Source organism: Modestobacter sp. L9-4 (genome assembly GCF_019112525.1).
Classification (GTDB): Bacteria; Actinomycetota; Actinomycetes; order Mycobacteriales; family Geodermatophilaceae; genus Modestobacter.
This window is the reverse complement of record NZ_CP077800.1, coordinates 1,196,764-1,309,991: the sequence shown is the minus strand read 5'-3', so window position 1 is coordinate 1,309,991 and position 113,228 is coordinate 1,196,764. Positions and strand designations below refer to the sequence as shown.

The window sequence follows — 113,228 nt, the reverse complement described above, 5'->3', positions numbered from 1 at the left end:
GGGCTGGCCCGTCGGACGGCGTCGGCGGCCGCCAGCGCCCGGGGCCGCCCCTCGTCGCCCGCGGTCGCCCCGCCGACGACGGCGTCCCCGGCCCGGGTGGCCCCGCGGTCGCGCACGTGCACCCGGCCCACCCCGCTGGCGGCGAGCACCGCGGCCAGCGGCGTCCCCACCCGGGTCGCGCCGTCGACCACGACGGCGCTCTGCCGGCGGCCGTGCCAGCGACCGGCGGTGCCCGCCCGGGGGACGGCGGCCGGCTGCTCGAGACCGGCGCGGGCGGCAGCTGCCGGGCCCGGGTCGGTCGCCAGCAGGTCGGCGGCGGCCAGGTCGTGCAGCAGCCCGGCGCCCCGCAGCCCGGCGAGCAGGTCGTCGACCACCTCTGCCGGCAGGCCGGCGGCGACCGACTCGCTGCGCACGGTGCGCTCGCTCCGTCGGCCGTCCAGCCCCCGCAGCAGCGTGACCACGTCGGCGCCGGCGGGGTGCAGGCGCAGGCCCGCCCGGCCGTCCACGCCGCCGACCTGCAGCAGGTCGTCGTCCAGCCGGAGCACCGGGGTCGCGGCGGGGAGCAGGGGGTGCGGGCTCTCGGTCATCGCCGGCAGCGTGCCAGTGGGGGAGGTAGGCGCGCAGCCGTCGTCCACAGGTGTCCCGGCGCGTCGCCGCACGGTCGGGCCCCGGCCGCCGTACGGTCCCGCGGGGCGCGGTGGACGCACACTGCCCACAGCCTGTGGACACAGCTGTGGACACGGTGGGGACCCGATGGGGTGACGTTGTGCACCGGCAGGGGACCCACCCGGCCGCGGGCGCCGGACGGCCCTCCGACCAGCACGGACGCGGCGCGGCCCTGTGGACGGCGAGGGGTGCGTTCCGCCGTTCGGGGGACGTCGGGGGAGGCGCTGTCCACTGTCCGTGTGCACTCGTCCACGTCCGGGTGTCCTCGACGGGAGGCGGGGAGCGGGGACGGTTACGGTGCGTTCGTGGAACCCCGACCTGACCGCCGCCCGCCGGCTGCGTCGACGGCCGCCGTCCCCGCCGTGCGAACGGCCCCGCGCCTGGAGACGGAGGTCGAGGTGCGCCGCAGCGCACGCCGCCGGCGCACCGTCACCGCCTACCGCGAGAACGGGCGCACCGTCGTGCTCATCCCGGCCGCCTTCAGCGCTGCCGAGGAGCGGCGCTGGGTGGACCAGATGGTCGCCAAGCTGCAGACCCGCGAGGACCGCAAGCGGCGCAACCTCGCCTCCGACGAGGACCTCATGACGCGGGCGCTGGAGCTGTCCGACGCCTTCCTGGGTGGCCGCGCGGTGCCGGCGAGCATCCGCTGGGTCGACAACCAGAACCGCCGCTGGGGGTCCTGCACCCCCGCCGACCGGTCCATCCGGCTGTCCAGCCGGCTCCGCGGCATGCCCGAGTTCGTCGTCGACTACGTGCTCGTGCACGAGCTCGCCCACCTGCTCGAGGCCAGCCACGACGCGCACTTCTGGTCCCTGGTCCGGGCCTACCCGCAGGTGGACCGGGCGCTGGGCTTCCTCGAGGGCGTCGAGCACGGCACCGCCGGACCCCGGCCCGACGACGACGAGCTGGAGCCCGGCTCCGTCGCGTGACGGACGGCCCCGCCGGTGGGCGGGGCCGTCGGGTGTCCCTCGGCGAGAGGCCGCTGCGGGATCAGGTCCCGGGCGTCGGGTCCTGGGGCGCGTCGCCGTCGGTGCGGTCGTCGCGGGGGTCGGTGCCCTCGGTCAGCTCGGCGAACGGGTCGGCCGCGCCCTGGCGGGCGACGAAGTCCAGCGGCTCGTCCAGGTCGTCGGAGGTGGGCAGCAGGTCCGGGTGCGACCAGAGCCGGTCCCGCTCGGCCGGCCCGTACTGCGCGGCCATCGCGCCCCACACCGTGCTGGCGTCCCGCAGCCGGCGCGGCCGCAGGTGCAGCCCCACCAGCGTGGCGAAGGTCTGCTCGGCCGGGCCACCCGAGGCCCGGCGCCGGCGCATCGTCTCGGCCAGCGCCGAGTGCCCGGGGAGGCGCTCGCCGGCCGCGGCCGCCACGACGCTGTCGACCCAGCCCTCGACCAGGGCCAGCAGGGTCTCCAGCCGGCGCAGCGCCATCGCCTGCTCGGGGGTCTCCTCCGGCTCGAGCACCCCGCTGCCCAGCAGCCGCTGGATGCTCTCCGGGTCCTGCGGGTCCAGCCCGCCCTCCATGCCGCTCATCGCCTCGTCGAGCCCGCGCTGGATCGCCTCGGGGTCGACGTGGATGCCGCGAGCGTAGGCGTGCACGGCGTCGGTGAGCTGCTGGCGCAGCCACGGCACGTGGGCGAAGAGGCGCTGGTGGGCGGCCTCGCGCAGGGCGAGGAACAGCCGCACCTCGTCCTCGGGGCGGTCCAGGCCGGCGCCGAAGGCAGCCACGTTCTGCGGGACCAGCACGCCGGCGCCCTTGGGGCCCAGCGGCAGCCCGACCTCGGTGCTGGTGGTGACCTCGTCGGCGAGCTTGGCGAGCGCCTGGCCGACCTGGGCACCGAACATGACGCCGCCCATCTGGCCCATGATCCCGGCGAGGGGACCGGCGATCTGGGCGGCCTCGGCCGGCAGCGCGCTGGTCATCGCGGCGACGACCCGCTCGGCCAGCGGGTCGATGAGGGCGCTCCACGCGGGCAGGGTCTGCTCGACCCACTCCACCCGCGACCAGGCCAGCCCGCGGTCGATGCCCGAGGGCAGCTCGGTGGCCTGGTCCAGCCACAGGTCGGCCAGCCGGAGCGACTCCGACACCGCGGCGCGCTCGGCGGCCGAGGTGGGCTGGTGGCCCGGGGCCAGCTGGCTGATCGCGCCCTGGCGGGCGAGGTCCCAGTTCACCGGGCCGCCGGAGTAGTTCATGAGCTTCTGCAGCTCGGCGAACAGCGGCATCTTGCCCAGCAGCTCCGCCGGGTCGCCGCCACCGGGGACGCCGAAGCCGGCGCCGCCCATGCCGCCGAACAGGGCACCCAGGCCGAACGGGTCGTTCGCACCGGGTCCCGTGCCGCCGGACCCGGTGCCGCCGGGCCCGTCGGAGGAGTCCCGGCGCTCGGGGTCGCGGTCGGGGAGTCCGAAGCCGAAGGGCACGTCGCTCATGGCACCACCGTAACCGCGCCGGTACCGGCCGGACCGGCCCCGACCGGCTCCTGGGCCCGGCACCGTTCTGCCCTCGGCGAACCCGCCGGGCCCGGACCGACAGCTCGGTCACCTACGCTCGCGCCTCGACGGGTGCGCCCGCCGCGGCCCCGGACCGCGGCGCCGGGCGACCAGCCGACGTCGGCCGCTGGCCGCGAGGAGGAACCGTGAGTCGTCGCAGCACCGTGCTGGTCACCGGCACCGTCCTGCTGCTGCTGTTCGGGGTGCTCGGTGCCGTGCTGCCCGTCCCCTACGTGGCGCAGGTGCCCGGGCCCACCTACAACACCCTCGGCGACATCAACGGCACCCCGATCATCACCGTGACCGGCCGCGAGCCCAACGACACCTCGGGCAACCTGAACCTGACCACCGTCGGCATCCCGCAGGGCTCGCTGAACCTGGTGCGGGCGGTGCAGGGCTGGTTCGACAGCGAGGTGACCGTCGTCCCGCGCGAGCAGGTCTACCCCACCGGCAAGTCGGTGCAGGACACGCAGGCGGAGAACCGGCAGGCCTTCCTCACCTCCGAGCAGTCCGCCCGCGCCGCCGCGCTGAGCGAGCTCGGTTACCCCGTCGAGGTCGTCGTCCAGGGCGTGCCGGACGGCTCGCCGTCGACCGGGCAGCTGCAGGACGGCGACGCGGTCGTCGCGGTGGACGGCACGCCGACACCCACCCAGGACGCGCTGCTCGGCGTCCTCCAGGGCATCCCGCCGGCCAGCGCGGTGCGGGTCGACTACACCCGCCTCGGCGCACCGGGCACCGCCACGGTGACCACCGGCGCGGCGCAGGAGGGCGACGGCTCGGCACTGGGCATCCAGGTGCTGGAGACCCCCTACGCGCCGTTCGACGTCTCGATCCAGGTGGACGACGTGGGCGGGCCCTCGGCCGGGCTGATGCTCACCCTCGGCATCATCGACATGGTGGGCGACACCGACCTCACGCAGGGCGCGGTCATCGCCGGCACCGGCACGATCGACGCCGCCGGTGCGGTCGGGCCGATCGGCGGCATCCCGCTGAAGCTCGTCGCCGCCCGGGACATCGGCGCGGTGCTGTTCATGGTGCCGGCGGCCAACTGCGCCGAGGCGCTGGCCAACGCGCAGCCGGGCCTGCCGATGGCCAAGGTCGCCACGCTGGACGACGCCCTGACCGCGCTGGGTGACCTCCGCGCGGGTCGGACGCCCGCAGGCTGCTGACCACCCGGTCAGGGAACCGTGGTGTGCTTGTGCCACGGCCGGGAACCCGCCGCCGCCGACAGCAGTTGAGGGAGCGGACCCCCGGGCTCGCACCCTCCTCGCCGACGGCGGGCTGCGGGCGCCTGTGTCCGAGTTCCGCGGCCGGGCCCCGTGCCCGCGCCCACCCCTGAGACAGGAGTCCGACCGTGGCCATGCGGCCCCCCGTGCCGGTGCCGGCGTTGTCCCGGCGCGCCAAGCTGGCCATCGGCGTCGTCGCCGTCCTGCTGGTGCTCTTCACCGTGATCGGCACGCTCACCAACGTCTACGTCGACTACCTCTGGTTCGACGAGACCCGCTTCACCGAGGTCTTCTGGACCGAGCTGCAGACCCGGGCGCTGCTGTTCGCGCTCGCGGGCGTGGCCACCGGCGGGCTGGTGGCCCTCTCGGTCCACCTCGCCTACCGGTTCCGCCCCACCTTCCGGCCGATGTCGCTGGAGCAGCAGAACCTCGAGCGCTACCGCCAGTCCCTCGAGCCCCGCCGCAAGGTCGTGCTGACCGCCCTCGGCGTCGTGCTGGGCCTGCTCGCCGGTGCGGCCGCGCAGGGCAGCTGGCAGACCTGGCTGGCCTGGCGCAACGGCACCCCCTTCGGCACCCCCGACCCGCAGTTCGGCAAGGACGTCGGCTTCTTCGTCTTCGACCTGCCCTTCTACCGGCTCGCGCTCGGCTTCGGGTTCACGATCGTGCTGCTCGCGCTGATCGGCGCGGTGCTCACCCAGTACGTCTTCGGTGGCCTGCGCCTGCAGACCCCGGGCCAGAAGCTCACCGGCGCCGCACGCGTGCAGCTGTCGGTGCTGCTGGGCCTGTTCGTGGCGCTCAAGGCGATCGCCTACTGGCTGGACCGCTACAGCCTCGTCTACTCCAACCGCGGCGGTACCTACACCGGCGCCTCGTACACCGACGTCAACGCGCTGCTGCCGGCCAAGAACATCCTGGTCGTGGTGGCCGCGATCTGCGCCATCGCCTTCTTCGTCAACATCGTGGTGCGCAACACCGTGCTGCCCGCCGCCGCGCTCGGCCTGCTGCTGGTGGCCAGCCTGCTGATCGGGGTGGCCTACCCGGCGATCGTGCAGCAGTTCGTCGTCCGGCCCTCGGCCGACCAGCGGGAGGCGGAGTTCACCTCGCGGGCGATCCAGTCGACGCTGGACGCCTACAAGCTCAACGACGTCGACTACGTCAACTACGCCCAGGACCAGACCTCGACCGCCGACGCCGACGCGGCGGTGGCCGCGCTGCGCGACGACACCGAGACGATCCCCAACGCCCGGCTGCTGGACCCCAACGTCCTGGCCGCGACGTTCACCGCTCGTCAGCAGATCCGCAACGTCTACGGCTTCCCGGACAAGCTGGACATCGACCGCTACACCATCGACGGCGTCACCCAGGACTACGTGGTGGCCGTCCGCGAGCTCAACAGCTCCGACCTCAGCGGCAACCAGGGCAGCTGGATCAACCGGCACACCGTCTACACCCACGGCAACGGCTTCGTCGCCGCACCCGCCAACCAGGTCGCCGCCGGCCAGCAGGCGGGCGAGCCCAACTTCACCACCGGCGACCTGCCCACCCGCGGCAACATCGAGGTCGACCGATCGCAGGTCTACTACGGCGAGCTGCTGAACAACGACGGCGTCGACGTCTACTCCGTCGTCGGTGGCCCCACGCCGCGGGAGTTCGACCAGCCCGAGGGCGGGTCCGGCGAGGGCCAGATCAACTCCACCTACGACGGCGCCGGTGGCGTGGCGATCGGCAGCTTCTTCCGCCGGCTGACCTACGCCATCTACTACCGGGAGCGGAACTTCCTGCTCTCCGGCGCGGTCAACGACCAGTCGAAGGTGCTCTACGTGCGCGACCCCCGCGACCGCGTGGAGAAGGCCGCCCCGTTCCTCACCGTGGACGGCGACCCCTACCCGGCGGTCGTGGACGGCAAGATCGTCTGGCTGCTCGACGGCTACACGACGTCGGACGCCTACCCCTACGCCGAGCAGATGTCGCTGGGTGAGGGGGCTGCGGACGCGCTGACCGGCACCGGCACGACCGCGCTGCCCGACCAGCAGTTCAACTACATCCGCAACTCGGTCAAGGCCACGGTCGACGCCTACGACGGCTCGGTGAACCTGTACGCCTGGGACGACGAGGACCCGGTGCTGCAGACCTACATGAAGGCCTTCCCGGGCACGGTGAAGCCGCGCAGCGAGATGAGCGAGGACCTGGTCAGCCACGTCCGCTACCCCGAGGACCTGTTCAAGCTGCAGCGGGACGTGCTGACCCGCTACCACGTGTCGGACCCGATCGCGTTCTACAACCAGAACGACCGGTGGCAGGTCTCGCCGGACCCGACGCAGCAGCAGCAGCAGGGCACGACGACCGACGACCAGCCGCCGTACTACATCCTGGCCCAGCGGCCCGGTGACCAGCGGGCGAGCTTCCAGCTCACCAGCGCGCTGAACGCGTTCGAGCGGGACAACCTCTCGGCCTTCGTCTCCGCCTCCTCCGACCCGGGCACGTACGGGCAGATCCAGGTGCTGCGGCTGCCGGGTAACACCCCCTACCGGGGGCCGCGCCAGGTGCAGAACTCGTTCCTGTCCAACAACCTCGTCCGGCCGGACATCACGCTGTTCAACAGCGAGAGCTCCCGGGCGGTCTACGGCAACCTGCTGACCCTGCCCATCGGGGACGCCGGCCTGCTGTACGTCGAACCGCTGTACGTGCAGGGCACGGGGGAGAACTCCTTCCCGCTGCTGCAGAAGGTGCTGGTCAACTACGCCGACCGGATCGGGTACGCCGACACCCTGGCCGAGGCGCTGGACCAGGTCTTCGGTCAGGGGGTGGGTGAGGTGGCCGCCGACGGCGGGACGCCCACGACCCCCAGCCCGTCGCCGACCACCCCGACCGACGGCGCCACCCCGGCGCCGAGTGCCGGGCCGGTCGACGAGGCAGCCCGCGACCAGGCGGTGAACCGGCTCAACGACGCGATCACCGAGCTCGGCGACGCGACCCGGGCCGGGGACTTCGCCCGGATCGGTCAGGCGCAGGCGGACCTGCAGGAGGCGGTCCAGGCGTACCAGGCGGCCAACGGGCAGACGGCGGCCTCGTCGTCGGCAGCCCCGTCGTCCGCGGCCCCGTCGTCGGCACCGGCGTCGGGGTCGTCGGCAGCGCCGTCCGCCTCGCCCACGCCGACCGGCTGAGCCGAGGGCGGTCCCCGGGGTGAGACGACCCCGGGGACCGGCCCCCGTGCGGCGACCTCCCCGGGGTGGGGTATGGTCGTACCAGCGACGCGGGGTGGAGCAGCTCGGTAGCTCGCTGGGCTCATAACCCAGAGGTCGCAGGTTCAAATCCTGCCCCCGCTACCAACGCCGGAGGCCCGGTCACCGTCCTGGTGACCGGGCCTCCGTCATGTGCGGGACGTCGTCCCTGCCGGGCCGCGCGCTGGCTACGCTGCGGGCCGTGCGCAGCCCCGCCCTGGTCCGGGCCGCCGACGTCGCGGACGCCGCCGGGATCGCCGCGGTCTACCGGCCGTACGTCACCGACTCGGTCGCCTCCTTCGAGTCCGTGCCCCCGGACGCGGCCGAGATGGCCGTCCGGATGCTCGCCGCACCCCGGCTGCCGTGGGTGGCCGCCGAGCGGGACGGCGCCGTGGTCGGGTACGCCTACGCGGCTGCGCACCACGCCCGGGCGGCCTACCGCTGGTCGGTGAGCTGCTCGGTGTACCTGGCCGCCGGCGAGCGGGGTGCGGGCACCGGCCGCGCGCTGTACGAGCGGCTGTTCGCCGAGCTGCGGCCGCTGGGCCACGTGACCGCCTTCGCCGGGATCGCCCTGCCCAACGCGGCGAGCGTCGGACTGCACACCGCGCTGGGCTTCACCCCGGTGGGCGTCTACCGCGCCGCGGGGTTCAAGGCCGGGCGCTGGCACGACGTCGGCTGGTGGCAGCTCCCGCTGCGCGAGCCCCCGGCCGACCCGGTCGAGCCCGGCGCGTGGACGCCTCCCGCACGGGACTAGGCGGTCACCCGGCGTCGCGCCCGGCGCACCAACAGGGCACCGATGCCGCCGGCGGCCAGCAGGGCCACCGCGGCGCCCGTGCCGTTGCCGCTCGCGGGCAGCGGGGTGCCGGTCGGGCAGCCGGCGGTGGCGGCCTTCGCGTCGCCGACGTCCAGCGTGGTGCTGCCCAACGTCCAGGTCGCGGTGGGGACGTCGGCCGAGGCCATGACCACCCGGAAGACGCCGTGGAAGGTGCCGACCTCGAAGGTGTCGGGCTGCGGCCCGTCGTACCGCGCCGGCGTCCAGTGGTTGCTGCTGCCGCCCACGTCGTAGGTGGCGGCCTTGCTCTTGGTGTTCGAGTACCCGAGGACCAGCGTGGTGGTCGTGCCGCTGACCGACCAGCAGTCCAGCAGCGGCGCGATGGTGCCCGCCGCGAGGGCCGTGCCGGGAGCGGCCACGACGGCCGTCGCGGTGACCAGGCCGGCGACCCCGGTGCGGACGAGGGTGCGCCGGACGCCGCGACCGCCACCCGCACCGGCCCTGCGCGTGCGCTCCTCGGTCACGACCAGCCTCTCCTCGACCCGACGGCGACCGGGGTCCCGGCCACCGTCGACGATCATCGGTCGCTCCAGGGCGGTCGCGGAACGCGGCGACCCCCTTCGGGGTGGGGGAGCGCCCGGTCGGGTGACGGCCGGGAGGACCCACGGGCGCACCGTCGGGGGCGTGGGGTACTGTCGTCTCTGCGACGCGGGGTGGAGCAGCTCGGTAGCTCGCTGGGCTCATAACCCAGAGGTCACAGGTTCAAATCCTGTCCCCGCTACCAACCGGAGGGCCCGGTCACCGAACACGGTGACCGGGCCCTCCGTCTGTCTGCCGTGCGCACCCGTGCAGACTCAGCCCGTTCGGGGGAACACGGCTCGACAGGAGGACGACACGCATGGACGCCGGACCCACGGTGGGAGACCCCGCCGACGGAGCGGACCAGTGGCCGGGGCAGGTGACCGAGCGTGTGCTGGCCGACGGCCGTCCGGTCCTCTACTTCGACGACCTGACCAGCACCGGCCCCGTGCACGAGGTGGCCGACGTGCGCCCGCTGCCGGAGCCGCCGCACGCCGGTGAGATCCGCTTCGACGTCCTGACCGGTGAGTGGGTGACCATCGCCGGGCACCGGATGAACCGCACCTTCCTGCCCAGCGCGGCCGACTGCCCCCTGGACCCGACGACGGACCCGGCGCGACCCACCGAGGTCCCCGACAGCAGCTACGACGTCGCCGTCTTCGCCAACCGGTTCCCCAGCTTCGCCCCGCTGACCGTCGGCCCGGCCGCGGACGCCCCGCCGCCGCCCTTCGGCCCGGCCGACCGCCCGGCGAACGGGCACTGCGACGTCGTGGTGTTCTCCAGCGACCACGAGGCCGCCGTCGTCGACCTGCCGCCGGCCCGGATGCGCACGATCGTCGAGGCGTGGGCGCAGCGCACCGCCGCCCACTCGGCGGACCCGCAGGTGGCCGAGGTGTTCGTGTTCGAGAACAGCGGCCAGGAGATCGGGGTGACGCTGACCCACCCGCACGGGCAGGTCTACGCCTACCCGACCGTGCCGCCGCGCTCGGCGCAGCTGATCGAGCAGGCCCGCCGGCACCGCGACACCACCGGCGGCAGCCTGCTGGCCGACGTGCTGGCCGCCGAGCAGGCCGAGGGCACCCGGGTCGTGCTCACCGGCGAGCACTTCACCGCCTACGTGCCCCGCGCGGCCCGCTGGCCCGTCGAGGTCCACCTGGCCCCGCACCGCGACGTCCCCGACCTGGCCGCGCTGCACGACGCGGAGAAGGCCGAGCTCGCGGTGGTCTACCAGGAGCTGCTGCGCCGGGTGTCCCGCTTCCACCCCGGCGTGGACCGGGTGCCCTACATCTCCGGCTGGCACCAGGCGCCGACCGGCGAGGACCGCGCGCTGGGCCGGCTGCACCTGCAGCTGTTCTCGCTGCTGCGGGCCCCGGGCAAGCTGAAGTACCTGGCCGGCTCGGAGTCCGGCATGGGCGCATGGATCAACGACACGACGCCGGAGCGGATCGCCGACCGGCTGCGGGAGGTGGCGTCATGACCGCCCAGGAGCAGGCCGACCTGGCCTCTGCCGAGCTGCGCGCGACCTGGGGGGTCGAGCCGGACGGCGTCTGGACCGCCCCCGGCCGTGTCAACCTGATCGGTGAGCACGTCGACTACAGCGGCGGGCGCTGCCTGCCGTTCGCGCTGACCCGGATCACCGCCGCCGCCGTGCGCCGCCGGGACGACGACGTGGTGCGGCTGTCCAGCACCGATCCCGACGCCGCGCCGTTCGAGGGCCGGCTGGGCGACCTGGGCCCGGGCTCGGCGACGGGCTGGGCCGGTTACGCCGCGGGCACGCTGTGGGCGCTGCAGCAGGCGGGCATCGACGTCCCCGGCATGGACCTGTCGGTGAGCAGCGACGTCCCCCTGGGCGCCGGGCTGTCCAGCTCGGCGTCGCTGGAGGCCGCGGTGGCCGTCGCCGCCGCGGAGCTGGCCGGTCGCGGTGACTCCGTCGAGCTGCGGCACGTGCTGGTGCAGGCGGCGATCCGTGCCGAGAACGAGGTCGTGGGCGCCGGCACCGGCGGCATGGACCAGACGGTCGCGCTGCTGGCCGAGGAGGGCTCTGCCCTGCTCATCCACACCCGCGACTTCCGCACCGAGCCGGTGCAGCTGGGCCTGGCCGAGGCCGGGCTGGAGCTGATGGTCATCGACACCCGGGTCAAGCACACCCTCGCCGACGGCCAGTACGCCAAGCGCCGCGCCGACTGCGACGAGGCCGCCCGCCAGCTGGGCCTGGAGTGGCTCTCCGACGCCACCGCCGACGACGTCGAGAAGCTGACCGACCCGCGGCTGCAGGCCCGGGCCCGGCACGTGGTCAGCGAGAACCAGCGCGTCGACCGCGTCGTGGAGCTGGTGCGCGCCGGCCGGGTGGACGAGATCGGCCCGCTGCTGGACGCCTCGCACGCCTCGCTGCGCGACGACTACGAGGTGTCCGCCGTCGAGCTGGACGTCGTGGTCGAGGCGGCCCGGTCGGCCGGTGCGCTGGGCGCCCGGATGGTCGGCGGCGGGTTCGGCGGCTCGGCGATCGCGCTGATCCGCCCGGCCGACGAGGCCGCGGTCGGCGAGGCCGTCGCCGCCGCCTGCCGGGAGCGCGGCCTGACCGAGCCCGGCACGCTCACCGTCACCTCCGGCCCGGCCGCCCGCCGGCTGTCCTGAGGCCTCCCGGGCGGGAACACCCCGCCCGGGAGGGCCGTTCGGCAGGGGCATGACACCGACGGTCTCCGACGCCCCGCAGGACAGCCGCTACGAGATCCGGGACGGCGACCGCCTGCTCGGCATCGCCGCCTACCTCCGCAACGGCCCGCAGGTGGTCTTCACCCACACCGAGGTCGAGAGCGAGGGTTCCGGGCTGGGCAGCACCCTGGTGCGGGCAGCGCTGGACGACGTCCGCAGCCAGGGCGGCTCCGTCGTCCCGCAGTGCTCCTTCGTGCGCGGCTGGATCGAGCGGCACCCCGAGTACCGCGACCTGGTGGCCGACCCTTCCTGACCGGCCCGGTGGTGCGCCTGCGAAGCTGAGGCCATGCGCGTCCTGGTCACCGGTTGGTTCAGCTTCGACGAGGTGATCGCCACCGTCGGCGACGACCTGGGCGCCGAGGTGGTGTCGGGCTGGCTGCGTGAGCTGGACGTCGACCACACGGTCGCGTGGGCGCCGTTCCTGATGCGCGGCCCGAACTGGCGCGAGCTCGACCCGGCCGACTTCACCCACCTGGTGTTCGTCAGCGGCCCGATCTCGGACACCCCGCTGCTGCGCGAGCTGACCGATGCCTTCGCCGGTGCCACCCGCTGGGCGGTGAACGTCTCGGTCGTCTCCGACGCCGGCCGAGCGCTGTTCCACCAGGTGTGGGAGCGCGACGCCCCGGGCGTGGCCCGCCCGGACCTGGCGATGGCCACCACGACGCCCGACGTGCCGGTGCTGGCGGTCGCGTTCGCCCCGCCGCAGGAGGAGTACGGCGACCGCAGCCGCGCCGTCGAGGTGCGCGCGGCGATCGAGGGCTGGCTCGGTGCCCGGGCGATCCCGTGGTTCGAGCTGACCATGGACTCCTTCGAGAAGCCCCACGAGCGCTTCCCGCTGCAGGTCGAGGCGCTCATCCGCCGGGCCGACGCGGTGGTGAGCATGCGGCTGCACGCGCTGGTGCTCGGTCTGGCGCACGGCAAGCCGGTCATCGCCTGCGACGCGATCGTCGGCGGGGCCAAGGTCACCGCGCAGGCCGGTGCACTGGGCTGGCCGCTGGTGGTGCCGGGTGACCAGGTCGACGCCCACACCCTGGACGCCGCCCTCGAGCACGCGCTGTCGGGCACGCTCACCGACGCGATCGCCGGCGCCCAGCAGCGCGGTGCGGCCGCCAACGCCCAGGCCCGGGAGTGGCTCAGCCGCCAGCTGCAGGGCTGAGCTCGCGCAGCACGTCCGCGGCCGGCCGCTGGGCGGTGGCGAACCGGTGCTCCACCTCGGCGGGCACCGGCCGTCGCTGACGCAGCGCGGCCGGGAGGTTGCGCAGCACCCCGGCCAGCGCCGTCCGGGCGGCCGGCTCGGTGCGCGCCCGGCGGGCCAGCCGCGCGGTGGCGGCCAGCGCCACCGGGAGCGGACGACGCAGCCAATCGACGAGGACGTCGTTGCGGGTCTGCAGCGACCACCGGGCCGCGCTCGGGCGGTCCGGGCCCGCCGGGTCGTGCCAGGCGACGACGTCCTCGCTGAACACCAGCTGCCACCCGGCGGCGGCCAGGTCGAGGGCGAGCAGGTGCTCCTCGCCGCCGAAGAACAGCAGCCGGGAGAAGCCGCCGGCGCCGAGGTGGGCGTCACGGCGGACCACGGCGGCGAACGCCGGGAAGCTGAGCACGTCGGGCCCGGCGGGGGAGCGGCCCAGCAGCGCCAGCCGGTGCTTGCGCGTCACGGCGTCCTCGCTGCCGTCCGAGGCCATCCGCACCCGGCCGACCACGACGGCGACCCGGGGGTGGGCGTCCAGCAGCGCGGCGGCGGCCTCCAGCGAGCCCGGCTCCCACCAGGAGTCGTCGTCGGCGAACGCCACGTACCGGGTGGTCGCGCGCCGGACGCCGTCGTTGCGGGCGACCGCCCCGGCGTTGGCGGGCAGCTCCAGGAGGTCGACCCGCGGGTGCCGCTCCCGGACGGCGGCCGCGCTGCCGTCGGCGGAGGCGTTGTCGACCACGACCACCGGGTGCACGCCGTCGTCCAGCCGGGCGAGGGAACGCAGCAGCGACTCCCGCCGGTCGCGGGTCGCGATGACGACGGTGACGGCGGGCTCGCTGGGCACCAGGGAGTTCTACCCGGCGGGCGCTCAGGCGGAGAGGGCGGTGCCCGTCCCGGTGTCATCGAGGGCGACGGCGAGCCGGTCGAGCGGCAGGTCGACCGCCCGGGCGAGGGCGGCGACGGTGAAGAACGCCGGCGTCGGGACCCGGCCGGACTCGATCTTGCGCAGCGCCTCCAGGCTCACCCCGGAGGCGAGGGCCACCTCGCCCGGGGTGCGGGCGCCGCGCGCCTCGCGCAGCAGGGCGCCCAGCCGACGGCCGCGCTCGCGCTCTTCCGGGCTCAACGGCGGTCGCACCATGGCCGTGATAGTAATACCGGGATACCAATACCGGAACCAGGAGGACGACGACGTGATCGAACTGCGCACCCCCGGCGAGATCGAGGCCATGCGGGCCGCCGGCGCCGTGGTCGCCCAGATGCACACAGCGGTGCGGGCCCTCGCCGCCCCCGGCGTCCGGCTGACCCAGCTGGACCAGGCCGCGCGGCAGGTGCTGGCCGACGCCGGGGCCACCTCGCCGTTCCTGGGCTACGCCCCGCTGCGCAGCACCCCGCCGTTCCCGGGGGTGGTCTGCCTGTCGGTCAACGACGTGGCGCTGCACGGCGTCCCGACCTCCCAGGAGCTCGAGGACGGCGACCTGCTCAGCGTCGACGCGGGCGCGACCCTCGACGGCTGGGTCGGCGACGGCGCCGTCACCTTCTCGGTGGGGACGCCGCGGGAGGAGGACGTGCGGCTGGTCGACACCACGACCCGGGCACTGGAGGCCGGGATCGCGGCGGCCGTCGTCGGTGGCCGGCTCGGCGACGTGTCGGCGGCCATCGGCGAGGTGGGCCGGGCCGGTGGCTGCGGGATCAACACCGACCAGGGCGGCCACGGGATCGGCCGCAGCATGCACGAGGCGCCGAGCGTGCCCAACGAGGGTCGCGCCGGGCGGGGCCTGAAGCTGCGCGCCGGGCTGGTCATCGCCATCGAGCCGTGGTTCCTGGCCGGCGGGTCCGACGACTACCGCGTGGACGCCGACGGCTGGACGCTGCGCAGTGCCGACGGCAGCCGCGCCGCCCACGTCGAGCACACCGTCGCCGTCACCGACGACGGCCCCCGCATCCTCACGCTCCTGCCCTGACGTGCCCGCCGTCGTGCACTGACGGCTGCCTCCGAGGCCGGGAGGCAGCAGTCAGCGCACAACGACGGGCGCAGCCGGCCCCCGTGCAGGGTGAGGGGCGCAGGGGTCCTTCCTCAGCCCAGGGCCTGGTCGAGGTCGGCGAGCAGGTCGTCGACGTCCTCGATGCCGACCGACAGGCGCACCAGGTCGGCGGGCACCTCCAGCGGGGAGCCGGCGGCGCTGGCGTGGGTCATCCGGTGCGGGTGCTCGATGAGCGACTCGACGCCGCCGAGGGACTCGGCCAGGGTGAACACCCGCGTGCGCTCGCAGACCCGCAGCGCGGCCTCCTCGCCGGCCTTGAGCCGGAACGACAGCATCCCGCCGAACTGGGACATCTGCCTGGCCGCGACCTCGTGGTTGCGGTGCTCCGGCAGCCCCGGGTACAGGACGGCGGAGACCGCGGAGTGCTCCAGCAGCCACTCGGCGATGCGGCCGGCGTTGGCGCTGTGCCGGTCCATGCGCACACCGAGGGTCTTGAGGCTGCGCAGCACCAGCCAGGCGTCGAACGGGCCGTTGACCGCGCCCGCAGCGTTCTGCAGGTACGCCAGCCGCTCGCCGAGCTCGGCGTCGGAGACGACCAGCGCACCACCGACGACGTCGGAGTGCCCGCCCAGGTACTTCGTCGTGGAGTGCACGACCACGTCGGCGCCCAGCGTCAGCGGCTGCTGCAGGTAGGGGCTGGCGAAGGTGTTGTCGACGACCAGCAGCGTGCCCGCGGCGTGCGCGATCTCCGCGAGCGTGGCGATGTCGGCGATGTTGAGCAGCGGGTTGCTGGGCGTCTCGCACCACAGCACCCGGGTCGTCTCCGGCGCGACCGCCTCCCGGACGGCGTCCAGGTCGTTGAGGTCGACGGGGACGTGCCCGACGCCCCAGGGCTCCTGCACCTTGGAGATCAGCCGGTAGGTGCCGCCGTAGGCGTCCCCGCCCAGCACGATCCGGTCGCCGGGCCGGCAGACGGTGCGCAGCAGGACGTCCTCGGCGGCCAGGCCGGAGGCGAACGTCATCGCGCGGGTGCCCTGCTCCAGGCTGGCCAACGCCGTCTGCAGGGTGTCGCGGGTGGGGTTGGCGCTGCGGCTGTACTCGTAGCCGCCGCGCAGCCCGCCCACGCCGTCCTGCTTGTAGGTGGTGGTCAGGTGCATCGGCGGGATGACCGCGCCGGTGGCCGGGTCGGGCTCCTGGCCGGCGTGGATCGCGCGTGTGTTGAAGCCGCTCATGACACGACCGTAGGCGCCGGCAGACCGACCAGGTGACCGAGCACGTCCTGCCGGGTGACCACGCCGGCGGGCTTGCCGTCGACGTGCACCAGCAGCGCGTCGGCGTCGCCCAGCGCGCTCACCGCGGCGGTCACCGGCTCGCCGGAGCCGATGATCGGCAGCGGCGGCGACATGTGCCGCTCGACCGGGTCCGACAGCGTGGCGGCACCGGTGAACAGGGCGTCCAGCAGCGCCTTCTCCGCCACCGAGCCGACCACCTCACCGGCGGTGACCGGCGGCTCGGCCTTGACCACGGGCAGCTGGCTGACGCCGTACTCGCGCAGGATGTCGATCGCGTCGCGGACCGTCTCGGTCGGGTGGGTGTGCACCAGCGTCGGGGTGGCGCCGGACTTGGCGTCCAGCAGCTCGCCGACGGTCTCCCCGCCCGACGCCGTCAGGAAGCCGTAGTCGGCCATCCACTCGTCGTTGAAGATCTTGTTCAGGTAGCCGCGGCCGCCGTCGGGCAGCAGCACGACCAGGACGTCGTCCTTGGTGAGCCGCTCGGCGACGCGCAGGGCCGCGACCACCGCCATGCCGCAGGAGCCGCCGACCAGCAGCCCCTCCTCGCGGGCCAGCCGCCGGGTCATGGCGAAGGAGTCGCCGTCGGAGACCGCGATGATCTCGTCGGCGATCGACTTGTCGTAGGCCTCGGGCCAGAAGTCCTCGCCGACGCCCTCGACCAGGTAGGGCCGCCCGGTGCCGCCGGAGTAGACCGAGCCCTCGGGGTCGGCGCCGGTGACGTGCACGCGGCCGCCGCTGGCCTCCTTGAGGTAGCGGCCGACGCCGGAGATGGTGCCGCCGGTGCCCGCACCGGTGACGAAGTGCGTGACCCGGCCCTCGGTCTGCGCCCAGATCTCCGGCCCGGTGGTCTCGTAGTGCGACTGCGGGTTGGCCGGGTTGGCGTACTGGTCGGCCTTCCAGCCGCCGGGGGTCTCCCGGGCCAGCCGGTCGGAGACGGAGTAGTAGGAGCGCGGGTCGGCCGGGTCGACGGCGGTGGGGCAGACGTGCACCTCGGCGCCGTAGGCCCGCAACACGTTGATCTTCTCCGCGCCCACCTTGTCCGGGCACACGAAGACGCACTTGTAGCCGCGGGTCTGTGCGACCAGCGCCAGGCCGATGCCGGTGTTGCCGCTGGTCGGCTCGATGATCGTGCCGCCCGGCTGGAGCGCACCGGAGGCCTCGGCGGCCTCGACCATGCGCACGGCGATGCGGTCCTTCACCGAGCCGCCGGGGTTGAGGTACTCCACCTTGGCCAGCACCAGGGGCGCATCCGGCCCCAGGTGGGCGGTGACCGACCGCAGCCGCACCAGGGGGGTGTCACCGATGAGCTCGATGACGGACTCGGCGTACTGCACGCGGGCCTCCTCGACACCGGGCGCGGCCGGTTGCCGCTGCCCGTGTCCGACCATCCCACCAGACGGGAGCAGGAGGGGTCCTGCCGCTCGGGCCGACCCCGTCACGAGACCGGTTGTGGCCGATCGTGTCCCGCGGCACGGTGATCCCGGCGTGGGCGCCGGTTACCCTCGGGACGCCCGACACGTGCACGGGCAGGTGGGACGTCGAAGACACGGCGTGCCCTCCCAGGTCGGAAGAGAGACGCACTGCCATGACCGCCGCCCTCGGTGCGCTCCACGAGCGCCTCGCCGGTGTCGTACTCGTCGGCCGCGAGCTGCCGGAGGTGCTCACCGAGATCGTGCAGATCTCGCGCAGTGTGATGCCCGGCGCCGACGCCACCTCCATCACGCTGATCCGTGACGAGCGTGCCTTCACCGCCGCCTTCGACGGGCAGATCTCACTGGACGCCGACGAGCTGCAGTACGAGCGCGGCCACGGTCCCTGCCTGGACGCCGGCCGCGCCGGTGAGCTCTTCGTGGTCGCCGACATGGCGGCCGAGGAGCGCTGGCCCGACTACGCGGTGCACGCCACCGAACGGGGCGTGGGCAGCTCGCTGTCGGTGCCGCTGCCCTTCCAGGGCGCCACGATCGGCGCGCTGAACAACTACTCCGTCCGGCCGCACGCCTTCGGTGCGGCCGACATCGCCCTGGGCGAGGAGGTCGCGGCCTTCGTGGCGATCGCGGTCGGCAACGCCGAGGCCGCCGCGCGGGCCAGCGACGACGTGCTGAACATGCGCCGGGCGATGGCCTCCCGTGGGGTCATCGAGCAGGCGAAGGGCATCCTGATGGAGCGGTACAAGATCACCGCCGAGCAGGCGTTCACGCTGCTCACCCACGCCTCGCAGCGCGCCAACGTCAAGCTGCGCGACGTCGCCGAGGAGCTGACGACCACCGGCGTGCTCCACGGCAGCTGACCGTCCGCCCGCCTGGCGGGCGGCGCGCCGCCGGGGCCAGGATCAGCGCATGACCACCACGCTCCCGCCCGTTCCCCGGCGCACCCTCGGCGGCCTGGAGGTCTCCGCGCTCGGCCTGGGCTGCATGGGGATGAGCCAGATGTACGGCACGGCCGACCGGGTCGAGTCGCTGGCCACGGTCCGCCGTGCGCTCGACCTCGGCGTCACGTTCCTGGACACCTCCGACGTCTACGGCAGCGGCCACAACGAGGAGCTCGTCGGCGAGGCGATCGCCGGTCGGCGGGACGACGTGCAGCTGGCCACCAAGTTCTCGCTGTCCCGCAACGACCGCGGCGGCCTGGACATCGACGCGCGGCCGGAGAACGTGCACGCCAGCGTCGAGGCGAGCCTGCGCCGGCTGGGCGTCGACGTGATCGACCTGTACTACCAGCACCGGGTCGACCCGGTGGTGCCGATCGAGGACACCGTCGGCGCGATGGCCGAGCTCGTCGAGCAGGGCAAGGTGCGGTACCTGGGCCTGTCGGAGGCGAGTGCGGCGTCGGTGCGCCGGGCCGCCGCCGTGCACCCGATCGCGGCGCTGCAGAGCGAGTGGTCGCTGTGGACCCGCGACCTCGAGTCCGAGGTCCTCGGCGTCGCCCGCGAGCACGGCATCGGCATCGTGCCGTTCAGCCCGCTGGGCCGCGGGTTCCTCACCGGCGCGATCACCAGCCCCGCCGACTTCGGCGACGACGACTGGCGGCGCGGCCACCCCCGCTTCACCGGCGAGGCGTTCACCGCCAACCTCCGGCTGGTCGAGGCGGTGCGGGCCCTGGCGGAGGAGAAGGGCGTGGCCCCCGGTCAGCTCGCGCTGGCGTGGGTGCTCGCGCAGGGGCAGGACGTCGTCCCGATCCCGGGCACCAAGCGGCGCAGCTACCTGGAGGAGAACGTCGGCGCCGCCGGCGTCGAGCTCACGCCCGAGGACCTGACCCGGCTCGGGGAGATCGCCCCGCCCGGGGTGGCCGAGGGCGGCCGGTACGTCGACGCCGGGTACACCTACGGGGACAGCCCCGAGAAGGGCTGACGCCGTCGTGCCCGACGCCGTGGTGGTGGGTGCCGACCTGGGCACCAGCGGACTCAAGCTCGCCGCCCTGGACGACGCCGGGGTGGTCGTCGCCGAGGCCGAGGCCGCCTACGACGTGGACCGGCCGCGCGCGGGCTGGGCGCAGACCGACGTCGCGGTCTGGCTGCGGGCCCTCGACGACGCCGCGGCCGGGCTGCGCCACCAGCTGGCCGGCCGCCCGGTCGCGGCCCTGGGGCTGTCGGGGCAGATGCACGGCGCGGTGCTGGTCGACGCCTCCGGGACGGCGCTGGCGCCCGCGCTGCTGTGGCCCGACCAGCGGGCCACCGGGGAGCTCGAGCGCTGGCGCGCGCTGCCCACCGCCGACCGGGCCGCGCTGGCCAACCCGCTGGCCGCCGGCATGACCGGCCCGCTGCTGGCCTGGCTGGTCGCGCACGAGCCCGGGCTGGTGGCCGCCGCGGCCACGGTGCTGCTGCCCAAGGACGCCGTCCGCGCCGCCCTGGTGCCCGGCGCCGACCCGGCCGTGACCGACCGCAGCGACGCCTCGGCCACGCTGCTGTGGGACGTCCCCGCCGACCGCTGGTCCGCTGCGGCCACCACGGCCGCCGGGGTCGACGAGGGTCTGCTGCCCGCCGTCCGCCCGGGACACGAGGTCGTCGGCACGACCGGCCTGTTCGGCGGGGAGGTGCCGGTCGTGGTGGGCGGCGCCGACACCCCGCTGGCACTGCTGGCCGCCGGCACCGGCAGCGGCGTCCAGGTCAACCTCGGGTCCGGTGCCCAGCTGCTGCGGCCGGGGGTGGCGCCCGCCCCGGCCGACGACCCCGTCGTCCACTGCTACGCCGACGCCGAGGACGGCTGGTACGCCATGGCCGCGCTGCAGAACGCCGGCACCGCCTGGGACTGGGTGCGCACCGTGCTGGGCCTGGACTGGGCAGGGTTCGCCGGCAGCCTGTCGAGCTCACCGCTGGGCGCCGGCGGGGTGTCCTTCGCGCCCTTCCTCACCGGCGAGCGCGGTGGCGTCGCCGGGCCGGGCACGCGGGGGAGCTGGACCGGGCTGTCGGCCGACACCACCCGCGCCGACCTCGCCCGGGCGGCGCTGGAGGGCGTGGCCTGCGCGGTGGCGGCGGGGCTGGACCTGCTCGGTCCGGCGGACGACGAGCTGGTCGTGCTCACCGGCGGCGGTGCCCGCGATCCGGTGGTGCAGCAGCTGCTGGCCGACGTCCTGGGCCGGCCGGTGCAGCACGTGCAGGTGCGCAGTGCCTCCGCCGCCGGGGCCGCGGTGCTCGCCGCCCGCGGGGTGGGCGGGGCGCTCGTGCCGCAGCGGGTCGGGGACCCGGTGGTCGCGCCGCGGCGGGCGGCCGAGGCGGCCGCCGTCCGCGAGCGGTGGGCCGCGGCGGGCTGAGCTCGCCGCGCGGAACGACTGCGCGGCTGGCACCGTTGACACAGACGAGCGGGGCCCGTACGGGGCTCCCCGGAGCACGAGGGGGTGGACGCGTCGTGGCGTCGCTGTTGAACAAGGTCATCCAGTTCGCGAACAGCCCGAAGGGCAAGCAGGTCATCCGTCAGGCGACGGACAAGGCCCAGACGTTCGCCAAGGACCCGAAGAACCGGGCCAAGATCGAGGACGTCCGCCGGCGCATCCAGGGCGGCCGCGGGAACGGGTCCGGCCCGGTCCGCTGACCCCGCTGCACCGGCCCGACGGCGCTCACCCCTCCCGGGGGGCGAGCGCCGTCAGCACGTCGGGGTGCAGGACGCCGTTGCTGGCCACCGCGCTGCCGCCGGCCGGGCCCGCCGCGCCGGACAGGTCGGTGAACGCCCCGCCCGCCTCGCGCACGATGACGTCGAGCGCGGCGAGGTCCCACAGCGAGACCTCGGGCTCGCAGGCCACGTCGACCGCGCCCTCGGCCACCATCATGTAGCTCCAGAAGTCGCCGTAGGCGCGGGTGCGCCAGACCTGCCGGGTCAGGTCGAGGAACGGCTGCAGCAGGTCGCGCTCCTCCCAGCCGGACAGCGACGAGTAGGACAGGCTCGCGTCGGCCAGCCGGCCCACCTCGGACACGGTGCAGCGGGTGGCGTTCTCCAGCCGGCGGCCGGTCCAGGCGCCGGTGCCCGCCGCGGCCCACCAGCGGCGGTTGAGCGCCGGCGCGGACACCAGCCCGACGACGGGCACGTCACCGTCGAGCAGGGCGATCAGCGTGGCCCACACCGGCACGCCGCGGACGAAGTTCTTCGTGCCGTCGATCGGGTCGATGACCCAGCGCCGGTCGCCGCGGCCGGTGCTGCCGAACTCCTCGCCGAGGACGGCGTCCCGGGTCCGGGCGCGGGCCAGGGTGATGCGCAGCTGTTCCTCGACCCGGTGGTCGGCGTCGGTGACCGGCGTCAGGTCCGGCTTGGTGTCGACCTTGAGGTCCTGCGCGCGGAACCTGTCCAGGCTGATCGCGTCGGCCTGGTCGGCCAGCACGTGCGCCAGGCGCATGTCCTCGTTGTACCCGCGCGCGCCAGCCGTCATGGCCAGAACCTAGCGGGCGGGACCGCGACGGCCCCGCCCGCCGAGCTGTGGCCCCGTCCCCTAGCCCGCTCCGAGCGTGGTGACGTGCTGGAGCGGCCCCCTCTCAGGTCCCGCCCCGAGCTCGCGAGAGGTGGGGGGAGACGGGGTCCTTCCTCAGTCCTTGAAGACGGCCTTGCTGACCGCCGCCGGGGTGTCGTACTCCTGGTCGTCGATGCCCTTGAGCGCCTCGAGCACGTCGTCGCCGCCGCCGTGGGACTCCGCGTGCTTCACGACGTCGTCCTTCTTCGCCGGGTAGTCGATGCCGGACAGGGCCTTCTGGATGTCGATCGGGCTCACCATGACGGGTGCCTACCCCGGCGCGGGCGTGCCGACTCGCCGCGGTGCGGCGGATACCGTCGTGGCCATGGAGGCCGGGACGATCGTCGGGCTGCTGGCCGATCCGGTGCGGCTGCGGGTGGTGGCCGCCCTGGCGTTGGGCGCGACCACGATCGAGGACGTCGCCCGGACCGCGGACCTGTCGCTGAAGGACGTCGCGCTCGCCGCCCGCCGGCTGGCGCGCGCGGGGCTGGTGCACCGGGACGGGCACACGCTGCTGCTGCACACCGAGCGCTTCGGCGAGGCCGCCCGGGCCGCGGCGGCCAGCGCGCCCGCGCCCGAGCCGCTGTCGGAGGACCCCGGCCAGGACGCCGTGCTGCGCGCCTTCCTCCGCGACGGCCGGCTGGTGTCGATCCCGGCGCAGCGGGCCAAGCGGCTGGTCGTGCTCGAGCACCTGGTGCACGTGTTCGAGCCCGGCGTGCGCTACCCCGAGCGTGAGGTCAACGCCCTGCTCGCGGCCTGGCACCCCGACGTGGCCGCACTCCGCCGGTACCTGGTCGACGAGGCACTGCTGACCCGGGACGCCGGCGTCTACTGGCGCAGCGGCGGGTACGTGGAGGTGTGATGCGGCGTCAGGTGTTCGCGTTCTCCGGCGTGCTCGAGCCCCGGCCGGGGGAGCGGGGCAACCGCCCGCTCATCGACCACCTGCTGGCCCTCGGCGCGGCCCGCCGGCAGGAGCCCGGCCCGGTGCGGCTGTGCTACCTGCCCACCGCGGTCGGCGACGACCCGGCAGCGGTCTCGGCCTACGAGCGGGTCCTGGGCGGCCGGGACGACGTCGTCCTCAGCGTGCTGCGGCTGTTCCCGCGGCCGAGCGTGCCCGACCTGCGCGCCCACCTGCTGACCCAGGACGTCGTCCTCGTCGAGGGCGGCAGCGTGGTGAACCTGATCGCCGTGTGGCGGGCGCACGGGCTCACCGACCTGCTGCGCGAGTGCTGGGAGGCCGGCGTCGTGCTCGCCGGGCCGAGCGCGGGGAGCCTGTGCTGGCACGTGGGCGGCCCGACCGACGCCTGGTCGGACCGGCTCGAGCCCTTCACCGACGGGCTGGGGCTGCTCCCGCACAGCAACGCGGTGCACGACGACCTCACCGACCTGCCGCGCCGTGCGGCCTACCGGCAGATGGTCGCCGACGGTGAGCTGCCGGGCGGGTACGCGACCGAGGACGGCGTCGGCCTGCACTACCTCGGCACCGCGCTGGCCGAGGTGGTCACGGCCCGACGCGGCGCCCGCGCCTGGCGCGTCGAGCCCGACACCACCGGCGGCTTCCTCGAGCGCCCCCTCATGGCCCGCCAGCTCTAGGCGCCCTCTCTCCACGACTCGCGAACTCGCCGCGGTCCCTCGGCCCCCTCTCAGGGCCCCGCCGTGAGCCTGCGAAGTGGCGGGAGAGGGGGTTCTTGTTCAGTGGCCGGGGGTGAGCTGGCCGACGGCGGCGAGCAGGCGGCGGAAGCTGGCCAGGCGTTCGGCACGGGCCGGTGGGCCGGCGGCGGCCCAGGGGTCGAGGGCGCAGCCGGGGTCCTCGGTGGTGTGCCCGCACATCGGCGGGCAGTCGACCGAGGCCTCGGCCAGGTCGTCGAAGGCGGCGAGGACGTCGCCGGCGGTGACGTGCGCCAGGCCGAAGGAGCGGATCCCGGGGGTGTCGATGAGCGTGCCGCCACCGGGCAGGTCCAGCAGCACCGCCGAGGACGACGTGTGCCGCCCCTTGCCGATCTTGCTGACGTCGCCGGTGGCCCGGAAGGCGCCGGGCACCAGCCGGTTGAACAGCGTGGACTTGCCCACGCCGGACTGCCCGACCAGCACGCTCGTCTTGTCGCGCAGCCGGGTCACCAGGTCCTCCAGCGGTGCCTCGGGCGACATCGGCACCGCGTCGACGTCCAGGCCGGCGTAGCGGTCCAGCAGCGGCTGGGCGCTGGCCAGGTCGTTCTTCGTGAGCACCAGCAGCGGGGTGAGCCCGCCGGCGTAGGCGGCGACCAGGCAGCGGTCGAGGAAGCCCAGCGCCGGCTCGGGGTCGGCGATCGAGGTGACCACCACCAGCTGGTCGGCGTTGGCCACCACGATCCGTTCGGTGGGGTCGGTGTCGTCGGCGGTGCGGCGCAGCGAGGTGACCCGCTCGGCGATGGTGACGATGCGGGCCAGGCTGTCGGTGCGCCCGGAGGTGTCGCCCACCACCCGGACCCGGTCACCCACGACCACGCCGTGCTTGCCCAGCTCCCGGGCGCGCATCGCGGTCACCTCGACGGGCGTGCCCTCCGGCCCCTGCACGCGCACCGTCATCCGGCCGCGGTCGACTGCGACCACCAGCCCGGGCACGGCCTCCTCGTGGGCCGGCCGGGTGCGGGTGCGCGGCCGTGAGCCGTGCCGGGACGCCCGGACGCGGACGTCGTCCTCGTCGGACCGGCTGTCCATCCGCCGCCCGCTCACGCCACGACCTCCGGCAGCCCGGCTCCCACGAGGGCGGCCCAGCGGTCGGTGAAGTCGGGCAGCGTCTTGGCCACCGCGCCCGGGTCGGTGACCTCGACTCCGTCGACCGCCAGCCCGAGCAGCGCCGCGGCGTGCACCATGCGGTGGTCGGCGTAGGAGTCCAGCCGCGCCGGGCGCAACGTCCCCGGCGTGACCACCAGCCCGTCGGGCAGCTGCTCGACCGAGGCGCCGACGGCGGTGAGCACCTCGTCGAGGGCCTGCAGCCGGTCGGTCTCGTGGCCGCGCAGGTGGGCGATGCCGGTCAGCCGCGACGGCCCGTCGGCCAGGGCGCACAGCGCGGCCAGCACCGGGGTCAGCTCGCCGACCTCGCCGAGGTCGGCGTCCAGGGGGGCGACTCGGTCGCCCCCGGTGACCTGCAGGCCCACCTCGGTGCGGACGACGTCGGCGCCCATCGCGGTGAGCAGCCGGTCGAGCTGCGCGCCGGGCTGGGTGGTGTCGGCGGGCCAGTCGCGCACGGTGACCCGGCCGCCGGTGACCAGCGCCGCGGCCAGGAACGGGGCGGCGTTGGACAGGTCGGGCTCGACCACCCGGTCCAGCGGCGCGACGGGGCCGGGCGCCACCGACCAGCCGCCGTCGACGGCGGTGACCCGCACGCCGTGCTCGGTCAGCGTGCGCACCGTCATCTCCACGTGGGGGAGCGAGGGCAGGCTGCCGGCCACCGTGAGCGTGATGCCCTCGTCGTAGCGCGCCGCGGCCAGGAGCAGGCCCGACACCACCTGGCTGGACTCGCTGGCGTCGACGGTGACCGCTCCGCCCCGGACGGCGCCGGTGCCGTGCACGGTGAACGGCGCCCGCCCGCGGCCGTCGTCGTCGATGCGGACCCCGAGGTCGCGCAGGCCGGTGATCAGCCCCGCGTTCGGCCGGTCGCGCAGCCGCGGGTCGCCGTCCAGCCGGACCGGGCCGGTGGCCAGCGCCGCCACCGGGGGCAGGAAGCGCAGGACCGTGCCGGCCAGCCCGGCGTCGACCTCGGCCGGGCCGCGCAGCTCGCCGGGGGTGACCAGCCAGTCGGCGCCGTCCTCGGCGACCGCGACGCCGAGCGCCCGGAGCCCGGCGGCCATCAGGTCGGTGTCGCGGGCCCGCAGCGGGCGCACCAGGCGGCTCGGGCCGGCGGCGAGCGCGGCCAGCACCAGGGCACGGGCGGTGAGCGACTTGGAGCCGGGCAGGGTGACCACCGCGTCCACCGGGGTGTGCCGCGACGGGGGTGCCCAGACCTCGACCATGGTGGCCATCCTGCCCTGCCGGCCGCGGTCTGCGGACGCGACGACCACGTCGGCCGTGCCGGAGGACACCGGGACGGGGCAGGACGGCAGGGCGCGGACCCTCCGGTCGTCGGTGGTCGCCCCTACGCTCGCAGGCGGGCCGCCTGCACAGGGGAGGCCCGGGGAGGAGCCGTCATGTGTGGTCGGTACGCCGCCAGCCGCCGTCCGGAGGACCTGGTGGTCGAGTTCGAGGCCGTCGTCGCCGAGGGCCAGGCGCCGCTGCCGGCCGACCACAACGTGGCGCCCACCAAGGACGTGTACGTGGTGCGGCACGCCAGGGAGCGGGACGCCGAGGGCGCGCTCACCGGTGGTGGGCACCGCGAGCTGCGGGTCGTGCGCTGGGGCCTGGTGCCCTCCTGGGCCAAGGACGTCTCGATCGGCAACCGGATGCTCAACGCCCGGGTCGAGTCGCTGACCGAGAAGCCCGCCTTCCGCACCGCCGCCGCCGGCCGCCGCTGCCTGGTGCCCGCCGACGGCTGGTACGAGTGGGCGCCGCGGCACGACGCCCCGGGCAAGCAGCCGTACTACGTGACCCCCGAGGACGGCTCGGGGCTGGCGTTCGCCGGCCTCTGGGAGGTGTGGGGCCGCGGCGAGGACCGGCTCTACACGTGCACCGTGGTCACCGCCCCCGCCGTCGGCGCGCTGGCCGAGGTGCACCCGCGGATGCCGCTGGTGCTGCCGCGCGAGCGCTGGGCCGACTGGCTGGACCCCGCCCAGCAGGACGTCACGGCGGTCGCCGCGCCGACCCCGCCGGAGTACGTCGAGCGGCTGGAGATCCGGCCGGTCGGTGCGGCCGTGGGCAACGTGGCGAACAACGGGCCGCAGCTCACCGCCCGCCAGGAGCAGGTCAGCGAGCCGGCCGACCAGCCGGCCCTCTTCTGACGTGGCGGGCACGACCGCTGCCGGACCGCCGCCGGCCGGGTCCCGGGCGCTGCCGGACTGGATCGCCGCCGGGGTCACCTTCCTGGCCTCGGGCTCGGTGCTGGTGCTCGAGGTCGTGGGCCTGCGGCTCATCGCGCCCTACGTGGGCATCACCCTGCAGACCAACACGGCGGTCATCGGCTTCGCGCTGGCGGCGATCGCGATCGGCGCCTGGGCCGGTGGCGCCGCCGCCGACCGCACCGACCCGCGGCGGCTGATCGCCCCGCTGCTGGTCGCCGGCGGGGCGCTCGTGGTCGCCGTGCTGCCGCTGGTGCGCTTCGCCGGCGAGCTGCTCACCGGCGCGGCGGCCGGGAACGTGCTGGTGCTGGCCGCGGTGGCGGTCATCGTGCCGGCCGCGCTGCTGTCGGCGGTGCCGCCGATGGTGGTCGCGCTGCAGCTGGGCAGCCTGGCCGAGACCGGGTCGGTGGTCGGTCGGCTGTCGGGCATCGGCACGCTCGGGGGGATCGTGGCCACGTTCGCCACCGGCTTCGTGCTGGTGGCGCTGCTGCCCAGCAGCGTCATCCTCGTGGGCACCGGGCTGCTGGTGGTGGTGGTCGGGCTGGTCCTGGCGCTGCTGCTGCGCCGGAGCAGCCCCGGGGTCACCGCGCGGCTGCCCGCCGGCCTGCTGGTGCTGGCCGTGGCCGCGCCGGTGCTCGCCGCGGTCGCCCCCACCCCGTGCGAGACCGAGACGTCCTACCACTGCGCCCGGGTGGAGGCCGACCCCGAGCGCAGCACCGGGCGGGTGCTGGTGCTGGACACGCTGCGGCACTCCTACGTCGACCTCGCCGACCCCACGCACCTGGAGTTCGAGTACGTCCAGGCCATCGCCTCGGTCACCGACGCGATGGCCCCGGCGGGCGCCCCGCTGTCCGCGCTGCACGTCGGGGGCGGCGGCGCGACGCTGCCGCGCTACCTCGCGGAGGTGCGGCCGGGCACGGTCAGCCGGGTGCTGGAGGTCGACCCCGGGGTGGTCGACGTCGACGAGCAGCAGCTCGGGCTGCGCACCTCGCCCGAGCTCGAGGTTCAGGTCGGCGACGCCCGGGTGGCGCTGCAGTCCGAGCCCGACGGCGCACGCGACCTCGTGGTGGGCGACGCCTTCGGTGGCCTCTCGGTGCCCTGGCAGCTGACCACGGCCGAGGCGCTGCACATGGTCGACGCCGCGCTCGCCGAGGACGGCGTCTACGCGGTCAACCTGATCGACCACCCGCCGCTGGACTTCGTCCGGGCCGAGCTGGCCACCCTGCGGTCGGTCTTCCCCGAGGTGGTGCTGCTGGCCCGGGCGCCGGTGCTGGCCGGCGAGGACGGCGGCAACGTCGTGGCCGTGGCGTCCCGGCGCCCGCTGCCCGCCGAGGCGATCGCCGCCGCGATGGCCGACCGCGGACTGGCCTGGCAGGTCGCCGCGGGGGAGCAGCTCACCTCCTTCATCGGGGACGCCGACGTCCTCACCGACGACTTCGCCCCCGTCGACCAGCTGCTCACCCCCTACGGCTGACGCAGGGGCCGCCCCGGGCCCGCGGCCCGGGGGTCACCCCCGGGCGATCGGGGCGGTGCGGGCGCGGGTGAGCCGCACCAGGTCGGCCGGGGCCAGCTCGACCTGCAGGCCGCGGCGCCCGGCGCTGACCAGGACCGTCTCCAGGGCCAGGGCGCTCTCGTCGACCACGGTGGGCAGCGCCTTGCGCTGGCCCAGCGGGCTGATCCCGCCGCGCACGTAGCCGGTGGCCCGCTCGGCGTCGGCGGGCTCGGCCATCGCGGCCTTCCGCCCGCCGGCCGCCGCGGCCAGCGCCTTGAGGTCGAGTGACCCGCTGACCGGGACGACGGCCACGGTGAGCGCGCCGTCCACCCGGGTGACCAGGGTCTTGAACAACCGCGACGGGTCGACGCCCAGGGCCGCCGCGGCAACCTCCCCGTAGCCGTGCCCCTCCGCCCCGTCGGCCGGGTCGTACTCGTGCAGCGAGCACACCACCCCGGCCCGCTCCAGTGCCCGCACCGCCGGTGTCGCCGCCACGGCGCAGCAGCCTAGGACCCGCGCCCGTGCCTGTGGAACGGCCCCGGCGAGGAAGGCGCGCGATCGGGGAATCGACCCCGGGCACGTGCCGTTGCACCGACCGTGAGCAGCACAGTCCCGGGCGCACCGGCGCGCACAGCGCGCGGGTCGGCACCCGTCCGCCGTCCCCCCGGCCGACCCGGCCGCTCCCGGCTAGGATCGACCGACGTGGTCGTCCGTTCCCGGGCGCCGCAGAGAGGACGGTCGGTGCCTGACGAGCCCGCAGTCGACAGCCCCGCCACGACGGCGGCGCTGGCCGAGCAGACCCCCGAGCCGACGCCGGAGGCGCGCGCGGACGGCAGCCGCAGCGAGCTCGCCGAGACCCGCGCCCAGCGCGACGCCCGGTTCGAGCGCGACGCCCTGCCCTACCTGGACCAGCTCTACCCGGCGGCGCTGCGGATGACCCGCAACCCCTCCGACGCCGAGGACCTGGTGCAGGAGACGTTCGTCAAGGCGTACTCCGCCTTCCACCAGTTCGCCGAGGGCACCAACCTCAAGGCGTGGCTGTACCGGATCCTGACGAACACCTACATCAACAGCTACCGCAAGAAGCAGCGCCAGCCGCAGCAGTACCCCACCGAGCAGGTGCAGGACTGGCAGCTGTACGCCGCTGAGGAGCACACCTCCAGCGGGCTGCGCTCCGCGGAGATCGAGGCGCTGGACCACCTGCCCGACTCCGACATCAAGGAGGCGCTGCAGCAGCTGCCGGAGGACTTCCGGATGGCGGTCTACCTCGCCGACGTCGAGGGGTTCGCCTACAAGGAGATCGCCGAGATCATGGGCACGCCCATCGGCACGGTGATGTCCCGCCTGCACCGCGGCCGTCGCGGTCTGCAGAAGCTGTTGGCCGACTACGCCCGGGAGCGCGGCTTCGTCCGTGCCGGGGCAGCGGAAGAGGCGACGCACTGATGAGCAACGACGCTCACGAGCTGCACGGCGACGACGAGATCACCTCGTGCGACGACGTCCTGTCGCACGTCTTCGAGTTCCTGGACAACGAGACCGGGCCCGAGCGGCGCGCGGTCATCGCCGAGCACCTCGAGGACTGCTCGCCGTGCCTGCGGCAGTTCGGCATCGAGCAGGAGTTCAAGGCGCTCATCCGCCGTCGGTGCGGCGGTGACCCGACGCCGGTGGGCCTGCGCGACCGGATCAAGGTCCAGCTGACCACGGTCTCCTTCGACGACGACGGCACCCAGGTGCGGGTCGAGCAGGCCAGCGTCGAGACGTTCAGCGTCCCCGCGGAGCGACCGACCGCGTAGGCGGCCGCCCCCTGGACGCACCACAGGCCCCCCTGCACCGTCCCGCGATGAGCGGCGGTCCAGGGGGGCTCGTGCGTTCAGGCGTTGGGGCGCTTGCCGTGGTTGGCGCCGCTCTTCTTGCGGGCGCGCCGCTTGCGTCCACGCTTGGACATCGCTGCCCTCCTCTCCTCAGTCGCCACCGGGCCCTCCGGCCCAGGAGCTGATCGACGGCCGGGAGGGGTGCTCGCGCACCCCGGCCCCGGCCCTGGTGACCTGCCCAGGGTCTCACGTCCGGGGTCGACCGCCCGGCGGCGGTGGCCGGGCCGGCACCCCGGCCGGGTCGTGCCGCCGTGCCCACCCGTGCGGGCCTGAGGGAGGATGGGCGGGTCAGTGGGGAACGGGGGGACGACGTGGTCCAGGCAGTCGAGAGCGTGCTGGTGGCCGGCCGGGGGCCGATGGCCTGTGCGGTGGTCCGTGCCTGTGGCCGCCTGGGCGTGAAGGCCGTGGCCGTCTACTCCGAGCCGGAGCGCGACGCCCGGCACGTGCGGCTGGCCGACGAGTCGGTCCTGCTGGGTCCCGCGCCCGCCGACCAGTCCTACCTCGACGTGCGCCGGCTGGTCGAGGCCGCCCGCCGTACCCGGGTCGACGCCGTGCTGCCCGTCCCGCCCGCGCTGGCCGGCAGCGCCCGGCTGGCCGCCGCGGTGGCCGACGCCGGCCTGATCTGGGTGGGCCCGCCCGCCGACGTCCTCGAGCGGCTGGGGGGCGACGGCGTCGAGCCGGCCAGCGAGCGCGGGTTCCTGGCCTGGGTGACCGCGGAGGGGCTGCACCACGTCACCCCGGTGCTGCGCGACCGGGCCGGTGGCACCCCGCGGGTGTCCTGGACGCCCAGCGAGGGGCTGGGGCCGCTGCCGGCGGCTGCGCGCCGCCTGCCCGAGGTCGGCTGGCGCGGGCTGGTCAGCGTGGGCATCGACCCCGACGGCGAGCTCGCCGAGGTCGCCGCCGGCTTCTCCCTGGACATGGCCGTGCTGGAGCGGGCGCACGGTGTCGACGCGGTCGAGCTGGCGCTGCGCAGCGCCGCCGGGCTGCCCGCCGACGCCGCACCCGTGCCGGGCACGCCGCGGGCCGCGGTCGCCGTGCAGCTGCGGTCCACGCTCCCGCCCGGGACGGCGGGCCGGGTCACCGGGCGGCTGCCGGACATCGCGCCCCGCTCCGGGCGCCGTCCGCTGCTGGGCCCCGAGGTCGTCGCCGACAGCGGCTACGAGCCCGGCGACCGGCTCGACGGCTGGTACGACGCGCTGCTGACGACCGTCAGTGCCGGTGGGCCCAGCCCGGCCCGGGCGGCGAGTGCGGCGACCGACGTCCTGACCGGCCTGCCGGAGACCGGGGTCCCGCACGACGGGGCCGCGGTCTGCGGCGTGCTGCAGCGCATCGCCGGGGTCCTCGTCCCCGACTGCTGAGGGCGCCTGCCCAGCAGAGGGGCGGACCGGCCCGGGTGCGGCCGTGCTTTCATGTGCTGTCCGCCGGCTCCGGCGGGCGGGGCGAGGAGGAGGCACCGGTGGCGGTCGAGGAGATCCACGCCGAGATGGTCTCCAGCGTGGTGACGGTGCTCGTGGCTCCCGGCACCGAGGTCGCCGCGGGCGACACGCTGGTGGTCCTCGAGTCGATGAAGATGGAGATCCCGGTGCTCACCGAGCGGGCCGGCACCGTCGCGGAGCTGCACGTGACCGAGGGCGAGGTCCTCCAGGAGGGCGACCTCATCGCCACCGTCCAGTCTTGACGGAGGACCCCGGTCCTCTCGCGATCCCGGGGTGGGCCCGTGGGCGGGGCCTGACTGCCGGGTGGGTCGTCAGCCGAGGTCGAGGACGTAGACCCGCAGGTCGATGCCGGGCCGCGGTGCCCAGTCCCGCTCCGGCAGCCGCTGGAAGCCCAGCCGCTCGTACAGCCGGTGCGCGGCCGTCATCAGCTCCCCGGTCGACAGCACCATGCGTGCCCGCCCGGCGGCGCGTGCCCGGTCCAGGCAGGTGCGCACCAGCGCCTCGCCGACCCCCTGCCCGCGGGCGCCGGCGTCCACGGCCAGCATCCGGAACGCCGCCTCGTCCGGTGACCGGGTGACCTCGCCGAAGTCGCCGGCCAGCACGAGCGCCACGCTGCCGACGATCCGCCCGTCGCCGTCCCGGGCGACCAGCAGGTCCGCCCGGTCGGCGCGGCCGGCCACGTCGGCGAGGGTCGGCACGTACTCGGGGGAGACGAGCCCCTCGCCCTCGTAGACGCCGACGGTGAGCTCGGCGATGCGCGGGAAGTCCGCCGGGACGGCGCGGTCGATCGTCAGCACCAGCGCAGGGTAGTGAACCCTCCCCGTCCCGCACCCGAGCACGCTCGGGTGGGCGTCCGGGCGCGGGTCGTAGGCTCGGCGGCACCATGAGCAGCCTGTCGGAACGTCTCACCCGCGGGTCGGCGAGCCCGTCCCAGGTCGACCACGCCCGCCGGCTGGTGGCCGACTGGCAGCTGCTGGCCGACCTGGCGTTCGCCGACCTCACGCTGTGGGTGCCGCTGGCCAGCGGGGCCTGGTGGTGCGTGGCCCAGGTGCGCCCGCTCACCGCCCCCACCAGCCAGCCCGAGGACCTCATCGGCAGCGAGGTGACCGGGCCGGCCGCCGAGCCGCTGGTGCTGGCCCAGCGCGAGGGCCGGCCGATCACCGAGGGGGACCCGGACTGGTCGGGGGCGTTCCCGCGGCGGCGCGAGGTCATCCCGGTGCGGCACGACGGCGCGGTGGTCGCGGTGCTGGCCAAGGACACCAACCTGGCCGCGACCCGGTCCCCGTCGGCGCTCGAGCTCACCTACCTCGACATCGCCGCCGAGCTGTCGCTGATGGTCGCCGCCGGCACGTTCCCGCCGCGGATGCTCGACGACGCCGAGATGAGCCCCCGGGTGGGCGACGGGCTGGTGCGGCTCGACGGCACCGGCGCGGTCGTCTACGCCAGCCCCAACGCCCTGTCGGCCTACCGCCGGATGGGCGTGACCGGCGACGTCGTGGGCTCCGACCTCGGCGAGGTGACCCGGACGGTGTCGGCCGACCAGGTCGCGGGGGAGGCGGTGGCGGCGAGCATCGGCGCCGCGGTCGCCGGGCGCTTCCCCGACCCGATGGACGTCGACAACGAGGCCGCCACGATGCTGGTCCGCGCGCTGCCGCTGCAGGCACCCGGCGGTGAGGCCGGTGCGCTGGTGCTGGTGCGCGACGTGACCGACGTCCGCCGGCGCGACCGGGCGCTGATGACCAAGGACGCCACCATCCGGGAGATCCACCACCGGGTGAAGAACAACCTGCAGACGGTCGCGGCGCTGCTGCGGCTGCAGGCCCGCCGGATGACCGAGCCCGCGGCCCGCGCCGCGCTGGAGGAGTCGGTGCGCCGGGTGGCCTCGATCGCGGTCGTGCACGAGACCCTGGCCGGCAGCCGCGAGGACGTGGTGGACGTCGACGACGTGCTGGACCAGGTGCTGCCCATGCTGGGCGACGTCACCGCGGTCGGGCGCCCGGCCCGGTTCACCCGCAGCGGCGCGTTCGGCGAGCTGTCCGCGGCGGTGGCGACCCCGCTGGTGATGGCGGTGACCGAGCTGCTGCAGAACGCCGCCCTGCACGCCTTCCCCGACGGTGAGCCGGGCACCATCCTGCTCGGCGCGGAGCGGGACGGCGACGACCTGGTCGTGCGGGTGCGCGACGACGGGCGTGGGCTGCCCGAGGGCTTCGACCCGGCGGCCAGCACCGGCCTGGGGCTGCAGATCGTGCGCACGCTGGTGACCAGCGAGCTGCACGGCGGGCTCGAGATGGGTCCGCCGGCCAGCGGCCCGGGCACCGAGGCCGTCCTCACCCTCCCCGGCGCCGGCCGCCCCCGCCACTGACGACAGCAGGGCCGCACCCGAGGGGTGCGGCCCTGCTGTTCGGCCCCTTCCCGGGACCCGCCGCGCGCGGAGCGCGTGGTGGGGAGGGAGGGGGTCCTTGATCAGGCGGTGCGGACCCGGGTGCGGGCGGTGCGGCGCTTGAGGGCGCGGCGCTCGTCCTCGGAGAGGCCGCCCCAGACGCCGGAGTCCTGTCCGGAGGTCAGTGCCCACTCGAGGCACGACTCCACGACCGGGCAGCGACGGCACACCGCCTTGGCCTGCTCGATCTGAACGACCGCAGGGCCCGTCGTCCCGATCGGGAAGAAGAGCTCCGGGTCTTCGTCCCGGCAGAGCGCGCGGTGGCGCCAGTCCATGGCGGTGTACTCCTCGGTATCGTCGGGTGTCGGTCGCCGGTCCCCAGACCGCCCCCGCAGGTCAGCGCACCGGTGTCCCGGTACGTTGAACGGCGACCGCCCGCCTCGTTACGGGCAGGTTGCTTGCTTGTGATGCTTTCACGAGACGACGCACTGTCAAGCAGTTCGCCACGATCGGTCGAGCTCGTGAGGAAGCTCACCACGCCGCTGCGTCGCTCGCCACTCGTCGGCTGTGACGCCGCCTACGGCCCCGCTCCAGGGCCTGCCGCGGCGGTGCGGACCCCGTCGCTCGCAGGCTCGGGACAGGGCAGGGGTGAGCGGGGTCCTCCCGCTACACGACGACGCGCAGTGCCTCCGGGACCGACCGCACGCGCAGGCCCGTGGTGGTGCCCAGGTGGTCGCCGTCGAGCTGCCAGCCCTGCGGCCGGGACGCCGTCAGCGTCAGCTCGGCGAGGTCGTGCCAGCGGTGCACGCCGCGCCCGCGGGCATCGGGCCGGGCGGCCATGGTCTGCCGCAGGTGGTGCAGCATCCGCACCACGCCGACCCGGCCCATGGCGAAGACGTCCAGGCCGCTGTCGAAGGAGGCCTCGGGGCTGGGCACGATCGGCCGTTCGCCCAGGTAGGTCCACGGGCTGACGTTGGACACCAGTGCCAGGAAGAGCCCGTCGACCGGGGCGCGGCCGGGCAGCTCGAGCGTCACCGGCGGACGGCGGCGGTCGCGGCCGAGGAGGAAGGCGTCGACCCCCGACCGGACGTAGAGCGCCCCGGTGGAGCGCCGTCCGCGGGCGCGCTGGGACTCGACCCGGGAGATCACGTCGGCGTCGAAGCCCAGGCCGGCGGCGAAGACGAACCACCGCGGCTCCGTCCAGCCGGCGTCGTCGGTGCGCGCGGAGGCGGTGCGCGCGGAGGCGGTGCCCAGGGACACCAGCCGGGTGCGGCCTGCGCGGAGCGAGTCGAGGATCTCCCCGGTCGCCTCCACCGGGTCCCGTGAGCGGCCCAGCGCCCGGGAGAAGACGTTGGTCGACCCGCCGGGGACGACGGCCAGCATCGGGACCCGCGGCCCCGGACCCGCCGCGAGCAGGCCGTTGGCCGCCTCGTTGACGGTGCCGTCACCGCCCAGGGTCACCACGACGTCGACGCCGTCGGTGGCTGCCTGTGCGGCCAGGTCACGGGCGTGGCCCCGGTGCCCGGTCTCCGCGACGTCGACCTGCAGCTCGCTGGACAGCGCCCGCACCAGCACGTCGCGCACCTTGCGGGTGGTGGTCGTCGCCGCCGGGTTCGCCACCAGCAGCGCACGCATGCCGCCAACCTATCCAGCGCCCGGGTCGGTGCCGGCAGCGCCTCCCGGACGGGCCGGGCACCGGGGCTCCCCGGCGTAACCTCGGCAGCGTGCCAGGTCAGACGCCCGACGTCCCCGAACGCCGGCGGTCCCGCGCCGAGGGTCTCCTCGGGGGCGCGGCCGCACCCTCCGCCCCGCGTGCGCCGCGACCGGCGACGGGGGTGCCGGGCTCGGTGCGCCGCGCCGCGCTCGTGGTGGGACTCGAGGCCGTTGCGCTGGGCGGTCTCGCCGTCGTGCTGCTCGTGTTGTCGGTGACGGGCTCGCCGGAGAGCCTGGGCCGGGCGCTGGCCGAGGTGGTCTTCGTCGGTCTCTCCGCTGCGGTGCTCGCCGCCGCCGCCCGGGGGCTGTGGCGGCTGTCGTCGTGGGCCCGCGGCCCGGTCGTCGCGCTGCAGATCTTCCTGGGCATCCTCGGCTACACCGCGGCTTTCCAGGCCGACCGCCCGCTGATCGGCGTCCCGGTCCTGGCGCTGGTCGGCCTGGTGCTCTACCTGCTCGCCACCCCCGAGGCCCGGCTCGCCTACAGCGACCTCTAGGCCCCCGTGCCGGAGCCCGTCGCGAGCGTGCGAGTGGTGGGGGGCAAGGGGGTCCTCACACCAGGTCGATGACCTCGGCGATCGAGGGCAGGATCCGGCTGGGGCGGAACGGGAAGCGGCTGACGTCCTCGGCCTTGGTGGAGCCGGTGAGCACCAGGACGGTCTCCAGCCCGGCCTCGATGCCGGCCACCACGTCGGTGTCCATCCGGTCGCCGACCATGGTGGTCGACTCCGAGTGCGCCTCGATCCGGTTCATGGCGCTGCGGAACATCATCGGGTTGGGCTTGCCGACGAAGTAAGGCTCCGCGCCCGTGGCCTTGGTGATCATCGCCGCGACCGACCCGGTGGCCGGCAGCGGGCCCTCCGGTGAGGGACCGGTGACGTCGGGGTTGGTGGCGATGAAGCGGGCGCCGGCACCGACCAGCCGGATGGCCTGGGTGATGGCCTCGAAGGAGTACGTGCGGGTCTCCCCGAGCACCACGTAGTCCGGCGCGGTGTCGGTGAGGGTGTACCCGGCCTCGTGCAGCGCCGTGGTCAGCCCGGCCTCGCCGATGACGTAGGCCGAGCCGCCGGGCAGCTGGGAGGCCAGGAAGTCCGCCGTCGCCAGCGCGGAGGTCCAGATCGACTCCTCCGGCACGTCCAGGCCGCTGCGGGCCAGTCGGGCGGAGAGGTCGCGCGGGGTGAAGATCGAGTTGTTGGTCAGCACCAGGAAGCGGCGGTTGCGCTCGACCAGCCGGGCGAGGAACTCCGCGGCGCCGGGGAGCGCGTTGCCCTCGTGCACGAGGACGCCGTCCATGTCGCTGAGCCAGCACTGGGACTCGCCGCGCTCGGTGCTCACGCCGTTCTCCTCATCGTGGGGTGGGTCACCGTCGGTCGGCGGCGAACCGGGTCAGTGCGTCATCGGTCAGCCGGAAGACCGACCACCCGTCCATCGGCAGCGCGCCTGCTGCTCTGTAGAACTCGATCGACGGGGTGTTCCAGTCCAGCACCGACCACTCCAGCCGGGCGTACCCGCGGTCGACGCACTCCTGGGCCAGCGTGCGCAGCAGCTCCCGGCCGAGGCCCGTGCCCCGGTGGCCGGGGGAGACGAACAGGTCCTCGAGGTGGATGCCGTGGGTGCCACGCCAGGTGGAGAAGGTGAGGAACCACAGCGCGAAGCCGGCGACCTCGCCGTCCGGGGTCTCCGCGACGTGCCCGAACAGGGCCGGCGCGTCGCCGAACAGCGCGGTGTGCAGCTGCTCGTCGGTCATCAGCGCCTCGTGCTCGGCCCGCTCGTAGGCGGCCAGCTCGCGCACCAGCCGGCACACCGCCGGGACGTCGTCGGGCCGGACCGGGCGGACGCTCACGACAGCAGCTCCTTCACGCGGGCCGGGACCAGCCGGGTCAGCGGGCTCAGCAGGGGGATGAACAGCGGGGAGAGCAGATAGCTGTAGGCGACCACGCAGCAGGCGACGGTGGGGACGACGACCAGGCCGACGACGACGACCAGCACGGTGAGGGCCAGGCCGTAGGGGCGCCCGCTCTTCGGGCTGACCAGCGACCGGAACGACCGGTAGCGGACGTTGCTGATCATCAGCAGCGCCGGCAGCAGGACGACCAGCAGGACCCACAGCCGGTCGCGGCCCTCCATCAGGTCGGCGAAGGCGAACACGCTGGCCAGCACGACGCCGGCGGCGCCGGGGGAGGGCAGGCCGGTGAAGTACCGCTTGTCGGCGGTCGGGTCGATGGTGGTGTTGAACCGGGCCAGCCGGATCGCCGCGCAGGCCACCCAGATGAAGCAGGCGATCCAGCCCAGCGCGTCGAGGGAGTCGCGGCCGTCGGAGAACAGTGCGAACACCAGCAGCGCCGGCGCCAGCCCGAAGGAGACCAGGTCGGCCAGGGAGTCGAACTGCAGCCCGAACGGGGAGACCGCCCCCACCAGCCGGGCCACCGCGCCGTCGGCGATGTCGAACACGACCGACAGCGCGATGAGCGCGCAGGCCAGCCGGTACTCGCCGCGGAAGGCGACCAGGATCGCGCCGAACCCGCACATCATGTTGGCGAGGGTGAACATGCTGGGCAGCCACGAGCGTGCCCGCCGTCGCCCGCCGCGCACCGACCCACGGACGAACTCGACCGTGTTGGTGCGCCTGCCCGGCATCTCCTCCGCCCCTCAGCTGGGCGGGGACCAGCGGGCGATGACGGTCTCGCCGCCTCGCACCCGCTGCCCCTTCGTGACCAGGACGGTGCACTCCGGCGGCACGAAGACGTCCATCCGGGAGCCGAACTTCATCAGCCCGATCCGCTCGCCGGTGGCCACCTGCTGGCCCGGGACGACGCGGGTGACGATCCGGCGGGCGAGCACGCCGACGATCTGGCGGAAGACCACCGTGCGCTCGCCGTCGACCACCCACAGCTCGCTGCGCTCGTTGCGGTGCGCGCTCTCGGCCCGGTAGGCGGCCAGGAAGCTGCCGGGGGCGTAGGTGGAGCGGGTGACCTGGCCGCCGTAGGGCGCCCGGTTCACGTGCACGTCGACGACGGAGAGGAAGACGCTGACCTGCTGCCAGTCGCCCTCGGGGGCCACGCCGGGCTGCGGCTCGCCGGCGACCATGACCACGCCGTCGGCGGGGGAGACCACGTCGTCCCGGGCCGGTGCGACGGAGTCCGCCTGCCGCTGCGGGTCGCGGAAGAAGAGGGCCATGTAGGCCGACAGCGCCAGGGACGGCCAGGCGAGCAGCCGGACCCAGCGGACGCCGGCACCCTGGCCGAGGGCGGCGGTGGCCGCCGCGGAGCCCAGGGGGACGGCGAGGAAGGGCCAGCCGGCCCGGTCGATGCGCATGGCAGACCGAGGCTACGGGGCGGGCTGACGGTGCCCTGCCGGCGGCCGCGTGGGCACCGCGACGACGACCTCGGTGCAGGTCCGGACACGCCACTGCCGGACCGCTCGCAGGAGCGGTCCGGCAGTGGGGGTCGTGCAGGTCCCACCGCGAGGCGGTGGGACCGGCCCCGCTGCAGGGTCCCGCCGCGAGCTCGCTCGTGGTGGGGGCAGCGGGGTGCCGTCTCAGGCAGCTGCCTTGGTCTCCCAGAAGATCGTGTCGATCCGGGCGATGTAGTCCAGCAGCTTCTGGCCCTCGGCCGGGTCCATGCTGCCCTTGGCGCCCGCGGCGCCGGCCTGCTTGGTGGCCTTGTTGAACAGCTCGTGCAGCTCCGGGTACTTCTCGAAGTGCGGGGGCTTGAAGTAGTCGGTCCACAGCACCCACAGGTGGTGCTTGACCAGGTCGGCCCGCTGCTCCTTGATCAGGATGGCGCGGGTGCGGAAGACCGGGTCCTCGTTGGCCTGGTACTTCTCCTGGAGGGCCTTGACCGACTCGGCCTCGATGCGGGCCTGGGCGGGGTCGTAGACGCCGCAGGGGAGGTCGCAGTGCGCGGTGGCCTCGACTGCGGAGAACATGCTGAACAGACGCATGGGGGTGCCTCCGGTCTCTGGGGGGACGTTCGTCTGGGACCCTACTCGCGGTGATCACGCCGGACGGAGCGAGCGGTCCCGGTGGCACCGTGCCCGGGCTGGCCACCCGGTGGGTGCTCGCCCGCGTCACCGGGCCGTCGATGTCGCCCACCGTGCGCCACGGCGACCGCCTGCTGGTGCACCGCCTGCGCCCGGGTGCCGCCGTCCGGCCCGGCACGGTGGTGCTGGCCCGGTTCCCGGCCCGCCCGGACCTGCTCGTGGTCAAGCGCGTGCGCCGCGCCGTCCCCGGCGGGCACTGGGTCGAGGGCGACAACCCGCTGGTCACCGACGACTCCCGCGCCTTCGGCACCGCGGTCGTCGTCGGCCGGGTGGTCGCCCGGCTGCGCCCCCGCCCCGGCCGGTTGCCGCGCCCGCCCGCCGCGTCCTGAGCCGGACGGCGGCGGGTGTGCGCAGCGGGGTCGGGAGGGCTCACGGACCCCGTTCGGCGCCTGGTCGACGACGGGGTGACGTCGGCGGCGGTCAGCCGCCCAGGCGGGCGAGGAGCGGGTCGACGAGGTCCGAGGCCCCGGTGTTGAGGTAGAGGAACGCCACGGTCGCGACGACGAACAGCGGCACGAGCACCGCCTTCTCCACCGTCGCACCGGTGCGCAGGTGCACCGGTGCCAGCCGGCTGCGGTGCACCAGCCAGACCACCGGCACCGGCACGCCCTCGCGGGTCAGCCAGTCACCGGCGATGTGGGTGAGCACGCCCACCGCGACGGCCCACGGCAGCCACGCCGGGGCCGGGCTGTGTGCCAGCAGCAGCCAGGCGCCGCCGAACGAGAGCACCAGGTTGCCGATCACCGTGTTCTCGGCCCGGCCGGGGATGACCACGTGCAGCGCGCGCAGCGCCAGCCCGATGGCCAGGGCGAGCACCACCAGGCTCGACCACCGGTTCCAGGCGGCGGCGTGGGCGAGCAGGCCGAACACCAGCGGCGCCAGGACGGCGTCGTGGGTGCCCCACCGGTGGCCGCGGGCGACCGTGTTCACCAGCCCGGAGGGGACGTCGGTGAGCGGGCCCCACATCCGGGAGATGGTCGAGCCCTGCTGGTCGAGGTCGGGGAGCATCGCCAGGCCGCCGACCGCGGAGACCCAGGCGACCTGGGCGACCGTGCCGTCCACCGGCGCCCAGGGCAGGGTGGCGGCACCGACGGCGAGGCCGGAGAGGGCGTGGGAGTGACCGAGCACGGACCCAGGGTCACCCGGCGGTGCGCCCCTCCCCGGGAGGCGCACCGCGCTCAGTGCGGCAGCCGGTCGGCCAGCAGCTCGGCGAGGTGCCGCCCACCGGTGTCGGCGAGGTGGTCGAGCTGCGTGCGGCAGGAGAAGCCGTCGGCCAGGACGACGGCCCCGGGCCCGGCCGCCCGGACGGCGGGCAGCAGGTCGTGCTCGGCGATCTGCACCGACACGTCGTGGTGCCCGCGCTCGACGCCCCAGTTGCCGGCCAGGCCGCAGCAGCCACCGACCCGGGTGAGCTCGGCCCCGGCGCCGCGCAGCAGCCGCTCGTCGGTCGTCCAGCCCATCGTCGCGTGGTGGTGGCAGTGCGGCTGGGCGACCAGCTCGACGCCGTCCAGGTCCGGGGGCGTCCAGCCGGGGGTGGCGGTGAGCAGCTCGGCCAGCGTCCGGGTCGCGGCCTGCACCCGCGCCGCGGCCGGGTCGTCGACCAGCTCGACGACCTCGCCGCGCAGCACCGCGGTGCAGGAGGGCTCCAGGCCCACGATCGGCACCCCGGCGTCGGCCCAGGGGGCCAGTCGGGCCACCGTGCGGGTCAGGATGCGGCGGGCGGCGTCCAGCTGGCCGGTGGTGATCCAGGTCAGCGCACAGCAGGTGTCGGCCGGGGGCACCTCCACCCGGTAGCCGGCGGCGTCCAGCACCCGGACGGCGGCGTCGGCGACGTGCGGGGAGAAGTGGTCGGTGAACGAGTCGACCCACAGCGCGACCACGGGCCGCCCGTCGTCGGGCAGCGGCGTCCAGCCGGCGCGGAAGGTGCGCGGCGCGAAGGCCGGCAGGTCCCGGCGCTGGTCGACCCCGGCTCCCCACCGGGCCAGCGCGCCGCCCAGCCGGCTGCCCAGGAACCGGTTGACCGGCCCGGGCGCGCGGGCGGCCAGGTCGGCCCAGCGGGGCAGCTGCCCGAGCGCGTAGTGCGCCCGCGGCCGCAGCCGGCGGCGGCGGCGGTACGACTGGTGCAGCGCCTCGGCCTTGTAGGTCGACATGTCGACACCGGTCGGGCAGTCGCGGGCGCACCCCTTGCAGGACAGGCAGAGGTCGAGGGCCTCGTGCACCTCGGGTGAGCGCCAGTCGTGCACCGGGCCGCCGGGGGCGAGCATCTCCTGCAGCACCCGGGCCCGGCCGCGGGTGCTGTCCTTCTCCTCCCGGGTCGCCTGGAACGACGGGCACATCACAGCACCGGCGTCGGTGAGGTCGGCCCGGCACTTGCCCACCCCCGTGCACCGGTGGACCGCCGTGGACAGGTCGCCGCCGTCGTGCCGGTACGCCAGCGCCAGCCGGGTGCGGTGGGCCGGTGCGGCGGCCATCCGCAGGTCGGCGTCGAACGGCGCCGGCCGCACCAGCACGCCGGGGTTGAGCACGTCGTCGGGGTCGAGCAGGCCCTTCACCCGGCCGAACAGGTCGAGCACGGCGGGGGAGTACATGACCGGCAGCAGCTCGCTGCGCGCGCGGCCGTCACCGTGCTCCCCGGACACCGACCCGCCGTATTCGGCGACCAGCGCGGCGGCGTCGCCGATGAAGGCCCGGTACCGGCCGCGGCCCCGGTCGGGCTCGGGGGAGCCGGGGCCGAACGGGAAGTCGATGCGCACGTGCACGCAGCCGTCGCCGAAGTGGCCGTAGGGCAGCCCCTGCAGCCCGTGGTCGAGCAGCAGCGCCTCGAACCGGCGGAGGTAGGAGCCCAGCTGGGCCACCGGGACGGCGGCGTCCTCCCAGCCGGCGTGCGCAGGCCGGCCGTCGGAGGTGCGGGCGGCGAGCCCGGCGCCGTCCTCGCGGATCCGCCAGATGGCCGCGGCGTGGGCCGCGTCGGTGACCACCATCGTGTCGACGGCGCCGGCGTCGGCGGCGATCCGCGCGCCCCGCGCGGCGACCTCGGCCGGGTCGTCACCGGTGATCTCCACGATCAGCCAGCCCTCCCCGCGGGGCAGGTCGGGGACGACGGCGGCGGGGACGTCGTGCAGCCGCTGCACGATCCGGGAGTCCAGCCCCTCGATCGCGGTGGGGGAGTGCGGCAGCAGCGCGGGCGTAGCGTCGGCCGCCTCGGGCATCGACGGGTAGCCCAGCACCACCAGCACCCGGGCGGTGGGCTCGGGCACCAGCCGCACGGTGGCGCCCAGCGTGAGGGCGAGCGTGCCCTCGCTGCCCACGAGCGCGCGGGCCAGGTCACGGCCGTGCTCGGGCAGCAGGTGCTCGAGCCCGTAGCCGGAGACCTGCCGGCCGAAGCGGCCCAGCTCGGTGCGCAGCAGCTCCAGGTGCGCGTCGGTGAGGTCGCGCAGCCGGTCGCCGAGCCCACCCGTGGGCAGACCGCCGGCCAGCGTGAGCCGCTCGCCGCCGCCGGTGACGACGTCCAGGCCCACGACGTTGTCCGACGTCCGGCCGTAGCCCAGCGCCCGGGAGCCGCAGGCGTTGTTGCCGATCATCCCGCCGATCGTGCAGCGGTCGTGCGTGCTCGGGTCCGGCCCGAACCGCAGCCCGTGCGCTCGGGCCGCGGCCTGCAGCGACGACTGGACGACGCCGGGGTCGACCACCGCCGTCCGGGCCCCGGGGTCGACGCGGTGCACGCGGGTGAGGTGCCGGCTGGTGTCGAACACGACGCCGGGGCCGACGGCGTTGCCGGCGATCGAGGTCCCCGCGCCGCGGGCGGTCAGCGGGACGCCGAGCTCACGGCACACCGCCAGCGTCGCCACGATCTCGTCAGGGTGGCGCGGGCGGACGACGACCCGGGGCAGCACCCGGTAGAGCGAGGCGTCGGTGGAGTACAGGGCGCGGGCGAGGCCCGAACCGTCGACGTCGGCCACCCCGGCCCGGCGCAGAGCCTCGATCAGTGGAAGGACCTCGCTGCCCCCCACCGCTCGCGAGCTCGCGGCGGGACCCTGCAGCGAGGCCATCAGTCCTCGATGTCGTCGTCCGTGCCGCCGCGGGCCAGCCAGGTGGCGAAGCGCTCGACCGGCACCTCGAAGTCGGGGTGCTGGTCGACGAAGGCCTGCAGCTGGTCGGCCAGCCAGGCGAGGGAGACCTCCTCCTCGCCCCGCCGGCCGGCCAGCTCCTCGATGCCGCGATCAGTGAAGTACACGGGGACCTCAGTCGGCGAAGGCCTGGGCGACCAGCGCGCGCTGCTCGACCTCGTGGACCTTCGCCGAGCCGACCGCGGGGCTGGCCGAGGCCTTGCGGCTGACCTTGCGCAGGGTGCGGCCTGCCGGCAGCTGCTCGGGCAGGTTGCAGGCCATGAACTGCCAGGCGCCCATGTTCGCCGGCTCCTCCTGCACCCACACCACGTCGGTGGCGTTCGGGTACTGGGCGAGCGCCTCGGCGATCTCCTCGGCCGGCAGCGGGTACAGCTGCTCGACCCGCAGGACGGCGGTCGTCGTGTTCGACTCGGCCTCGCGCTGGGACAGCAGCTCGTAGCTGACCTTGCCGCTGCATAGCAGCACCCGGGTCACCGCGGCGGAGTCCAGCGCCGTCCCGGCCAGCCCCGGGTCGGGCAGGACCGGGCGGAAGCGCTGCTCGGTGAAGTCCTCGACCGAGCTCACCGCGGCCTTGGCGCGCAGCAGCGACTTGGGCGTGAACACCACCAGCGGGCGGTGCACCTCGCTGAGCGCCTGGCGGCGCAGCAGGTGGAAGTAGTTCGCCGGCGTCGAGCAGTTGGCGACGGTCATGTTGTTCTCCGCCGACAGCTGCAGGAAGCGCTCGATGCGGCCGCTGGAGTGGTCGGGCCCCTGGCCCTCCAGCCCGTGCGGCAGCAGCAGGACGACGCCGGAGCGCTGCCCCCACTTGGCCTCACCGCTGCTGATGAACTCGTCGATCACCATCTGGGCGCCGTCGACGAAGTCGCCGAACTGCGCCTCCCAGAGCACCAGGGCCCGCGGGTCGGCGACCGAGTAGCCGTACTCGAACCCGAGGGCGGCGTACTCGCTGAGCAGGGAGTCGTAGACGAAGAACTTCGCCTGGTCCGGCGTCAGGTTGGCCAGCGGGGTGTGCTCCGCGGCGTTCTCCCGGTCGATGAGCACCGAGTGCCGCTGCACGAACGTGCCGCGCCGGGAGTCCTGGCCGGCCAGCCGCACCGGGACGCCCTGCATGAGCAGCGACCCGAAGGCCAGCAGCTCGCCCATCGCCCAGTCGACGCCGCCCTCGCTGGTCATCGCCGAGCGGCGCTCCAGCATCTTCTGCAGCTTGGGGTGCACGGTGAAGTCCACGGGCAGCGCCACCTGCGCGTCGCCGATCGTCTTCAGCACCTCGCGGCTGACCGCGGTGTCGACCGTGGCCTGCTGCGGGGACCGGGGGTCCATGACCGGGCCGGGGCCGGAGGTGTCGCTGACGTCGTGGGTCTCGGCGAAGGCCCGCTCCAGCTGGGCGCGGTAGTCCTGCAGCGCCTCCTCGGCCTCGGCCAGGGTGATGTCGCCCCGGCCGACCAGCGCCTCGGTGTACAGCTTCCGCACCGAGCGCTTGCGGTCGATGATGTCGTACATCAGCGGCTGGGTCATCGAGGGGTCGTCGCCCTCGTTGTGCCCGCGGCGGCGGTAGCAGACGAGGTCGATGACGACGTCCTTCTTGAACGCCTGCCGGTAGTCGACGGCCAGCTTCGCCACCCGCACGCAGGCCTCGGGGTCGTCGCCGTTCACGTGGAAGACCGGCGCCCCGATCATCCGGGCGACGTCGGTGGAGTACAGGCTGGACCGCGAGTGCGCCGGGCTGGTGGTGAACCCGACCTGGTTGTTGATGACCACGTGCACGGTGCCGCCGGTGCGGTAGCCGCGCAGCTGGGACAGGTTGAGCGTCTCCTGCACCACGCCCTGGCCGGCGAAGGCCGCGTCGCCGTGCAGCAGCACCGGGAGCACCGTGAAGCCCTCGGGGCCCTTGTCGAGCATGTCCTGCTTGGCCCGCACGATGCCCTCGAGCACCGGGTTGACCGTCTCCAGGTGGCTGGGGTTGCTGGCCAGCGAGACGGCGATCGAGCGACCGTCGTGGGAGAAGGTGCCCTCGGCGCCCAGGTGGTACTTCACGTCGCCGGAGCCCTGCACGGTGCCCGGGTCGATGTTGCCCTCGAACTCACCGAAGATCTTGGCGTAGCTCTTGCCCAGCACGTTGGCGAGCACGTTGAGCCGGCCGCGGTGGGCCATGCCGATCGCGACCTCGTCCAGGCCGTACTCCGTGGAGGCCAGCAGCACCTCGTCCAGCAGCGGGATGACCGACTCGCCGCCCTCGAGGCTGAAGCGCTTCTGCCCCACGTACTTGGTCTGCAGGAAGGTCTCGAAGGCCTCGGCGGCGTTGAGCCGGCCGAGCACCCGCTTCTGCTGCTCGCGGGCCGGCTGGTCGTGCTTGACCTCGATGCGCTGCTGCAGCCAGCCGCGCTCCTCGGGGTCGGTGATGTGCATGTACTCGATGCCGACGGTGCGGCAGTAGGAGTTGCGCAGCACGCCGAGGATGTCGCGCAGCAGCATGGTGCGCTCGCCGGCGAACCCGCCGACGGGGAACTGGCGGTCGAGGTCCCAGAGCGTGAGCCCGTGCTGGACGATGTCCAGGTCGGGGTGGGTGCGGGTCTTGAACTCCAGCGGGTCGGTGTCGGCCATCAGGTGGCCGCTGCGCCGGTAGGCCTCGATGACCTCGACGACCCGGGCCTCCTTGGCGATCTGGCCCTCGTGCGCGACCCGCTTGTCGGCGACCCAGCGGACCGGCTCGTAGGGCACCCGCAGGGAGCGGAAGACCTCGTCGTAGAAGCCGTCCTGGCCCAGCAGCAGCCCGTGCATCCGGCGCAGGAAGTCGCCGGACTCCGCGCCCTGGATGACCCGGTGGTCGTAGGTGGAGGTCAGCGTGATGATCTTCGAGACGGCCATCTCGGCCAGTGCCTCGGGGCTCATCCCCTGGAACTCGGCCGGGTAGTCCATCGCGCCGACGCCGACGATCGTGCCCTGGCCGGTGGTCAGCCGCGGCACCGAGTGGTTGGTGCCGATCGTGCCGGGGTTGGTCAGGCTGATCGTGGTGCCGGAGAAGTCCTCCATGGTCAGCTTGTTGGCCCGGGCCCGGCGGATGACCTCCTCGTAGGCCCCCCAGAACTCGGCGAAGTCCATCTCCTCGGCGCCCTTGATCGAGGCGACGACGAGGGAGCGTGACCCGTCGGCCTTGGGCAGGTCGATGGCCAGGCCGAAGTTCACGTGCTCGGGCTGCACCAGCGTGGGCTTGCCGTCGACCTCGGCGAACGCGCTGTTCATGTTCGGGAAGTCGTCCAGCGCCCGGACCAGCGCGTAGCCGATCAGGTGCGTGAAGGACACCTTGCCGCCGCGGGCGCGGGCCAGGTGGTTGTTGATCACGATGCGGTTGTCGACCAGGAGCTTGGCCGGCACCGCTCGCACGCTGGTGGCCGTGGGCACGGTCAGCGAGGCGTTCATGTTCTTGACCACGGCCGCGGCGGCGCCGCGCAGCGGGGTGCGCTTCGGGCCGCCGTCCTCACCGCCGGACGGGCGCGGCGTGGCGGGCTTGGCGGCGGCCTTGGCCGGGGCGGCCGGCTGCTGCTGCGAGGCGCGCTCGGCGGCACGGGCCACGACGGTGCCCTCCGAGCGGGCGTCGATCGCGGTGGGCCGGGGCGCCGCGGCCGGTGCCGCAGGGGCGGCGGCCGGCGCGGGCGCGGCTGCCGGGGGCTCCGGGGCCGCGGCGGCAGGCGCCGCCGGCGCAGGCGCTGCGGCAGCCGGTGCTGCGGCGGGCCGGGGTGCGGCCGGCGGTGCGGCGACGGGCTGGGCGGCGGCGGGTGCCGCAGCACCCTCGGTGCTGCCCGGGCGGAAGTCGGCGAAGAAGTCGTGCCAGGCCTGATCCACGCTGCGTGGGTCGGCGAGGTACTGCTGGTACATCTCCTCGACCAGCCACTCGTTGGTACCGAAGCCCGCCACCGGGTTGGCGGAGTGGGCGGGGGAGGGCTGGGATGAGCTCACGCTTGACACAGGGTCGAGTGCCTTCTTCGTCGAGGGACGTCGTTGGACCGGGTGCCGACTTTACGCCTCGCCCCTCGACCCGGGGTGATCATGCGTGACGTGGCGCACGTGGCGCAGGACACCGCCCCCGGCGCGCCGCCGGTCCCTGCCGTGTGCAGGGGCCGGCGGTGCGCTCCCGGCGTCCTCAGACGACGTCCCGGCGCACGGCGAGCAGGGTCCCGACCACGGAGAACACCAGGGCGTAGGCCAGCAGCAGCACGCCGCCCTCCCACTGGTCGAGCAGGTCGGGCCCCTCGGTGGTGGCGGTGAGCGCCGCCGACGCGCCACCGGGCAGCCACTTGTAGACGCCGGAGATCGCCGAGATGCTGGCGATGATGTTCTCGATCACGAAGAGGTAGACCAGCGAGCCGACGATCGCGCCCACCTGGTTGCGGAACAGCGCCCCGACCCCGATGCCGATGACCGTGTAGAGCGCCAGGGAGAGGGCGGCGCCGCCCAGGACCTGCAGGTTGTCCCCGGCCAGCTCGGGTGCCCCGCCCCGGGCCCCGCCGTAGACCGAGGCGACGAGGACGTCGACCGCGCAGATCACCACCGCGAAGGCGATGCCGGCCACCAGGTAGGCGAGCAGCTTGGCCACGATCACCCGACCCCGGCGGGGGCTGGCGAGGAAGGTCGGCGTCGCGGTGCGGTGCCGGTACTCCTGGGTCGTCCCGATGATGCCCAGCACCAGGGTGAGGATGCTGCCGTTGGCCGCCAGCGACAGCACCAGCTGGTCGTAGCCGGGCGTGCCGACGGGCGAGGGCCCGCCCTCGGTGCCGGCCAGGCCGGTGATCAGGGCGACGAACCCGCCGACCAGCACGCAGGCGCCCAGCAGCAGCCCGATCCACACCCTCGTCGTCAGCAGCTTGGTCCACTCGGCCTGCACCAGACGGCCCATCAGGCTGCTGCCTCCCCGGTCGGGCCGGCGGTGCCGGCGGAGTACTGCTCGGAACCGGCGGTGAGCCGGAAGTAGACCTCTTCCAGACCGCTGGTGTGGGCGTGCAGCTCGTGCAGCTCGATGCCGCCGGTGAACGCACGCGCACCGATCTCGTCGGTGGTCGGCCCGCTGACGGTCAGCCCGTCGGGGACGCCGTCGGTCGGGACGACCGTCGCACCCGCGGCGCGCAGCAGGTCGGCCAGCTGCGCGGCCTGCGGACTGCGGACCCGCACGTCACCGCTGCCGGCCCCGGCGCGCAGCTCGGCCATCGAGCCCTGCCGCACCAGCCTGCCGGCGCCGACGATGACCACCCGGTCGACGGTCTGCTCGACCTCGCTCAGCAGGTGGCTGGACACCAGCACGGTGCGCCCCTGCTCGTGCGAGAGGTGCCGCAGGAAGCCGCGCAGCCACTGGATGCCCTCGGGGTCCAGGCCGTTGGCGGGCTCGTCGAGCACCAGCACCGACGGGTCGCCCAGCAGCGCGGTGGCCAGGCCCAGCCGCTGGCGCATGCCCAGGGAGTAGCCGCCGGCCTTGCGCCGGCCGGCCGGGCCGAGCCCCACCTGGGCGAGCACCTCGTCGGCCCGGCCGGCGGGCAGCCCCGCGGCGCGGGCGTAGACGCGCAGGTGGTCCCGGCCGCTGCGGGCCGGGTGGAACGCGGTCTCCAGCACCGCGCCGACCGCCCGCATCGGCTCGGGGAGGGCGGCGTAGGGGACGCCGTTGAAGGTCGTGCTCCCGCGGTCGGGGTTGATCAGGCCGAGCGCCATGCGCAGGGTCGTGGTCTTGCCCGCGCCGTTCGGGCCCAGGAAGCCGGTCACCTGCCCGGGCTCGACGGTGAAGCTCAGGTCGTCGACGGCGCGCACCTGGCCGAAGGTCTTGGTGAGGCCGTGCACGTCGACCCGGACGGGGTCGACCACGGCCTGTCGGGCGCTGCTGATCTCGTCCTCCTCGCCTCGCACCGGCCTGCCCGGCGACGCGGCCATCCTGGCGGAGCCGGGTCCCCTGGTGGGCGTCCTGGACCACCGCGTCGCAGATCCGTCCGATGTCGTCCGGCGACGCGGGTCTCCTGCGTTGGGTAGGTTCGACCGCCGTGGACGCCGAACCGCGGACCGACCGCTGACCGAGCCCGGGTCCGGGCCGTCGCACGGGGGCACCGACCCGCGGGAGGCCCTGGAGCAGCTGCTGCTCGGTGGGCCCCGCAGGTACACCCGCGGTGAGGTCTCCGCGCTGACCGGGACGCCGCCGGAGCGGACGCAGCGGCTGTGGCGGGCGCTGGGCTTCGCCGACGTCCCCGACGACGACCCGGCGTTCACCGACGCCGACGTGAGCGCGCTGGCCCGGCTGTCGGCGTTGATCGACTCCGGCTTCGTCGGGCCGGCCGCGGAGGCCTCGATCGCCCGCGCCATGGGCCAGGCCCTGGCCCGGCTGGCCGACTGGCAGACCGACATGCTGGCCGCGCAGCTGGCCGCCGCCGACGGGGCCGACGTGGGCGCCGACGTCGTCGCGGCGACCGAGGACCTCCTGCCGCTGATGGCCGAGCTGCAGGACTACGTGTGGCGCCGGCACCTGGCCGCCAACGCCGGCCGGCTGTTCGCCACCGGTCCCGGTGCGGTCGACCGGCCCGAGCTGGCGGTCGGGTTCGCCGACCTGGTGGGCTACACCTCCCGCTCCCGCGGCATGGGCGGACGCGAGCTGGGCGCCATGGTCGAGGACTTCGAGGGCCTGGCCGCCGACGTCGTCGCCCGCAACCGCGGCCGGGTGGTCAAGACCGTCGGCGACGCGGTGCTGTTCACCTGCACCGACCCGGTGGACGCCGTGGAGATCGCGCTGCGGCTGCCCGACGAGTGGGCCGCCCCCGACCGGCCGCCGCTGCGGGTCGGGCTGGCGTTCGGTCCGGTGCTCACCCGGCTCGGCGACGTCTACTCACCGGTGGTCAACCTGGCCAGCCGACTGACCTCGATCGCCCGGCCGGCCACCGTGCTGGTCGACGAGGAGCTGGCCCGCCGGCTGCGCGGCGTCCCCGGGTACCGGGTGCGCCCGCTGCGCCGGGTCTCGGTGCGCGGCTACGACCAGCTGCAGCCCTGGCTGGTCCGCCGTCGCACCGCGGAGGACCACGACCCCGGCGTGGCCGCGTTCGAGTCCTGGCTCGACGAGATCGCCGACGACGTGCTCGACGGCGGCGGCGGCCCGGACTGAGCCGGCAACCCGTTCGCACCGCGGGGGCGGCGGTCGGCACCATGTAGCCGTGTCCGCCACGCTGCTCGCCCGCTCCCTCGCCGCCGGTCACGGCGCCCGGGTCCTGTTCGCCGACCTCGACCTCGTGGTCGCCCCCGGCGACGTCGTCGGCCTGGTGGGGGTCAACGGCGCCGGCAAGTCGACGCTGCTGCGGACCCTGGCCGGGGTGCTGCCCGCCGAGGCCGGGGAGGTCGTGCTCAGCCCGCCGTCGGCGACGGTCGGCTACCTGCCGCAGGAGCACGAGCGGCTGCCGGGGGAGACCGTGCTCGACGCCCTCGCCCGGCGCACCGGGGTCGCCGACGCCCAGCGCGTGATGGACGGCGCGCTCGAGGCGCTCACCGCTGGGGAGCACGGCGCCGACGACGCCTACGCCGACGCCCTGGAGCGCTGGCTGGCCCTGGGCGGTGCCGACCTGGCCGAGCGGTCGGGCGAGGTGGTCGCCGAGGTCGCGCCGGGGGTGGCCCTGGACGCACCGATGACCGGGCTGTCCGGCGGGCAGGCCGCGCGGGTGGGGCTGGCCTCGCTGCTGCTGTCGCGCTACGACGTCCTGCTGCTCGACGAGCCCACCAACGACCTGGACCTGGCCGGGCTGGACCAGCTCGAGCGGTTCGTCACCCGGCTGCGCACCGGGGTCGTGCTGGTCAGCCACGACCGCGAGTTCCTGGCCCGCACGGTCACCCGGGTGGTCGAGCTGGACCTGGCCCAGCAGCTGGTGCGGGTGCACGACGGCGGCTACGAGGCCTACCTGGTCGAGCGGGAGGTCGCCCGCCGGCACGCCCGCGAGGACTTCGAGGAGTTCGCCGACACCAAGGCCTCGCTGGAGGCCCGCGGGCAGATGCAGCGCAACTGGATGGCCAAGGGCGTGCGCGACTCGATCAAGAAGTCCAAGGACGGCGACAAGCACATCAAGGCCGCCGCCCGGGCGAGCTCGGAGAAGCAGGCGGCGAAGGCCAAGCAGACCGAGCGGCGGATCGAGCGGCTGGAGGTGGTCGAGGAGCCGCGCAAGGAGTGGGAGCTGCGGATGGAGATCGCGCCCGCTCCCCGCTCGGGGACCGTCGTGGCCACCCTGAACGGTGCCGTCGTCCGGCGCGGGGCGTTCACCCTCGGCCCGCTGGACCTGCAGGTCGCCTGGGGTGACCGGGTGGCCATCACCGGCGCCAACGGCTCGGGCAAGTCGACCCTCCTCGGTGCGCTGCTCGGCCGGGTCCCGCTGGCCGAGGGGACGGCGTCGCTGGGCTCGGGCGTGCGGCTGGGCGAGGTGGACCAGGTGCGCGGGCTGTTCCTCGGCGACGAGCCGCTGGCGACGGCGTTCGGCGCGGAGGTGCCCGACCTGCCCGACGCCGAGGTGCGCACGCTGCTGGCCAAGTTCGGGCTGCGCGCCGACCACGTGATGCGCCCGGCCGGCACCCTGTCGCCGGGGGAGCGGACCCGGGCGGCGCTGGCGCTGCTGCAGGCCCGCGGGGTGAACGTGCTGGTGCTCGACGAGCCGACCAACCACCTGGACCTGGCCGCGATCGAGCAGCTGGAGCAGGCGCTGGCCGACTACCCGGGCACGCTGCTGCTGGTCACCCACGACCGGCGGATGCTGGAGGCGGTGCACACCACCCGGCGGTTCGCCGTCGCCGACGGGCGGGTGACGGAGTCCTGAGGCGACCCGGCTGAGGTGTCCTGCCGGGCACGAACCGGCGGGCACGACCCGCCGGAGACAGCTCCGCCCGCTCGGCCTGGTGGCCGGGCGGGCGGGGAGTCGCGGTACGAGCGCGGGGCTGGTGGTGCCCCCGGCAGGATTCGAACCTGCGCCCCTGCCTCCGGAGGGCAGTGCTCTATCCCCTGAGCTACGGGGGCTCGTACGTGCGGTGCTGCGGTGGTGCTGCGCTCCGCTCCCGCTCGGCGCCGGTGGGACGTTACCAGCCCCCGGCCGGGGCCCGGTCGGGGGCTCCGGTCGGGGGCTGGTCGGTCAGGGAGCGGGCAGCGGGCTGCCGCCGCGCGAGCGCAGCATCTGCTCCATCGTCGTGGTCTCCGCGGTCTGGCTCTGCGCGATCGACCGGGCCAGGCTGCGGACCGCGGGCAGCGAGGCGTGCTCCTCGCCGTACTGCGCCATCTCCAGCCCGCCCTGGTGATGCCGGGTCATCAGCTGCAGGAAGAGCACGTCGAACGCCGTCCCGGTCGCACCGCGCAGCTGGGCGAGCTCGGTCTCGGTGGCCATGCCCGGCATCACCGCCCCGTCGGCGGCCGCGGCCGGGTCGACGCCGTGCGCCCCGCCCATGCCGCTCATGCCGCCCATGTCGTGACCGGACATCGCGCCGTCGTCCATCCAGCCCATGACCTCACCGCTGGTCGCCGGCAGGCCCCACAGCGCCAGCCAGCCCTGCATCCGGCCGGCCTGGTTGGTCTGGGTGGCGGAGATGTCGAAGGCCAGCCGCTTGACCTCGTCGTCGGAGCTGTTGGTCTGCGCCAGGTTGGCCATCTCGACGGCCTGCAGGTGGTGGCGGGACATGTCCCGGGAGAAGCCGGCGTCCACCGAGTCCGCCGTCGGGGTGGCGGTCGAGCCGATGCCGAGGGCCACGGCCAGCCCGCCGCCGGCCACCAGCAGGCCGACGGCGATGACCGCCACCAGCACCGCGGTCAGGGCCCGCGGTCGTGACGCCGGGGGCTGCGGGGTGGGCTCGGTCATCGGGGTGCCTCTCCGGTGGACGGCGGCGCGCCGGGCGCCGCCGGGTGCGCGGTGGTCAGGGCGCGGGGGTCCCGCTGACCGGCGCGTCGCTGGGCACCGCGCCGGTGCCGCCGCCGACCCGGGTCTGGTCGCCGACCACCAGCGGGTTCGAGATGAAGTTCGGGTTCTCGCAGGTCGCGCCCGGCTCGGGGGTGAACTCGTTGTTCAGCACCATGAAGTCGACGTACTGCTCGACCCGCTTGTCGGTGGCGGAGTCGACGAACAGCTGGTGGTTCCAGGACTGCAGGCTGATCGGGGACTTGAGGCCCACGTAGGGGGACATCAGCATCCCGCCGCGGCCCTCGACCAGGCCCTTGAGCACGTCGAGGTCGCCGTCGGCGATGGTGTCCGGGTTGTAGGTGATCCACACGGCGCCGTGCTCGAGGCTGTGGACGGCGTTCTCGTGCCGGATGTCGACGTCGTAGACGGTGCCGGTGCAGTCGGCCCACTCGTTGTCGTGCGGGCCGCCGACCGGGGGCGACTCGGTGTAGGTGACCGGCGTCGTGACGTGCTGGGCGCCGGCGTAGTCGAAGGTGGCGATGCCGGGGATCTGGTCGGCCGAGGTCACCTTGTCGGCGTTGGCCCGGTTGACGCTGATCACCGCGTAGCCCAGGACGGCGACGGCGAAGACGGCCACGGCCACGGCGGCGGCGATCAGGCCCCAGGGACGCTGGGGGGAGACGACGTTCACCGGCGGCCGGGTACGGCCCTTGCCGCCGGTCGCGCCGGCACGGGTGGCGCCACCGTTCCGGGCCTTCGGGTCCTTGGCCACTGCCGCTCCTGACTGCTGTGCGTCTCACGCGCTGCTCACCGGTGAGGCCTCGGGCCCCGTCCGTCCCGGGGCGGGAGTCCCGTCCGGCGGCAGCGAGTGTAGGTCGCCGGCCTGTGGGGGACCGCCCACTGCTGGTCGTCGGCGTGCTCACCCTGTGGGACGCGGAGCGGGCTGGTCAGAAGTGGGATGCCCTGCTCCGTACGATCGAGCGGTGACACCCGAGCAGCTCAGCGACGTCGTCCGGTCCGCAGTCGCGGCGGCCGTGGAGCGCGGCACGCTCGCGGTCGACGTCCCCGACGCGGTCGTGATCGACCGGCCGAAGAACCCCGAGCACGGCGACTACGCCACCAACGTGGCCATGCGGCTGGCCAAGCCCGCCGGCCGGCCGCCCCGCGAGGTCGCCGAGGCCGTCGCCGCCGAGCTCCGCGCGGCGACCGGCATCGCCGCCGTCGACGTGGCCGGGCCGGGCTTCCTCAACATCACCCTCGCCAAGGACGCCCTCGGCCAGGTGGCGGTGAACGCGGTGACCGCGGGGGAGGCCTACGGGCGCACCGACACCCTCGCCGGGCAGCGGCTCAACCTGGAGTTCGTCTCGGCCAACCCGACCGGTCCCGTGCACATCGGCGGCACCCGGTGGGCAGCCGTCGGCGACGCGCTGGGCCGGCTGCTCACCGCCAGCGGTGCCGAGGTGTCCCGCGAGTACTACTTCAACGACGCCGGCTCCCAGATCGACCGGTTCTCCGCCAGCCTGATGGCGGCGGCGAACGGCCGGCCGGTGCCCGAGGACGGCTACGCCGGCGACTACATCGGCGAGATCGCCGGCCAGGTCGTCGCGGCCGAGCCCGGCGTGCTCGAGCTGCCCGAGGACGCCCAGCAGGAGCGCTTCCGGGTGCACGGCGTCGAGCTGATGTTCGCCGAGATCAAGCGCAGCCTGGCCGGCTTCGGCGTCGTCTTCGACACCTACTTCTCCGAGAAGACGCTGCACGACAGCGGCGCGCTGGACAAGGCCGTGGCGCGGCTGCGGGAGCAGGGGCACGTCTACGAGTCCGACGGCGCGGTCTGGCTGCGGACGACGGACTTCGCCGACGACAAGGACCGGGTGCTGGTCAAGAGCGACGGCGAGCCCACCTACTTCGCCGCCGACTGCGCCTACTACCTGGACAAGCGCGAGCGGGGCTTCGACCGGGTCGTGATCATGCTGGGCGCCGACCACACGGGTTACGTGGGCCGGTACAAGGCGCTGGTCGCGGCGATGGGCGACGACCCGGCCACGAACCTGGAGATCCTGATCGGCCAGCTGGTCAACCTGGTCCGCAACGGCGAGCCGGTGCGGATGAGCAAGCGGGCCGGCACGGTCGTCAACCTCGAGGACCTCGTCGACGCGATCGGCGCCGACGCCGCCCGGTACGCGCTGGCCCGGGCCTCGGTGGACCAGACGATCGACCTCGACCTCGACGCCTGGACCAGGAAGACCAACGACAACCCGGTCTTCTACGTCCAGTACGCCCACGCCCGGATCGCCTCCCTGCTGCGGGGGGCGACCGATCTCGGCCTGCCGCTGGGCGAGGCCGGCGACGTCGACACCGCGCTGCTGGAGACCCAGCGGGAGAGCGACCTGCTGCGGGCGATCGCGGAGTTCCCCCAGGTGGTGTCCTCGGCCGCCGAGCTGCGCGCCCCGCACCGGGTCGCCCGGTACCTGGAGGAGCTGGCCGGCACCTACCACCGGTTCTACGACTCCTGCCGGGTGCTGCCGCGCGGTGACGAGGAGGCCACGCCGCTGACCACCGCCCGGCTGTGGCTGTGCGCCGCGACCGCCACCGTGCTGCGCAACGGCCTGACCGTGCTCGGCGTCTCCGCCCCGGAGCGCATGTGAGCACCCACCAGCGGCGGCAGTGGCCACTCCCGCCCTCCTGCAGTCGAGAGGACCGACCGTGAGGGCGCACCCGGCCGGCCCGCTGCACGGCAACATCTCGCCGCCGCCGGCCGCGGGGCCGGCGCCCGAGGACCTCGGCGCGCTCGACCCCGCGGTCTGGCCGCGGTCAGCCACCCGCGTCGACGGCGAGCTGCACCTGGCCGGCCGCGCGGTGACCGACCTGGCCCGCGAGCACGGCACCCCGCTGTTCGTGCTCGACGAGGCCGACTTCCGCAGCCGGGCCGCTGACTTCGCCGGCGCGTTCGCCGGCGCCGACGTGCACTACGCGTCCAAGGCGTTCCTCTGCGGGCAGGTCGCCCGCTGGGTCGCCGAGGACGGGCTGCACCTGGACGCCTGCAGCGGCAACGAGCTGGCCCTCGCGCTGGCCGCCGGGTTCCCGGCGGAGCGGATCGCGCTGCACGGCAACAACAAGTCGCTGCTGGAGCTGCAGCTGGCCGCCGACGCCGGCATCGGCCACGTGGTGCTGGACTCCTTCGACGAGATCGAGCGCCTGGTGCCGATCGCCGCGGCCCGGGTGGCTGCTGGCGGCACGCCGGTGCCGGTGCTGATCCGCTCCACGGTCGGCATCGAGGCGCACACCCACGAGTTCATCGCCACCGCGCACGAGGACCAGAAGTTCGGCTTCTCCCTCGCCACCGGTGACGCGCTCACCGCCGCGGTCCGGGTGATCCGGGAGCCGGCGCTGCACCTGTCGGGGCTGCACAGCCACATCGGCTCGCAGATCTTCGACACCGCCGGCTTCGAGGCCGCCGCGCACCGCGTCGTCGGCCTGATGGGCCAGGTGCACCAGGCCACCGGGGAGGTCCTCGGCGAGCTCAACCTCGGCGGTGGGTTCGGCATCGCCTACCTGTCCGACGACGACCCGGTGAGCCCTGCCGACGTCGCCGTGAAGCTCCGCTCGGTGGTCGCGTCCGAGTGCGCCGCGCTCGGGCTGCCGGTGCCGCGGCTGGCCGTGGAGCCGGGCCGGGCCATCGCCGGGCCGGGCACGGTCACCCTCTACGAGATCGGCACCATCAAGCCGGTGCGCCTCGGCGGGGGAGGCGGTGCCCCGGGTGCCCCGCTGGTGCGCAACTACGTGTCCGTCGACGGCGGGATGAGCGACAACATCCGCACCGCCCTCTACGACGCCAGCTACACCTGCGTGCTGGCCAACCGCAGCTCCACCGCACCGCCGGCGCTGTGCCGGGTGGTGGGCAAGCACTGCGAGAGCGGTGACGTGCTGGTCCGCGACCTGTGGCTGCCCAGCGACGTCCAGCCCGGCGACCTGCTGGCGGTCGCCGCGACCGGCGCCTACTGCTGGTCGATGGCCAGCAACTACAACTACCTGCTCAAGCCCCCGGTGGTCGCCGTGCGGGACGGCGCGGCCACCGAGATCGTCCGGCGGCAGACACTGGCCGACGTGTTCGCCCTCGACGCCGTCCTCGCCGGCGTCCCCGCCCCCAGTCCGGCGATCGACCAGCCGGCACCCGAGCACCCGGTCGGAGCCACCTCGTGAGCGAGCCCCTGAAGGTCGCGCTGCTGGGCTGCGGCACCGTCGGCGGTGCCGTGCTGCGGCTGCTGTCGGAGCAGTCCGACGACCTCGCCGCCCGTGTGGGCCGCCGGATCGAGGTGGCCGGGGTCGCCGTCCGCCGTCCCGACCGGCACCCCGACGTCCCGGCCGAGCTGCTCACCACCGACGCGATGGCGCTGGTCACCCGCCCGGACGTCGACCTGGTGGTCGAGGTGATCGGCGGCATCGAGCCGGCCCGCTCGCTGCTGCTGGCCGCGATGGCCGCGGGCAAGTCCGTGGTCAGCGCCAACAAGACGCTGCTGGCCGACGACGGGGTGGCGCTGCACGCCGCGGCCGCCGACGGCGGGGTCGACCTGTACTACGAGGCCGCCGTCGCCGGTGCGATCCCGCTGCTGCGCCCGCTGCGGGAGTCCCTGGCCGGTGACCAGCTGCGCCGCGTGGTCGGCATCGTCAACGGCACGACGAACTACATCCTGTCCCGGATGGCCGAGACCGGCGCCGGGTTCGGGGAGGCGTTGGCCGAGGCCACCGAGCTGGGCTACGCGGAGGCCGACCCGACCGCCGACGTCGACGGCTTCGACGCCGCCGCGAAGGCCGCGATCCTCGCCTCGCTGGCCTTCCACTCCCCGGTCACCGCCGCCGACGTGTACCGCGAGGGCATCTCCGCGGTCTCGGCCACCGACGTCGCCCGGGCCGCCGAGATCGGCTGCACGGTCAAGCTGCTGGCGATCTGCGAGCGGGTGACCGGGGCCGAGGGCGCCGACGACGCGGTGGCCGTGCGCGTGCACCCGGCGATGATCCCGACCACGCACCCGCTGGCCGCGGTCGGCGGGGCGTTCAACGCCGTCTTCGTCGAGGCCGAGGCCGCCGGTGAGCTGATGTTCTACGGCCGCGGTGCCGGCGGTGAACCGACCGCCAGCGCCGTCCTCGGCGACCTGGTCGCCGTGGCCCGCAACCGCGTCAACGGCGTGGCCGGCCCGGGGACGACGGGCTACGCCGGGCTGACCGTCCGCCCGATGGCCGACACCCCCACCCGCTACCACGTGAGCCTGGACGTCGCGGACGTGCCCGGCGTGCTGGCCCAGGTCGCGCAGGAGTTCGCCGCGCACGGCGTCAGCATCGCCACCGTCCGCCAGGACGGGCACGGCGACGCCGCCACGCTGGTCATCGTCACCCACCGGGCGCCCGACGCGGCGCTGGCCACCACGGTGGACAACCTGCGGGAGATGCCCGCTGTCCGGGGCGTCACCAGCGTCCTACGAGTCGAGGGGCTCTCATGACCAGCACGACGTTGCGCGGAGCTGTCTCACCGTTCTGGCCCGGGCTGATCGAGGCCTACCGGCACCGGCTGCCGGTGAGCCCCTCGACTCCGGTGGTGACCCTGCAGGAGGGCGCCACCCCGCTGGTGCCCGCACCCGAGCTGTCCCGGCGCACCGGCTGCGAGGTGTTCCTCAAGGTCGAGGGCGCCAACCCGACCGGGTCGTTCAAGGACCGCGGCATGACGATGGCGATCACCAAGGCCCTCGAGGAGGGCGCCAAGGCCGTCATCTGCGCCTCCACCGGCAACACCAGTGCGAGTGCGGCGGCCTACGCCGCCCGCGCCGGGCTGACCTGCGCCGTCCTGGTCCCGCAGGGCAAGATCGCCACCGGCAAGCTGGCCCAGGCGCTGGTGCACGGTGCCAAGCTGCTGCAGGTCCAGGGCAACTTCGATGACTGCCTGGCACTCGCGAGCAAGCTCGCCATCGACTACCCGGTGAGCCTGGTCAACAGCGTCAACCAGTACCGCATCGAGGGCCAGAAGACCGCCTCGTTCGAGATCGTCGACGTCCTGGGCGACGCCCCCGACATCCACTGCCTCCCCGTGGGCAACGCCGGCAACATCACCGCCTACTGGCAGGGCTACCGCGAGTACGCCGCCGACGGACCGGCCACGCACACCCCGCGGATGTGGGGCTTCCAGGCCGCCGGTGCCGCCCCGATCGTGACCGGCAAGGTGGTCGAGCACCCCGAGACGATCGCCACCGCCATCCGGATCGGCAACCCCGCGTCCTGGACCAAGGCCCTGGCCGCCCGCGACGACTCCGGTGGCCGGATCGACGCCGTCACCGACCGGGCGATCCTGGCCGCCTACCGGCTGCTCGCCCGCAGCGAGGCCGTCTTCGTCGAGCCCGCGTCGGCCGCCTCGGTGGCCGGGCTGCTGCAGGTCGCCGAGGCCGGCGGACTGGAGCCGGGCCAGCGGGTCGTCTGCACGGTCACCGGCAACGGGCTCAAGGACCCCGAGTGGGCGATCTCCGGCGCGCCGGTGCCGGTCACCATCCCGGTCGACGCCGCCGCGGCGGCCGCCCAGCTCGGTCTCTGAGTGGCCGGCGTCCGCATCCGGGTCCCGGCCACCAGCGCCAACCTCGGGCCGGCCTACGACTGCGCGGGACTGGCGCTCAGCTGCTGGGACTCCCTCGACGTCGAGGTCACCGACGGCGGCCTGTCCGTCGAGGTGACCGGCGAGGGCGCGGGGGAGCTGCCCACCGACGAGTCGCACCTGGTCGTGCAGGCCTTCCGCGCGGCGTGCGCCGAGCTGGGCTGGACGCCGCCGGGGCTGCGGATCACCGCGCACAACGGCATCCCGCAGGGCCGGGGGATGGGGTCGTCCGCCGCCGCCGTCACCGCCGGGGTGCTGGCTGCGTGGGCGCTGTGCCCCGACGTGACCGTCGACGACGCGGCCGTCCTGCGGCTGTGCTCCGAGATCGAGGGCCACCCCGACAACGTGGCCCCCTGCCTGCTGGGCGGGGCCACCCTGTCGTGGACGACGCCGACGGGTGCGCGGGCCGCGCGCCTGGCCGTCGACCCGCACGTCAGCCCGGTGCTCTTCGTCCCGGCGACGACGCTGTCGACCCACCTGGCCCGCGGGCTGCTCCCGGCCACCGTGCCGCACGCCGACGCCGCGCACGCCGCGGGCCGGTCGGCATTGCTCGTGCACGCCCTTACCGCCGACCCGTCTTTGCTCCTGGACGCCACCGAGGACCGGCTGCACCAGGCGCAGCGGGCGCCGGCGATGCCCGACAGCGCCGCGCTGGTGGCCCGGCTGCGCGCCGACGGTCGTGCGGCCGTCGTCTCCGGCGCCGGTCCGTGCGTGCTGGCGCTGGCCGTGCTCGGCCCCGGCGAGCACGCGGGTGACCCGGCCTCGGCCGCGGCCGTGCGGGAGCTCGCCGCCGCGGTCCCCGACGGCTGGACCGCCCTGCCGCTGCGCGTCGACCACGACGGCGCGGTCGTGACCGCGCTGGGCGTTGATCACGGTGCGGTATCGTCTGAGCTGCCTGGAGCACACCGGTGACGGACTGTGTTGTGGGCGAGGAAGGCCTGTGTCTAGGCTGACCACGTAGCCGCCTCCGGGCGCGCCTCGAGCGGGGCGTGGGCCGCGATCCGTCGCCGCCGACCTCCTCGCACCTCCACAGACCCGTGCACTCCCCGCCGACGCGGACGTCCACACCAGGGCTCTCGCCTCAGGGAGCGGGTCACCTCCTGCGCTGGTAGGCGCAGGTCACCGCAGGGAAGGACCTGTACGTGAGCGAGACCACCGACCTCCTCGACGGCGCACCGTCCGACGAGGCAGCCGCCGGCAACGGAGCGGCCGCCCGCTCCCGCCGCCGCGGCACCGGCCTGGCCGGGATGCTGCTGCCCGAGCTGCAGCGCCTGGCCGGCGAGCTGGGCATCCCCGGCACCGGCAAGATGCGCAAGAGCGACCTCGTCGCCGCCATCTCCGAGCGGCAGGTGGGCGAGTCCGGCAGCAACGGCTCCGCCGCCCCCGCCGCTGAGCACACCCCCGCGCCGCGCGCCGACAGCACCCCGGCCGACGCCGGCTCGGACAGCGCCCCCAGCAGCGCACCCACCACCGACAGCGCCGCCGTCGACACCGCCGCCGTCGACAACGCGCCCACGGGTGGCGTCGCGACCTCGGCCGCGCCGCTCGAGGCGCCGGTCAGCGGTGGCGCCAACGGGGGCCCGGTCACCGGCGCCCCCGAGCAGACCACGAACGACAGCAGCTCCGACGGCGCCCCCACCGGCCGTCGCCGCCGGGGTGCCAGCCGCCCGGCCGGCGCCCCCACCACCGACACCGTCGAGACGCCGGCCGAGCCGGCCGCCGCCGACGAGGCCCCGGTCCAGGCCGGCGCTCGCGACGCCCAGGCCGAGACCCGTACCGACGGTGAGCGCCCGCCGCGGACCCGCCGCGAGCGCGCCGCCCGTGACGGTGGCGACCGTCCGGCCCGTGACGGTGGCGAGCGTCCGGCTCGTGATGGTGGCGAGCGTCCCGCCCGCGATGGTGGCGAGCGTCCGGCTCGTGACGGTGCCGAGCGTCCCGCCCGCGATGGTGGCGAGCGTCCGGCCCGTGACGGTGGCGAGCGTCCGGCCCGCGATGGTGGCGAGCGTCCGGCCCGCGATGGTGGCGAGCGTCCGGCCCGTGACAGTGGCGACCGCGACGAGCGTGGCCCCCGCGAGGACCGCACCCGTGACGCGGCGCGGGACGGCGGCCGCGACGGCGCCGGCCGGGAGAACGCCCGGGACGGCGAGGAGCGCGGCGGCCGCAACCGCAACCGCACCGACGGCGCCCGCACCGGCAACGACGGTGCCCGCGACGGCCGTGAGGGAGCCCGGGACGGTGCCCGCGACGGCCGGGACGGTGCCCGCGACGGCCGGGACGGTGCCCGCGACAGCCGCGACGGTGCCCGCACCGACGCCCCGCGCGCCGACCGCGACGCCCGCCCCGACGAGGACGACGACGACTTCGACGGCCGTGGCCGCCGGGGCCGCCGGTACCGCGACCGCAACCGGCGCGGTGGCACCACCACCGGTGGCCGTGAGCGCTTCGACTCCGGCGAGCCGGCCGTCAGCGACGATGACGTCCTGCTGCCGGTCGCCGGCATCCTGGACGTGCTCGACAGCTACGCCTTCGTGCGCACCTCCGGCTACCTGACCGGCCCGAACGACGTCTACGTCTCCCTGGCCCAGGTGCGCCGCTACGGCCTGCGCCGCGGTGACGCGATCACCGGTGCGGTCCGCCAGCCCCGCGAGGGCGAGAAGAAGGACAAGTACAACGCCCTCGTCCGGCTCGAGTCGGTCAACGGCCTGGACCCCGAGCAGGCCAAGGACCGCCCGGAGTTCACCAAGCTGACCCCGCTCTACCCGCAGGACCGTCTGCGGCTGGAGACCGAGTCGCACCTGATGACCACCCGGGTCATGGACCTGGTCATGCCGATCGGCAAGGGCCAGCGCGCCCTGATCGTCAGCCCGCCGAAGGCCGGCAAGACCATGGTGCTGCAGTCGATCGCCAACGCCATCGCGGTGAACAACCCCGAGGTCCACCTCATGGTCGTGCTCGTCGACGAGCGGCCCGAGGAGGTCACCGACATGCAGCGCTCGGTGAAGGGCGAGGTCATCGCCTCGACCTTCGACCGGCCGCCGGCCGACCACACCACGGTCGCCGAGCTCTCCATCGAGCGGGCCAAGCGCCTGGTCGAGATGGGCCACGACGTCGTCGTCCTGCTGGACTCGATCACCCGGCTGGGCCGCGCCTACAACCTGGCGGCCCCCGCCAGCGGGCGCATCCTCTCCGGTGGTGTCGACTCCACGGCGCTCTACCCGCCGAAGCGCTTCCTCGGTGCCGCCCGCAACATCGAGAACGGCGGCTCGCTGACGATCATCGCCTCGGCGCTGGTCGAGACCGGCTCCACGATGGACACGGTCATCTTCGAGGAGTTCAAGGGCACCGGGAACGCCGAGCTCAAGCTCGACCGCCGGCTGGCCGACAAGCGGGTCTTCCCCGCCGTCGACGTGAACGCCTCCAGCACGCGCAAGGAGGAGATCCTCCTGTCCCCGGACGAGCTGGCGATCGTGATCAAGCTGCGCCGGGTGCTGTCGGCGCTGGAGCCCCAGCAGGCGCTGGAGCTGCTGCTCGACCGCATGCGCAAGACCCGCAACAACATCGAGTTCCTCATGCAGGTCCAGAAGACGACCCTGGGCCTGGGCGAGAAGGAATAAGGACCTCCCTGCCCCCCGCCACGAGCGAGCTCGCGGCGGGGCCCTGCAGGGAGGCCGGGGGCGGCCCCTGGAAGGGGGCCGTTCCATCACCTCGCCGGGGCCGTACACTGGCCCATCGAGCCTTCGTCGCGTGGGTCGGCCAGACCCCGGCGGCGTGCGAGACACCGACCACGAGACCAGAGAGAGGGTGTACCGGCATGAAGGCCGACATCCACCCGGACTACCACGTCACCACGGTGACCTGCGGTTGCGGCAACACGTTCCAGACCAAGAGCACGGCGGCCGGCGGCACCATGACCGTCGAGACCTGCTCGGCCTGCCACCCGTTCTACACGGGCAAGCAGCGCATCCTGGACACCGGTGGCCGCGTCGCCCGCTTCGAGAAGCGGTTCGGCAAGCGCAACGCCGGCGCCAGCACCGACGCCGAGAAGTAGCACCCCCGACGGCGCCTGTGCCGCTCTCCTCCGAGAGCGGCACAGGCGCCGTCGTCATGTCCGGACCCCCGTCCCGAACCCCGACCCAGGAGCGTGCCCGTGAGCAGTCCCGAGTCCGGCAGCGACCGGCTCGCCGGCCTGCTCGCCGAGCACCGCGAGCTGGAGGCCGAGCTGGCCGACCCGGCCGTGCACGCCGACGCCGCCCGAGCCCGCCGGCTGGGCCGCCGCTACGCCTCGCTGGCCCCGGTCGTCGAGACCGCCCGCGCGCTCGACGCGGCCCGCGACGACCTGGGTGCCGCCCGTGAGTTCGCCGCCGACGACCCGTCCTTCGTCGCCGAGGCCGAGCAGCTCGAGGCCACCGTCGGGGAGCTGAGCGGGAAGCTCACCGAGCTGCTGCTGCCCAAGGACCCCGACGACGAGAAGGACGTCATCCTCGAGGTCAAGGCGGGGGAGGGCGGCGCGGAGTCCGCGCTGTTCGTCGGCGACCTGCTGCGGATGTACCTGCGCTACGCCGAGCGGCGGGGCTGGGCGACCGAGGTCCTGGAGGCGGTCCCGGCCGAGCTCGGCGGCTACAAGGACGTCGCGGTGGCCATCAAGTCCCGCACCGAGGAGGGCATCTTCTCCCGGCTGAAGTTCGAGGCCGGCGTCCACCGGGTGCAGCGCGTGCCGGTGACGGAGTCCCAGGGCCGCATCCACACCTCCGCGGTCGGCGTCCTGGTGCTGCCCGAGGCCGAGGACGTCGACGTGTCGGTCGACCCCAACGACCTGCGCATCGACGTCTTCCGCTCCTCCGGGCCCGGCGGGCAGAGCGTGAACACCACCGACTCCGCCGTCCGGATCACCCACCTGCCCACCGGCGTCGTGGTCAGCTCGCAGAACGAGAAGAGCCAGCTGCAGAACCGCGAGTCCGCGCTGCGCGTGCTGCGCTCCCGGCTGCTGGCCGCCGCCCGCGAGGAGGCCCAGGCCACGGCGTCGGACCAGCGCCGCAGTCAGGTCCGCACGGTCGACCGCAGCGAGCGGGTGCGCACCTACAACTACCCGGAGAACCGCATCTCCGATCACCGGGTGGGGTTCAAGGCGCACAACCTCGACGCCGTCCTGGACGGTGAGCTGGACCCGGTGCTGGACGCGCTCACCGCCGCCCACACCGAGGAGCTGCTGGCGGGGGAGTCCTGACCGCCCAGCAGCTCGTCCGCGAGGCCGCCGCCCGGCTGGCCGCGGCCGGCGTGGAGTCCCCGCGCGTGGACGCCGAGCTGCTGCTGGCCGCCGTCCTCGGCGTCTCCCGCACGGCGCTGCTCACCGCCGGCGAGGTCAGCGAGGACGCCGCCGCCCGGTTCGGGGCACTGGTCGAGCAGCGGGCTGACCGGGTGCCGCTGCAGCACCTCACCGGGACGGCGCCCTTCCGCCACCTCGAGCTGTCCGTCGGCCCGGGGGTGTTCGTGCCGCGGCCGGAGACCGAGCTGCTGGCCGGCTGGGTGCTGGAGCGGATCGCCGGGCTGGCCGCACCCACCGTCGTCGACCTGGGCACCGGGTCCGGCGCGATCGCCCTGGCCGTGGCCAACGAGCACCCCGGCGTCCGGGTGCTGGCCGTCGAGCGCGACCCCGGCGCGATCGAGTGGACCCGGCACAACGCCGCCACCCGTGCCGCGGCCGGTGACACCCCGGTCGAGGTGCTCGCCGGGGACATGACCGACCCGGACCTGCTCGCCGAGCTCGACGGCACCGTCGACGTCGTGGTGTCCAACCCGCCCTACGTCCCCGACGACGCGCGGCTGCCCCGCGAGGTCGTCGACCACGACCCGCCGCTGGCGTTGTGGGGCGGTCCCGACGGGCTGGACGTCGTCCGCGGGCTGCTGGGCACCGCCGCGCGGCTGCTGCGGCCGGGCGGGTGGCTGGGCATCGAGCACGCCGACCTGCAGGGCAGCTCGCTGCCGGCGCTGGTGCGGGCGCACGGCCGGTGGACCGACGTCGCCGACCACGCCGACCTGGCCGGCCGGCCGCGCCACACGACCGCTCAGCGCTCCGGGCACCACGCCGCGACGTAGGCCGGGTCGCCGGGCAGCGTGACGTCGAGGTCGCGGCGCTGCACGCTCAGCCCCGGGACGGCGCAGGCCGCGGAGAAGCCCTCGTCGGTGTACTCGACGTCCAGCACGGTGCCGTAGGCGGCGGTGTAGCCGGTGCACTCGTCGTAGCGGCCGCAGTCCTCGGCCACGGCGTAGTCGAAGCCGAGACCGGCACCGGTCAGCTCCGGGGCGTTCTTCTGCCCGATCGCCAGCCCGGCGGCGTGCGCGCGGTCGGTCAGGGCGCGGGCCATCGCCGCGGCGTCGTCGGTGTCCAGCAGGCCGTCGGAGCGGGTCCAGCTGTCGAGGTTGTCCGGCTCGACCGCGGTGAACCCGGCCGCCGCGCAGGCGTCGAGCCACGGGCCGACGACGTCGAGCGCCCGGTCGCGCTGCGCCGGCGTGGAGACGTCCACCAGGAACTCACCGGGCCAGTCCGGGTCCTCCACGAGGTCGCCGCCGGCCGCGTGCAGCAACAGGTCCGCAGGCCACTCGGTGGTGCCCGGCTGGGTCTGGAAGGCGTTGACGTAGCAGGCCGACCACACCCCGGCGGCCGGGGCAGCGGTGCGGTCGCGGACGACGCCGGCGACGCCCGCCGCCGGTGGGTAGGGGCCGCCGAGCTGGTAGTCGACCCGGGCACCGGCGGGCAGCCCGGTCAGCGCGGCGACCGCCGGCCCGGACGGCGGTGCGGCCGCCGGCTCGTCCGGCGCGCCGCAGCCGGCCAGCAGGACGACGACGGCGGCGCACACCGCGGGTACACCCACCTGTTGCACGGGCGCAGCGTAGGTGGGGGAGACTCCCGAGCCGTGGCCGACCTCTACGACTGCAGCGACCCCGACCAGCGCGAGACGGGGCTGACCGCCGCCGCCCTCGCGCTGTCCCGCGGCGACCTGGTGCTCACCCCGACCGACACCGTCTACGGGGTGGCGGCCGACGCGTTCACCCCCGCCGCGGTGGGCAAGCTGCTGGCGGCGAAGAACCGTGGCCGCAACATGCCCGTGCCGGTCCTCATCGGCGAGTCCTCGACGCTGGCCGGGCTGGTGGCGAACGTCCCCGCGGTGGCCACGAAGCTGGCCGAGGCGTTCTGGCCCGGCGGTCTGACCCTGGTCGTGGAGCACGCCCCGACGCTCGCCTGGGACCTCGGCGACTCCGAGGGCACGGTCGCCGTCCGGCTGCCCGCCGACGACATCACCCGCGACCTGCTGCGGCGCACCGGCCCGCTCGCGGTCTCCAGCGCCAACCGGTCGGGCCGCCCGGCCGCGACGACCGCCGCCGAGGCGGTCTACCAGCTGGGGGAGCGGGCCGCGGTGGTCCTCGACGGCGGCCCGCGCACCAACTCGGCGGCCAGCACCATCGTCGACTGCACCGCACCGGTCCCGCGGGTCCTGCGCCTGGGCGCCGTCGACCTCGACAGCCTCCGCGAGGTCGTCCCCGAGATCACCGACTGAGCGGGCCTCCTCGCTCGCGGCGGGCTCTGCAGCGGGCCGGGACGCACCACGGGAGCACCGCGACGTGCGTCCTCCGGACGTGACCACGGCGTCGTCCGGAGGACGAGCGGGGAGCGCGGCGCGGGCCGGGAGGGTCCCGTCGTCCTCGGACCGGGCGGCCCGGCGTCGGTGGGGACGGCACCTGGCCGCGGTGCGGTCCGGAGGATCGTGAGGGCAGAGCGATACCGTGGTGCGACAGCCGCGCGCCCCTCTCCCCAGGTGCACGCGGGCACCGGCACCGAGCAGCAGGAGTGCACCCGCGATGAGCACCCCGGCCACCACCCCCTACTGGGGTCCTGACTTCGACGCGCTGGCCGCCTTCGACCCGGAGATCTCCAGCGTCGTCGTCGACGAGCTGGACCGCCTCCGCAGCGGCCTGCAGCTGATCGCCAGCGAGAACTTCACCAGCCCGGCGGTCCTCGCCGCGCTGGGGAGCACGCTGTCGAACAAGTACGCCGAGGGCTACCCGGGACGCCGCTACTACGGCGGCTGCGAGGTCGTCGACCGGGCCGAGACCCTGGGCATCGAGCGCGCCAAGGAGCTCTTCGGCGCCGAGCACGCCAACCTGCAGCCGCACTCCGGTGCGAGCGCGAACCTGGCCGCCTACGGCGCCTTCCTGCAGCCGGGCGACACCATCCTGGGCATGGCGCTGCCGCACGGCGGCCACCTGACCCACGGCACCAAGGTCTCGTTCTCGGGCAAGTGGTTCAACGCCGTCCAGTACGGGGTCGACCCGAAGACGGAGCACATCGACTACGACCAGGTGCGCGACCTGGCCCGCGAGCACCGGCCGAAGCTGATCATCGCCGGCGGTTCGGCGATCCCGCGGCTGATCGACTTCGCCGCCTTCCGCGAGATCGCCGACGAGGTCGGCGCGATCTTCATGGTCGACGCGGCGCACTTCATCGGCCTGGTCGCCGGCAAGGCGATCCCCTCGCCGGTGCCCTATGCCGACGTCGTCACCTTCACCACGCACAAGGTGCTGCGGGGCCCGCGCGGCGGGGCGATCGTCTGCAAGGCCGAGCACGCCAAGGCCATCGACAAGTCGGCGTTCCCGATGATGCAGGGCGGACCGCTCATGCACGCGATCGCCGCCAAGGCGGTGAACCTGAAGGAGTGCCTGCAGCCGGAGTACCAGGCCTACACCCGCCAGGTCGTCGCCAACGCCCAGGCGCTCACCGCCGGGCTGGCCGCCGAGGGACTGCGTCCGGTCGCCGGGGGCACCGACACCCACCTGGCGCTGCTGGACCTGCGCGAGGTCACCGACACCGCCGGCGAGCTGGTCACCGGCAAGGTCGCCGAGGCCCGCTGCGACGCTGCCGGCATCGTGCTGAACAAGAACGCGATCCCCTTCGACCCGCAGCCGGCCTCGATCGCCTCCGGCATCCGGGTCGGCAGCCCCTCGGTCACCACGCAGGGGATGGTCGAGGCCGACATGGCCGAGATCGCCTCCCTCATCGGCACGGCGATCCGGGACGCCGACGGCTCCCGCACCGCCGAGGTCGCCGCGGGCGTCGAGAAGCTGGTCAGCGCCCACCCCGCGTACCCCGAGCCCGCCCGGACCGTCTGAGCCGATGCGCGAGTACGCCGTCGTCCTCCTGGTCGCCGCCCTGGTCACCTTCCTGGCCACCCCGGTGGTGCGGGTGGCGGCGGTCCGGTTCCGGGTGATGGCGGCGGTGCGCGACCGCGACGTGCACGTGATCCCGACCCCGCGCGGTGGGGGAGTGGCCATGTACCTCGGCGTCGCCGCCGGGGTGCTGGTCGCCGCCCAGCTGCCCTCGCTGCAGCGCAGCTTCGAGTTCAGCACCCAGACGATCGCCGTCCTGGTCGCCGGCGGGCTGATCTGCCTGCTCGGCATCCTCGACGACCGCTTCGAGCTGGACGCGCTGACCAAGCTGACCGGGCAGATCGCCTCCGCCGGGGTCATGGTGCTGCTGGGCGTGCAGCTGGCCTACCTGTTCCTGCCGGTGGCCGACATCGGGACGCTGTCGCTCGGGCCGGACGTCGGCGTGCCGGCGACCATCGCGCTGACGGTGCTGACGGTCAACGCGCTGAACTTCATCGACGGGCTCGACGGGCTGGCCGCCGGGGTCTCGGCGATCGCGGCCCTGGCGTTCTTCGCCTACAGCTACCACCTCGGTCTGGTCGGCTACGACGACGTGGCCAGCGCCCCCGCGCTGATCACCGCCGTGCTGGCCGGGGCGTGCCTGGGCTTCCTGCCGCACAACTTCAACCCGGCCCGGATCTTCATGGGCGACTCGGGGTCGATGCTGGTCGGGCTGATGCTCTCGGCCGCGGCCGTGTCGGCGACCGGGCAGACCGACTCCCAGACGCTGAGCTCGGCGGCGGGCCTGCTGCCGCTGATGCTGCCGCTGCTGGTGCCGGTGGCGGTGCTCTTCATCCCCTTCGTGGACCTGGTGATGGCCGTCGTGCGGCGCACCAGGCGCGGCCAGTCGCCGTTCCGGCCGGACAAGATGCACCTGCACCACCGGCTGCAGTCGATCGGGCACTCGCACCGCCGGGCCGTCCTGATCATCTACTTCTGGGCCGCCCTGCTCAGCTTCGGCGCCGTCGCCCTGTCGATCACCGGGGGCACCGTCGAGGTGCTCGTCGTGATCGGGGCGCTGCTGGTGGTCGGCGTGGTCGTCGTGCTGAGCCCGCGGGCCCGGCGCGACGCGATCGCCGCCCGTCAGGCCGAGGTCGCCGCGCAGAAGGAGCGCAGCCGCGCGGACCACCCGGCCAGCCGCGGCGTGCGAGGCGAGGGCCCGGGCCCCGTGGGCTTCCCGCCCGCCGGCCCCTCACCGACGGCTACGGTGCCTCGATGAGCACGAACCCGGAGCGGGGCGTCACCCCGTGGAGCCTGTCCTTCCTGCGCGCCGGGCTGCTGGCCAGTCTGCCGGCCGCCGGGCTCGCCGCCGTGGTCGTGGGTCTGGTCATCGGGTGGGCGGCCGCGGTGAGCGTGCTGCTCGGAGCCGCGGTGGTCGCGCTGTTCTTCTGCCTGTCCGGCGCGGTGATCGCCTGGGCGGGCCGCGTGGGTGATGCCTTCACCCTGCCTGCTGCCCTGGGCACCTTTGTCATCAAGGTGGCCGTCATCGGTGCAGTGTTCGAATCGCTCCCCGACGATGGCTGGCTCGACCTGCGTGTCCTCGGTTGGACCGTCATAGCTGGAGCGCTCTTCTGGAGCGTCGTGCAGAGTCGTTGGGTGTGGACCCGTCAGCTGTATTACGTCACGCCGCCAGCTTCTCCGCCTCCTCGTTGAGCCGCCGGGCCCTCGTGGTTTCAGGTTGACTTGCACCGTTGCTGAGCACTCGGCTAGCTCGTGGCGGCTAGGAGGCCAGCGCCGCCCCGCAACTTCCCACGGCGGGTGGGCGAGGTTCTTAGCTGGCTGGCGAGTTGGGCAGCCCTATTGGTTGAGCTGCCCAACCCGAGTTAGACCAGCCTTTGCCTTACCGGTGCGCTAGCACGCGACGAGGCCTCGCACGTCCCCACGACCGAGACCGACATACCAGGTGTAACTGCTGAAGGGGTTGATGGACGCGCAAGACGTGTCGGCTGCCCACGCGATGTCGGCCCGATAGACCCCGGCGGTACTGCACTGGTTGTAGCCCTGGATGCGGTAGCCGCTGGCGCTGCCTGAGCTGGAGTAGGTCGGAGTCACCCTGACGGACGTGCAGCCGGCCTGCGCCACTGACGTGGTCAGGATGGCTCCACCTGCAATGAGTGCCCCTGTAAGGGCGACTGTGGTGAGGGATGCTGCGGAACGGCGCATGATGACTCCTCAGGTTGCTGGCTGAGTGGTCTACCTCACTCTTCCTTACTGCTTGCTGTCAAGATGTCACTGCTTGCAACCGTTCTCATTGATGGGGCTCTTGAGGCTGAGCGGCGCATCACGCGTACGTCCATCCGTCTCGCCTCTGATGGGTGACCCGGAAAACCGCACGACAAGCGGCTGATAGTGTCCCGGGCGATGGCTGAGGACACCCCCGCCCGCGTGGGAGCCCGACCGCGACCTGGAACACCGGACGATCACCAGCCCAGCGGGGCTGATGTCGGCTGGGGGATCACCGGCACGATGTTGTCGGGGATCATCGTCTGGGGTGGTGTCGGGCTCGCGCTCGACCACTGGCTCGGAACGCGGTTCCTCGTCCTGGTCGGGTTGCTGCTGGGTCTGGGTGTCTCGATCTACATCATCGTCATGAAGTACGCCCCGCCCGTGCCGACGGCCGGTCGGGGGACAGGATTCAACACCTCGGGTGGCCGACGGAGTCAGCCCAGGACGCAGAAGGGACACCGGTGACCTCCAGCGCCCTCGCGCTCAGCGATGTGCTCGCCGCCAACGGCGAGGGGTTCGAACCCCCCAGCATCAACGAGTTCTACCCCGAGCCGATCGCGTCGTTCTCACTGCTCGGCGTCGACTTCGAGATCACCCGCATCACGCTGATCATGTGGATCGCCACGCTGGTCATCGGTGCGCTGCTGGTCGCAGCGGTCCGTCGGCCGACGATCGTGCCCGGCAAGATGCAGTGGCTCGCCGAGAGCGGCTACTCGCTGGTCCGCGATGGGATCGCGCGCGACGTCATCGGCCCCAAGGGCCTGCCGTTCGCCCCGTTCCTCGCCTCGCTCTTCTTCTTCATCCTCGCCAACAACGCGATGAGCATCATCCCGTTGGCGCAGATCTCGCCGAACTCCAAGTTCGCGATCCCGCTGGTCCTCGCGATCATGTGCTGGGTGCTCTACAACTACATCGGCATCCGCGAGCAGGGGGCGGCCAAGTACTTCAAGGACGCCGCCATCCCGCCGGGCGTGCCGAAGGCCGCGCTGATCCTGGTCACGCCGATCGAGCTGCTGCAGGTCTTCGTGATTCGGCCGTTCACCCTGGCCGTCCGGCTCTTCGCCAACATGTTCGCCGGCCACATGCTGCTGGCGGTGTTCTCCCTCGGCACCGCGTACCTGCTGACCGTCGGCAACTTCTCGATCATCTTCGCGCCGTTCTCGTTCGCCATGGCTCTGGTCATGACGTTCTTCGAGCTGCTGGTGATCGTGCTGCAGGCCTACGTCTTCACCGTCCTGATGGCCACGTACCTCAACGGTGCCGTCGAGCCTGCACACTGATCCACCGCACCACCCCACAGCCGCACCACCCGCACGACCCCGCCAGCCACCCGGACGACCGGGTGACCGACACAGGAGGAACACCGCACGATGGACGTTCTCGCTGAGATCTACGGCAGCATCGGCTCGGTCGGCTACGGCCTCGCCGCCATCGGCCCCGGCATCGGTGTCGGTGTCGTCTGGGCCGCCTACATCCAGGCGACCGCGCGTCAGCCCGAGTCCGCCGGTCTGACCCGCACCTATGCCTTCCTCGGTGCTGCCCTCTCCGAGGCGCTCGCGCTGATCGGTCTGGTCGTGCCCTTCATCTTCGGTGCCGGGCAGCCCGGCTGATCCACCGCACCCCGGACCGTTTCACTGACGTAGGGACGTGCAGAGCATGAACATCCTGGCTGCCGAAGAGGCCCACAACCCGCTGCTCCCGCCGCTGAGCGAGATCATCGTCGGCACCATCACGTTCGCGATCCTCGCGATCGTGCTGGTCAAGTTCGTCTTCCCGCAGATGGAGAAGACGTTCGTGGCCCGCCGTGAGGCGATCGAGGGCGGCATCGAGCGTGCCGAGGCCATGCAGGCCGAGGCCAAGGCCGCCCTGGAGCACTACCGGGCGCAGCTGGCCGAGGCGCAGGCCGAGGCCGCGAAGATCCGCGACGACGCCCGGGCCGAGGGCCAGCAGATCATCGAGGAGCTCCGCGCCCAGGCGCAGGCCGAGTCGGCCCGCATCGTGGCCCGCGGCGAGGAGCAGCTCACCGCGTCCCGTCAGCAGGTCCTCAACGAGCTGCGCGGTCAGATCGGCACGCTCGCCGTCGACCTGGCCGGCCGTGTCGTCGGTGAGTCCCTCGCCGACGACGCCCGTCGCAGTGGCACCGTCGACCGGTTCCTCGACCAGCTCGACGGCATGTCGGCGACCGCCGGCTCCGCCGACGGTCGCGGTGGCAGCACGGCGTTCGTCCCCCAGGACGCCCGCTGATGCACGCCTCCAGCCGGGCCGCGATGGAGGAGTCGCGCGCCAGCCTGCAGCAGCACACCGCGGGGGCGCAGAGCCGCACCCGCGGTGAGGCCCTGCTGAAGCTGGCCGACGAGCTCTACGCCGTGGCGCACGTGCTCGACGCCCAGCCCTCGCTCCGCCGGGCCCTGTCGGACGCCTCCGTGCGTCCGGAGGACCGGGCGGGCCTGGCCCGTCGTCTGCTGTCGGCCCAGGTCGGCGCCGACACCCTCGCCGTGGTCGAGACGGTCGCGCGGCAGCGCTGGTCGCGGCCGCTGGACCTCGTCGAGGCCACCGAGACCCTCGCGATCGAGGCGGCGCTCGACGCCGCCGACGCCCGCGGGGAGCTCGACAGCGTGGAGGACGAGCTGTTCCGGTTCTCCCGCATCGTGGCCGGCGACGACGACCTCGCCCGGATCCTGGGCAACCGGTCGGCGCCGCGCGAGGGCAAGACCGCCCTGCTCGACCGGCTGCTGACCGGCAAGGTCAGCCCGGTCACCGAGCGGCTCGTCCGGAACTCCCTGACCAGCTCGCACGTGCACAACGCGGAGAACGAGGTCGAGCGGTTGTCCACGGCGGCGGCCCGCCGGCGTGGCCAGTCGGTCGCCCACGTGGTCAGCGCGGTCCCGCTGACGGCTGCTCAGGAGCAGCGGCTGACCGAGACCCTCGGCCGGCTGTACGGGAGGACGATGGGCCTGCAGGTCCAGGTCGACCCCGACGTGCTCGGCGGTCTGGTGATCCGCGTCGACGACGAGGTCATCGACGGCAGCATCGCGCACCGCCTGGACGAAGCCGGTCGCCGCCTGGCCGGCTGACCGACCGCCCCACGCGGGACGGCACCGCCGACCGCGCGCTCCATCGCACCACCACAGACACCAGCAGAAGAGGACGCGAAGCCATGGCCGAGCTGACGATCTCCGCGGACGAGATCCGCAGTGCGATCCAGAACTACGTCTCCGACTACACCCCGGACGTCTCCCGGGAAGAGGTCGGGGTCGTCACCGAGGCCGGCGACGGCATCGCCCGGGTCGAGGGCCTGCCCTCGGTCATGACCAACGAGCTCCTCGAGTTCGAGGGCGGCGTCCGCGGTCTGGCGCTGAACCTCGACGTGCGCGAGGTCGGCGTCGTGATCCTGGGCGACTTCGCCGGCATCGAGGAGGGCCAGACGGTCCGCCGGACCGGCGAGGTCCTCTCCGTGGCCGTCGGCGACGGTTACCTGGGCCGGGTCGTCGACCCGCTCGGCAACCCGATCGACGGTGCCGGCCCGATCGCCACCACCGGCCGTCGCGCCCTGGAGCTGCAGGCGCCCTCGGTGGTGCAGCGCCAGTCGGTGCACGAGCCGATGCAGACCGGCATCAAGGCCATCGACGCCATGACCCCGATCGGCCGTGGCCAGCGTCAGCTGATCATCGGCGACCGGCAGACGGGCAAGTCGGCCATCGCGCTGGACACGATCATCAACCAGAAGCAGGCCTGGGCGACCGGGGACCCGTCGCAGCAGGTGCGCTGCATCTACGTCGCCGTGGGCCAGAAGGGCTCCACCATTGCCGCCACGCGTGCGGCGCTGGAGGACGCGGGCGCGATGGAGTACACGACCATCGTCGCCGCCCCGGCCTCCGAGCCGGCCGGCTTCAAGTACATCGCCCCCTACACCGGCTCGGCCATCGGCCAGCACTGGATGTACGAGGGCAAGCACGTCCTGATCGTGTTCGACGACCTGTCCAAGCAGGCCGAGGCCTACCGCGCCGTGTCGCTGCTGCTCCGTCGTCCGCCGGGCCGTGAGGCCTACCCCGGCGACGTCTTCTACCTGCACTCCCGCCTGCTGGAGCGCTGCGCGAAGCTGTCCGACGAGCTGGGCGCGGGCTCGATGACGGGTCTCCCGCTCATCGAGACCAAGGGCAACGACGTGTCGGCGTACATCCCGACCAACGTCATCTCGATCACCGACGGCCAGATCTTCCTCGAGACGGGTCTGTTCAACTCCGGTGTCCGCCCGGCCATCAACGTCGGCGTCTCGGTGTCCCGCGTCGGTGGCTCCGCCCAGATCAAGGCGATGAAGTCCGTCGCCGGCCGTCTGCGGCTGGACCTGGCCCAGTACCGCGAGCTCGAGGCCTTCGCCTCGTTCTCCTCGGACCTGGACGCCTCCAGCCGGGCCACCCTGGACCGCGGTCAGCGGCTCGTCGAGCTGCTCAAGCAGGGTCAGTACTCGCCGTTCCCGGTCGAGCGCGAGGTCGTCTCGCTGTGGCTGGGCACGACCGGCAAGCTGGACCTGGTGCCGATCCCCGACGTGCGCCGCTTCGAGTCGGAGTTCCAGGAGTTCATCTCCCGGGGCGACAACACGATCTTCGACGACATCCGCAACTCCAAGCAGCTGTCCGCCGACACGGTGAGCAGCCTGGAGCGGGCCGTCGAGACCTTCTACGGCCGGTTCACCACCTCCGAGGGCGAGCGGCTCAAGGGCCACGAGCCCGAGGTCGAGGCCATGGCCGCCGGTGAGCGTGGCCAGGAGACCGTCCAGGTCAAGCGAGGCCGCTGACCATGGCCGGTTCCCTCCGCGCGCTGCGGCGCCGCATCCGCTCCACGCAGTCGACGAAGAAGATCTTCTCGGCTCAGGAGCTGATCGCCGGTGCCCGCATCGTGCGCGCCCAGGCCCGGGTGGAGGCCTCCAAGCCCTACGCCCGGGAGATCACCCGGGTGCTCTCGGCCCTGGCCGGGTCGGCCAGCCTGGACCACCCGCTGCTCACCGAGCGTTCCGGCGCCCGGCGGGTGGCGGTCCTGGTGATCACCTCCGACCGCGGGTTCGCCGGCTCGTACAACGTCAACGTCCTGCGTCGCACCGAGGAGCTCCTCGGCCTGCTGCGCAACGAGGGCAAGGAGCCGGTCCTCTACGTCGTCGGCCGCAAGGGCGAGACGTACTACCGGTTCCGTGACCGCGCGACCGTCGACTCGTGGACCGGCTTCTCCGAGCAGCCTCGGTACGAGGACGCCCAGGAGGTCGGCCGCGTCCTCATCGACGCCTTCACCGCCGGTGAGGACGACGACGAGACGGGTGTCGGCGCCGACGGCATCGAGGGCGTCGACGAGCTGCACATCGTCTACACCGAGTTCCGCTCGCTGCTGTCCCAGGTCCCCGTGGCCAAGCGGATGGCGCCACTGGTGGTCGAGGAGGTCGACGAGTTCCGCGACGACGCACCTGCGGTCGAGCGGAGCAGCGACGTCCCGACGTCGTACGAGTTCGAGCCGTCGGCGGAGGCGCTGCTGGACGCGCTGCTGCCGAAGTACATCACCACCCGGATCTACGCGGCACTGCTCGAGGCCGCGGCCTCGGAGTCGGCGTCGCGCCGCCGGGCGATGAAGTCGGCCTCGGACAACGCCGAGGAACTGGCGAAGAACCTCGCCCGGCAGGCCAACCAGGCGCGCCAGGCGGAGATCACCCAGGAGATCAGCGAGATCGTCGGCGGCGCCGACGCGCTGGTGACCGCGGGCTCGGACAACTGAGCACCTGAACGCCTGAGCACGATCCCGGTCGCGGCGGCATCCACCGCCGCGACCGGGGACACTCCAAGACGCAGATCGACAGCGGGACCCACACAGCCCGAGGGCAGGAGAGCAGCACAGATGACCGTCACCGAGGATCGTCCGAGCACCCAGGGGACCACCGGCGCCGGCCGGGTCGTCCGGGTCACCGGGCCGGTCGTCGACGTCGAGTTCCCCCGCGACGCGATGCCCGACCTGTTCAACGCGCTGAAGGTCGACGTGACCCTGGCCGACCTGGGCAAGACCCTGACCCTCGAGGTCGCCCAGCACCTGGGTGACAACGTGGTCCGCACCATCTCGATGGCCCCCACCGACGGCCTGGTCCGTGGTGCCGAGGTCCGCGACACCGGCTCGGCCATCTCGGTCCCCGTCGGCGAGGCCGTCACCGGTCACGTGTTCAACGCGCTCGGCGAGTGCCTGGACACCCCCGGGTACGGCGAGGACGCCCCGCACTGGACCATCCACCGCCACGCGCCGAAGTTCGACCAGCTCGAGGGTCGTACCGAGCTGCTCGAGACCGGCATCAAGGTCATCGACCTGCTGACCCCCTACGTCAAGGGCGGGAAGATCGGCCTCTTCGGCGGCGCCGGCGTCGGCAAGACGGTCCTCATCCAGGAGATGATCCGTCGCGTCGCCCAGGAGTTCGGTGGTGTGTCGGTGTTCGCCGGTGTCGGCGAGCGCACCCGTGAGGGCAACGACCTCATCACCGAGATGACCGAGTCCGGCGTCATCAACTCGACCGCCCTGGTCTTCGGCCAGATGGACGAGCCGCCGGGCACGCGTCTGCGCGTGGCCCTGTCGGCGCTGACGATGGCGGAGTACTTCCGCGACGAGATCCAGCAGGACGTCCTGCTGTTCATCGACAACATCTTCCGCTTCACGCAGGCCGGTTCCGAGGTCTCCACGCTGCTGGGCCGCATGCCCTCCGCGGTGGGCTACCAGCCGACCCTGGCCGACGAGATGGGCGAGCTGCAGGAGCGGATCACCTCGACCCGAGGCCGGTCCATCACCTCGCTGCAGGCCATCTACGTGCCCGCGGACGACATCACCGACCCCGCACCGCACACGACGTTCGCCCACCTCGACGCGACGACGGTGCTCTCCCGGCCGATCTCGGAGAAGGGCATCTACCCGGCCGTCGACCCGCTGGACTCCACCAGCCGGATCCTCGATGCCCAGTACGTCGGGCAGGAGCACTACGACACCGCTCGCGAGGTGCAGCGGATCCTGCAGCGCTACCAGGAGCTGCAGGACATCATCGCCATCCTCGGCATCGACGAGCTCGGCGAGGAGGACAAGGTCACGGTCAACCGTGCCCGGCGCATCGAGCGCTTCCTCTCGCAGAACATGTTCGTGGCCGAGGCGTTCACCGGTCAGCCGGGTTCCTACGTGCCGCTGAGCGAGACGCTGCAGGCCTTCAAGGCCGTCGCGGCCGGCGAGTACGACCACGTGCCGGAGCAGGCGTTCTTCATGTGTGGTGGCCTCGAGGACCTCGAGCGCAACTACGACAAGCTCAAGAAGAGCTGATCCACCCCGTCCCTGGCGGACGGGTGCAGACGACGGCCGGGTCCATCCGTGGGCCCGGCCGTCGCCGTGTGCGGGGCAGGACGGTCACCGGCTGCTCCTGTCCCGGCCGCGGAGGGTGGGGGAGCGCCATCCGATCGGGTGGCCGGGGGACGCGGCGTTCAAGCGATCGGGTCCAGCGGTCGATGATGGGGTGAGCGCGTCCGAGTCGCGGACGCCGGTACCAGGAGCAGGACACGTGCAGAGGTCGGGAGTCGCAGCGGTGCTGCGGCGCAGCCACACCAGGACGACGGGCGGCGCGGTGCTGGACCGGGTGCCCGACGGCGCACTGCCGGCCGACGCGCTCGAGTGGAGCTGGCCTCCCTACGCGCCGGTGCAGGTCGAGCGTGCCTCCTTCGACACCGACGAGTGGGCGCCTGCCTCGGTGGTCTGGCACCCGCAGCTGCGCGTCGGCCGCTGGACCGTGCTGTACCGCCGCAGCAGCAGCTGAGCGACGGGCCCGCAGCAGCCCCACGTCCAGCAGCCCGCCCCACCGGCTGCCTCAGCCTGCTCGGGGCGTCCGTCGGTCCCCTCGGCGGGCTGTGGCACAGCGACCCGCGACACGCCGCTAGACTGGACACCAGACCCGTCGCCGCCTCCGTCCGGACCGGCGACCCGCACCGCCGCCCTGACGGGCCGGCCGGTGGACCCGGAGGAGAGACGTGGCGACCCTGCAGGTCGAGCTCGTGGCCGTCGAGAAGATGATCTGGTCGGGTGAGGCCAGCATGGTGATCGCCCGTACGACCGAGGGTGAGCTCGGCGTCCTGCCCGGCCACGCCCCGCTGCTCGGTGAGCTCGCTCCCGGTGGCGTCGTCACGATCCGTTCCGAGTCCGGCGACGACCTCGTCGTGGCCGCCCACGGTGGCTTCCTCTCCGTCACCGAGCGCGGGGTGTCGATCCTCGCCGAGACCGCCGAGCTCTCCGGCGACATCGACGTGGAGCGGGCCCGTGAGGCCCTCCGCCGCGCGGAGGCCGCCGGCGACGACCCGGAGGCGCTCGCCGCCGCCCGGCGCGCCGAGTCCCGGCTGCGCGCGGCCGGCCAGGACGCCTGAGCCGCACCCGCCCGACCGCCACCGCCTCCGCAGCGCCCGACAGCCGGCCCCGGTGACCACCGCCGTCCTGGTCGTCCTCGTGGTGCTGGTGGTCGCACTCGTCGCCGCCTTCCTGTTGCGGCGGCACTTCCTGCTGTCCGGCCTGGGCGCGGTCACCATGTGGCTGCGTGCGCCCGGTGCGCCGCGCTGGGCGGTGGGCGTCGCCTGGTACTCCGGCAACGACCTGCTCTGGTACCGGGCGCTCTCGCTGTCCGTGCGGCCCAACCGGCGGCTGTGCCGGTCGAAGTTCCACGTCGACGCCCGGCGGCGGCCGACCGCCACCGACCTGTCCCTGCCGCACGAGACGGTCATCCTCACCTGTCAGACCGGGCTCGGGCCGCAGGAGCTGGCGATGGACGCCTCGACCGTGACCGGCTTCCTGTCCTGGATCGAGTCGGCCCCGCCCGTCGACCGCTGACGGGGGACCCTGCCGCCCCCCACGCTCGGCAGGCTCAGCGCGGGCCCCTGCACCAGGGCCGGGTCAGGCCTGGCGCTTGGCGGCCCGCTGGGCGTGGACGCCGCTGTGCGCGCCGGGCTCCCACAGGACGTCGCCGTCGGGGTTGGCGGAGCGGGCCAGGATGAAGAGCAGGTCCGAGAGCCGGTTGAGGTAGCGCGCCGTCTCCTCGTTGGTGCGCTCCGCGTCGACGGCCAGCAGTGCCCACACGCTGCGCTCGGCCCGCCGGGCCACCGTGCGGGAGGCGTGCAGCAGTGCGGCGAGCGGGGTGCCCCCGGGCAGCACGAACGACGTCAGCGCGGGCAGCTGCTCGTTGGCGGTGTCGCAGGCCGCCTCCAGCCGCTCGGTGTAGGCCGCGGTGATCCGCAGCGGCGGTCGGTCGGGCGCGGGCTGGACCGGCGTGGACAGGTCGGCGCCCACGTCGAACAGGTCGTTCTGGACGCTGCGCAGCAGCTCGACGACCTCGGGGGTGGGGCTGCCCAGCGCGATGGCGACGCCCAGCGAGCTGTTGGTCTCGTCGACGTCGGCGTAGGCCACCAGCCGTGGGTCGGTCTTGGTCACCCGGCTCATGTCGCCCAGGTGCGTCTGGCCGGCGTCACCGGTGCGGGTGTAGATGCGGGTCAGCCGGACGGTCATGGCGCCAGCGTAGTGAGCGGACCCCGCGGCCCCCGGCCCTGTCCCGAGGCTCCCGAGCCTGCGAGGGACGAGGAGGACGGGGCCCTCCGCCTCGCGGCGGGACCCTGCAGCAGGGCCCCCGTAGGCTGGCGGGGTGGAGTGTTTCGAGGTGACCGGTGGGGCGTCCCTGCGCGGTCGGGTCCGGGTCACCGGGGCCAAGAACAGCGCGCTGAAGCTGATGGCCGCGGCGCTGCTGGCCCCGGGACGGACGACGCTGGACGAGGTGCCCGACATCCTCGACGTGTCGATCATGAGCGAAGTGCTGCGCCGGCTGGGCTGCGGCGTGAGCTTCGAGCGGTACCCGCTCGAGCCCGGCGGCAGCCCCAGCGGCGGTGGGCGGGTGCTCATCGACGTCCCGGAGCAGCCCTCCAGCGAGACCGACTACGACCTCGTGCGGCGGATGCGCGCCTCGATCAGCGTGCTGGGCCCGCTGGTGGCCCGGCTGGGCACCGCCAAGGTCGCGCTGCCCGGCGGTGACGCCATCGGCTCCCGCGGGCTGGACATGCACGTGGCGGGCCTGGAGCGCCTGGGCGCCACCGTCGTCAACGAGCACGGCTTCCTCATCGCCACCGCGCCCCGGCTGGTCGGCACCTCGATCTGGCTGGACTTCCCCTCCGTGGGGGCGACCGAGAACCTCGTCATGGCCGCCGTGCTGGCCGAGGGCACGACGGTCGTCGACAACGCCGCCCGTGAGCCCGAGATCGTCGACCTGTGCCGGATGCTCACCGCGATGGGCGCCCGGATCGAGGGCGCCGGCACCTCGACCATCACCGTCGAGGGCGTCGAGGGGCTGCACCCGGTCGCCTACACGACCGTGCCGGACCGGATCGTGGCCGGCACCTGGGCGATCGGTGCGGTGATGACCCGCGGCGACCTGGTCATCGAGCGCGCCGTCGCCGAGCACCTGACCGTGGCGCTGGACAAGCTGGTCACCGCCGGGGCGACCGTGGAGCCGCAGGCCGACGGCGTCCGGGTCGCGATGGACGAGCGGCCCCGCGGGGTCGACGTCGTGACGCTGCCCTACCCGGGCTTCCCGACCGACCTGCAGCCGCTGGCGGTGGCGCTGGCCTCGGTGTCCACCGGCACGGCGCTGATCACCGAGAACGTGTTCGAGGGCCGGTTCATGTTCGTCAACGAGCTGGTCCGGCTCGGCGCCGACGTGCGCATCGACGGCCACCACGCCGTCGTCCGCGGCCGCGAGCGCCTCTCCAGCGCCCCGGTGCTGGCCACCGACATCCGCGCCGGCGCCGGTCTGGTGCTGGCCGGCCTGCTCACCGACGGCGTCACCGAGGTCCAGGACGTGCACCACGTCGACCGCGGCTACCCCGACTTCCTCGAGCAGCTGCGCGGTGTCGGCGTGCAGATCGAGCGCACCCAGCGCCCCAGCTGACCCCTCGGCCCCCGCGCAGGGGCCCGGTCCGAACGGGACGAGGTCCGGGGGGCGCGGGGTCCTTCAGGCGCCGAAGGAGAGCGCCAGCGCGCGGGCGCGGGCGAGGTCCTCGGGGAAGACGAGGACGTCGGCGCGGTGCGCGGCCGGCTGCCGGATGGTGGACCGGATGCCGGCGTCGGACAGCACCGCGCGCAGCGCCAGGGCGGACTCCCGGCGGCTCAGCGTCGCCACCGGCGTCAGCAGCTCCTCGGCACGCACGGGCTTGGCGGCACCGGAGCCGAACGCCCAGCGCGTGAACAGCGCGATGATGCCCAGCGCCAGCAGCGCGATGCCGGGTCCGACGGCGAAGTGCAGGCTCCCGGCGTCGATCGGCACGCTGTCCTCCACCCTCGAGCAGCCGACGGCTGCGCTCTCCGGCCGAGTGTGCCACTCCCGTGCGCCCGCTGTGGCGGAGTGGATCCGTCGGCGTGAAGCCGGCGGATCCACTCCACCTCAGGACAGGCGGACGACGACGTCCTCGCTGGCGCTGCGCCGGGCGGCGTCGAGCACGGTTGCGGTCGCGACGGCGTCCCGGGCGTCGACCGGCACCAGCCCCTGCCCGCGGACGGCGGCGGCGAAGGCCGGGTAGAAGGTGTCCCAGGCGCCGGGCAGGGTGGGCACCACGACGCTGGTGTCCCCGCTGCGGAGCCGGCCCCAGCGGGCCTCGGGCTCGGCACCCCACGCGTCGCCCAGCGTGCTCGGGCTCTCACCTGCGACCAGTGCGTCCTCCTGGCCGTCCATGGGGCCGTCGACGACGTAGCTGCCGGTCGTGCCGGTCACCCGGAACCGCCAGCCCGGTGCGCCCTCGCTCCAGCTGCCGGCCAGCAGCGACCGGGCGCCGGAGGTGTGGGTCAGTGCCACCAGCACGTCGTCGTCCAGGCCGCTGTCGCGCACCCGCCACTGCGCGTAGACGGTGGCGACCGGGCCGAGCAGCACCAGGGCCTGGTCCACGAGGTGGCTGCCGAAGTCCAGCAGCGTGCCGCCACCGGAGGGGGCCGGGCCGGGCTCGGGGGTGAACCGCTCGAAGCGGGACTCGAACCGGGAGACGGTGCCCAGGACGCCGTCGGTGACCAGGGCGCGCACGGTGCGGAAGTCGGAGTCCCAGCGCCGGTTCTGGTACGGCGCGAGCGGCAGCCCGAGCCGCTCGGCCTTCTCCACCGAGGCGAGGGCGGCCGCGGCGTCGAGGGCGAACGGCTTGTCGCAGACCACGGCCAGGCCGAGGTCCAGGGCGTGGTCGGTCAGCTCGCTGTGGGTGTCGGCGGGCGTGGAGATGGCGACCGCCTCCGCGCCGGCCTCGGCCAGCTGCTCCAGGGAGTCGAACGCGACTGCACCGGGGTGCTCGCGGGTCAGCAGCTCACGCCGGTCGGCGGAGCGGGTGACCACGCCCAGCAGCGTGCACTCGGCCGCGGCGGCGATCAGCGGGGCGTGGAAGTACCGGCCGCCGAAGCCGTAGCCGACCAGGCCGAAGCGGACGGGGTCCGCGGGAGGGGTGCTCATGCGCCGAGTCGATCACGTGCGGCGGCCCACGTCACCGGCGGGCCGAAGCGGACGGCGACCCCGGCGGAGAACAGCACGCTGTCCGGGGCGCCGCTGACACCGGGCAACCCGGCCGCGGCCAGCAGCGACTCGTCCAGCTCGAGCAGCTCCGCCCGGTGCAGCGGCCACTCGGCGTGCTCGTTGGGCCAGTAGACCGGTCCGCGCCGGCCGGGGCGGTGCAGCCCCCAGCGCGCGGTGAGGAACTGCCCCAGCGGGTCGCCGCCGGGCAGCCGCTCGCCGACCTGCACGCGGATGCGGCTGTGCGCGCCCCGCGGGCCGGGCCAGCGGCGGGAGGACGTGTAGCCGACCACGTCGCCGTCCCGGGTGACGTCCATGCCGGCCCAGGTGTAGGGCAGCCGGGCCACCCAGCGGGCGGCGAGCACCGGCAGCAGGCGGCTGGCCTCCAGCGACCGGAAGACGACGCCGCGGCGGCCGAGCGCGTCGACGGAGTACAGCCGCACGTTGGTCTCCGGGAAGGACCCGAGGTACGGCAGGCCCGGTGCGCCGAGGAAGCCGATCCGGTGCATGCGGAAGGGGATGAGCCCGACGTAGGTCACGCCGTCGAGCAGGTCGGGGGTGGTGCCGGCCGGCAGCAGCGGGGCGACCAGCGCCGGGTCGACCGCCCAGTGCAGGAACGCCAGGTCCTGCCAGGTCTGGGTGAACACGGTCCGCCCGGCAGGCCGCGGGGCGGTGGGGCTGAGCGGCTCGGCGGTGGTCACGCACCCCAGCGTGCCCCAGCGGCACGCGGGGTGGGGGACCGGCGGGTAGCGTCGCCGTCCGTGCGCCTGGTCATTGCCCGCTGCTCCGTGGACTACATCGGGCGGCTCACCGCCCATCTCCCGCTCGCCACCCGGCTGCTGCTGGTCAAGGCCGACGGGTCGGTGTCCATCCACGCCGACGACCGCGCCTACAAGCCGCTGAACTGGATGAGCCCGCCGTGCTCGCTCAAGGAGGAGCTCGCCGACGGCTCGGGCACGTGGACGGTGACCAACAAGGCCGGCGAGCAGCTCGTCATCACCATCGACGAGGTCCTGCACGACCACCGGCACGAGCTCGGCGTCGACCCGGGCCTGCAGAAGGACGGCGTGGAGGCCGACCTGCAGCGCCTGCTGGCGCTGCACGTGGAGACCTTCGGCGCGGGCTGGTCGCTGGTGCGCCGTGAGTACCCGACCGCCATCGGCCCGGTCGACCTGCTGTGCCGCGACGCCACCGGCACCACTGTGGCCGTGGAGATCAAGCGCCGCGGTGAGATCGACGGCGTCGAGCAGCTGACCCGGTACCTGGAGCTGCTCAACCGCGACCCGCGGCTGGCCCCGGTCAAGGGCGTGTTCGCCGCACAGGAGATCAAGCCGCAGGCCCGGGTGCTGGCCGCCGACCGGGGCATCGACTGCGTGACCGTCGACTACGCCGTCCTCAAGGGCACCGACGACCCCTCCGCCCGCCTCTTCTGATGAGCCGCCGAGGAGGTTCCTCGGGGCGGGGCCGCGCCCGCCCCGAACCCGCCCGCACGCCGTGGTCGCCGGTCGAGGAGGCCACCGACGGCGACTGGGTGGTGCGGCCGCTGTCGGGCTCGGCGAGCGGCAAGACCTACCGCTGCCCGGGGTGTGACCAGGAGATCCGCCCGGGGACGCCGCACGTGGTCACCTGGCCGGCCTACGCCCGCGACTCCGACCTCGAGCCCTGGGACACCGAGTCCGCCGCCGACTGGCGCCGGCACTGGCACACCGCCTGCTGGCGGGCCCGCGACCGACGGCACTGAACGAAGGACCCCGGCGCCCCCCCACTGCTCGCAGGCTCGCAGCGGGGCCCTGCGCCAGGGCCGGTCAGGCGGCGACGGCGTAGACGACGACGTTGTCGGTGTAGCTGCGCCGGCTGCGGTCGAAGGTGCCGCCGCAGGTGATCAGCCGGAGCTCGGCGCCGGCGGTCGGGCCGTAGACCTGGGCGGTCGGGAACGCCGTCTTCGGGTACGCGGCGACCTCGGTGACGGTGAACGGCACCGGACGGCCGTCGCTGCGGGTGACCACCACCTGGTCGCCGGGGACGAGCTCCTCCAGCCGGAAGAACACCGCCGGGCCCGACTTGTTGTCCACGTGCCCGGCGAGCACGGCCGGGCCCACGTCCCCGGGGGCGGGGCCGGCGGAGAACCAGCCCGCCTGCGCGTAGTCCGCCGGCGGCACGAGCGCACCGGCGGCGTCCACGCCGATGTCGACCAGGTCGGTGTCCAGGTCGATCGCCGGGGCGCTGACCCGCACCGGGGCGACGACCGCGGCGGCGACCGGCCGGGTGAGCAGCACCGGCGCGGGCGGGGCGTCGGCCACCGCGGCCGGCGGCGGGCCCGGGTCCTGCCCGCCGCCGTCGACCAGGGCCACCGTGCCGGCGGTGACCGCCACGACGGCGAGCACCACCCGCAGCAGCACCACCCCGCGGCGGGGTGGACGCCGGTGCCGGCCCTCGAGCCGGGCCGGCCGCGGGACCGACGTCCCGGCGTCGTCCGCCCGGGCCAGCAGCTCCGGCATCCGCGTTGCGGCCTCCGGCGTCCGGCCCGGGCCCTCCGGCACGGCCGTCAGGCCGCGAGGTGCCGCGGCTCGTGCCCGCGGCGGGGGAACCGGGTGCGCGCGGTCAGCAGCAGCGCCCCGACGGCCAGGCCCGCCAGCGCCAGCGGGCCGGCCGGGACGCCGCCGTCCGCCGCGCCACCGGCACCGGCCTCGACGCCACCCACCGGGACGACGCCCGGGCTGGCGGCGTCCAGCTCCGTGGAGACCGACAGCCCGCCGCTGCTGCGGTCGAGCACCAGCACCGTGTAGACCGAGCCCGCCGCCAGGTCGACCGGCAGGTCGCTGGGGGTGCCGTTGCCGGGGGCGACCTTCAGCGTGTCGGCGCCACCGGGGACGTCGACGTAGTCGGTGTTGTCGGCGAAGGACAGCCCGCGGGCCAGGGACGTGTCCGTGCCCAGCGAGAGGTCGACCGGCGAACCGGTGGCCGCGGCGTTGATGACCCGGGCGCGGGACTGGCCCGACGGGGGCAGCGTGAGGTCGTCGGGCAGCACGGCGAAGCCCAGGTCGGCGAAGTAGCCGACGCCGGCGATCGTGGTGGCGGTGCCTGCGGTGACCGTGACGGTGGTGGCGAGCACCGGCGGGCTGGACGGGTCGGCCCCGGCGCCCCGCGCGGCCACCGTGTAGGTGCCGGCCGGGACGGTCTGGTACGGCGAGACGTCGCCGTAGCTGACCCCGGGCAGCACCACGCCGGTGCCTGGTGAGGAGACCGAGTCGATGTAGGCGTCGACCGAGGGGGTGTCGGGCGAGAGGTGCATCATCCGGACCAGGCCGGTGCCGGCCGCGGCGGCGGGAGCTGCTGCCGAGGCGGCCGGGAGTCCGAGCGCGCACAGCCCCGCAGCGAGCAGGGCGAGCAGGGGGACTCGGGTGAGCCGGGACATGGAGCTCCTTCGATCACGGGGTCGGTCTGGTCCCGGTGTACCGCAGTGGCCGGGATCCCGCACGCCGAGTTCGGAGTCGTCGACGCAGGGTGATCAACGTCGGGGGGCGGTGACCAGCGCGTCCGGGTCCCGGACCAGGTCGTACCCGATCAGCAGCCCACCGGGGACCTCGCTGATGCGGTCCGGGACGTAGGGCTCCTTCTGCGCACCGAGCCAGCCGCGGAAGCGCTCGGCGGCGGCCGGGTCGGTGGCCAGCGCCTTGTCGTCGACGGTCGCGACGACCGCCTGCCGCACCGGGGTGTCCGCCGGCTCACCGGCGACGGCGGGCAGCGAGTCGACCCCGACGCCGTACTGCGCGCCGACGCCGGCCAGGAGCGTGAGCAGCCGCGGGTCGACCCGGCCCTGGGTCAGCAGCTCGGCACCGGCGGCGGGGAACCGGTTGGTGGGGTTGGCCAGCAGGGCCGCACCCAGCTGCTGGCGCGTCTCCAGCTGCTCGGGGGTCGCGGGGACGGCGCCCGGGTCGGTGACGACGAGGTCGCCGCCGGGACCGAACCGGGCGACCGGGGTGCCACCGGTGGGGGCGGAGCCGGAGGTGATCTGCAGGACCGGGGCGCTGGGCGCGGTCGAGGCGGGCACCGGGACGTCGGTGGTGGGCAGGACCCGGTCCGGGTCGGCCCCGGCGTGCACCAGCTGGGCGGTGAGCCCCGGGTCGGCGGTGACGACGGCGTCCTCGGGCAGCTGCTCGCCCAGCCAGCCCACCAGCTCGGCGTCGGCGGCGGCACCGAAGTCGCTACGAGGCGTGCCCGAGAGGCCCGCTGCCGCGACCCCACCGACGGCGAGCAGCGCCAGCGCCCCGGCCAGCGCGACCACCAGCCGGGCCCGCGGGCGCGCCAGCACCGGCCGGCCCAGGCGCGCGGCGGCCAGCGTCCCGAGCGCGGCCACCAGCAGGGCCGCGATCGGCAGGCAGAGCAGCAGCGCCGCGACCCGCTCGGCCGGCGGCGCCACCGACAGCAGTGCTGCCGCGGCGAGGGCGACGGCGAGCGGGCGCAGCCGGGGGAGGAGCACGGCGGCCAGCACGCCGACGGCGAGCAGCAGACCACTGGCGACCAGCACCCCGGTGCGGTCGGCGCCCCAGCGGGCGGGGTCGGCGGCCTCGGGGGCCCAGCGCTGCACCAGCGCCCGGCCGCCGGTCAGCAGCAGCACGCCACCGGCGGCCGCGGCCGCCCGGCGGGCCGGGTCGCCGCGCCCGGCGGCTGCAGTGGCCGCCCCGGCGACGAGCAGCAGGAGCACGTCGGGCGCCAGCAGCACCGCCAGCACGACGGCGACGGCGGCGAGCAGCCCGACCGCCACCGGCACCCGGCCCAGCAGGGAGCCGGTGGCGGCGTCGTGCTCACCGGCCGGTCGCAGCCAGCTGGTGAGCAGCCAGGCCGCCAGCAGCAGCCAGGGCACGGCGAGGGCGGCCGGGGACGCGACCGCGTGCAGCGGCACGAGCACCGGCACTGCACCGAAGGCCAGCACCCCGACCGCGCACCCGGCGTCGGGGACCCCGAGCCGGCGCGCGGTCCGCCACAGCAGGACGGCGCTGAGCACCAGCACGACCAGCAGCAGCTCGCGCTCGGCGGCGACGAGGCCGGCGTGCCGCTCGAAGGCCCGGGTGACCGTGGCGTAGACCGCCGTGTGCACGGCGGCCAGCCCCTCCGGGGACAGCGGCGCGAGGTCGGTGGTGCCCCGGGCGACCGCGAAGGCCGGTGCGGCCAGGGCGCCGTCGCCGGGCAGCGGCAGGCCGCGCAGCATCCGGGCGCCGACCAGCCCGACGACGACCACGGCGAACAGCGGCCAGAGCAGCCCGATCCGCACCCGCTCCGGCCACGGCTCCCGGGCGGCCCGGTGCCGGGCGCGCGGCGCGACGACCGGCGCACCGGGGGAGGACGGACCGTCGACGACCGGTGGAGCGGCGGGCGCGGGCGGTGGCACGGGCGCGGTCGGCTCAGCCGGTCCCGCGCCCCGGGTCCGGCGGGCCCGGCGCGCCGGGACACCGTGCGGCGCGGACCCGGGGACGGCGTGTGGCTCCGGACCGGGGGCGGTGCCCGGTACGGCGGCCGCCCGGTGGCTGCCGCCCTCGCCACCGACGGTGGCGCCGGGGTCTGCCGGTTCGGCCACGGTGTCCTCCTCCGGTCGCTCGGTGGGTCCTCGCGGCGCCGGGCACCGCGGGAACGGGTGCGGGCGCCGACGTCCTGGGGCGATGGTGCCCGGTCCACCGCCGGATGCCCAACGTGGGACTGCCCGGCGCGGCGCCACGCAACGCGACGGACCCACCGGGCAGCGTGCCCGGTGGGTCCGTGGAGAGCGGGTGCGGTGCGGTCAGCCCTGCTGCGGGGCTGCCGGTCCGCCGGTCGGCGCGGGCACCGGCGGTGCGGCCGGCGGCTGGGTCCGGCCGCCGGCCCGTGCGGGCACCGGCGGGGTCTGTCGGGCGCCCTGCGCGGCGGCACGCTCCGAGGTGGCCGGACCCTGGCCGGCTGCGGCCGACTGCGTGGGGTGCGCGGGGGTGGGCGTCCGGCCGGCCTGGCGGGGCGCGGCCGGTGCCTCGGCGGGCGGCGCGGAGGTGGCGAAGGGCGCCGGCACGCGGACGGCCTGGGTCTGTGCCGCGCCCGACTGCGCCGGGGCAGGTGCGGCGGCCCCGGCCTCGGCGGCCGGCGGCTCCGCGGCCACGGCCACCTGGGTCGGGAGCTCCTGCGCGGCAGGCTGCTGCGCCGCCGCCGGCTGTGCGGGGGCCTCGTCGGCCGTCGCCGGTGCGGCGTCCGCCGGCTGGGCGGCGGTCGGGGCCTGGGCCGGCTCCGGGGCGGTCTGCTGCGGCTGGTCGGCGAGGTCAGGCAGCCGGGAGAGCAACCCGCGGACGTCGGCCAGCCGCCGGGTCACGTCGTCCCGGATCCGGCGGATCTCGACCGCGGAGGCGTCGGCGTCGGCGACGGTGCGGGCGGCGTGCGCGTCGGCGGCGGCGACGCGCTGCTGGGCGGCGGAGACGGAGGCCTGCTCGCGCTCCTCCTCCAGCCGGGCGGCCTCGGTGCGACGGGCCCGCTGGGCGATCTCGAAGTCCTGCTCGACCTTCGTGCGCCGGGCCTGGGAGTCGGCGTCGAGCTGGGCGGCCCGCTCCTTGGCCTTGTTGACCAGGTCGTCGGCCCGGGCCTGGGCGACGGCGGAGATCTGCTCGGCGTGCTGGCGGGCCTCGAAGACCAGCCGCTCGGCCTCGGCCTGGCTGGCGGCGGCCCGCTCGCCGAGCGCCCGCTCCTCGCCGGCGACCCGCTCGCGGACGGCGTCGACCTCGGCGGCCACCTGGGCGTGCAGCGCGGCCGCCTGCTCCTGGGCGTCGCGGCGGATCTCCGCGGCCTCGTCCTGGGCGAGCTGCAGCATGTTGGAGATGCGCTCGCCCATGTTCTCGAACGTGGGTGCACTGGCGCTGGCGGCCCGGCGACGCAGCGCCTCGACCTCGCCGTGCAGGGCCTGCAGCTGGCGCGCCAGGTCGGCCGACCGGGAGACGGCCGCGTCGCGGTCGGCCAGCGCGACCCGCAGGTCGGCGTCCAGCCCGGCGAGGGTCTCGGCCACCTGGTCCCGGTCGTACCCCTTGCGCACCACGTCGAAGGTGGGGCCGCTCTGGAAGGCGAGCTGGTCGTCGCGGGGGTCGCTCATGCGCGTCATCCTCGCAGAGAGGGCGGCTGCGGGACACCGTGGTCCGGAGGTCTCCCAGCCGACTCCCAGGGAGCCGGCCCCGGCGGTCGCTGGCCGTCCCAGGGGCGTCACGGTCCGTGCCGAGGAGTCAGTGCGCGGCCGGTTCCACCAGCTCGATCAGCACGCCCCCGGCGTCCTTCGGGTGGACGAAGTTGACCCGGCTGCCGGCGGTGCCCCGCCGGGGGGAGTCGTAGAGCAGGCGGAGCCCGCGGCCGCGCAGGACGGCGGCCGCCGCCTCGACGTCGGCCACCCGGAAGGCCAGCTGCTGCAGACCCGGGCCCGAGCGGCCGATGAACCGCGCGATCGTCGACTCCGGCGTCAGCGGCGCGAGCAGCTGGATGCGGGTCGTGCCGTCACCGACGGCCAGCATCGCCTCGCGGACGCCCTGCTCGGTGTTGGTCTCCTCGTGCACCGAGTGGACGCCGAGGGTCTGCGCGTAGAAGGCGATCGCGACGTCCAGGTCGGGCACCGCGATGCCGACGTGGTCGATCGTGGTGAACAGGTCGTCGGGGGAGTCGGTCACCCCGGGGATCCTGCCGTCCCCCGGGTCGACCGGGGGACGGCAGGCACCGCTCAGCGGGCGAGGAAGTCCAGCAGCGCCGCGTTGAACTGCTCCGGGTGGCTGGCGTTGACGCCGTGCGGACCGCCCTCGATGACCACGAGCTCGGACCCGGCGATCAGCTCGTGCGACCGCTTGCCGCTGACCTCGAAGGGCACGATCGCGTCGGAGTCGCCGTGCACCACCAGGGTCGGCACGGTCACCGCCGCGACGTCGCCGCGGAAGTCGGTGCGGCCGAACGCGGCGATGCAGTCCAGCGTGCCCTTGGGGGAGGCGACCTCGGCCAGGTGCAGCGCGTACTGCCGCATCGGCTCGCTCACCGCACCGGACTTCGAGTCCAGCAGCCCCTTGCCGCCGGCGTTGAAGAAGTCGGCGGTGAAGCCGTCGAGGAAGGCCGGCCGGTCGGTGCGCACACCGGTCTCGAACTGCTCGATGGTGGCGTCGTCGAGCCCGCCGTCGGGGTTGTCGTCGGACTTGTAGAGGTAGGGCGGGACGGCGGAGGCCAGCACCGCCTTGGCGACGCGGGCGGTGCCGAAGCGGGAGATGTAGCGCACCACCTCACCGCCGCCCATGGAGAAGCCGACGAGGGTGACGCCGGTGAGGTCGAGCTGGGTGAGGAGTGCGTCCAGGTCGGCGGCGAAGGTGTCGTAGTCGTAGCCGGTCCAGGGCTGCGAGCTCTGGCCGAAGCCGCGGCGGTCGTAGGTGAGCACCCGGTACCCGGCGTCGACGAGTGCGGGGACCTGCGCCTCCCAGGACCGGCCGGACAGCGGCCAGCCGTGGATCAGGACGACGGGGGCACCGGACCCCTGGTCGGTGTAGTGGAGCTCGATCGGGTGGCCGTTCTCGGTGCCGACGGTCAGGCGGGGCATGGCTCTCCTCTAGGACGTGCTGCGGGACGTGGTGCGGACGAGGTGGCGCGGGGACGGGGCGTCCCTGCCCACCGGGGCCCTCCGGGATACGTCGCCGGCGACCCGGGCGGTTCGGTGCGACCCGCCCCACCCGGCGGTGGGCGGTGCACGCGGGGAGGATGGCCGCGTGAACGGGACCCCGGACGCTGTCGTCGTCGGAGCCGGCCCCAACGGGCTGGCCGCCGCCCTCCGTCTGGCCGCGGCCGGCCTGCGCGTGCAGGTGGTCGAGCGTGGTGACCGGGCCGGTGGCGGGCTGCGCACCGAGGAGGTGACGCTGCCCGGCTACCAGCACGACATCTGCTCCACCGTGCACCCGATGGCCGCGACCGCCCCGTTCTTCCGCGAGTTCGACCTGGCCAGCCGCGGCGTGAACGTGCTGCAGCCGGAGATCAACTTCGCCCACCCGCTGGACGGTGGCCGGGCCGCGCTCTCCCACCACTCGCTCGAGCAGACCGCGCAGGGCCTGGGCCGCGACGGCGACGGCTACCGCAAGCTGTTCGCCCCGCTGCTGGCCCACGCCGACGACATCACCGAGTTCTTCCTGACCTCGGCGTTCCGCCGGCTGCCGCTGAAGAGCCCGCTGGCGGTGGCCAACTTCGGCCTGCAGGGGCTGCCCAACGTGAAGTGGCTGGCCGAGCGCTACTTCTCCGACGACGCCGCGAAGGCGTTGCTGGCCGGTGCCGCGGCGCACGGGATGCTCGACCTGTCCCGCCCGCTCACCGCGGCGCTGGGCATGTTCCTGGGGATGATGAGCCACCACAACGGCTGGCCGGTCATCGAGGGCGGGTCCCAGCGGGTCGCCGACGCCATGGTCACCGCGCTGGAGCAGCAGGGCGGCGAGGTGGTCACCGGCCACGAGGTCAGCGACCTGCGCGAGTTCGCCGGCGTCCCGGCCGTGCTGCTGGACACCTCGCCCGGTGCGTTCGTGGCGATGGCCGGCAACCAGGTCCCCGACGGCTACCGGCGCTGGGTGCAGCGGTACGCGCACGGTCCCGGTGTCTTCAAGGTCGACTGGGCCCTGTCGGAGCCGGTGCCGTGGACCAACCCCGACGTCCGCCGGGCCGGCACCATCCACGTCGCCGGGACGATGGAGGAGACCATCACCGGGGAGTCCGCCCCGGCCGCCGGGCGGATCGCCGAGAAGCCCTACGTGCTCGCCGTCCAGCCGACCGTCGTCGACCCCTCGCGCGCGCCGGCCGGGGGTCACGTGTTCTGGGCCTACGTGCACGTGCCGCACGGCTCGACCGTCGACATGACCGAGGCGATCGAGGCCCAGGTCGAGCGGTTCGCCCCCGGCTTCCGGGACACGATCCTGGCCCGGGCCACCATGCACGCCGGCCAGATGCAGCACTGGAACCCCAACGACGTGGGCGGTGACATCTCCAACGGCGAGGCCTCGCTGCGGCAGATGCTGGCCCGGCCGGTGCCGCGCTGGAACACCTACAAGACGCCGGTCCGCGGCACCTACCTCGCGTCGGCGGCCACCCCGCCGGGGCCGGCCGTGCACGGGCACTGCGGCGACAACGCCGCCCGGGTCGCGCTGCGCGAGGTGTTCGGCATCCGGAGGGCGCCCCGGCTCAAGCCGGCGGTCTGAGCGGGCCCGGCAGGCCGGGGACCTAGGCTCTCCAGCCATGGTGCGACCGCTGGGCCTGCCGTTCGACCCGATCGAACGCGCGGCGCAGACGTGGGAGGAGCGCTTCGGCCCCGCCGGGTCGATGCGCGCGGCCACGTCGGTGTTCCGGGTGCAGCAGATCCTGCTGGCGCACTTCGACGAGGCGCTCAAGCCGCACCGGCTCACCTTCGCCCGCTACGAGGTGCTGGTGCTGCTGACGTTCTCCCGCACCGGGGCCCTGCCGCTGAAGGTGATCGGCAGCCGGCTGATGGTGCACCCGACCAGCGTCACGAACGCCATCGAGCGGCTGGTCGCGGCCGGCTACGTCGAGCGCCGGCCGAACCCCAACGACGGCCGCGGCGTGCTCGCCGCCATCACCGAGCGCGGCCGGGAGGTCGTGCCACCGGCGACCGCGGCGGTGACGGGTCAGGACTTCGGCATGTCCGACCTCACCGAGGACGAGCTGGACACCCTCTTCGCACTGCTCCGCAAGATCCGGCTCGGCGCCGGCGACGTCGCGGCCCCGCCGGACTGACCCCGGCCCGCCGGGTTGCCCGGCGGTGGGATGATCGAGGTCATGCAGCCGAACCGTCCCGCTCGTCCCGCTCCGCGCACCGACCCCCGCGCCGCTGCCCAGCAGGCGCGGATGGCGGCCTCGCTGGCCGGCGCGGTCGACCTCGCCGCGGTCCAGGCGCGCAACGAGGCGGCCGCCCGTGCCCAGGCCGCGCCGCCGCCCAGCGCCGCCGCGCCCGTCGGCGCGCCCGGCAGCGCCGTCGTGGACGTCGACGAGGCCACCTTCCAGAGCGAGGTCCTCGACCGGTCGTTCCAGGTGCCGGTCGTGCTGGACCTGTGGGCCGAGTGGTGCGGCCCGTGCAAGCAGCTGTCGCCGGTGCTGGAGCGCCTCGCCGCCGAGGGCGGTGGCACCTGGGTGCTGGCCAAGATCGACGTCGACGCCAACCCCGCGCTGGCCCAGGGTCTGCGCGTGCAGGGCATCCCCGCGGTGAAGGCCGTGTGGCAGGGCCAGCTGGTCACCGAGTTCACCGGCGCCATCCCCGAGGAGCAGGCCCGGCAGTTCATCACCGAGCTCGTCGCCGCCACGTCCGGTGGCGCCCTGCCCGGGGCCGACGGCGCCGCGGACGACGAGGGCGCCCTGCCCGAGGACCCGCGACTGGACGCCGCCGAGGCCGCCCTGGACGCCGGTGACCTCGCCGGTGCCGAGGCCGCCTACCGCTCCATCCTCGACACCGAGCCCGACCACCCGGTCGCCGGCCTCGCGCTGCGCCAGGTGCAGCTGTTCCGCCGCGCCGAGGAGGCCGGGCCGAACGCGCTGGCCGCCGCCGAGGCCGCACCCGGCGACGTCGCCGCCCAGACCCGGGCCGCGGACTTCCTGCTCGGCACCGGTGACGTCGACGCGGCGTTCGGCTGGCTGCTCGACGTCGTCCGTCGCACGGCCGGCGAGGACCGCGACCTGGCGCGCAAGCACCTGGTCGAGCTGTTCGGGATCGTCGGCGACGACGACCCCCGGGTCGGCCCCGCCCGCCGCTCCCTCATGGCCGCCCTGTTCTGAGAGGACCCCGCCGCCCCCTGGCCCCGTCCTGAGGGTCACCGGGTCCGACCACCCGCGGCGGGACCCTGCGGAGGGGCGGGACGGCGACGGCCTGCCGCGGCGGGGGCCGGCTGTCGCCGTCAGGCGCCGATGTCGCAGGCGGGCAGGCCCTGGAGGACGCCGGTGCGGAAGACGTCGACCAGCTGGAAGCCGGTCAGGCCGCTCTCGGCGAGCACCTGCGGGTCGTCGCTGTAGTCCAGCAGGAACGACACGCTCTCGTCCACGTCGCCGGGTGAGATGGCCACCGAGGTCTGCCCGGTGCGCACGCCCTGGGTGAAGGCGCCGGCCAGGCAGACGGCGGACCGGACGGCGTCGGCGCCCTCGACCGACAGGCCGAGCTGGTCGCGGACCGCGAGTCCGTAGGGGACCGCCATCGCGGTGACCACGGCGAAGTCGCCGCCCTCCTGCGAGGCGTAGAGCGGACGGGTCAGGTCGGCCTCGTCGAAGCCGACGCTCCGGTCGGCCGGGCAGTAGACCAGGTCGGCGTCGGGCTGCTCGCCGTCGCACTCGGGGGCCCGGCCCGTGAAGGGCGCGAGAGTGGGCGGGGAGAACGGCTTGCCCAGGCCCCGCAGCGCGGCGGTCCAGAACTCCGACAGGCTGTCGGGGGCGATCGTCGCGATGGTGTCGGCGTACGGGGCGTTGCCGCCGGACAGCAGCTCCTCGTCGCTCTGGAACGCCTCCTGGGTGAAGGGGCGGTCGGCGCCGAACCCGTCCCGGCAGGAGACCGGGCCGTCGTCGAAGCCCTGCTGGAACGCCGACACCCGGTCGAAGTAGGAGCCGTGCGCCTGGCTCTCGCGGGTACCGGTGCCGACCGGGTCGCGCAGCAGCAGGTAGCCGCGCAGCACCTGGTCCAGCTCACCGGGGCGGATCGCGTTGTGCGGTGCGTCGCCGCCGGCCACCCACGCCGTCCACGCCCCGGCGAAGCAGTCGGCCTGGGTCTCGACGTTGATCGACCGCTCGACCGGGTAGCCGACCCGGGCCTGCACGGCGTGGCCGAACTCGTGCGCCATGACCAGCGCGGGGATGAACCGGCCGTACCCGTCGGCGAGCTCGCCGAGGAACGCGCGGTCGTACTGGATCGCGTCGCCGTCGGGCTCGCCGGGGTCCGAGGAGCAGTAGAAGGCGTTGCCGGTGACCGCGTCGATCGCCTGCCCGCACCCGATCTGGCCGTTGGGGTAGCGGGCGGGGTCCAGGTCGTCGGGGTCGACGGAGAAGTAGCCGCCGGTCAGCGGGGTGTACGGCTGGCCGAAGGTGCCGGGGAACTGGTCGGCCCAGTAGGTGTTCAGGTCGGCCAGCGCGTTGCGGGCGACCCGGTCGACGTCGTCGTCGTCCGCCCCGATGATCGGGAAGTCGGCGGGGGCGACGTCGGGGCGGACGGCGGACGCCGGGGTCGCCGTGCCCTCGATCAGCGTCGCCGCGCAGCCGCTCAGCACGAGTGAGCCGACCAGCGCACCGAGCACGGCGCCGAGCAGTGCCCGGCGGGGCTTGGAGGACATGGGCTCCCGATCGGTCCGGGCCGCCGGCTGCGGCGGCAGTCCCCTCATCCTGCCGGACCGGCCGCTTCCCGGCAGGCGGGAGCACCCGGCGGCCGGGCCCGCCGCCGGGGACCGCCGTCCGGACCGACGGAGGAGGGCGGCAACGACGACGGGGCGGGGACCCGCAGGTCCCCGCCCCGTGCGTACGGCCGGCTCAGTCCTCGGTCAGCTCGACCTGACCGGCGGACTCCAGGTCACCGGAGGCCTCGGCCGCGGCGACCTGCGCCGGGTCGGCGGGGTGGCCGTCGTCGGGCAGCTCGGGCTCGGGGCCCTCGTGCACGAACCACACCGTGCCCAGCGGGGGAGCGGTCAGCGTCGCCGACCACGGCTGGCCGTGCCAGGACTCCGGGACCGCCTCGATGCCGCCGAGGTTGCCCGAACCCGAGCCGCCGTAGCCCTCGAAGTCGGTGTTGATGACCTCGCGCCAGCGACCGCCCCGGGGAGGCCGATCCGGTACTCGGCGTGCGGCTGCCCGGAGAAGTTGGCCACGCAGGCCAGCGCCTGACCGTTCTTGCCGTAGCGGAGGAACGTCAGCGTGTTGCCCTGGGAGTCGTTGGCGTCGATCCACTGGAAGCCGGCCGGGTCGTTGTCCTGGGTGTAGAGCGCCTCGTGCTCGGCGTAGACCGTGTTGAGGTCGCGGACCAGGTCCAGGACCCCGCGGTGGGCCGGGTCGTCGAGGTGCCACCAGTCCAGCGAGCGGCTCTCCGCCCACTCCGACAGCTGGCCGAACTCCGAGCCCATGAACAGCAGCTGCTTGCCCGGGTGGGCCCACATGAAGGCCAGGAAGGCCCGCACGTTGGCCAGCTGCTGCCAACGGTCACCGGGCATCTTCCGGATCAGCGAGCCCTTGCCGTAGACGACCTCGTCGTGGCTGATCGGCAGCACGAAGTTCTCGGAGAAGGCGTAGACCAGCGAGAACGTGAGCTGGTTGTGGTGGTAGCTGCGGTACACCGGCTCGGTGGACATGTAGTCCAACGAGTCGTGCATCCAGCCCATGTTCCACTTGAAGCCGAAGCCCAGACCGCCCAGGTGGGTGGGGCGGGTGACGCCCGGCCAGGACGTCGACTCCTCGGCGATGGTGATCGCGCCCGGCACCTCGCGGTAGACGGTGGCGTTGAACTCCTGCAGGAACGCCACGGCCTCGAGGTTCTCCCGGCCGCCGTACTCGTTGGGCACCCACTGGCCCTCGGGCCGGGAGTAGTCCAGGTACAGCATCGAGGCCACCGCGTCGACGCGGATGCCGTCGACGTGGAACTCCTTGAGCCAGAACAGGGCGTTGGCGACGAGGAAGTTGCGCACCTCGGAGCGGCCGAAGTCGAAGACGTTCGTGCCCCAGTCCAGCTGCTCGCCGCGGCGGGGGTCGCCGTGCTCGTACAGCGGGGCGCCGTCGAAGCGGGCCAGCGCCCACTCGTCCTTGGGGAAGTGCCCGGGGACCCAGTCGACGATGACACCGATGCCGGCCTGGTGGGCGGTGTCGATGAGGTACCGCAGGTCGTCGGGGGAGCCGAAGCGCGAGGTGGGCGCGTAGTACGACGTCACCTGGTAGCCCCACGAGCCACCGAAGGGGTGCTCGGCCACGGGGAGGAACTCCAGGTGGGTGAACCCGGCGTCCTTGACGTAGGCGACCAGCTCGTCGGCCAGCTCGCGGTAGGACAGCCCCTGCCGCCACGAGCCGAGGTGCACCTCGTAGACGCTCATCGGCCGCTCGTGCCAGTTGCCCTCGGCCCGGCTGGCCAGCCACTCGGCGTCCTGCCACTCGTGGCTCGAGGCGGTGACGACGGAGGCGTTGGCCGGCGGGACCTCGGTGGCGAAGGCCATCGGGTCGCTCTTGACCAGCCACTGGCCGTCGGCGCCCAGGATGTGGAAGCGGTACCGGGTGCCCACCTGGGCGCCGGGCACGAAGATCTCCCACACGCCGGAGGAGCCCAGCGAGCGCAGCGGGTAGGCGCGAGCCTCCCAGTAGTCGAAGTCGCCGGTGACCTTCACCCCGCGGGCGTTGGGCGCCCAGACGGCGAAGGAGACGCCCTCGACCCGGCCGCCGGGGGTGTCGTAGCCGCGCACGTGCGCGCCCAGCACCTTCCACAGCTCCTCGTGCCGGCCCTCGCGGATGAGGTGCTGGTCGAGCTGGCCCAGCGTGGGCAGCCAGCGGTAGGGGTCGTCGACGGTGAAGGTGTTCGTGCCGCCGGCACCGTCGGGGTAGACGACCTCGACCCGGTAGTCGCCGGGCTGCTGGGGGAGGCGGGCCTCGAAGACGCCGCCGCGGAAGATCTGCCGGGCCTCGTGCCGGGTGCCGTCCTGGTCGACCACGGCCACCGCGACGGCGTCCGGGCGCAGGGTGCGCACCGCCCAGCCCTCGGGCACCCGGTGCGCGCCGAGCACGCCGTGCGGGTCGTAGGACCAGCCGTCGACGACGGCGGCCAGCGCCTCCTGGCCGACCTCGCTGCCGGCGGGGGTGGACGCGGCCGGCACCGAGGTGCTCACCGGCGTCTCACCGGCGGGCAGCGCCTCGACCAGGGCGGTCGAGGTCGGCTCCGGGGTCTCGTCGGGGGCCGCCGGCAGGTCGGTGACCTCGCTGGTGACCAGGTCGGCGGTGGTGACGTCGGCGCCGGAGGCCGCTGTCGCGGACCCGGTGGCGACCTCGCCGCTGCCGGTGTCGTCGGACGCCGGGACCGTGTCCGGCGCGAGCTCCGCGCCGGGCTCGGAGGCGGTGGCGGCCGGCGAGCTGCCGCCGGTGCCGGCGTGCTCGCCGTCGGCGGGGGCCTGCGGGGTGCTGGGCTCGGCCGGGTCGGTGCTCGGCGGCTCCGGCTGCGGCGCGGCCGGTGCAGCAGGGTTGCCGGGCTCGGCGATCGGCGCGGGCGCGACCACGGGTGCGGCGGTGACCTTCTTGGCCGCGGCCTTGCGGGTGCGCTTGACCGGGACGTCGGCCGGCGCAGCGTCGGCGGCGGCCGGGGCGGCCTTCTTCGCGGCGCGCTTGGTGGCCTTCTTCGCCGGGGCGGGCGGGGCGTCGGCCTCGCTGGCCGCGCGCACGGCCTCGGTGGTCTCCTCGACCCGGCGCATGAGCTCCTCCCGGTCGGCGGGCTGCTCGTTCGTCTCGGGGGTGGCGGCCTTCGGGGCCGCGGCCTTGCGGGTGCGCTTGGCCGGGGCAGCGGCGGGGGTCCCGTCGCCGGCGGCGGCCGGGGCGGCCTTCTTCGCGGCGCGCTTGGTGGCCTTCTTCGCCGGGGCGGGCGGGGCGTCGGCCTCGCTGGCCGCGCGCACGGCCTCGGTGGTCTCCTCGACCCGGCTCGTCAGCTCCGCCTTGTCGGCGGGCTCGGCGGGCGTCTCGTTCGGCGGCTGGCCCGCGTCGTCGATGCTCATCGGTGGTCCTTCCAGGTACCTCTGGTTGTCGCGCTGGTCGTCCGGGTCGGCCCCGCTGCCCGGGGGCAGCGGGGTCCTTCGTCAGTCACCGGAGGTCAACCGGGACAGTGAGCTCAACGGGATCATCAGCCAGTTGGGCCTGTTGCGCGCCTCGTACACACACTCGTACACGGCCTTGTCGGCCTCGAACGCGCGCAGCAGGGCGGAGTCACTGGACAGGGTGATGCCGTGGGCGGCGGAGTAACCGGCGCAGAAGGCCTGCCGGTTGCGCTCGGCCCACTCCTGCGCGCGGTAGGCGCGCTGCTGGTCCTCGGGCTGCTCGACCAGCATGTGCCGGGCGGCGTAGTCGAAGGAGCGCAGCATCCCGGCGACGTCGCGCAGCGGGGTGTCCAGCTCGCGGCGGGAGGCCAGTGGGCGGGCCGGCTCGCCCTCGAAGTCCAGCACGATCCAGCCGGTGGTGGTGCGCAGCACCTGCCCGAGGTGCAGGTCGCCGTGCACGCGCTGGCGGACGACCGGCTCGTCGGTGTCGGCGACCGCGGCGTAGAGCGCGCGCAGCGCCCCGGCGTGCTCGGCGAGGTCGGGGACGACGGCCAGCGCCGCCTCCAGCCGGGCGTTCATCTGCTCGGAGACCGCGGTGTACCAGTCGCGCTCAGCGGTCTCGGTGGGCAGCACGCGGGCCAGGTCGGAGTGCACCGAGGCGGTCGCCTCGCCGAGCCGCTCGCTCTCCCCGGCGAAGTCCCCGCCGACCTCGTCGGCGTGCAGGTCGGCCTCGGCGTACAGGTCGCGCACGCTGGAGGTCGCCAGCCGCCAGCCGTCGCTGGCGTTGGCGACGAAGGACTGCAGCATCGCGACCGTCGAGGACTCCTGGCCGGGCTCGTCGATCTCGATATACCCCAGCAGCGGGGCGATGTGGGCGTTGTCGGCCTGGCGCAGCGCGTCGTGGATCTCCACGTCCGGGTTGAGCCCGGGCTCGAGCCGGCGGAACAGCTTGAGGATCGCGGACTCCCCGTAGACCAGGGAGGTGTTGCTCTGCTCGCCGGAGATGATGTCGCCGGGCACCCCCTCGGGGATGTGGGCCACCCCGGCCGGGTGGAAGCGCATCGGGCCGACGGTCGAGGCGGCGACCAGGTGGGTCAGCCACGGGACGGTGGCCTCCCGGTCACGCATCGCGTCGTAGGCGTAGTTGGTGCCCGAGCCGCTCGGGACGGCGCCGACGAAGGCCGAGGACAGCTCGTCGGCCGGGGCGTTGCGCCAGGACAGCGGCACCAGGTAGGTCTCGGTGACCCCGTCGGTGTAGCTGACGCGGACCCGGTGGACGGACAGGGCCGGGTCGGACTGGTCGAGGAAGAAGCCCTCCTCGGTCACCCCCGCCCACTCACGGCCCTTGCTGCCGAACCACCGCTGGCCGGGCATCCAGTCGGCGAGGATGTCGGTGAGCGCGCTCATCAGGCTTCTCCGTGCTTCGTCGTGGTGGTGGGGGCCTCGGCGCCGAGGCCACCGCTGCCGGCCGGGCCCTCGGCGGCGCCGACGACCCCGCTGTCGAGCAGGGACTGCGCCACGCTGCTGCTGACCGTGGTCTCCCAGCCCTCGTCCTCCTCGGCCGCCGGGGCGGCGGGCTTGGAGAGCTCGAACCAGTAGAAGCCGTGGCCGCTGAGGGTGAGCATGTAGGGCAGCACCCCGATCTGCGGGAACTGCACGCGCCCGGTCAGCTCGACCGGGGTGTAGCCCTCGAACCGGCGCAGGTCCAGCTCGACCGGCTGCGGGAAGCGCGACAGGTTGTTGACGCACAGCACGATGTCGTCGCCGAACTCGCGGACGAAGGACAGCACCGTGGGGTTGCGCGAGCTGATCTCGGCGTAGGAGCCGAGGCCGAAGGTCGGGTGCTGCTTGCGCACGGAGATCATCGTTCGGGTCCACTGCAGCAGCGAGTTGGTGTTGCGCAGCTGGCCCTCGACGTTGGTGACCTGGTAGCCGTACACCGGGTCGGCGATCAGCGGCAGGTGCATCCGCTGCGGGTCGGCGGTGGAGAACCCGCCGTTGCGGTCGGGGGTCCACTGCATCGGGGTGCGGACGCCGTCGCGGTCACCGAGCCAGATGTTGTCGCCCATGCCGATCTCGTCGCCGTAGTACATGACCGGTGAGCCGGGCAGCGACATCAGCAGGGCGGTGAACAGCTCGAGGGTGTCGAGGTCGTTGTCCAGCAGCGGGGCCAGCCGGCGGCGGATGCCGATGTTGGCCTTCATGCGGGGGTCCTGGGCGTACTCGCCCCACATGTAGTCGCGCTCCTCGTCGGTGACCATCTCCAGGGTCAGCTCGTCGTGGTTGCGCAGGAAGATGCCCCACTGGCAGTTGTCCGGGATGGCCGGCGTCTGGGCCATGATCTCCGAGATCGGGAACCGCTGCTCCCGCCGCACGGCCATGAACAGCCGGGGCATCACCGGGAAGTGGAAGGCCATCTGGCACTCGTCGCCGTTCTCGCCGAAGTACTCGACGACGTCGGCCGGCCACTGGTTGGCCTCGCAGAGCATGACCTTGTCCGAGTAGTTCTCGTCCACGACCTTGCGGACGTGCTTGAGGAAGGCGTGGGTCTGCGGCAGGTTCTCGCCGTTGGTGCCCTCCTCCTCGAACAGGTAGGGGACGGCGTCGAGCCGGAAGCCGTCGATGCCCAGGTCCAGCCAGAAGCGCAGGGCGTCGATGATCGCCTCCTGCACCTTCGGGTTCTCGAAGTTCAGGTCGGGCTGGTGGCTGAAGAAGCGGTGCCAGAAGTACTGCTTGCGCACCGGGTCGAACGTCCAGTTCGAGGACTCGGTGTCGACGAAGATGATGCGGGCGTCGGCGTACTGGGTGTCGTCGTCGGCCCACACGTAGAAGTCGCCGTAGGGGCCCTCGGGGTCGCTGCGGCTGGCCTGGAACCACGGGTGCTGGTCCGAGGTGTGGTTCATGACGAAGTCGATGATCATGCGCATGCCGCGGGCGTGCGTCGCGGCGATGAGCTCCTTGAAGTCCTCGATGTCGCCGAACTCCGGCAGGACCGCGGTGTAGTCGCTGACGTCGTAGCCACCGTCGCGCAGCGGCGAGGCGAAGAACGGCGGCAGCCACAGGCAGTCGACACCGAGCCACTGCAGGTAGTCCAGCTTGCCCATCATGCCGCGCAGGTCACCGATGCCGTCGCCGTTGCTGTCGGCGAAGCCGCGCACCAGCACCTCGTAGAAGACGGCGCGCTTGAACCACTCGGGATCGCTGCCCGGGGTGGGCAGCGCTGACTGCTCGCCCGCGCCGGGGGTCGACTGTGCTGGGACGGGGAGGCTCATGTACTCGGTCCTCGTTCGTTGCGGGGGAGGCGGATCGGGCCGCGACGCCGCCGGCCCGGAGGCCGGCGGCGTCGCGTGAGGACGGGAGGTCGTGCGGGCGTTACTGCTGGGCGACCGCAGCGGGCAGGCTGCGGTGCACCGTGAACACGTGGGCCGGCTCCCGGTAGGGGTCCAGCTCCACGTAGTTGCTCTGGCCGAAGTCGTAGTGGGCACCGGTGATCTCGTCGGTGACGGAGAACCGGTCCGACCAGTCCAGACCCAGGGCCGGCATGTCCAGCGCGGTGGTGCCGATCTGGGTGTAGCTGCTGTTGAGCGACACGACCACCAGCACGGCGTCGTCCGAGCCCGGGTCGGTCTTGGAGAAGACCAGCAGGTTCGGGTTGTCGACCGCGTGGAAGCGCAGCGTGCGCAGCTGCTGCAGCGCCGGGTGCGCCCGGCGGATCTCGTTGAGCCGGGTCAGGTAGGGCGCCAGCGACCGCCCGGAGGCCTCGGCGGCGGCCCAGTCGCGGGGGCGCAGCTGGAACTTCTCGGTGTCCAGGTACTCCTCGCTGCCCGGACGCAGGCCCACGTGCTCGAAGAGCTCGTACCCGGAGTAGACGCCCCAGGTCGGGCTCATCATCGCCGCCAGCACGGCCCGGATCTTGAACATCGGCGGGCCGCCGACCTGCAGCGTCTCGTGCAGGATGTCCGGGGTGTTGACGAAGAAGTTCGGCCGCATGTAGTGCGCCGACTCCGTCAGCTGCCGGCCGTACTCCGCCAGCTCGGCCGCCTCGGTCCGCCAGGTGAAGTACGTGTAGCTCTGGGTGAAGCCGACCCGCGCCAGCTGGTGCATCATCGCCGGCCGGGTGAAGGCCTCGGCGAGGAACAGCACGTCGGGGTCGGTCTTCTTGACCTCCCAGATCAGCCAGTGCCAGAAGTTCAGCGGCTTGGTGTGCGGGTTGTCGACACGGAAGATGCGGACCCCGGCCTCGATCCAGACCCGGATCACCCGCAGGCACTCGGCGTAGATGCCCTCGGGGTCGTTGTCGAAGTTGATCGGGTAGATGTCCTGGTACTTCTTCGGCGGGTTCTCCGCGTAGGCGATCGTGCCGTCGGGCTTGGTGGTGAACCACTCCGGGTGGCTGGTCACCCAGGGGTGGTCGGGCGTGGCCTGCAGCGCGAAGTCCAGCGCCACCTCCATGCCCAGCTCCTTCGTCCGCTCGACGAAGGCCCGGAAGTCGTCCATGGTGCCCAGCTGCGGGTGGACGGCGTCGTGCCCGCCGTCCTCGCTGCCGATCGCCCAGGGGGACCCGACGTCGTCGGGGTGCGCCACCAGGGTGTTGTTCTTGCCCTTGCGGTTGGTGTGGCCGATCGGGTGGATCGGGGGCAGGTAGACGACGTCGAAGCCCATGCCGGCGATCGCCGGCAGCCGCTCGGCGGCCTGGGCGAACGTGCCGTGGGTGGGGGTGCCACCGACGACGGGCCCCTCGGAGCGGGGGAAGAACTCGTACCAGGAGCCGTACAGCGCGCGCGGCCGGTCGACGTAGAGCTCGTAGACCTGGGAGCCGGTCACCAGGCGGCGCACCGGGTGGGCGTGCAGCACCCCCTGCAGGGCCGGCGACAGCGCCGGGGCGATCCGGGCGGTGAGCTCGAGCGACTCGTCCCGCAGTGCCGCGGCGGCAGCGGTGAGGTCGGCGCGGTGCTCGAGGACGCCCGCGTGGTCCTCGGCGACGGCCGCGGCGACCTCCTCCAGCAGCCGGGCGCCGGACTCGAGGTCGTTGGCGAGCTCGTCGGGACCCTGCCCCGCCTCGATCTTCACCTCGACGTCGTGGTGCCAGGTGCTCAGCGGGTCGTCCCACGCCTCGACCTGGTAGGTCCACAGCCCCTCGCGGTCGGGGACGACGGTCGCCGTCCACCGGTCGGGCTCGGGACCGAACTTGCGCATACGGGTCAGCTGCGGCGTCGCGGCCGCACCTGCCTCCGACGGCGGGGTCAGGACCACGCTCGCCGCGACGGCGTCATGGCCCTCGCGGAACACGGTGGCGGTGATCGGCAGGTGTTCCCCGACCACGGCGCGGGTCGAGAACGACCCGCAGGACACGACGGGGGCGACATCAGAGATGCCGAGGCGGAGGTCAGCGCGGCCAGTCATCGGCGCAACGCTATCCAGATCACGCCCGCCGCACACGTCGGCGGGGGGCGGGGTCGACCGAGCGGGTGAGCGGGGCCCGCCGGTCGCTGTGACCGCCGTCTCTCCGGGGCCGCTGCGGGAGGCCGTTCGCCGCTAGGGTCGCGCCCGTGCGAGCCCTCCGCCGTCTCACCGTCCGCGCGGCCCTCCCCGACGCCCTGCTGCCGCTCTCGCAGCTGGTCACCAACCTGCGCTGGTCGTGGCACCCCGAGACCCGCGACCTGTTCGAGGCGCTGGACCCGCAGCTGTGGGAGAGCTGCGGCGGCGACCCGGTCCGGGTGCTGGGCGAGGTGTCCGCCGAGCGGCTGGCCGCCCTGGCCGACGACCCGGCGTTCCTCCAGCAGCTGGGGTCGGTCGCCGAGGACCTGCGCACGTACCTGGACGCCCCGCACTGGTACCAGTCGCTGGGGCCCGGGGCGCCGGCCGCGGTGGCCTACTTCTCCGCGGAGTTCGGCGTCTCCGAGGTGCTGCCGAACTACTCCGGCGGGCTGGGCATCCTGGCCGGTGACCACCTCAAGGCGGCCTCGGACCTCGGCGTCCCGCTGATCGGGGTGGGGCTGCTCTACCGGGCCGGCTACTTCTCCCAGGGTCTGTCGGCCGACGGGTGGCAGCTGGAGCGCTACCCGGCGCTGGACCCGCACGGGCTGCCGCTGAAGCTGCTGCGCGACGCCGCCGGCGACGCCGTGGTGGTCACCGTGGCGCTGCCCGAGGCGCGCACCCTGTCCGCCCACGTCTGGCGGGCGCAGGTGGGGCGGGTGCAGCTGCTGCTGCTCGACAGCGACATCGAGGAGAACGCCCCGGCCGAGCGCGGCGTCACCGACCGGCTCTACGGCGGCGGGGAGGACCACCGGCTGCGCCAGGAGATGCTGCTGGGCATCGGCGGGGTGCGGGCGCTGCGCGCGTACTGCTCGCTGACCGGCACGCCGGCGCCGGAGGTCTTCCACGCCAACGAGGGGCACGCCGGCTTCCAGGGGGTGGAGCGGATCCGCGAGCTCACCGCCGCCCACGGGCTGACCTTCGCCGAGGCGCTGCAGGCGGTGCGCGCGGGCACCGTGTTCACCACGCACACCCCGGTGCCCGCCGGCATCGACCGGTTCCCGCGCGCGCTGATCGAGCGGTACGCCGTGGGTTTCGGCGTCCCGGTCGACCAGCTGCTGCCGCTGGGGGCCGAGCGCGACCCGGACACCTTTAACATGGCGCACATGGGGCTGCGGCTGGGCCAGCGGGCCAACGGCGTCAGCCTGCTGCACGGGCGCGTCAGCCGGGAGATGTTCGGCGACCTGTGGCCCGGCTTCGACCCCGACGACGTCCCGATCGGCTCGATCACCAACGGGGTGCACGCCCCCACCTGGACCGCCCGGGAGCTGCTGGCGCTGGGCACCCAGACCACCGGCACGGACGACGGGGCCGCGGGGCCCGCGCACTTCGACGGGGTCGACCGGGTGCCCGCCGAGGAGCTGTGGGGCACCCGCCGGCTGCTGCGGGCGCGGCTGGTGGAGGAGGTGCGCCGCCGGGTGCGGGCCAGCGCCGCCGCCCGCGGGGCGACCGAGGCCGAGCTCGGCTGGACCGCGACCGTCCTCGACCCCGACGTGCTCACCGTCGGCTTCGCCCGCCGGGTGCCCTCCTACAAGCGGCTCACGCTGATGCTGCGGGACCCCGCGCGGCTGCGGGCGCTGCTGCTGGACGAGGACCGGCCGCTGCAGCTGGTCATCGCCGGCAAGAGCCACCCGGCCGACGACGGTGGCAAGCAGCTGATCCAGCAGGTGGTGCGCTTCGCCGACGACCCGGCGGTCCGCCACCGGATCGTCTTCCTGCCCGACTACGACATCGGCATGGCGCGGTACCTCTACTGGGGCTGCGACGTCTGGCTGAACAACCCGCTGCGGCCGCTGGAGGCCTGCGGCACGTCGGGCATGAAGTCCGCGCTCAACGGCGGGCTGAACCTCTCCATCCGCGACGGCTGGTGGGACGAGTGGTTCGACGGGCAGAACGGCTGGGCCGTCCCGACCGCGGACGGCGTGGCCGACCCCGACCGCCGTGACGACGTCGAGGCGCAGGCGGTCTACGAGCTGCTGGAGCGCCAGGTGGTCCCGCGCTTCTACGAGGTGGGCGGTGACGGCGTCCCGGCCCGCTGGCTGGAGATGGTCCGGGCCACCCTGCGCGAGACCGGCCCCAAGGTGCTGGCCACCCGGATGGTCGGTGACTACGTCCGCACGCTGTACGTGCCCGCGGCCGGTGCCGCCCGGGCGATGGCCGCCGGGGAGTGGGCCGCGGCCCGCGAGCTGGCGGCCTGGCGCGCGCGGCTGCTGGAGCACTGGCCGGGGGTGCGGGTCGGTCACGTGGAGGCCACCGGCGTGGGGGAGACCCCCGAGATCGGGGGCGGCATCGGCCTGCGGGCCGAGGTCGAGCTGCCCGGGCTGACCCCGGCCGACGTCGTGGTCGAGGCGGTCTCGGGCCGGGTGGACGACGCGGACGGGCTGCACGCGGTGAGCACGCTGCCGCTGCAGCTCGACGGCAGCGAGGGCTCGCGGCACTGGTTCACCGGCACCGTGCCGCTGACCCGCACCGGGCCGTTCGGCTACACGGTGCGCGTGCTGCCGCGCAACGCCCACCTCGCCGTCCCCGCCGAGCTGGGCGTCGTCGTCACCGCCTCCTGACGTCCCCGACGGCGTGTCGTGGCCCCGCGACGGGGCGCAGGTGGACGAACCGGGCGTCCGGTGACTGCCTGCGGTGGTACGACAGCGCTCCGTGGGATCTGGGCCGTGACGTGTGTGGCCCCTGGTACAGGTAGTGCGCGACGGACCGGGGACGCGGCGTGGCACGCCGACGCCCGGCGCGGGATCGGGCCCACGCTCATTAGGCTGGCCGTCATGCCCGACCGCTGTGAGGTGCTCCCCGGAGACTCTGTCGTCGCCCGACGTGGCGGAGGCCTGCTGTGGGTCGACGCCCCGGGGTCGCCGGCACTGGTCGCCGCCCTGCACGCCTGCCTGGGGGTCGCCGGTCCTGGCGCCGACCGGGTGCTGGCCGCCGTCGCCGGGCAGGTGTCCCGGCTCGCCGACGGCCCGGCGTCCTTCGCCCTGGTGCTCGCCGACACCTCCGGTGGCACCGGCGCCGGTGTCGCGCTGTGGTCGGGCAAGGGCCAGCCGGCCGTGGACGGCGTCCCGGTGTCCGGGTCCTCCGTCGACGGCTGCACGCTGGCCGCCGGCTTCTCCCTCGGCCAGACGCTCTACGTCGGCCCCGGTCAGCCCGCCGCCGCCATGCCCCCGGGCGTGGCCCTCGACCTGGTCGAGGGCACCGTCCCCGGCTCCGGCGCGCTGCTGCAGCTCGCCGCCGCCGCGTCGTCCGCCGTCGTCGCCCCGCCGGTGGGCCCGCTGCCCAGCGGTGAGTCCTTCACCGCGGGCTCCGACGCCGGGTTCGGCAGCTCCGCCCGTCCCGCCGGTCAGGCCCCCGGCGGCGAGCAGACCGCGTTCTGGCGGCCCGAGCCGCCGGCGGCGCCGGTGCTGCGCTTCGACGACGGCATGGTCGTCACCGTCGACGAGGACCTGGTGCTCGGTCGCCGTCCCGACGGCCACGACCTGGTGACCAGCGGCAACGCCCGCCCGGTCCCGATCGCCGACACCCAGAACGTGCTCTCCTCCGCGCACGCCGCCATCCAGCGGGCCGGCCGCGAGGTCTCCCTCACCGACCTGGGCTCGCTCAACGGCACCCACGTCGCCGGCCCCGAGGCCACCGAGTGGACCCAGCTCGAGCCCGGCGTGCCGCACCCGCTCACCGACGGCGACCGGCTGCTGCTCGGCTGGACCGTCATCACCTTCGAGCAGACGCCGGAGTAAGACCCTCCCGCGCCCTCCACGGCCCCGTTCCCGCCCCGGGAACGGGGCCGTGCTGCGTCTCTGCACGCGTTGCACCCGTAGTGCACGCGCTGCAGCACGTGCACCGCGGAGGAGGGGCGGGCAACGAGACCGCGGTCGGCGTCGGGGCCGGACGGGAGGGACGGGGTCGGCCTCCGCGGGTCCCGCCGCACTGCACGCGTTGCCTCCGCAGTGCACGTGCCGCAGCACGTGCACTGCGCACGGACGGCGTGCAGCACGGACGGCGTGCACCGCGGACGGCGCCGCCTAGTGGGCCGAGGGCGGCGTCCGCAGCACGCGCAGCGCCCAGACGGAGCGGCCGGGCAGCTGCGTGCCGCCCGGGGGCAGCGCGGTGGGCCGCGGCGGGAGGCCGGTGGCGTACTCGGTGGCCAGCGCGAGCTCGTAGCCGTCACCCCAGGGCGCGCCGGGCAGGACGACGTCCACCGGGTCGGCGCCGGCGTGCAGCCAGATCAGCCACGAGTCGTCGACGACCGGGCGTCCCCGCTGGTCGCGCAGCCGCAGGCCGCGGCCGTCGAGGTACATGCCGACGGTCTGCAGCTCGTTGTCGAACCAGTCGCTGCTGGTCAGCTGCTCGCCGTTCGGTGCGAACCAGGCCAGGTCGCGGGTGCCGCCGGAGCCAGGGATCTCGCTGCCCTCGAAGAACGCCTCCTGGCGCAGCACGGGGGAGTTGCGGCGCAGCCCGACCACGTGGGACACGAAGCTCCACAGGTCGGGGTCGATCGCGCCCCAGTCCAGCCAGGAGATCTCGTTGTCCTGGCAGTAGGCGTTGTTGTTGCCGCCCTGGGTGCGGCCGAGCTCGTCGCCGGCGGTGAGCATCGGCACGCCGGTGGACAGCAGCAGGGTGGCCAGGTGGTTGCGCACCTGCCGGGCGCGCAGCTCGACCACGGCCGGGTCGTCGCTGGGCCCCTCGACGCCGCAGTTCCAGTTGCGGTTGTGGCTCTCGCCGTCCCGGTTGTCCTCGCCGTTGGCCTCGTTGTGCTTGTCCTGGTACGTGACCAGGTCGGCCATCGGGAAGCCGTCGTGGGCGGTGACGAAGTTGACCGAGGCGAACGGGCGGCGGCCGTCGGAGCGGTAGAGGTCCGAGGACCCGGTGAGCCGGTAGGCCAGGTCGCGGACGCCGACCCGGGCTCCGGACCACACGTCGCGGACCGTGTCGCGGTACTTGCCGTTCCACTCCGTCCAGGGCGGGGGGAAGTTGCCCACCTGGTAGCCGCCCTCGCCGACGTCCCAGGGCTCGGCGATGAGCTTGACCGTGCTGACCACCGGGTCCTGGTGGACGACGTCGAAGAAGGCCGACAGCCGGTCGACGTCGTGGAAGGAGCGGGCCAGGGCCGAGGCGAGGTCGAAGCGGAACCCGTCGACGTGCATCTCGGTGACCCAGTAGCGCAGCGAGTCCATCAGCAGCGCCAGCACCGGCGGACGGCGGACGTCGAGGGTGTTCCCGCAGCCGGTGTAGTCGGTGTAGCGGGAGGGGTCGGCGCCGTCGAGGCGGTAGTAGCCGCCGTTGTCGATGCCGCGGAAGGACAGCGTCGGGCCGGTGTGGTCGCCCTCGGCGGTGTGGTTGTAGACGACGTCGAGGATCACCTCGATGCCCGCGGCGTGCAGCGCCTTGACCATCGCCTTGAACTCGGTGACCTGCCCACCGCCGGAGCCCACCGAGCTGTAGGCGGCGTGCGGGGCGAAGTAGCCGAGGGTGTTGTAGCCCCAGTAGTTGGTCAGCCCGCGGCGCAGCAGGTGCGGCTCGCTGACGAAGGAGTGCACCGGCAGCAGCTCGACGGCGGTGACCCCGAGGGACACCAGGTGCTCGACGAACGCCGGGTGCGCCAGGCCCGCGTAGGTGCCGCGCAGCGCCGGCGGGACGTCGGGGTGGGTCATCGTGGCGCCCTTGACGTGCACCTCGTAGACCACGGTGTCCGACCACGGGGTGCGCAGCAGGGTGTCGCCGTCCCAGGGGAACGAGTCGTGGATGACCACCCCGCGCGGCACGAACGGCGCGGAGTCGGTGGTGTTCGGCGACGCCGGGTCGCGGCGGTCGAAGCCGAAGAGGGCCTCGTCCAGGCGCAGCTCGCCGTCGACGGCGCGGGTGTAGGGGTCCAGCAGCAGCTTGGCCGGGTTGTAGCGGGCGCCGGCGGCCGGGTCGAAGTGCCCGTGCACGCGGTAGCCGTAGCGCTGGCCGGGCCCGACGCCGGGCAGCCGGCCGTGCCACACCTGGTGGGTGGTCTCCTGCAGCCGCTGCCGGTGCTCGGTGCCGTCGGGGTCGAACAGGCAGAGGTCGACCGCGCTGGCCCCGGCCGACCACAGCGCGAAGTTGGTGCCCGTGCCGTCCCAGTGCGCTCCCAGGGGCGCCGGGACCCCGGGCCACACCTCCACCTGCCGGCCGGTCGTCGATGCGGTCACCCGGAGCATGGTGCCCGACTCGCCCCGGACCGGGCGCCCGGAACACCCGGCGGGTTGGTTGGATGGGCAGCGTGTGGACTCAACCGGTCGTCGAGGTCCGGGGTGTGGACGTCGTCCGAGGCCAGGCGCACCTGCTGCGCGGGGTCGACTGGACGGTCCGGCCCGACGAGCGGTGGGTGCTGCTGGGCCCGAACGGCGCGGG

105 protein-coding genes, 3 tRNA genes and 1 pseudogene (2 of these 109 only partly in view) are annotated in these 113,228 nt (G+C 74.4%); 61 read left to right on the top strand and 48 right to left on the bottom strand.

What is annotated here, in order from left to right; all coding sequences use genetic code 11:
• Nucleotides 1–587, bottom strand: the 5' portion of a protein-coding gene (locus KUM42_RS06065; RefSeq protein WP_237495846.1) for a ThiF family adenylyltransferase. The gene continues 484 nt to the left of window position 1, outside the view; 587 of the gene's 1,071 nt are visible here — the first part of the coding sequence; it begins with the start codon at nt 585–587; the stop codon falls past the left edge of the window.
• A gap of 477 nt (nt 588–1,064) precedes the next feature.
• Between KUM42_RS06065 and KUM42_RS06060 the strand changes: the two genes are divergently transcribed.
• The gene (locus KUM42_RS06060; protein ID WP_237495844.1) at nt 1,065–1,595 is read left to right on the top strand and encodes a M48 family metallopeptidase; all 531 of its coding nucleotides are present in this window, start codon (nt 1,065–1,067) and stop codon (nt 1,593–1,595) included.
• 61 nt (nt 1,596–1,656) lie between these two features.
• Here KUM42_RS06060 and KUM42_RS06055 read toward each other — a convergent pair whose 3' ends face one another.
• Nucleotides 1,657–3,084 carry a zinc-dependent metalloprotease gene (locus KUM42_RS06055; protein ID WP_237495842.1) on the bottom strand — a complete coding sequence of 476 codons (1,428 nt, stop codon included), beginning with the start codon at nt 3,082–3,084 and terminating at the stop codon, nt 1,657–1,659.
• Between the two features lie 206 nt (nt 3,085–3,290).
• Here KUM42_RS06055 and KUM42_RS06050 point away from each other — a divergent pair, with 206 nt between their 5' ends.
• From KUM42_RS06050 to KUM42_RS06035, 4 genes are all read left to right on the top strand, one after another.
• The gene (locus KUM42_RS06050) at nt 3,291–4,313 is read left to right on the top strand and encodes a PDZ domain-containing protein (protein WP_237495840.1); all 1,023 of its coding nucleotides are present in this window, start codon (nt 3,291–3,293) and stop codon (nt 4,311–4,313) included.
• 191 nt (nt 4,314–4,504) lie between these two features.
• Complete coding sequence (locus KUM42_RS06045) at nt 4,505–7,534, top strand: UPF0182 family protein (RefSeq protein ID WP_237496645.1); 3,030 nt, start codon at nt 4,505–4,507, stop codon at nt 7,532–7,534.
• 88 nt (nt 7,535–7,622) lie between these two features.
• A tRNA-Met gene (locus KUM42_RS06040) sits at nt 7,623–7,699 on the top strand.
• Nucleotides 7,700–7,793: 94 nt separating this feature from the next.
• The gene (locus KUM42_RS06035) at nt 7,794–8,345 is read left to right on the top strand and encodes a GNAT family N-acetyltransferase (protein WP_237495838.1); all 552 of its coding nucleotides are present in this window, start codon (nt 7,794–7,796) and stop codon (nt 8,343–8,345) included.
• Here the strand turns inward: KUM42_RS06035 and KUM42_RS06030 are convergent.
• Nucleotides 8,342–8,944 (bottom strand): hypothetical protein, encoded by a 603-nt coding sequence (locus KUM42_RS06030; protein ID WP_237495836.1) that lies wholly within the window; start codon nt 8,942–8,944, stop codon nt 8,342–8,344. The two genes, KUM42_RS06035 and KUM42_RS06030, sit on opposite strands and share 4 nt — an antisense overlap.
• A gap of 126 nt (nt 8,945–9,070) precedes the next feature.
• Here KUM42_RS06030 and KUM42_RS06025 point away from each other — a divergent pair.
• The 5 genes from KUM42_RS06025 (at nt 9,071) to KUM42_RS06005 (ending at nt 12,810) form a co-directional block, all read left to right on the top strand.
• Nucleotides 9,071–9,147: transfer RNA gene (locus tag KUM42_RS06025), tRNA-Met, on the top strand.
• Nucleotides 9,148–9,261: 114 nt separating this feature from the next.
• Entirely contained in the window at nt 9,262–10,419 is a 1,158-nt protein-coding gene (galT, locus tag KUM42_RS06020) for a galactose-1-phosphate uridylyltransferase (RefSeq protein ID WP_237495834.1), read from the top strand.
• Nucleotides 10,416–11,576 (top strand): galactokinase, encoded by a 1,161-nt coding sequence (gene galK, locus KUM42_RS06015; RefSeq protein WP_237495832.1) that lies wholly within the window; start codon nt 10,416–10,418, stop codon nt 11,574–11,576. The genes galT and galK overlap by 4 nt, the downstream gene beginning before the upstream one ends.
• 49 nt (nt 11,577–11,625) lie before the next feature.
• Complete coding sequence (locus tag KUM42_RS06010; protein WP_237495830.1) at nt 11,626–11,907, top strand: GNAT family N-acetyltransferase; 282 nt, start codon at nt 11,626–11,628, stop codon at nt 11,905–11,907.
• A gap of 33 nt (nt 11,908–11,940) precedes the next feature.
• The gene (locus KUM42_RS06005) at nt 11,941–12,810 is read left to right on the top strand and encodes a polysaccharide pyruvyl transferase family protein (RefSeq protein ID WP_237495828.1); all 870 of its coding nucleotides are present in this window, start codon (nt 11,941–11,943) and stop codon (nt 12,808–12,810) included.
• Here the strand turns inward: KUM42_RS06005 and KUM42_RS06000 are convergent.
• Together KUM42_RS06000 and KUM42_RS05995 are read right to left on the bottom strand one after the other, a co-directional pair.
• On the bottom strand, nt 12,788–13,687 hold the full coding sequence (locus tag KUM42_RS06000; RefSeq protein ID WP_237495826.1) for a glycosyltransferase family 2 protein: 900 nt from the start codon (nt 13,685–13,687) through the stop codon (nt 12,788–12,790). The two genes, KUM42_RS06005 and KUM42_RS06000, sit on opposite strands and share 23 nt — an antisense overlap.
• Nucleotides 13,688–13,711: 24 nt before the next feature.
• A complete protein-coding gene (locus tag KUM42_RS05995; RefSeq protein ID WP_237495824.1) occupies nt 13,712–13,981 on the bottom strand; it encodes a helix-turn-helix domain-containing protein in 270 nt (89 codons plus the stop codon).
• A gap of 52 nt (nt 13,982–14,033) precedes the next feature.
• Here KUM42_RS05995 and map point away from each other — a divergent pair, with 52 nt between their 5' ends.
• Entirely contained in the window at nt 14,034–14,804 is a 771-nt protein-coding gene (gene map / locus KUM42_RS05990) for a type I methionyl aminopeptidase (RefSeq protein ID WP_237495822.1), read from the top strand.
• A gap of 113 nt (nt 14,805–14,917) precedes the next feature.
• On the opposite strand, the gene KUM42_RS05985 is transcribed toward map, so the two are convergent.
• Both KUM42_RS05985 and KUM42_RS05980 read right to left on the bottom strand, forming a co-directional pair.
• Nucleotides 14,918–16,057, bottom strand: coding sequence for a cystathionine gamma-synthase (locus KUM42_RS05985; RefSeq protein ID WP_237495820.1), 1,140 nt, complete (start codon nt 16,055–16,057; stop codon nt 14,918–14,920).
• The gene (locus KUM42_RS05980) at nt 16,054–17,451 is read right to left on the bottom strand and encodes a cystathionine beta-synthase (protein WP_237495819.1); all 1,398 of its coding nucleotides are present in this window, start codon (nt 17,449–17,451) and stop codon (nt 16,054–16,056) included. Before KUM42_RS05980 ends, KUM42_RS05985 begins: the two co-directional genes overlap by 4 nt.
• 251 nt (nt 17,452–17,702) lie before the next feature.
• Between KUM42_RS05980 and KUM42_RS05975 the strand changes: the two genes are divergently transcribed.
• The 4 genes from KUM42_RS05975 (at nt 17,703) to KUM42_RS05960 (ending at nt 21,141) form a co-directional block, all read left to right on the top strand.
• A complete protein-coding gene (locus KUM42_RS05975; RefSeq protein WP_237495817.1) occupies nt 17,703–18,404 on the top strand; it encodes a GAF and ANTAR domain-containing protein in 702 nt (233 codons plus the stop codon).
• A gap of 49 nt (nt 18,405–18,453) precedes the next feature.
• Nucleotides 18,454–19,464: an aldo/keto reductase gene (locus tag KUM42_RS05970; RefSeq protein ID WP_237495815.1), complete on the top strand. Its 1,011-nt coding sequence runs from the start codon at nt 18,454–18,456 to the stop codon at nt 19,462–19,464.
• Nucleotides 19,465–19,471: 7 nt separating this feature from the next.
• Nucleotides 19,472–20,863 (top strand): FGGY family carbohydrate kinase, encoded by a 1,392-nt coding sequence (locus tag KUM42_RS05965; protein ID WP_237495813.1) that lies wholly within the window; start codon nt 19,472–19,474, stop codon nt 20,861–20,863.
• Nucleotides 20,864–20,958: 95 nt separating this feature from the next.
• Nucleotides 20,959–21,141, top strand: coding sequence for a hypothetical protein (locus tag KUM42_RS05960; RefSeq protein WP_237495811.1), 183 nt, complete (start codon nt 20,959–20,961; stop codon nt 21,139–21,141).
• 25 nt (nt 21,142–21,166) lie between these two features.
• On the opposite strand, the gene hisN is transcribed toward KUM42_RS05960, so the two are convergent.
• Together hisN and KUM42_RS05950 are read right to left on the bottom strand one after the other, a co-directional pair.
• Complete coding sequence (hisN, locus tag KUM42_RS05955; RefSeq protein ID WP_237495809.1) at nt 21,167–21,970, bottom strand: histidinol-phosphatase; 804 nt, start codon at nt 21,968–21,970, stop codon at nt 21,167–21,169.
• A 153-nt stretch (nt 21,971–22,123) separates the two neighbouring features.
• Nucleotides 22,124–22,309: a DUF2795 domain-containing protein gene (locus KUM42_RS05950; protein ID WP_237495807.1), complete on the bottom strand. Its 186-nt coding sequence runs from the start codon at nt 22,307–22,309 to the stop codon at nt 22,124–22,126.
• A gap of 64 nt (nt 22,310–22,373) precedes the next feature.
• On the opposite strand from KUM42_RS05950, the gene KUM42_RS05945 reads away from it, so the two are divergent.
• Nucleotides 22,374–22,910, top strand: coding sequence for a DUF2087 domain-containing protein (locus KUM42_RS05945; RefSeq protein ID WP_237495806.1), 537 nt, complete (start codon nt 22,374–22,376; stop codon nt 22,908–22,910).
• Nucleotides 22,910–23,641 (top strand): peptidase E, encoded by a 732-nt coding sequence (locus KUM42_RS05940; protein ID WP_237495804.1) that lies wholly within the window; start codon nt 22,910–22,912, stop codon nt 23,639–23,641. The genes KUM42_RS05945 and KUM42_RS05940 overlap by 1 nt, the downstream gene beginning before the upstream one ends.
• 99 nt (nt 23,642–23,740) lie before the next feature.
• Here the strand turns inward: KUM42_RS05940 and rsgA are convergent, their stop codons facing one another.
• Nucleotides 23,741–24,760 (bottom strand): ribosome small subunit-dependent GTPase A, encoded by a 1,020-nt coding sequence (gene rsgA, locus KUM42_RS05935; protein WP_237495801.1) that lies wholly within the window; start codon nt 24,758–24,760, stop codon nt 23,741–23,743.
• Nucleotides 24,757–26,040 (bottom strand): 3-phosphoshikimate 1-carboxyvinyltransferase, encoded by a 1,284-nt coding sequence (gene aroA, locus KUM42_RS05930; RefSeq protein WP_237495800.1) that lies wholly within the window; start codon nt 26,038–26,040, stop codon nt 24,757–24,759. The genes rsgA and aroA overlap by 4 nt, the downstream gene beginning before the upstream one ends.
• Before the next feature lie 174 nt (nt 26,041–26,214).
• On the opposite strand from aroA, the gene KUM42_RS05925 reads away from it, so the two are divergent.
• Both KUM42_RS05925 and KUM42_RS05920 read left to right on the top strand, forming a co-directional pair.
• Nucleotides 26,215–26,961, top strand: coding sequence for an SOS response-associated peptidase (locus tag KUM42_RS05925; RefSeq protein ID WP_237495798.1), 747 nt, complete (start codon nt 26,215–26,217; stop codon nt 26,959–26,961).
• 1 nt (nt 26,962) lies between these two features.
• Nucleotides 26,963–28,492, top strand: coding sequence for a fused MFS/spermidine synthase (locus KUM42_RS05920; RefSeq protein ID WP_237495796.1), 1,530 nt, complete (start codon nt 26,963–26,965; stop codon nt 28,490–28,492).
• Nucleotides 28,493–28,525: 33 nt separating this feature from the next.
• Here KUM42_RS05920 and ybaK read toward each other — a convergent pair whose 3' ends face one another.
• The gene (gene ybaK, locus KUM42_RS05915; RefSeq protein WP_237495793.1) at nt 28,526–29,005 is read right to left on the bottom strand and encodes a Cys-tRNA(Pro) deacylase; all 480 of its coding nucleotides are present in this window, start codon (nt 29,003–29,005) and stop codon (nt 28,526–28,528) included.
• Between the two features lie 246 nt (nt 29,006–29,251).
• On the opposite strand from ybaK, the gene KUM42_RS05910 reads away from it, so the two are divergent.
• Complete coding sequence (locus tag KUM42_RS05910; RefSeq protein WP_237495791.1) at nt 29,252–29,953, top strand: sigma-70 family RNA polymerase sigma factor; 702 nt, start codon at nt 29,252–29,254, stop codon at nt 29,951–29,953.
• A complete protein-coding gene (gene rsrA / locus KUM42_RS05905) occupies nt 29,953–30,303 on the top strand; it encodes a mycothiol system anti-sigma-R factor (protein WP_237495788.1) in 351 nt (116 codons plus the stop codon). Before KUM42_RS05910 ends, rsrA begins: the two co-directional genes overlap by 1 nt.
• Nucleotides 30,304–30,380: 77 nt before the next feature.
• Here the strand turns inward: rsrA and KUM42_RS20395 are convergent, their stop codons facing one another.
• A complete protein-coding gene (locus KUM42_RS20395) occupies nt 30,381–30,455 on the bottom strand; it encodes a 50S ribosomal protein bL37 (RefSeq protein ID WP_014742531.1) in 75 nt (24 codons plus the stop codon).
• A gap of 237 nt (nt 30,456–30,692) precedes the next feature.
• Between KUM42_RS20395 and KUM42_RS05900 the strand changes: the two genes are divergently transcribed.
• Nucleotides 30,693–31,739 (top strand): biotin carboxylase N-terminal domain-containing protein, encoded by a 1,047-nt coding sequence (locus KUM42_RS05900; protein ID WP_237495786.1) that lies wholly within the window; start codon nt 30,693–30,695, stop codon nt 31,737–31,739.
• A 98-nt stretch (nt 31,740–31,837) separates the two neighbouring features.
• Entirely contained in the window at nt 31,838–32,059 is a 222-nt protein-coding gene (locus KUM42_RS05895; protein ID WP_237495785.1) for a biotin/lipoyl-binding carrier protein, read from the top strand.
• A 69-nt stretch (nt 32,060–32,128) separates the two neighbouring features.
• Here the strand turns inward: KUM42_RS05895 and KUM42_RS05890 are convergent, their stop codons facing one another.
• On the bottom strand, nt 32,129–32,614 hold the full coding sequence (locus KUM42_RS05890) for a GNAT family N-acetyltransferase (RefSeq protein ID WP_237495784.1): 486 nt from the start codon (nt 32,612–32,614) through the stop codon (nt 32,129–32,131).
• An 86-nt stretch (nt 32,615–32,700) separates the two neighbouring features.
• Between KUM42_RS05890 and KUM42_RS05885 the strand changes: the two genes are divergently transcribed.
• Nucleotides 32,701–34,179, top strand: a complete 1,479-nt coding sequence (locus KUM42_RS05885; RefSeq protein WP_237495783.1) for a sensor histidine kinase — start codon at nt 32,701–32,703, stop codon at nt 34,177–34,179.
• 101 nt (nt 34,180–34,280) lie between these two features.
• On the opposite strand, the gene KUM42_RS05880 is transcribed toward KUM42_RS05885, so the two are convergent.
• Nucleotides 34,281–34,532 (bottom strand): WhiB family transcriptional regulator, encoded by a 252-nt coding sequence (locus tag KUM42_RS05880; protein ID WP_163612279.1) that lies wholly within the window; start codon nt 34,530–34,532, stop codon nt 34,281–34,283.
• 331 nt (nt 34,533–34,863) lie between these two features.
• Complete coding sequence (locus tag KUM42_RS05875; protein ID WP_237495782.1) at nt 34,864–35,832, bottom strand: diacylglycerol kinase family protein; 969 nt, start codon at nt 35,830–35,832, stop codon at nt 34,864–34,866.
• Between the two features lie 89 nt (nt 35,833–35,921).
• Between KUM42_RS05875 and KUM42_RS05870 the strand changes: the two genes are divergently transcribed.
• Nucleotides 35,922–36,404: a hypothetical protein gene (locus KUM42_RS05870; RefSeq protein ID WP_237495781.1), complete on the top strand. Its 483-nt coding sequence runs from the start codon at nt 35,922–35,924 to the stop codon at nt 36,402–36,404.
• Between the two features lie 55 nt (nt 36,405–36,459).
• On the opposite strand, the gene KUM42_RS05865 is transcribed toward KUM42_RS05870, so the two are convergent.
• The 5 genes from KUM42_RS05865 to sodN form a co-directional block, all read right to left on the bottom strand.
• Nucleotides 36,460–37,200, bottom strand: coding sequence for an HAD-IIA family hydrolase (locus KUM42_RS05865; RefSeq protein ID WP_370629354.1), 741 nt, complete (start codon nt 37,198–37,200; stop codon nt 36,460–36,462).
• A gap of 67 nt (nt 37,201–37,267) precedes the next feature.
• The gene (locus KUM42_RS05860) at nt 37,268–37,750 is read right to left on the bottom strand and encodes a GNAT family N-acetyltransferase (protein WP_237495779.1); all 483 of its coding nucleotides are present in this window, start codon (nt 37,748–37,750) and stop codon (nt 37,268–37,270) included.
• On the bottom strand, nt 37,747–38,544 hold the full coding sequence (gene pssA / locus KUM42_RS05855; protein ID WP_237495778.1) for a CDP-diacylglycerol--serine O-phosphatidyltransferase: 798 nt from the start codon (nt 38,542–38,544) through the stop codon (nt 37,747–37,749). The genes KUM42_RS05860 and pssA overlap by 4 nt, the downstream gene beginning before the upstream one ends.
• A gap of 12 nt (nt 38,545–38,556) precedes the next feature.
• A complete protein-coding gene (locus KUM42_RS05850; protein ID WP_237495777.1) occupies nt 38,557–39,222 on the bottom strand; it encodes a phosphatidylserine decarboxylase in 666 nt (221 codons plus the stop codon).
• Nucleotides 39,223–39,444: 222 nt separating this feature from the next.
• Nucleotides 39,445–39,849 (bottom strand): superoxide dismutase, Ni, encoded by a 405-nt coding sequence (gene sodN, locus KUM42_RS05845; protein ID WP_237495776.1) that lies wholly within the window; start codon nt 39,847–39,849, stop codon nt 39,445–39,447.
• Nucleotides 39,850–39,899: 50 nt separating this feature from the next.
• On the opposite strand from sodN, the gene KUM42_RS05840 reads away from it, so the two are divergent.
• On the top strand, nt 39,900–40,277 hold the full coding sequence (locus KUM42_RS05840) for a S24 family peptidase (RefSeq protein ID WP_237495775.1): 378 nt from the start codon (nt 39,900–39,902) through the stop codon (nt 40,275–40,277).
• 91 nt (nt 40,278–40,368) lie between these two features.
• Here KUM42_RS05840 and KUM42_RS05835 read toward each other — a convergent pair whose 3' ends face one another.
• The 6 genes from KUM42_RS05835 to KUM42_RS05810 form a co-directional block, all read right to left on the bottom strand.
• Nucleotides 40,369–41,076, bottom strand: coding sequence for a metal-dependent hydrolase (locus KUM42_RS05835; protein ID WP_237495774.1), 708 nt, complete (start codon nt 41,074–41,076; stop codon nt 40,369–40,371).
• Nucleotides 41,077–41,126: 50 nt separating this feature from the next.
• Nucleotides 41,127–43,907, bottom strand: a complete 2,781-nt coding sequence (locus KUM42_RS05830; RefSeq protein ID WP_237495773.1) for an FAD-binding and (Fe-S)-binding domain-containing protein — start codon at nt 43,905–43,907, stop codon at nt 41,127–41,129.
• 89 nt (nt 43,908–43,996) lie between these two features.
• Entirely contained in the window at nt 43,997–44,182 is a 186-nt protein-coding gene (locus KUM42_RS05825; protein WP_237495772.1) for a DUF6104 family protein, read from the bottom strand.
• 7 nt (nt 44,183–44,189) lie between these two features.
• Nucleotides 44,190–48,029 carry a multifunctional oxoglutarate decarboxylase/oxoglutarate dehydrogenase thiamine pyrophosphate-binding subunit/dihydrolipoyllysine-residue succinyltransferase subunit gene (locus KUM42_RS05820; RefSeq protein WP_237495770.1) on the bottom strand — a complete coding sequence of 1,280 codons (3,840 nt, stop codon included), beginning with the start codon at nt 48,027–48,029 and terminating at the stop codon, nt 44,190–44,192.
• A 184-nt stretch (nt 48,030–48,213) separates the two neighbouring features.
• Entirely contained in the window at nt 48,214–48,966 is a 753-nt protein-coding gene (locus tag KUM42_RS05815) for an ABC transporter permease (RefSeq protein WP_237495769.1), read from the bottom strand.
• Nucleotides 48,966–49,865 carry an ABC transporter ATP-binding protein gene (locus KUM42_RS05810; RefSeq protein ID WP_237496644.1) on the bottom strand — a complete coding sequence of 300 codons (900 nt, stop codon included), beginning with the start codon at nt 49,863–49,865 and terminating at the stop codon, nt 48,966–48,968. The genes KUM42_RS05815 and KUM42_RS05810 overlap by 1 nt, the downstream gene beginning before the upstream one ends.
• A gap of 208 nt (nt 49,866–50,073) precedes the next feature.
• On the opposite strand from KUM42_RS05810, the gene KUM42_RS05805 reads away from it, so the two are divergent.
• Nucleotides 50,074–51,198 carry an adenylate/guanylate cyclase domain-containing protein gene (locus tag KUM42_RS05805; protein WP_237495767.1) on the top strand — a complete coding sequence of 375 codons (1,125 nt, stop codon included), beginning with the start codon at nt 50,074–50,076 and terminating at the stop codon, nt 51,196–51,198.
• A gap of 49 nt (nt 51,199–51,247) precedes the next feature.
• A complete protein-coding gene (locus KUM42_RS05800; protein ID WP_237495764.1) occupies nt 51,248–52,885 on the top strand; it encodes an ABC-F family ATP-binding cassette domain-containing protein in 1,638 nt (545 codons plus the stop codon).
• Between the two features lie 122 nt (nt 52,886–53,007).
• Here KUM42_RS05800 and KUM42_RS05795 read toward each other — a convergent pair.
• The 3 genes from KUM42_RS05795 to KUM42_RS05785 all read right to left on the bottom strand — a co-directional run bounded on the left by KUM42_RS05795 (nt 53,008) and on the right by KUM42_RS05785 (nt 54,722).
• A tRNA-Arg gene (locus tag KUM42_RS05795) sits at nt 53,008–53,082 on the bottom strand.
• A gap of 112 nt (nt 53,083–53,194) precedes the next feature.
• Nucleotides 53,195–53,911: a DUF305 domain-containing protein gene (locus tag KUM42_RS05790; RefSeq protein WP_237495762.1), complete on the bottom strand. Its 717-nt coding sequence runs from the start codon at nt 53,909–53,911 to the stop codon at nt 53,195–53,197.
• Between the two features lie 55 nt (nt 53,912–53,966).
• The gene (locus KUM42_RS05785) at nt 53,967–54,722 is read right to left on the bottom strand and encodes a DUF3105 domain-containing protein (protein ID WP_237495761.1); all 756 of its coding nucleotides are present in this window, start codon (nt 54,720–54,722) and stop codon (nt 53,967–53,969) included.
• Nucleotides 54,723–54,933: 211 nt separating this feature from the next.
• On the opposite strand from KUM42_RS05785, the gene argS reads away from it, so the two are divergent.
• The 9 genes from argS (at nt 54,934) to prmC (ending at nt 66,674) form a co-directional block, all read left to right on the top strand.
• The gene (gene argS / locus KUM42_RS05780; RefSeq protein WP_237495759.1) at nt 54,934–56,595 is read left to right on the top strand and encodes an arginine--tRNA ligase; all 1,662 of its coding nucleotides are present in this window, start codon (nt 54,934–54,936) and stop codon (nt 56,593–56,595) included.
• Between the two features lie 58 nt (nt 56,596–56,653).
• Nucleotides 56,654–58,150, top strand: a complete 1,497-nt coding sequence (gene lysA, locus KUM42_RS05775; RefSeq protein WP_237495757.1) for a diaminopimelate decarboxylase — start codon at nt 56,654–56,656, stop codon at nt 58,148–58,150.
• On the top strand, nt 58,147–59,445 hold the full coding sequence (locus KUM42_RS05770) for a homoserine dehydrogenase (RefSeq protein ID WP_237495755.1): 1,299 nt from the start codon (nt 58,147–58,149) through the stop codon (nt 59,443–59,445). Before lysA ends, KUM42_RS05770 begins: the two co-directional genes overlap by 4 nt.
• The gene (thrC, locus tag KUM42_RS05765) at nt 59,442–60,524 is read left to right on the top strand and encodes a threonine synthase (RefSeq protein ID WP_237495753.1); all 1,083 of its coding nucleotides are present in this window, start codon (nt 59,442–59,444) and stop codon (nt 60,522–60,524) included. Before KUM42_RS05770 ends, thrC begins: the two co-directional genes overlap by 4 nt.
• A complete protein-coding gene (thrB, locus tag KUM42_RS05760) occupies nt 60,525–61,493 on the top strand; it encodes a homoserine kinase (RefSeq protein ID WP_237495751.1) in 969 nt (322 codons plus the stop codon).
• A 230-nt stretch (nt 61,494–61,723) separates the two neighbouring features.
• Nucleotides 61,724–64,195, top strand: coding sequence for a transcription termination factor Rho (rho, locus tag KUM42_RS05755; RefSeq protein WP_237495749.1), 2,472 nt, complete (start codon nt 61,724–61,726; stop codon nt 64,193–64,195).
• A 197-nt stretch (nt 64,196–64,392) separates the two neighbouring features.
• Nucleotides 64,393–64,629, top strand: a complete 237-nt coding sequence (rpmE, locus tag KUM42_RS05750; protein WP_237495747.1) for a 50S ribosomal protein L31 — start codon at nt 64,393–64,395, stop codon at nt 64,627–64,629.
• A gap of 99 nt (nt 64,630–64,728) precedes the next feature.
• Nucleotides 64,729–65,805 (top strand): peptide chain release factor 1, encoded by a 1,077-nt coding sequence (prfA, locus tag KUM42_RS05745; RefSeq protein ID WP_237495745.1) that lies wholly within the window; start codon nt 64,729–64,731, stop codon nt 65,803–65,805.
• Nucleotides 65,802–66,674: a peptide chain release factor N(5)-glutamine methyltransferase gene (gene prmC, locus KUM42_RS05740; RefSeq protein ID WP_255557574.1), complete on the top strand. Its 873-nt coding sequence runs from the start codon at nt 65,802–65,804 to the stop codon at nt 66,672–66,674. Before prfA ends, prmC begins: the two co-directional genes overlap by 4 nt.
• Here prmC and KUM42_RS05735 read toward each other — a convergent pair.
• Nucleotides 66,644–67,459 (bottom strand): endo alpha-1,4 polygalactosaminidase, encoded by an 816-nt coding sequence (locus KUM42_RS05735; RefSeq protein WP_237495742.1) that lies wholly within the window; start codon nt 67,457–67,459, stop codon nt 66,644–66,646. The genes prmC and KUM42_RS05735 overlap by 31 nt on opposite strands.
• A 33-nt stretch (nt 67,460–67,492) precedes the next feature.
• On the opposite strand from KUM42_RS05735, the gene KUM42_RS05730 reads away from it, so the two are divergent.
• From KUM42_RS05730 to KUM42_RS05660, 15 genes are all read left to right on the top strand, one after another.
• On the top strand, nt 67,493–68,134 hold the full coding sequence (locus KUM42_RS05730) for an L-threonylcarbamoyladenylate synthase (protein ID WP_237495740.1): 642 nt from the start codon (nt 67,493–67,495) through the stop codon (nt 68,132–68,134).
• Nucleotides 68,135–68,435: 301 nt separating this feature from the next.
• A complete protein-coding gene (glyA, locus tag KUM42_RS05725; RefSeq protein WP_237495738.1) occupies nt 68,436–69,743 on the top strand; it encodes a serine hydroxymethyltransferase in 1,308 nt (435 codons plus the stop codon).
• A gap of 4 nt (nt 69,744–69,747) precedes the next feature.
• Nucleotides 69,748–70,998: a glycosyltransferase family 4 protein gene (locus KUM42_RS05720; protein WP_237495735.1), complete on the top strand. Its 1,251-nt coding sequence runs from the start codon at nt 69,748–69,750 to the stop codon at nt 70,996–70,998.
• Nucleotides 70,995–71,432, top strand: a complete 438-nt coding sequence (locus KUM42_RS05715) for a hypothetical protein (protein ID WP_237495732.1) — start codon at nt 70,995–70,997, stop codon at nt 71,430–71,432. The genes KUM42_RS05720 and KUM42_RS05715 overlap by 4 nt, the downstream gene beginning before the upstream one ends.
• A 708-nt stretch (nt 71,433–72,140) precedes the next feature.
• Entirely contained in the window at nt 72,141–72,470 is a 330-nt protein-coding gene (locus KUM42_RS05710; RefSeq protein WP_237495729.1) for a hypothetical protein, read from the top strand.
• Nucleotides 72,467–73,285, top strand: coding sequence for a F0F1 ATP synthase subunit A (gene atpB, locus KUM42_RS05705; RefSeq protein WP_237495727.1), 819 nt, complete (start codon nt 72,467–72,469; stop codon nt 73,283–73,285). Before KUM42_RS05710 ends, atpB begins: the two co-directional genes overlap by 4 nt.
• Nucleotides 73,286–73,375: 90 nt before the next feature.
• Nucleotides 73,376–73,615, top strand: a complete 240-nt coding sequence (atpE, locus tag KUM42_RS05700) for an ATP synthase F0 subunit C (RefSeq protein WP_237495725.1) — start codon at nt 73,376–73,378, stop codon at nt 73,613–73,615.
• Between the two features lie 46 nt (nt 73,616–73,661).
• Nucleotides 73,662–74,249: a F0F1 ATP synthase subunit B gene (locus KUM42_RS05695; RefSeq protein ID WP_237495724.1), complete on the top strand. Its 588-nt coding sequence runs from the start codon at nt 73,662–73,664 to the stop codon at nt 74,247–74,249.
• Entirely contained in the window at nt 74,249–75,079 is an 831-nt protein-coding gene (locus tag KUM42_RS05690; RefSeq protein ID WP_237495722.1) for a F0F1 ATP synthase subunit delta, read from the top strand. The genes KUM42_RS05695 and KUM42_RS05690 overlap by 1 nt, the downstream gene beginning before the upstream one ends.
• An 83-nt stretch (nt 75,080–75,162) precedes the next feature.
• Nucleotides 75,163–76,800 (top strand): F0F1 ATP synthase subunit alpha, encoded by a 1,638-nt coding sequence (gene atpA / locus KUM42_RS05685; RefSeq protein WP_237495721.1) that lies wholly within the window; start codon nt 75,163–75,165, stop codon nt 76,798–76,800.
• Between the two features lie 2 nt (nt 76,801–76,802).
• On the top strand, nt 76,803–77,762 hold the full coding sequence (locus KUM42_RS05680; RefSeq protein ID WP_237495719.1) for a F0F1 ATP synthase subunit gamma: 960 nt from the start codon (nt 76,803–76,805) through the stop codon (nt 77,760–77,762).
• A gap of 120 nt (nt 77,763–77,882) precedes the next feature.
• Complete coding sequence (atpD, locus tag KUM42_RS05675) at nt 77,883–79,328, top strand: F0F1 ATP synthase subunit beta (protein ID WP_237495717.1); 1,446 nt, start codon at nt 77,883–77,885, stop codon at nt 79,326–79,328.
• Nucleotides 79,329–79,563: 235 nt separating this feature from the next.
• Nucleotides 79,564–79,815, top strand: coding sequence for a hypothetical protein (locus KUM42_RS05670; RefSeq protein WP_237495715.1), 252 nt, complete (start codon nt 79,564–79,566; stop codon nt 79,813–79,815).
• Between the two features lie 211 nt (nt 79,816–80,026).
• Nucleotides 80,027–80,416, top strand: a complete 390-nt coding sequence (locus KUM42_RS05665) for a F0F1 ATP synthase subunit epsilon (protein WP_237495714.1) — start codon at nt 80,027–80,029, stop codon at nt 80,414–80,416.
• Nucleotides 80,417–80,468: 52 nt separating this feature from the next.
• On the top strand, nt 80,469–80,873 hold the full coding sequence (locus KUM42_RS05660; RefSeq protein ID WP_237495712.1) for a DUF2550 domain-containing protein: 405 nt from the start codon (nt 80,469–80,471) through the stop codon (nt 80,871–80,873).
• A 63-nt stretch (nt 80,874–80,936) separates the two neighbouring features.
• Here KUM42_RS05660 and KUM42_RS05655 read toward each other — a convergent pair whose 3' ends face one another.
• Nucleotides 80,937–81,545, bottom strand: coding sequence for a cob(I)yrinic acid a,c-diamide adenosyltransferase (locus KUM42_RS05655; RefSeq protein ID WP_237495710.1), 609 nt, complete (start codon nt 81,543–81,545; stop codon nt 80,937–80,939).
• A gap of 133 nt (nt 81,546–81,678) precedes the next feature.
• On the opposite strand from KUM42_RS05655, the gene murA reads away from it, so the two are divergent.
• Nucleotides 81,679–82,974: a UDP-N-acetylglucosamine 1-carboxyvinyltransferase gene (gene murA / locus KUM42_RS05650; protein ID WP_237495708.1), complete on the top strand. Its 1,296-nt coding sequence runs from the start codon at nt 81,679–81,681 to the stop codon at nt 82,972–82,974.
• 63 nt (nt 82,975–83,037) lie between these two features.
• Here murA and KUM42_RS05645 read toward each other — a convergent pair whose 3' ends face one another.
• The 3 genes from KUM42_RS05645 to KUM42_RS05635 all read right to left on the bottom strand — a co-directional run bounded on the left by KUM42_RS05645 (nt 83,038) and on the right by KUM42_RS05635 (nt 85,268).
• Nucleotides 83,038–83,349, bottom strand: a complete 312-nt coding sequence (locus KUM42_RS05645; protein WP_237495706.1) for a hypothetical protein — start codon at nt 83,347–83,349, stop codon at nt 83,038–83,040.
• A gap of 117 nt (nt 83,350–83,466) precedes the next feature.
• A complete protein-coding gene (locus KUM42_RS05640; protein ID WP_237495704.1) occupies nt 83,467–84,510 on the bottom strand; it encodes a Gfo/Idh/MocA family oxidoreductase in 1,044 nt (347 codons plus the stop codon).
• Nucleotides 84,507–85,268: a YqjF family protein gene (locus tag KUM42_RS05635; protein ID WP_237495702.1), complete on the bottom strand. Its 762-nt coding sequence runs from the start codon at nt 85,266–85,268 to the stop codon at nt 84,507–84,509. The genes KUM42_RS05640 and KUM42_RS05635 overlap by 4 nt, the downstream gene beginning before the upstream one ends.
• A 60-nt stretch (nt 85,269–85,328) precedes the next feature.
• On the opposite strand from KUM42_RS05635, the gene nucS reads away from it, so the two are divergent.
• Complete coding sequence (nucS, locus tag KUM42_RS05630) at nt 85,329–86,000, top strand: endonuclease NucS (protein ID WP_237495700.1); 672 nt, start codon at nt 85,329–85,331, stop codon at nt 85,998–86,000.
• A complete protein-coding gene (locus tag KUM42_RS05625) occupies nt 86,000–86,308 on the top strand; it encodes a hypothetical protein (RefSeq protein WP_237495698.1) in 309 nt (102 codons plus the stop codon). Before nucS ends, KUM42_RS05625 begins: the two co-directional genes overlap by 1 nt.
• A 64-nt stretch (nt 86,309–86,372) precedes the next feature.
• Here the strand turns inward: KUM42_RS05625 and KUM42_RS05620 are convergent, their stop codons facing one another.
• The 6 genes from KUM42_RS05620 to KUM42_RS05595 all read right to left on the bottom strand — a co-directional run bounded on the left by KUM42_RS05620 (nt 86,373) and on the right by KUM42_RS05595 (nt 93,133).
• Nucleotides 86,373–87,065, bottom strand: a complete 693-nt coding sequence (locus tag KUM42_RS05620) for a class F sortase (RefSeq protein WP_237495696.1) — start codon at nt 87,063–87,065, stop codon at nt 86,373–86,375.
• 47 nt (nt 87,066–87,112) lie between these two features.
• Entirely contained in the window at nt 87,113–87,982 is an 870-nt protein-coding gene (locus tag KUM42_RS05615; protein ID WP_237495694.1) for a DUF4397 domain-containing protein, read from the bottom strand.
• 93 nt (nt 87,983–88,075) lie between these two features.
• On the bottom strand, nt 88,076–89,956 hold the full coding sequence (locus KUM42_RS05610) for a hypothetical protein (protein ID WP_237495692.1): 1,881 nt from the start codon (nt 89,954–89,956) through the stop codon (nt 88,076–88,078).
• A gap of 387 nt (nt 89,957–90,343) precedes the next feature.
• The gene (locus tag KUM42_RS05605; RefSeq protein WP_237495690.1) at nt 90,344–91,666 is read right to left on the bottom strand and encodes a hypothetical protein; all 1,323 of its coding nucleotides are present in this window, start codon (nt 91,664–91,666) and stop codon (nt 90,344–90,346) included.
• A 127-nt stretch (nt 91,667–91,793) separates the two neighbouring features.
• The gene (mce, locus tag KUM42_RS05600) at nt 91,794–92,228 is read right to left on the bottom strand and encodes a methylmalonyl-CoA epimerase (protein ID WP_237495688.1); all 435 of its coding nucleotides are present in this window, start codon (nt 92,226–92,228) and stop codon (nt 91,794–91,796) included.
• Nucleotides 92,229–92,278: 50 nt separating this feature from the next.
• Nucleotides 92,279–93,133, bottom strand: a complete 855-nt coding sequence (locus tag KUM42_RS05595; RefSeq protein ID WP_237495685.1) for an alpha/beta fold hydrolase — start codon at nt 93,131–93,133, stop codon at nt 92,279–92,281.
• A gap of 166 nt (nt 93,134–93,299) precedes the next feature.
• Between KUM42_RS05595 and KUM42_RS05590 the strand changes: the two genes are divergently transcribed.
• From KUM42_RS05590 to KUM42_RS05580, 3 genes are read left to right on the top strand one after another with little or no spacing between them, the layout of a single operon-like run.
• The gene (locus KUM42_RS05590) at nt 93,300–94,766 is read left to right on the top strand and encodes an NAD(P)/FAD-dependent oxidoreductase (RefSeq protein ID WP_237495684.1); all 1,467 of its coding nucleotides are present in this window, start codon (nt 93,300–93,302) and stop codon (nt 94,764–94,766) included.
• Nucleotides 94,767–94,803: 37 nt separating this feature from the next.
• Nucleotides 94,804–95,319 (top strand): MarR family winged helix-turn-helix transcriptional regulator, encoded by a 516-nt coding sequence (locus KUM42_RS05585; RefSeq protein WP_237495682.1) that lies wholly within the window; start codon nt 94,804–94,806, stop codon nt 95,317–95,319.
• A 42-nt stretch (nt 95,320–95,361) separates the two neighbouring features.
• A complete protein-coding gene (locus tag KUM42_RS05580) occupies nt 95,362–96,351 on the top strand; it encodes a tetratricopeptide repeat protein (protein WP_237495680.1) in 990 nt (329 codons plus the stop codon).
• 119 nt (nt 96,352–96,470) lie between these two features.
• Here the strand turns inward: KUM42_RS05580 and KUM42_RS05575 are convergent, their stop codons facing one another.
• From KUM42_RS05575 to KUM42_RS05555, 6 genes and pseudogenes are all read right to left on the bottom strand, one after another.
• The gene (locus KUM42_RS05575; RefSeq protein ID WP_237495678.1) at nt 96,471–97,886 is read right to left on the bottom strand and encodes a neutral zinc metallopeptidase; all 1,416 of its coding nucleotides are present in this window, start codon (nt 97,884–97,886) and stop codon (nt 96,471–96,473) included.
• Between the two features lie 193 nt (nt 97,887–98,079).
• Complete coding sequence (locus tag KUM42_RS20115) at nt 98,080–98,205, bottom strand: hypothetical protein (protein ID WP_255557604.1); 126 nt, start codon at nt 98,203–98,205, stop codon at nt 98,080–98,082.
• 54 nt (nt 98,206–98,259) lie between these two features.
• Nucleotides 98,260–100,982: pseudogene (glgB, locus tag KUM42_RS05570) on the bottom strand (1,4-alpha-glucan branching protein GlgB); the annotation flags it as partial.
• 378 nt (nt 100,983–101,360) lie between these two features.
• Nucleotides 101,361–102,725 (bottom strand): hypothetical protein, encoded by a 1,365-nt coding sequence (locus tag KUM42_RS05565; protein ID WP_237495676.1) that lies wholly within the window; start codon nt 102,723–102,725, stop codon nt 101,361–101,363.
• On the bottom strand, nt 102,725–104,590 hold the full coding sequence (gene treS / locus KUM42_RS05560; protein WP_237495675.1) for a maltose alpha-D-glucosyltransferase: 1,866 nt from the start codon (nt 104,588–104,590) through the stop codon (nt 102,725–102,727). Before treS ends, KUM42_RS05565 begins: the two co-directional genes overlap by 1 nt.
• Before the next feature lie 100 nt (nt 104,591–104,690).
• A complete protein-coding gene (locus KUM42_RS05555; protein ID WP_237495674.1) occupies nt 104,691–106,721 on the bottom strand; it encodes an alpha-1,4-glucan--maltose-1-phosphate maltosyltransferase in 2,031 nt (676 codons plus the stop codon).
• Nucleotides 106,722–106,867: 146 nt separating this feature from the next.
• Between KUM42_RS05555 and glgP the strand changes: the two genes are divergently transcribed.
• Complete coding sequence (gene glgP, locus KUM42_RS05550) at nt 106,868–109,414, top strand: alpha-glucan family phosphorylase (protein WP_237495673.1); 2,547 nt, start codon at nt 106,868–106,870, stop codon at nt 109,412–109,414.
• A 213-nt stretch (nt 109,415–109,627) separates the two neighbouring features.
• Nucleotides 109,628–110,590, top strand: coding sequence for an FHA domain-containing protein (locus KUM42_RS05545; protein WP_237495672.1), 963 nt, complete (start codon nt 109,628–109,630; stop codon nt 110,588–110,590).
• A gap of 285 nt (nt 110,591–110,875) precedes the next feature.
• On the opposite strand, the gene glgX is transcribed toward KUM42_RS05545, so the two are convergent.
• Nucleotides 110,876–113,026, bottom strand: a complete 2,151-nt coding sequence (gene glgX, locus KUM42_RS05540; RefSeq protein ID WP_237495671.1) for a glycogen debranching protein GlgX — start codon at nt 113,024–113,026, stop codon at nt 110,876–110,878.
• A gap of 104 nt (nt 113,027–113,130) precedes the next feature.
• Between glgX and KUM42_RS05535 the strand changes: the two genes are divergently transcribed.
• Nucleotides 113,131–113,228, top strand: the 5' end (the start) of a protein-coding gene (locus tag KUM42_RS05535) for an ABC transporter ATP-binding protein (protein ID WP_237495670.1). 661 nt of this gene lie beyond the right edge of the window; 98 of the gene's 759 nt are visible here — the first part of the coding sequence; the start codon lies at nt 113,131–113,133; the stop codon falls past the right edge of the window.

What these genes read in the sequence shown, in the direction of transcription:
- KUM42_RS06055 (WP_237495842.1), bottom strand. Translation starts at nt 3,084, where the DNA reads ATGAGCGACGTGCCCTTCGGCTTCGGACTCCCCGACCGCGACCCCGAG.
- KUM42_RS06045 (WP_237496645.1), top strand. Translation starts at nt 4,505, where the DNA reads ATGCGGCCCCCCGTGCCGGTGCCGGCGTTGTCCCGGCGCGCCAAGCTG.
- KUM42_RS06030 (WP_237495836.1), bottom strand. Translation starts at nt 8,944, where the DNA reads ATGATCGTCGACGGTGGCCGGGACCCCGGTCGCCGTCGGGTCGAGGAG.
- galT (WP_237495834.1), top strand. Translation starts at nt 9,262, where the DNA reads ATGGACGCCGGACCCACGGTGGGAGACCCCGCCGACGGAGCGGACCAG.
- galK (WP_237495832.1), top strand. Translation starts at nt 10,416, where the DNA reads ATGACCGCCCAGGAGCAGGCCGACCTGGCCTCTGCCGAGCTGCGCGCG.
- KUM42_RS06010 (WP_237495830.1), top strand. Translation starts at nt 11,626, where the DNA reads ATGACACCGACGGTCTCCGACGCCCCGCAGGACAGCCGCTACGAGATC.
- KUM42_RS06005 (WP_237495828.1), top strand. Translation starts at nt 11,941, where the DNA reads ATGCGCGTCCTGGTCACCGGTTGGTTCAGCTTCGACGAGGTGATCGCC.
- KUM42_RS05995 (WP_237495824.1), bottom strand. Translation starts at nt 13,981, where the DNA reads ATGGTGCGACCGCCGTTGAGCCCGGAAGAGCGCGAGCGCGGCCGTCGG.
- KUM42_RS05985 (WP_237495820.1), bottom strand. Translation starts at nt 16,057, where the DNA reads ATGAGCGGCTTCAACACACGCGCGATCCACGCCGGCCAGGAGCCCGAC.
- KUM42_RS05975 (WP_237495817.1), top strand. Translation starts at nt 17,703, where the DNA reads ATGACCGCCGCCCTCGGTGCGCTCCACGAGCGCCTCGCCGGTGTCGTA.
- KUM42_RS05970 (WP_237495815.1), top strand. Translation starts at nt 18,454, where the DNA reads ATGACCACCACGCTCCCGCCCGTTCCCCGGCGCACCCTCGGCGGCCTG.
- hisN (WP_237495809.1), bottom strand. Translation starts at nt 21,970, where the DNA reads ATGACGGCTGGCGCGCGCGGGTACAACGAGGACATGCGCCTGGCGCAC.
- KUM42_RS05950 (WP_237495807.1), bottom strand. Translation starts at nt 22,309, where the DNA reads ATGGTGAGCCCGATCGACATCCAGAAGGCCCTGTCCGGCATCGACTAC.
- KUM42_RS05945 (WP_237495806.1), top strand. Translation starts at nt 22,374, where the DNA reads ATGGAGGCCGGGACGATCGTCGGGCTGCTGGCCGATCCGGTGCGGCTG.
- KUM42_RS05940 (WP_237495804.1), top strand. Translation starts at nt 22,910, where the DNA reads ATGCGGCGTCAGGTGTTCGCGTTCTCCGGCGTGCTCGAGCCCCGGCCG.
- aroA (WP_237495800.1), bottom strand. Translation starts at nt 26,040, where the DNA reads ATGGTCGAGGTCTGGGCACCCCCGTCGCGGCACACCCCGGTGGACGCG.
- KUM42_RS05925 (WP_237495798.1), top strand. Translation starts at nt 26,215, where the DNA reads ATGTGTGGTCGGTACGCCGCCAGCCGCCGTCCGGAGGACCTGGTGGTC.
- rsrA (WP_237495788.1), top strand. Translation starts at nt 29,953, where the DNA reads ATGAGCAACGACGCTCACGAGCTGCACGGCGACGACGAGATCACCTCG.
- KUM42_RS05885 (WP_237495783.1), top strand. Translation starts at nt 32,701, where the DNA reads ATGAGCAGCCTGTCGGAACGTCTCACCCGCGGGTCGGCGAGCCCGTCC.
- KUM42_RS05880 (WP_163612279.1), bottom strand. Translation starts at nt 34,532, where the DNA reads ATGGACTGGCGCCACCGCGCGCTCTGCCGGGACGAAGACCCGGAGCTC.
- KUM42_RS05875 (WP_237495782.1), bottom strand. Translation starts at nt 35,832, where the DNA reads ATGCGTGCGCTGCTGGTGGCGAACCCGGCGGCGACGACCACCACCCGC.
- KUM42_RS05865 (WP_370629354.1), bottom strand. Translation starts at nt 37,200, where the DNA reads ATGGACGGCGTCCTCGTGCACGAGGGCAACGCGCTCCCCGGCGCCGCG.
- pssA (WP_237495778.1), bottom strand. Translation starts at nt 38,544, where the DNA reads ATGCCGGGCAGGCGCACCAACACGGTCGAGTTCGTCCGTGGGTCGGTG.
- KUM42_RS05850 (WP_237495777.1), bottom strand. Translation starts at nt 39,222, where the DNA reads ATGCGCATCGACCGGGCCGGCTGGCCCTTCCTCGCCGTCCCCCTGGGC.
- sodN (WP_237495776.1), bottom strand. Translation starts at nt 39,849, where the DNA reads ATGCGTCTGTTCAGCATGTTCTCCGCAGTCGAGGCCACCGCGCACTGC.
- KUM42_RS05815 (WP_237495769.1), bottom strand. Translation starts at nt 48,966, where the DNA reads ATGGGCCGTCTGGTGCAGGCCGAGTGGACCAAGCTGCTGACGACGAGG.
- KUM42_RS05790 (WP_237495762.1), bottom strand. Translation starts at nt 53,911, where the DNA reads ATGACCGAGCCCACCCCGCAGCCCCCGGCGTCACGACCGCGGGCCCTG.
- thrC (WP_237495753.1), top strand. Translation starts at nt 59,442, where the DNA reads ATGACCAGCACGACGTTGCGCGGAGCTGTCTCACCGTTCTGGCCCGGG.
- rpmE (WP_237495747.1), top strand. Translation starts at nt 64,393, where the DNA reads ATGAAGGCCGACATCCACCCGGACTACCACGTCACCACGGTGACCTGC.
- glyA (WP_237495738.1), top strand. Translation starts at nt 68,436, where the DNA reads ATGAGCACCCCGGCCACCACCCCCTACTGGGGTCCTGACTTCGACGCG.
- KUM42_RS05720 (WP_237495735.1), top strand. Translation starts at nt 69,748, where the DNA reads ATGCGCGAGTACGCCGTCGTCCTCCTGGTCGCCGCCCTGGTCACCTTC.
- KUM42_RS05715 (WP_237495732.1), top strand. Translation starts at nt 70,995, where the DNA reads ATGAGCACGAACCCGGAGCGGGGCGTCACCCCGTGGAGCCTGTCCTTC.
- KUM42_RS05710 (WP_237495729.1), top strand. Translation starts at nt 72,141, where the DNA reads ATGGCTGAGGACACCCCCGCCCGCGTGGGAGCCCGACCGCGACCTGGA.
- atpE (WP_237495725.1), top strand. Translation starts at nt 73,376, where the DNA reads ATGGACGTTCTCGCTGAGATCTACGGCAGCATCGGCTCGGTCGGCTAC.
- KUM42_RS05695 (WP_237495724.1), top strand. Translation starts at nt 73,662, where the DNA reads ATGAACATCCTGGCTGCCGAAGAGGCCCACAACCCGCTGCTCCCGCCG.
- KUM42_RS05690 (WP_237495722.1), top strand. Translation starts at nt 74,249, where the DNA reads ATGCACGCCTCCAGCCGGGCCGCGATGGAGGAGTCGCGCGCCAGCCTG.
- atpA (WP_237495721.1), top strand. Translation starts at nt 75,163, where the DNA reads ATGGCCGAGCTGACGATCTCCGCGGACGAGATCCGCAGTGCGATCCAG.
- KUM42_RS05680 (WP_237495719.1), top strand. Translation starts at nt 76,803, where the DNA reads ATGGCCGGTTCCCTCCGCGCGCTGCGGCGCCGCATCCGCTCCACGCAG.
- atpD (WP_237495717.1), top strand. Translation starts at nt 77,883, where the DNA reads ATGACCGTCACCGAGGATCGTCCGAGCACCCAGGGGACCACCGGCGCC.
- KUM42_RS05655 (WP_237495710.1), bottom strand. Translation starts at nt 81,545, where the DNA reads ATGACCGTCCGGCTGACCCGCATCTACACCCGCACCGGTGACGCCGGC.
- KUM42_RS05640 (WP_237495704.1), bottom strand. Translation starts at nt 84,510, where the DNA reads ATGAGCACCCCTCCCGCGGACCCCGTCCGCTTCGGCCTGGTCGGCTAC.
- KUM42_RS05625 (WP_237495698.1), top strand. Translation starts at nt 86,000, where the DNA reads ATGAGCCGCCGAGGAGGTTCCTCGGGGCGGGGCCGCGCCCGCCCCGAA.
- KUM42_RS05620 (WP_237495696.1), bottom strand. Translation starts at nt 87,065, where the DNA reads ATGCCGGAGCTGCTGGCCCGGGCGGACGACGCCGGGACGTCGGTCCCG.
- KUM42_RS05615 (WP_237495694.1), bottom strand. Translation starts at nt 87,982, where the DNA reads ATGTCCCGGCTCACCCGAGTCCCCCTGCTCGCCCTGCTCGCTGCGGGG.
- KUM42_RS05605 (WP_237495690.1), bottom strand. Translation starts at nt 91,666, where the DNA reads ATGAGCGACCCCCGCGACGACCAGCTCGCCTTCCAGAGCGGCCCCACC.
- KUM42_RS05595 (WP_237495685.1), bottom strand. Translation starts at nt 93,133, where the DNA reads ATGCCCCGCCTGACCGTCGGCACCGAGAACGGCCACCCGATCGAGCTC.
- KUM42_RS05585 (WP_237495682.1), top strand. Translation starts at nt 94,804, where the DNA reads ATGGTGCGACCGCTGGGCCTGCCGTTCGACCCGATCGAACGCGCGGCG.
- KUM42_RS05580 (WP_237495680.1), top strand. Translation starts at nt 95,362, where the DNA reads ATGCAGCCGAACCGTCCCGCTCGTCCCGCTCCGCGCACCGACCCCCGC.
- KUM42_RS05575 (WP_237495678.1), bottom strand. Translation starts at nt 97,886, where the DNA reads ATGTCCTCCAAGCCCCGCCGGGCACTGCTCGGCGCCGTGCTCGGTGCG.
- KUM42_RS05565 (WP_237495676.1), bottom strand. Translation starts at nt 102,725, where the DNA reads ATGAGCGCGCTCACCGACATCCTCGCCGACTGGATGCCCGGCCAGCGG.
- treS (WP_237495675.1), bottom strand. Translation starts at nt 104,590, where the DNA reads ATGAGCCTCCCCGTCCCAGCACAGTCGACCCCCGGCGCGGGCGAGCAG.
- KUM42_RS05555 (WP_237495674.1), bottom strand. Translation starts at nt 106,721, where the DNA reads ATGACTGGCCGCGCTGACCTCCGCCTCGGCATCTCTGATGTCGCCCCC.
- KUM42_RS05545 (WP_237495672.1), top strand. Translation starts at nt 109,628, where the DNA reads ATGCCCGACCGCTGTGAGGTGCTCCCCGGAGACTCTGTCGTCGCCCGA.